This window comes from Leclercia sp. LSNIH8, from assembly GCF_002920195.1.
Classification (GTDB): Bacteria; Pseudomonadota; Gammaproteobacteria; order Enterobacterales; family Enterobacteriaceae; genus Enterobacter.
Genome location: NZ_PQJY01000005.1, coordinates 173,015 through 287,812, shown reverse-complemented (window position 1 = coordinate 287,812; position 114,798 = coordinate 173,015). Strand labels below are relative to the sequence as shown.

108 protein-coding genes, 3 tRNA genes and 1 pseudogene (2 of these 112 only partly in view) are annotated in these 114,798 nt (G+C 54.3%); 73 read left to right on the top strand and 39 right to left on the bottom strand.

Annotated features, from left to right (window positions below):
• A protein-coding gene (locus C3406_RS16085; RefSeq protein ID WP_103823176.1) for a YjjI family glycine radical enzyme crosses the window boundary here: on the top strand, positions 1-1,338 show its 3' portion. The gene continues 213 nt to the left of window position 1, outside the view; only the last 1,338 of its 1,551 coding nucleotides appear in the window; the start codon falls outside the window, past its left edge; its stop codon occupies positions 1,336-1,338.
• Complete coding sequence (locus C3406_RS16080; RefSeq protein WP_103823175.1) at positions 1,310-2,170, top strand: YjjW family glycine radical enzyme activase; 861 nt, start codon at positions 1,310-1,312, stop codon at positions 2,168-2,170. Before C3406_RS16085 ends, C3406_RS16080 begins: the two co-directional genes overlap by 29 nt.
• Here C3406_RS16080 and C3406_RS16075 read toward each other — a convergent pair.
• From C3406_RS16075 to C3406_RS16040, 8 genes are all read right to left on the bottom strand, one after another.
• Complete coding sequence (locus C3406_RS16075) at positions 2,165-2,947, bottom strand: TatD family hydrolase (RefSeq protein ID WP_103823174.1); 783 nt, start codon at positions 2,945-2,947, stop codon at positions 2,165-2,167. The genes C3406_RS16080 and C3406_RS16075 overlap by 6 nt on opposite strands.
• Positions 2,944-4,014: a patatin-like phospholipase family protein gene (locus C3406_RS16070; protein WP_103823173.1), complete on the bottom strand. Its 1,071-nt coding sequence runs from the start codon at positions 4,012-4,014 to the stop codon at positions 2,944-2,946. Before C3406_RS16070 ends, C3406_RS16075 begins: the two co-directional genes overlap by 4 nt.
• A 147-nt stretch (positions 4,015-4,161) precedes the next feature.
• The gene (locus tag C3406_RS16065) at positions 4,162-4,323 is read right to left on the bottom strand and encodes a DUF1328 domain-containing protein (RefSeq protein WP_002887716.1); all 162 of its coding nucleotides are present in this window, start codon (positions 4,321-4,323) and stop codon (positions 4,162-4,164) included.
• Positions 4,324-4,449: 126 nt separating this feature from the next.
• On the bottom strand, positions 4,450-5,067 hold the full coding sequence (osmY, locus tag C3406_RS16060) for a molecular chaperone OsmY (RefSeq protein WP_103178169.1): 618 nt from the start codon (positions 5,065-5,067) through the stop codon (positions 4,450-4,452).
• 304 nt (positions 5,068-5,371) lie between these two features.
• Positions 5,372-6,961, bottom strand: a complete 1,590-nt coding sequence (gene prfC / locus C3406_RS16055) for a peptide chain release factor 3 (RefSeq protein WP_103178168.1) — start codon at positions 6,959-6,961, stop codon at positions 5,372-5,374.
• A 90-nt stretch (positions 6,962-7,051) separates the two neighbouring features.
• Positions 7,052-7,729 carry a pyrimidine 5'-nucleotidase gene (gene yjjG / locus C3406_RS16050; RefSeq protein WP_103823172.1) on the bottom strand — a complete coding sequence of 226 codons (678 nt, stop codon included), beginning with the start codon at positions 7,727-7,729 and terminating at the stop codon, positions 7,052-7,054.
• A 17-nt stretch (positions 7,730-7,746) separates the two neighbouring features.
• Positions 7,747-8,190, bottom strand: coding sequence for a ribosomal protein S18-alanine N-acetyltransferase (gene rimI / locus C3406_RS16045; RefSeq protein ID WP_103178166.1), 444 nt, complete (start codon positions 8,188-8,190; stop codon positions 7,747-7,749).
• Complete coding sequence (locus C3406_RS16040; RefSeq protein ID WP_103823171.1) at positions 8,159-8,572, bottom strand: DNA polymerase III subunit psi; 414 nt, start codon at positions 8,570-8,572, stop codon at positions 8,159-8,161. The genes rimI and C3406_RS16040 overlap by 32 nt, the downstream gene beginning before the upstream one ends.
• Positions 8,573-8,674: 102 nt before the next feature.
• Between C3406_RS16040 and rsmC the strand changes: the two genes are divergently transcribed.
• The 4 genes from rsmC (at position 8,675) to C3406_RS16020 (ending at position 10,164) form a co-directional block, all read left to right on the top strand.
• Positions 8,675-9,703: a 16S rRNA (guanine(1207)-N(2))-methyltransferase RsmC gene (rsmC, locus tag C3406_RS16035; RefSeq protein WP_103823170.1), complete on the top strand. Its 1,029-nt coding sequence runs from the start codon at positions 8,675-8,677 to the stop codon at positions 9,701-9,703.
• Positions 9,704-9,844: 141 nt separating this feature from the next.
• A tRNA-Leu gene (locus C3406_RS16030) sits at positions 9,845-9,931 on the top strand.
• 29 nt (positions 9,932-9,960) lie between these two features.
• A tRNA-Leu gene (locus tag C3406_RS16025) sits at positions 9,961-10,047 on the top strand.
• A 31-nt stretch (positions 10,048-10,078) separates the two neighbouring features.
• Positions 10,079-10,164, top strand: a tRNA-Leu gene (locus tag C3406_RS16020).
• Positions 10,165-10,203: 39 nt separating this feature from the next.
• Here the strand turns inward: C3406_RS16020 and C3406_RS16015 are convergent.
• Positions 10,204-10,434 (bottom strand): DUF1435 domain-containing protein, encoded by a 231-nt coding sequence (locus C3406_RS16015; RefSeq protein ID WP_103178163.1) that lies wholly within the window; start codon positions 10,432-10,434, stop codon positions 10,204-10,206.
• 156 nt (positions 10,435-10,590) lie between these two features.
• Here C3406_RS16015 and fhuF point away from each other — a divergent pair, with 156 nt between their 5' ends.
• Complete coding sequence (gene fhuF / locus C3406_RS16010; protein WP_103823169.1) at positions 10,591-11,379, top strand: siderophore-iron reductase FhuF; 789 nt, start codon at positions 10,591-10,593, stop codon at positions 11,377-11,379.
• A 55-nt stretch (positions 11,380-11,434) separates the two neighbouring features.
• Here fhuF and C3406_RS16005 read toward each other — a convergent pair whose 3' ends face one another.
• Positions 11,435-12,778: a PTS sugar transporter subunit IIC gene (locus tag C3406_RS16005; protein ID WP_103823168.1), complete on the bottom strand. Its 1,344-nt coding sequence runs from the start codon at positions 12,776-12,778 to the stop codon at positions 11,435-11,437.
• A gap of 327 nt (positions 12,779-13,105) precedes the next feature.
• On the opposite strand from C3406_RS16005, the gene C3406_RS16000 reads away from it, so the two are divergent.
• Positions 13,106-13,564 carry a YbaK/EbsC family protein gene (locus C3406_RS16000; protein WP_103823167.1) on the top strand — a complete coding sequence of 153 codons (459 nt, stop codon included), beginning with the start codon at positions 13,106-13,108 and terminating at the stop codon, positions 13,562-13,564.
• Between the two features lie 42 nt (positions 13,565-13,606).
• Here the strand turns inward: C3406_RS16000 and bglJ are convergent, their stop codons facing one another.
• Both bglJ and C3406_RS15990 read right to left on the bottom strand, forming a co-directional pair.
• Positions 13,607-14,242, bottom strand: coding sequence for a DNA-binding transcriptional activator BglJ (gene bglJ / locus C3406_RS15995; protein WP_103823166.1), 636 nt, complete (start codon positions 14,240-14,242; stop codon positions 13,607-13,609).
• The gene (locus tag C3406_RS15990; RefSeq protein ID WP_103823321.1) at positions 14,242-14,973 is read right to left on the bottom strand and encodes a helix-turn-helix transcriptional regulator; all 732 of its coding nucleotides are present in this window, start codon (positions 14,971-14,973) and stop codon (positions 14,242-14,244) included. Before C3406_RS15990 ends, bglJ begins: the two co-directional genes overlap by 1 nt.
• Before the next feature lie 435 nt (positions 14,974-15,408).
• On the opposite strand from C3406_RS15990, the gene C3406_RS15985 reads away from it, so the two are divergent.
• The 8 genes from C3406_RS15985 to opgB all read left to right on the top strand — a co-directional run bounded on the left by C3406_RS15985 (position 15,409) and on the right by opgB (position 22,301).
• Entirely contained in the window at positions 15,409-16,185 is a 777-nt protein-coding gene (locus C3406_RS15985) for a threonine/serine exporter family protein (RefSeq protein WP_103823165.1), read from the top strand.
• A complete protein-coding gene (locus C3406_RS15980; protein WP_103823164.1) occupies positions 16,176-16,649 on the top strand; it encodes a threonine/serine exporter in 474 nt (157 codons plus the stop codon). The genes C3406_RS15985 and C3406_RS15980 overlap by 10 nt, the downstream gene beginning before the upstream one ends.
• Positions 16,650-16,715: 66 nt before the next feature.
• Entirely contained in the window at positions 16,716-17,357 is a 642-nt protein-coding gene (locus C3406_RS15975) for a TetR/AcrR family transcriptional regulator (protein WP_103823163.1), read from the top strand.
• Positions 17,358-17,387: 30 nt separating this feature from the next.
• The gene (locus tag C3406_RS15970) at positions 17,388-17,816 is read left to right on the top strand and encodes an organic hydroperoxide resistance protein (protein WP_103823162.1); all 429 of its coding nucleotides are present in this window, start codon (positions 17,388-17,390) and stop codon (positions 17,814-17,816) included.
• A 105-nt stretch (positions 17,817-17,921) separates the two neighbouring features.
• Positions 17,922-18,467 carry a primosomal protein DnaT gene (gene dnaT, locus C3406_RS15965; protein WP_103823161.1) on the top strand — a complete coding sequence of 182 codons (546 nt, stop codon included), beginning with the start codon at positions 17,922-17,924 and terminating at the stop codon, positions 18,465-18,467.
• The gene (gene dnaC / locus C3406_RS15960; RefSeq protein WP_103823160.1) at positions 18,464-19,201 is read left to right on the top strand and encodes a replicative helicase loader DnaC; all 738 of its coding nucleotides are present in this window, start codon (positions 18,464-18,466) and stop codon (positions 19,199-19,201) included. Before dnaT ends, dnaC begins: the two co-directional genes overlap by 4 nt.
• An 83-nt stretch (positions 19,202-19,284) precedes the next feature.
• The gene (locus C3406_RS15955; RefSeq protein ID WP_103823159.1) at positions 19,285-19,794 is read left to right on the top strand and encodes a YjjA family protein; all 510 of its coding nucleotides are present in this window, start codon (positions 19,285-19,287) and stop codon (positions 19,792-19,794) included.
• A 215-nt stretch (positions 19,795-20,009) separates the two neighbouring features.
• A complete protein-coding gene (gene opgB, locus C3406_RS15950; RefSeq protein ID WP_103823320.1) occupies positions 20,010-22,301 on the top strand; it encodes a phosphatidylglycerol--membrane-oligosaccharide glycerophosphotransferase in 2,292 nt (763 codons plus the stop codon).
• 117 nt (positions 22,302-22,418) lie between these two features.
• On the opposite strand, the gene tsr is transcribed toward opgB, so the two are convergent.
• Both tsr and hpaR read right to left on the bottom strand, forming a co-directional pair.
• The gene (gene tsr / locus C3406_RS15945) at positions 22,419-24,083 is read right to left on the bottom strand and encodes a methyl-accepting chemotaxis protein (protein WP_103823158.1); all 1,665 of its coding nucleotides are present in this window, start codon (positions 24,081-24,083) and stop codon (positions 22,419-22,421) included.
• A gap of 85 nt (positions 24,084-24,168) precedes the next feature.
• The gene (gene hpaR, locus C3406_RS15940; RefSeq protein WP_103178148.1) at positions 24,169-24,609 is read right to left on the bottom strand and encodes a homoprotocatechuate degradation operon regulator HpaR; all 441 of its coding nucleotides are present in this window, start codon (positions 24,607-24,609) and stop codon (positions 24,169-24,171) included.
• 272 nt (positions 24,610-24,881) lie between these two features.
• On the opposite strand from hpaR, the gene hpaG reads away from it, so the two are divergent.
• The 36 genes from hpaG (at position 24,882) to yjiA (ending at position 67,943) form a co-directional block, all read left to right on the top strand.
• Positions 24,882-26,156 carry a 4-hydroxyphenylacetate degradation bifunctional isomerase/decarboxylase gene (gene hpaG, locus C3406_RS15935; RefSeq protein ID WP_103823157.1) on the top strand — a complete coding sequence of 425 codons (1,275 nt, stop codon included), beginning with the start codon at positions 24,882-24,884 and terminating at the stop codon, positions 26,154-26,156.
• A complete protein-coding gene (gene hpaE / locus C3406_RS15930) occupies positions 26,156-27,622 on the top strand; it encodes a 5-carboxymethyl-2-hydroxymuconate semialdehyde dehydrogenase (protein WP_103823156.1) in 1,467 nt (488 codons plus the stop codon). Before hpaG ends, hpaE begins: the two co-directional genes overlap by 1 nt.
• A gap of 1 nt (position 27,623) precedes the next feature.
• Complete coding sequence (gene hpaD, locus C3406_RS15925; protein WP_103823155.1) at positions 27,624-28,475, top strand: 3,4-dihydroxyphenylacetate 2,3-dioxygenase; 852 nt, start codon at positions 27,624-27,626, stop codon at positions 28,473-28,475.
• 9 nt (positions 28,476-28,484) lie between these two features.
• Positions 28,485-28,865 carry a 5-carboxymethyl-2-hydroxymuconate Delta-isomerase gene (locus C3406_RS15920; protein WP_103823154.1) on the top strand — a complete coding sequence of 127 codons (381 nt, stop codon included), beginning with the start codon at positions 28,485-28,487 and terminating at the stop codon, positions 28,863-28,865.
• A 131-nt stretch (positions 28,866-28,996) separates the two neighbouring features.
• Positions 28,997-29,800, top strand: coding sequence for a 2-oxo-hept-4-ene-1,7-dioate hydratase (hpaH, locus tag C3406_RS15915; protein WP_103823153.1), 804 nt, complete (start codon positions 28,997-28,999; stop codon positions 29,798-29,800).
• Positions 29,801-29,810: 10 nt separating this feature from the next.
• Positions 29,811-30,608, top strand: coding sequence for a 4-hydroxy-2-oxoheptanedioate aldolase (hpaI, locus tag C3406_RS15910; protein WP_103823152.1), 798 nt, complete (start codon positions 29,811-29,813; stop codon positions 30,606-30,608).
• Between the two features lie 21 nt (positions 30,609-30,629).
• Entirely contained in the window at positions 30,630-31,982 is a 1,353-nt protein-coding gene (gene hpaX, locus C3406_RS15905) for a 4-hydroxyphenylacetate permease (RefSeq protein ID WP_103823151.1), read from the top strand.
• Positions 31,983-31,991: 9 nt separating this feature from the next.
• The gene (gene hpaA, locus C3406_RS15900) at positions 31,992-32,882 is read left to right on the top strand and encodes a 4-hydroxyphenylacetate catabolism regulatory protein HpaA (RefSeq protein ID WP_103823150.1); all 891 of its coding nucleotides are present in this window, start codon (positions 31,992-31,994) and stop codon (positions 32,880-32,882) included.
• A 101-nt stretch (positions 32,883-32,983) separates the two neighbouring features.
• The gene (locus C3406_RS15895) at positions 32,984-33,757 is read left to right on the top strand and encodes a type IV toxin-antitoxin system AbiEi family antitoxin (protein ID WP_103823149.1); all 774 of its coding nucleotides are present in this window, start codon (positions 32,984-32,986) and stop codon (positions 33,755-33,757) included.
• Complete coding sequence (locus C3406_RS15890; RefSeq protein WP_103823148.1) at positions 33,750-34,667, top strand: nucleotidyl transferase AbiEii/AbiGii toxin family protein; 918 nt, start codon at positions 33,750-33,752, stop codon at positions 34,665-34,667. Before C3406_RS15895 ends, C3406_RS15890 begins: the two co-directional genes overlap by 8 nt.
• A gap of 231 nt (positions 34,668-34,898) precedes the next feature.
• Positions 34,899-36,461 carry a 4-hydroxyphenylacetate 3-monooxygenase, oxygenase component gene (gene hpaB / locus C3406_RS15885; RefSeq protein WP_103823147.1) on the top strand — a complete coding sequence of 521 codons (1,563 nt, stop codon included), beginning with the start codon at positions 34,899-34,901 and terminating at the stop codon, positions 36,459-36,461.
• Positions 36,462-36,478: 17 nt separating this feature from the next.
• Positions 36,479-36,991 (top strand): 4-hydroxyphenylacetate 3-monooxygenase reductase subunit, encoded by a 513-nt coding sequence (locus C3406_RS15880; protein WP_103823146.1) that lies wholly within the window; start codon positions 36,479-36,481, stop codon positions 36,989-36,991.
• A gap of 486 nt (positions 36,992-37,477) precedes the next feature.
• Positions 37,478-37,852, top strand: a complete 375-nt coding sequence (locus C3406_RS15875; RefSeq protein WP_103823145.1) for a hypothetical protein — start codon at positions 37,478-37,480, stop codon at positions 37,850-37,852.
• A gap of 17 nt (positions 37,853-37,869) precedes the next feature.
• A complete protein-coding gene (locus C3406_RS15870) occupies positions 37,870-39,633 on the top strand; it encodes a polysaccharide biosynthesis/export family protein (protein ID WP_103823144.1) in 1,764 nt (587 codons plus the stop codon).
• A gap of 54 nt (positions 39,634-39,687) precedes the next feature.
• Complete coding sequence (locus C3406_RS15865) at positions 39,688-40,488, top strand: ABC transporter permease (protein ID WP_103823319.1); 801 nt, start codon at positions 39,688-39,690, stop codon at positions 40,486-40,488.
• Positions 40,489-40,499: 11 nt separating this feature from the next.
• Positions 40,500-41,150, top strand: a complete 651-nt coding sequence (locus C3406_RS15860) for an ABC transporter ATP-binding protein (protein WP_103823143.1) — start codon at positions 40,500-40,502, stop codon at positions 41,148-41,150.
• A 14-nt stretch (positions 41,151-41,164) separates the two neighbouring features.
• Positions 41,165-42,367 (top strand): sugar transporter, encoded by a 1,203-nt coding sequence (locus C3406_RS15855; protein ID WP_103823142.1) that lies wholly within the window; start codon positions 41,165-41,167, stop codon positions 42,365-42,367.
• Positions 42,368-42,615: 248 nt separating this feature from the next.
• Positions 42,616-45,561, top strand: a complete 2,946-nt coding sequence (locus C3406_RS15850) for a glycosyltransferase family protein (RefSeq protein WP_103823141.1) — start codon at positions 42,616-42,618, stop codon at positions 45,559-45,561.
• A 208-nt stretch (positions 45,562-45,769) separates the two neighbouring features.
• Positions 45,770-47,005, top strand: a complete 1,236-nt coding sequence (locus C3406_RS15845; protein WP_103823140.1) for a glycosyltransferase family 61 protein — start codon at positions 45,770-45,772, stop codon at positions 47,003-47,005.
• 97 nt (positions 47,006-47,102) lie between these two features.
• The gene (locus tag C3406_RS15840; RefSeq protein WP_103823139.1) at positions 47,103-48,269 is read left to right on the top strand and encodes a nucleotide sugar dehydrogenase; all 1,167 of its coding nucleotides are present in this window, start codon (positions 47,103-47,105) and stop codon (positions 48,267-48,269) included.
• Between the two features lie 221 nt (positions 48,270-48,490).
• Positions 48,491-49,720 carry a glycosyltransferase family 2 protein gene (locus C3406_RS15835; RefSeq protein WP_103823138.1) on the top strand — a complete coding sequence of 410 codons (1,230 nt, stop codon included), beginning with the start codon at positions 48,491-48,493 and terminating at the stop codon, positions 49,718-49,720.
• A gap of 62 nt (positions 49,721-49,782) precedes the next feature.
• A complete protein-coding gene (locus tag C3406_RS15830) occupies positions 49,783-51,981 on the top strand; it encodes a glycosyltransferase family 2 protein (protein WP_103826480.1) in 2,199 nt (732 codons plus the stop codon).
• 65 nt (positions 51,982-52,046) lie between these two features.
• Positions 52,047-53,069 (top strand): glycosyltransferase family protein, encoded by a 1,023-nt coding sequence (locus tag C3406_RS15825; RefSeq protein ID WP_103823136.1) that lies wholly within the window; start codon positions 52,047-52,049, stop codon positions 53,067-53,069.
• A 146-nt stretch (positions 53,070-53,215) separates the two neighbouring features.
• Positions 53,216-54,301: a dTDP-glucose 4,6-dehydratase gene (gene rfbB, locus C3406_RS15820; RefSeq protein WP_103823135.1), complete on the top strand. Its 1,086-nt coding sequence runs from the start codon at positions 53,216-53,218 to the stop codon at positions 54,299-54,301.
• Positions 54,301-55,188: a dTDP-4-dehydrorhamnose reductase gene (gene rfbD / locus C3406_RS15815; protein WP_103823134.1), complete on the top strand. Its 888-nt coding sequence runs from the start codon at positions 54,301-54,303 to the stop codon at positions 55,186-55,188. Before rfbB ends, rfbD begins: the two co-directional genes overlap by 1 nt.
• A 147-nt stretch (positions 55,189-55,335) precedes the next feature.
• Positions 55,336-56,208: a glucose-1-phosphate thymidylyltransferase RfbA gene (rfbA, locus tag C3406_RS15810; protein ID WP_032175614.1), complete on the top strand. Its 873-nt coding sequence runs from the start codon at positions 55,336-55,338 to the stop codon at positions 56,206-56,208.
• 52 nt (positions 56,209-56,260) lie between these two features.
• Positions 56,261-56,809, top strand: coding sequence for a dTDP-4-dehydrorhamnose 3,5-epimerase (gene rfbC, locus C3406_RS15805; RefSeq protein ID WP_103823133.1), 549 nt, complete (start codon positions 56,261-56,263; stop codon positions 56,807-56,809).
• 50 nt (positions 56,810-56,859) lie between these two features.
• Complete coding sequence (locus C3406_RS15800) at positions 56,860-58,863, top strand: capsular polysaccharide biosynthesis protein (RefSeq protein ID WP_103823132.1); 2,004 nt, start codon at positions 56,860-56,862, stop codon at positions 58,861-58,863.
• 88 nt (positions 58,864-58,951) lie between these two features.
• A complete protein-coding gene (locus C3406_RS15795; RefSeq protein ID WP_103823131.1) occupies positions 58,952-60,199 on the top strand; it encodes a capsule biosynthesis protein in 1,248 nt (415 codons plus the stop codon).
• A gap of 204 nt (positions 60,200-60,403) precedes the next feature.
• The gene (locus C3406_RS15790) at positions 60,404-61,303 is read left to right on the top strand and encodes a helix-turn-helix transcriptional regulator (protein WP_103826479.1); all 900 of its coding nucleotides are present in this window, start codon (positions 60,404-60,406) and stop codon (positions 61,301-61,303) included.
• Positions 61,304-61,346: 43 nt separating this feature from the next.
• Entirely contained in the window at positions 61,347-62,429 is a 1,083-nt protein-coding gene (locus C3406_RS15785; protein ID WP_103823129.1) for a chemotaxis protein, read from the top strand.
• Between the two features lie 46 nt (positions 62,430-62,475).
• On the top strand, positions 62,476-64,047 hold the full coding sequence (locus tag C3406_RS15780) for a cobalamin adenosyltransferase (protein ID WP_103823128.1): 1,572 nt from the start codon (positions 62,476-62,478) through the stop codon (positions 64,045-64,047).
• Positions 64,044-64,313 carry a YkgJ family cysteine cluster protein gene (locus C3406_RS15775; RefSeq protein ID WP_103823127.1) on the top strand — a complete coding sequence of 90 codons (270 nt, stop codon included), beginning with the start codon at positions 64,044-64,046 and terminating at the stop codon, positions 64,311-64,313. Before C3406_RS15780 ends, C3406_RS15775 begins: the two co-directional genes overlap by 4 nt.
• 212 nt (positions 64,314-64,525) lie before the next feature.
• Positions 64,526-66,679 (top strand): carbon starvation CstA family protein, encoded by a 2,154-nt coding sequence (locus C3406_RS15770; RefSeq protein WP_103823126.1) that lies wholly within the window; start codon positions 64,526-64,528, stop codon positions 66,677-66,679.
• 96 nt (positions 66,680-66,775) lie between these two features.
• Positions 66,776-66,979, top strand: a complete 204-nt coding sequence (locus C3406_RS15765; protein WP_032616354.1) for a YbdD/YjiX family protein — start codon at positions 66,776-66,778, stop codon at positions 66,977-66,979.
• A gap of 10 nt (positions 66,980-66,989) precedes the next feature.
• The gene (gene yjiA, locus C3406_RS15760; RefSeq protein WP_103823125.1) at positions 66,990-67,943 is read left to right on the top strand and encodes a GTPase; all 954 of its coding nucleotides are present in this window, start codon (positions 66,990-66,992) and stop codon (positions 67,941-67,943) included.
• Between the two features lie 18 nt (positions 67,944-67,961).
• Here yjiA and C3406_RS15755 read toward each other — a convergent pair whose 3' ends face one another.
• The gene (locus tag C3406_RS15755; protein ID WP_233210572.1) at positions 67,962-68,321 is read right to left on the bottom strand and encodes a type II toxin-antitoxin system YafQ family toxin; all 360 of its coding nucleotides are present in this window, start codon (positions 68,319-68,321) and stop codon (positions 67,962-67,964) included.
• The gene (locus C3406_RS15750; protein WP_103823124.1) at positions 68,308-68,580 is read right to left on the bottom strand and encodes a type II toxin-antitoxin system RelB/DinJ family antitoxin; all 273 of its coding nucleotides are present in this window, start codon (positions 68,578-68,580) and stop codon (positions 68,308-68,310) included. Before C3406_RS15750 ends, C3406_RS15755 begins: the two co-directional genes overlap by 14 nt.
• Positions 68,581-69,007: 427 nt before the next feature.
• Here C3406_RS15750 and C3406_RS15745 point away from each other — a divergent pair, with 427 nt between their 5' ends.
• The gene (locus tag C3406_RS15745) at positions 69,008-69,553 is read left to right on the top strand and encodes a YfaZ family outer membrane protein (RefSeq protein WP_103823123.1); all 546 of its coding nucleotides are present in this window, start codon (positions 69,008-69,010) and stop codon (positions 69,551-69,553) included.
• A gap of 62 nt (positions 69,554-69,615) precedes the next feature.
• Here the strand turns inward: C3406_RS15745 and C3406_RS15740 are convergent, their stop codons facing one another.
• From C3406_RS15740 to C3406_RS15720, 4 genes are all read right to left on the bottom strand, one after another.
• Positions 69,616-70,986 carry an NAD-dependent succinate-semialdehyde dehydrogenase gene (locus C3406_RS15740; protein ID WP_103823122.1) on the bottom strand — a complete coding sequence of 457 codons (1,371 nt, stop codon included), beginning with the start codon at positions 70,984-70,986 and terminating at the stop codon, positions 69,616-69,618.
• 563 nt (positions 70,987-71,549) lie between these two features.
• Positions 71,550-71,729, bottom strand: a complete 180-nt coding sequence (locus C3406_RS26190; RefSeq protein WP_103823120.1) for a hypothetical protein — start codon at positions 71,727-71,729, stop codon at positions 71,550-71,552.
• Between the two features lie 5 nt (positions 71,730-71,734).
• Entirely contained in the window at positions 71,735-72,157 is a 423-nt protein-coding gene (locus C3406_RS15725; RefSeq protein WP_103823119.1) for a hypothetical protein, read from the bottom strand.
• The gene (locus C3406_RS15720) at positions 72,135-72,527 is read right to left on the bottom strand and encodes a polymorphic toxin type 44 domain-containing protein (RefSeq protein WP_103178111.1); all 393 of its coding nucleotides are present in this window, start codon (positions 72,525-72,527) and stop codon (positions 72,135-72,137) included. Before C3406_RS15720 ends, C3406_RS15725 begins: the two co-directional genes overlap by 23 nt.
• 185 nt (positions 72,528-72,712) lie before the next feature.
• On the opposite strand from C3406_RS15720, the gene C3406_RS15715 reads away from it, so the two are divergent.
• The 8 genes from C3406_RS15715 to C3406_RS15680 all read left to right on the top strand — a co-directional run bounded on the left by C3406_RS15715 (position 72,713) and on the right by C3406_RS15680 (position 84,688).
• Positions 72,713-73,456: an AraC family transcriptional regulator gene (locus C3406_RS15715; RefSeq protein ID WP_103823118.1), complete on the top strand. Its 744-nt coding sequence runs from the start codon at positions 72,713-72,715 to the stop codon at positions 73,454-73,456.
• Positions 73,457-73,503: 47 nt separating this feature from the next.
• Complete coding sequence (locus tag C3406_RS15710; RefSeq protein ID WP_103823117.1) at positions 73,504-74,148, top strand: LysE family translocator; 645 nt, start codon at positions 73,504-73,506, stop codon at positions 74,146-74,148.
• 250 nt (positions 74,149-74,398) lie between these two features.
• Positions 74,399-75,580 (top strand): restriction endonuclease, encoded by a 1,182-nt coding sequence (locus C3406_RS15705; protein ID WP_103823116.1) that lies wholly within the window; start codon positions 74,399-74,401, stop codon positions 75,578-75,580.
• Positions 75,581-75,629: 49 nt separating this feature from the next.
• The gene (locus C3406_RS15700; protein ID WP_103823115.1) at positions 75,630-77,252 is read left to right on the top strand and encodes a type I restriction-modification system subunit M; all 1,623 of its coding nucleotides are present in this window, start codon (positions 75,630-75,632) and stop codon (positions 77,250-77,252) included.
• The gene (locus C3406_RS15695) at positions 77,242-78,642 is read left to right on the top strand and encodes a restriction endonuclease subunit S (protein WP_103823114.1); all 1,401 of its coding nucleotides are present in this window, start codon (positions 77,242-77,244) and stop codon (positions 78,640-78,642) included. The genes C3406_RS15700 and C3406_RS15695 overlap by 11 nt, the downstream gene beginning before the upstream one ends.
• 96 nt (positions 78,643-78,738) lie before the next feature.
• Complete coding sequence (locus C3406_RS15690; protein ID WP_103823113.1) at positions 78,739-82,002, top strand: type I restriction endonuclease subunit R; 3,264 nt, start codon at positions 78,739-78,741, stop codon at positions 82,000-82,002.
• Positions 82,003-82,429: 427 nt separating this feature from the next.
• On the top strand, positions 82,430-83,194 hold the full coding sequence (locus C3406_RS15685) for a hypothetical protein (protein ID WP_103823112.1): 765 nt from the start codon (positions 82,430-82,432) through the stop codon (positions 83,192-83,194).
• Positions 83,195-83,407: 213 nt separating this feature from the next.
• Complete coding sequence (locus tag C3406_RS15680; RefSeq protein ID WP_103823111.1) at positions 83,408-84,688, top strand: DUF445 domain-containing protein; 1,281 nt, start codon at positions 83,408-83,410, stop codon at positions 84,686-84,688.
• A gap of 30 nt (positions 84,689-84,718) precedes the next feature.
• Here C3406_RS15680 and bglB read toward each other — a convergent pair whose 3' ends face one another.
• Both bglB and C3406_RS15670 read right to left on the bottom strand, forming a co-directional pair.
• Positions 84,719-85,792 (bottom strand): beta-galactosidase BglB, encoded by a 1,074-nt coding sequence (gene bglB / locus C3406_RS15675; RefSeq protein WP_103823110.1) that lies wholly within the window; start codon positions 85,790-85,792, stop codon positions 84,719-84,721.
• Positions 85,789-86,865: a PA14 domain-containing protein gene (locus C3406_RS15670; protein WP_103823109.1), complete on the bottom strand. Its 1,077-nt coding sequence runs from the start codon at positions 86,863-86,865 to the stop codon at positions 85,789-85,791. Before C3406_RS15670 ends, bglB begins: the two co-directional genes overlap by 4 nt.
• A gap of 88 nt (positions 86,866-86,953) precedes the next feature.
• On the opposite strand from C3406_RS15670, the gene C3406_RS26735 reads away from it, so the two are divergent.
• A complete protein-coding gene (locus C3406_RS26735) occupies positions 86,954-87,079 on the top strand; it encodes a hypothetical protein (protein ID WP_255410173.1) in 126 nt (41 codons plus the stop codon).
• A 16-nt stretch (positions 87,080-87,095) separates the two neighbouring features.
• On the opposite strand, the gene C3406_RS15665 is transcribed toward C3406_RS26735, so the two are convergent.
• From C3406_RS15665 to C3406_RS15645, 5 genes are all read right to left on the bottom strand, one after another.
• A complete protein-coding gene (locus C3406_RS15665) occupies positions 87,096-88,769 on the bottom strand; it encodes a hypothetical protein (RefSeq protein ID WP_103823108.1) in 1,674 nt (557 codons plus the stop codon).
• Positions 88,770-88,853: 84 nt separating this feature from the next.
• Complete coding sequence (locus C3406_RS15660) at positions 88,854-89,933, bottom strand: DUF2955 domain-containing protein (protein WP_103823107.1); 1,080 nt, start codon at positions 89,931-89,933, stop codon at positions 88,854-88,856.
• Between the two features lie 2 nt (positions 89,934-89,935).
• Positions 89,936-91,003, bottom strand: a complete 1,068-nt coding sequence (locus C3406_RS15655; RefSeq protein ID WP_103823106.1) for an HlyD family secretion protein — start codon at positions 91,001-91,003, stop codon at positions 89,936-89,938.
• On the bottom strand, positions 91,003-91,470 hold the full coding sequence (locus tag C3406_RS15650; protein ID WP_103823105.1) for a MarR family winged helix-turn-helix transcriptional regulator: 468 nt from the start codon (positions 91,468-91,470) through the stop codon (positions 91,003-91,005). The genes C3406_RS15655 and C3406_RS15650 overlap by 1 nt, the downstream gene beginning before the upstream one ends.
• Before the next feature lie 96 nt (positions 91,471-91,566).
• A complete protein-coding gene (locus C3406_RS15645) occupies positions 91,567-91,956 on the bottom strand; it encodes a hypothetical protein (RefSeq protein ID WP_103823104.1) in 390 nt (129 codons plus the stop codon).
• 324 nt (positions 91,957-92,280) lie between these two features.
• Here C3406_RS15645 and C3406_RS15640 point away from each other — a divergent pair, with 324 nt between their 5' ends.
• Positions 92,281-92,550, top strand: coding sequence for a type II toxin-antitoxin system TacA family antitoxin (locus C3406_RS15640; RefSeq protein WP_103823103.1), 270 nt, complete (start codon positions 92,281-92,283; stop codon positions 92,548-92,550).
• Positions 92,551-92,574: 24 nt separating this feature from the next.
• Positions 92,575-93,075 (top strand): GNAT family N-acetyltransferase, encoded by a 501-nt coding sequence (locus C3406_RS15635; RefSeq protein ID WP_371414037.1) that lies wholly within the window; start codon positions 92,575-92,577, stop codon positions 93,073-93,075.
• 52 nt (positions 93,076-93,127) lie between these two features.
• Here C3406_RS15635 and C3406_RS15630 read toward each other — a convergent pair whose 3' ends face one another.
• The 4 genes from C3406_RS15630 to C3406_RS15615 form a co-directional block, all read right to left on the bottom strand.
• Complete coding sequence (locus C3406_RS15630; protein ID WP_103823101.1) at positions 93,128-93,823, bottom strand: ArsR/SmtB family transcription factor; 696 nt, start codon at positions 93,821-93,823, stop codon at positions 93,128-93,130.
• Positions 93,798-94,193 carry an amino acid-binding protein gene (locus C3406_RS15625; protein WP_103823100.1) on the bottom strand — a complete coding sequence of 132 codons (396 nt, stop codon included), beginning with the start codon at positions 94,191-94,193 and terminating at the stop codon, positions 93,798-93,800. The genes C3406_RS15630 and C3406_RS15625 overlap by 26 nt, the downstream gene beginning before the upstream one ends.
• On the bottom strand, positions 94,186-94,509 hold the full coding sequence (locus C3406_RS15620) for an antibiotic biosynthesis monooxygenase family protein (protein ID WP_103823099.1): 324 nt from the start codon (positions 94,507-94,509) through the stop codon (positions 94,186-94,188). The genes C3406_RS15625 and C3406_RS15620 overlap by 8 nt, the downstream gene beginning before the upstream one ends.
• A gap of 236 nt (positions 94,510-94,745) precedes the next feature.
• Positions 94,746-96,161, bottom strand: a complete 1,416-nt coding sequence (locus C3406_RS15615) for an aldehyde dehydrogenase family protein (RefSeq protein WP_103823098.1) — start codon at positions 96,159-96,161, stop codon at positions 94,746-94,748.
• Between the two features lie 100 nt (positions 96,162-96,261).
• Here C3406_RS15615 and C3406_RS15610 point away from each other — a divergent pair, with 100 nt between their 5' ends.
• A complete protein-coding gene (locus C3406_RS15610) occupies positions 96,262-97,164 on the top strand; it encodes a LysR family transcriptional regulator (protein ID WP_103823097.1) in 903 nt (300 codons plus the stop codon).
• Here the strand turns inward: C3406_RS15610 and C3406_RS15605 are convergent.
• Positions 97,151-97,630 carry a carboxymuconolactone decarboxylase family protein gene (locus tag C3406_RS15605; RefSeq protein WP_103823096.1) on the bottom strand — a complete coding sequence of 160 codons (480 nt, stop codon included), beginning with the start codon at positions 97,628-97,630 and terminating at the stop codon, positions 97,151-97,153. The genes C3406_RS15610 and C3406_RS15605 overlap by 14 nt on opposite strands.
• Before the next feature lie 100 nt (positions 97,631-97,730).
• Between C3406_RS15605 and pdxR the strand changes: the two genes are divergently transcribed.
• Complete coding sequence (gene pdxR / locus C3406_RS15600) at positions 97,731-99,122, top strand: MocR-like pyridoxine biosynthesis transcription factor PdxR (protein ID WP_103823095.1); 1,392 nt, start codon at positions 97,731-97,733, stop codon at positions 99,120-99,122.
• A 94-nt stretch (positions 99,123-99,216) separates the two neighbouring features.
• Here pdxR and C3406_RS15595 read toward each other — a convergent pair whose 3' ends face one another.
• Positions 99,217-99,378, bottom strand: a complete 162-nt coding sequence (locus C3406_RS15595) for a DUF1127 domain-containing protein (RefSeq protein ID WP_103823094.1) — start codon at positions 99,376-99,378, stop codon at positions 99,217-99,219.
• Positions 99,379-99,554: 176 nt separating this feature from the next.
• On the opposite strand from C3406_RS15595, the gene C3406_RS15590 reads away from it, so the two are divergent.
• A complete protein-coding gene (locus C3406_RS15590) occupies positions 99,555-100,970 on the top strand; it encodes an aminotransferase-like domain-containing protein (protein ID WP_103823093.1) in 1,416 nt (471 codons plus the stop codon).
• Between the two features lie 102 nt (positions 100,971-101,072).
• Here the strand turns inward: C3406_RS15590 and foxA are convergent, their stop codons facing one another.
• The 3 genes from foxA to C3406_RS15575 all read right to left on the bottom strand — a co-directional run bounded on the left by foxA (position 101,073) and on the right by C3406_RS15575 (position 104,654).
• Positions 101,073-103,181 (bottom strand): ferrioxamine B receptor FoxA, encoded by a 2,109-nt coding sequence (gene foxA / locus C3406_RS15585; protein WP_103823092.1) that lies wholly within the window; start codon positions 103,179-103,181, stop codon positions 101,073-101,075.
• Between the two features lie 121 nt (positions 103,182-103,302).
• Positions 103,303-104,283 carry a helix-turn-helix domain-containing protein gene (locus tag C3406_RS15580; RefSeq protein ID WP_103823091.1) on the bottom strand — a complete coding sequence of 327 codons (981 nt, stop codon included), beginning with the start codon at positions 104,281-104,283 and terminating at the stop codon, positions 103,303-103,305.
• A 137-nt stretch (positions 104,284-104,420) separates the two neighbouring features.
• Positions 104,421-104,654: a DUF2171 domain-containing protein gene (locus C3406_RS15575; RefSeq protein WP_103178088.1), complete on the bottom strand. Its 234-nt coding sequence runs from the start codon at positions 104,652-104,654 to the stop codon at positions 104,421-104,423.
• 210 nt (positions 104,655-104,864) lie between these two features.
• Between C3406_RS15575 and C3406_RS15570 the strand changes: the two genes are divergently transcribed.
• Complete coding sequence (locus tag C3406_RS15570; protein ID WP_103823318.1) at positions 104,865-105,050, top strand: DUF2767 domain-containing protein; 186 nt, start codon at positions 104,865-104,867, stop codon at positions 105,048-105,050.
• A 41-nt stretch (positions 105,051-105,091) separates the two neighbouring features.
• On the opposite strand, the gene C3406_RS15565 is transcribed toward C3406_RS15570, so the two are convergent.
• Entirely contained in the window at positions 105,092-106,213 is a 1,122-nt protein-coding gene (locus C3406_RS15565) for a ribosomal protein uL16 3-hydroxylase (protein WP_103823090.1), read from the bottom strand.
• A gap of 207 nt (positions 106,214-106,420) precedes the next feature.
• Between C3406_RS15565 and C3406_RS15560 the strand changes: the two genes are divergently transcribed.
• A complete protein-coding gene (locus tag C3406_RS15560) occupies positions 106,421-106,717 on the top strand; it encodes a hypothetical protein (protein WP_103178086.1) in 297 nt (98 codons plus the stop codon).
• On the opposite strand, the gene C3406_RS15555 is transcribed toward C3406_RS15560, so the two are convergent.
• On the bottom strand, positions 106,714-107,484 hold the full coding sequence (locus tag C3406_RS15555) for a DeoR/GlpR family DNA-binding transcription regulator (protein ID WP_103823089.1): 771 nt from the start codon (positions 107,482-107,484) through the stop codon (positions 106,714-106,716). The genes C3406_RS15560 and C3406_RS15555 overlap by 4 nt on opposite strands.
• Before the next feature lie 97 nt (positions 107,485-107,581).
• Between C3406_RS15555 and C3406_RS26185 the strand changes: the two genes are divergently transcribed.
• From C3406_RS26185 to C3406_RS15540, 4 genes are all read left to right on the top strand, one after another.
• Complete coding sequence (locus C3406_RS26185) at positions 107,582-107,740, top strand: hypothetical protein (RefSeq protein WP_158250565.1); 159 nt, start codon at positions 107,582-107,584, stop codon at positions 107,738-107,740.
• A complete protein-coding gene (locus C3406_RS15550; protein WP_103823088.1) occupies positions 107,737-108,894 on the top strand; it encodes an MFS transporter in 1,158 nt (385 codons plus the stop codon). Before C3406_RS26185 ends, C3406_RS15550 begins: the two co-directional genes overlap by 4 nt.
• Before the next feature lies 1 nt (position 108,895).
• Positions 108,896-109,282 carry a VOC family protein gene (locus C3406_RS15545; protein WP_103823087.1) on the top strand — a complete coding sequence of 129 codons (387 nt, stop codon included), beginning with the start codon at positions 108,896-108,898 and terminating at the stop codon, positions 109,280-109,282.
• Between the two features lie 392 nt (positions 109,283-109,674).
• Positions 109,675-110,292: a response regulator transcription factor gene (locus C3406_RS15540; protein ID WP_103823086.1), complete on the top strand. Its 618-nt coding sequence runs from the start codon at positions 109,675-109,677 to the stop codon at positions 110,290-110,292.
• On the opposite strand, the pseudogene C3406_RS15535 reads toward C3406_RS15540, so the two are convergent.
• Positions 110,284-114,798, bottom strand: a pseudogene (locus tag C3406_RS15535) (trifunctional serine/threonine-protein kinase/ATP-binding protein/sensor histidine kinase) (it continues 1,102 nt past the right edge of the window). The gene C3406_RS15540 and the pseudogene C3406_RS15535 sit on opposite strands and share 9 nt — an antisense overlap.

The following is a 114,798-nucleotide window of genomic DNA, read 5'->3' as shown; positions in this document are numbered from 1 at the left end:
GTGTTGCCCGACTATGCGCTGTTCCTGAAACAGGGTTCGGCGTGGCTGGAGCTGGAGGGCGCTCAGGATCTGGATGATGCGCTGTCGCTGCTGACCATCCTTTATCACCATGTTCCCTCCGTCACCGGCATGCCGGTCTTTCTCGGCCATCTCGATACGCTGTTGCAGCCGTATGTTAAAATTCTAACACAAGAAGAAATCGATATTCGAATAAAACGTTTCTGGCGCTACCTCGATCGCACCCTGCCGGATGCCTTCGTCCATGCCAATATCGGCCCGGCAGAGGGGCCTATCACGCGCGCCATCTTACGCGCCGATGCAGAGCTTAAGCAGGTTTCACCCAACCTCACCTTTATTTATGATCCTGACATCACACCGGATTCGCTGCTGCTGGAGGTGGCGAAGAACATCTGCGAATGCAGCAAGCCGCACATTGCCAACGGTCCGGTGAATGATAAAATTTTCACAAAAAAGGGCTACGGCGTGGTCAGCTGTTACAACTCGCTGCCGCTGGCGGGTGGAGGCAGCACCCTGGTGCGCCTCAATCTGAAAGCCATCGCCGAACAGAGCGAGACGGTGGAGGCGTTCTTTACCCGCACTCTGCCGCACTACTGCCAGCAGCAGATAGCCATTATCAATGCGCGCTGCGACTTCCTGTACCAACGTTCCGGCTTCTTTGAGAATAGCTTCCTGGTTAAAGAAGGGCTGATCGATCCCGACAACTTTGTGCCGATGTTCGGTATGTATGGCCTCGCTGAGGCGGTGAACGTGCTGTGTGAAAAGGCCGGGATCAGCGGGCGCTACGGCCAGGATGACCAGGCCAATGCGCTGGGATATCGCATCAGCGAACAGCTGGCGGCGTTCGTGGAAACGACCCCGGTTAAACATGGCTGGAAAAAACGCGCCATGCTGCATGCCCAGTCGGGGATCAGCTCTGACGTCGACACCACGCCGGGCGCGCGCCTGCCGTATGGGGACGAGCCCGATCCTATCAGCCACCTGCTGGCGGTGGCCCCGCATCACCGGCATTATCACGCCGGGATCAGCGACATCCTGACGCTGGATGAAACCGTAAAACGCAATCCGCAGGCGGTGGTGGAACTCTGTCTGGGTGCCTTCCGCGCCGGAATGCGTGAATTCACCGCCAACGTGTCGGGCAACGATCTGGTTCGCGTGACGGGCTATATGGTGCGGCTGTCCGATCTGGAAAAATATCGCGCCGAAGGTTCCCGCACCAACACCACCTGGCTGGGAGAAGAGGCCGCCCGCAACACCCGCATTCTGGAGCGCCAGCCGCGCGTGATAAGCCATGAACAACAGATGCGCTTTAGTCAGTAAGGTTATCCCGTTCTCCTGCGTTGACGGGCCCGGCAGCCGCCTGGCCCTGTTTCTGCAAGGGTGTAACCTGCGCTGCAAAACCTGCCACAACCCGTGGACAATAGGACGTTGCAACGACTGCGCCGCCTGTGTGCCGCACTGCCCGCATGAGGCGCTGAACGTTCAGGCCGGGCGCGTCTGGTGGGATGAGGCACATTGCCAGCAGTGCGACACCTGCCTGCAAATGTGCCCGCAGCAGGCGACGCCTATGGCGCAGCGCTATAGTGTGGAGGAGATGGTGGCGCAGATCCGCAAGGTCGCGCCGTTTATCTCCGGCATTACCGTTAGCGGCGGGGAAGCCACCACTCAACTGCCGTTTCTGGTGGCGCTGTTTTCGACGCTAAAAGCCGATCCGCAGCTACAGCATCTGACCTGCCTTGTGGACAGCAACGGCCTCCTAAGCGAAACCGGCTGGCAAAAACTGCTCCCGGTGTTTGATGGCGCGATGCTGGATCTCAAAGCCTGGGGTAATGAACACCACAGCTATCTGACCGGACGCGAAAACCCTCTCATCAAGCACAGCATCCGCTGGCTGGCGGCGCACAAAAGGCTGAGCGAGCTGCGCCTGCTGGTGATCCCGGATCGGTGTGATTACCTGACGCACCGTCGCGAACTGATCAAATTTATCCGCCAGTTGGGGAATGTTCCTGTCAGGATCAACGCCTTTCACGCGCATGGCTCCTATGGCGAAGCCCGGCACTGGCGCAGCGCAACGGCTGAGGATGTTGAGCCCCTGGCGCAGCTGCTGGAGCGCGAGCAGATCAGCGTGATCCGCCCGGCGCTTTATCTATAACGACAGGCCGAACAGCGCGCGGGTATTGTCCAGCAGCGCCTGGGCGATCTCCTCCGCGGGCTCCGGGCGCAGTTCACACAGGGTGGTAAAGACCCTTGCCGCCTGCTCCGGGCGGTTCGGCTGCCCCTGAAAACCGTTGAGCGGCATATCCGGGGCATCGGTTTCCAGCACCAGCGCGGAGAGGGGAAGCTGCGCCATTACCCCACGGGTTTTGTTGGCCCGGGGATAGGTAATGGTGCCGCCGACGCCAATGTTATAGCCCAACGCCACAAAGCGCTGCGCCTGCTGCAGGCTGCCGGCAAAGCCGTGTACCACCCCGGTACGCGGCAGATTGTGGCGCTTAAGGTGCATCGCCAGCTTGTCATGGGTGCGCCGGGAGTGGAGGATCACCGGCAGATCGTAGCGTTTCGCCAGCTTGAGCTGCGCATCGAGGATCGCCTCCTGCCGCTCGAAGTGAGGATCCTCGCGATAGAGATCGAGGCCGATCTCCCCCACCGCCACCAGCCTTTCCGGACGTGCCGCGAGCGCCGCCTCCAGCTTTTCCAGATCGGCATCCTGATGGTTTTCGATCACAATCGGATGAAGACCCAGCGCCATATAGAGCGCCGGGAAGCGCGCGCCGAGATCCAGCACGCGATCGATACTCGCCGCATCAATGGCTGGCACCACGATCGCCATAACGCCCGCCCCGGCGGCACGCTGGATGCTGGCGGGCTCATCGCCGGTGAAGGGTGAAAAATCAAAGTGGCAATGGGTATCAATAAAACGATAAGTCACGCCAGATCCTCATTATCAAACAGAGTGTCGTTCGCCTGCGGGGCATCGATCAGGGGTGTGGCAACAACATCATTGGCCACGCTTGCCGGGGGAACCACCACCGTAGCAGGGGCGATGATCCGCTGATGACGGCGAAGCGGTGGACGCTCGGCCAGCATTTTGCCCACCGTCGCCAGGAAATAGCGTCCGCATAGACGCCCGGTTTTGTAATCGTCCCGCAGGGCCGGTACGCGGCTGCCCAGCGCCATGCTGTTGAGCGGCTTTGGCGGATAGATTTCAAAGATCCTGAGTTTACCCGGTGGCTTTTCAATAAACTGCTGGATGGCGTGATAGCTCGCCTCATGGTGCGACACCAGATTGAGCATCGGTTGCAGACTGCTTTCACCCAGCCAGCGTTCCATTCGCTTAAACCACTGCGGCGTATAGTACATCTGCGAGGGCACGGTGCGTATCACCACAATGGTGTTCGCCCCGCGCCGGGCCGCTTCCTGCACCGGAACCGCATCGCTGACACCGCCATCGAGATAGCAGATCCCATCCAGCAGCGCCCCCGTCCGGTAGAAACCGGGGATGGCGCTGGTGGCGCGAAGAATATCGAGCCAGTTCTCTTTTTGCGGCGAAAAATAGCTCGCCGAGTAGTCATCTCCGCGGCAGGCGCACATCCAGAAGGCTTTGCCGGTATCGAACAGGCGCGAGGCGTTGTCCATCGCCAGCGGCATTTTGCTTGCGGTAGCATCCAGCAGCCAGTCGAGATCGATAAGATTTCCCCCGCGCACAAAGCGCAACGGATCGAAGAAGTCGCGGGAGGTGGTGTAACGCATGATCACTTTGCGGGCGTAACCCGGCTGGTTACAGACATACGCCGAGAGGTTTTGCGCCCCGGCGGAGGTACCAAAATAGAGATCAAACGGGTTAAATTGCGCACGCATAAACTCATCCAGCACGCCAGCCGTGAAGATCCCTCGTTGCCCCCCGCCTTCGCAAACCAACGCAATCTGGCCTGGCCGAAAGGGTTTCAGTGCTAACGGCGCAATATTGCCGAGCGTAACCGGAATTCGCTGCCCCACCTCTGCTTTCCTGTTTTTTATTTGTTATGTCACTACACAGTAGCCTACACCGGCGGGTTTCCCAAACAGGATGTATGCGAAAACGTCAGCCAAAGAAAAAGGCCCATGCTTAACATGGGCCTTTTCATCAACATACGGTTACCTGAGCTATGGACGACGACGTCCGGTGAACAGGCTTACCAGGAACAGGATAATACCGACGACGAAGACAATTTTCGCCGCGCCCGCCGCGGTACCCGCCAGTCCACCAAAACCCAGAGCGGCGGCAATTAACGCGATAACCAGAAAAATGATGCCCCAACGAAACATATGACTCTCCTTTACCATAGTTAATGTCGACCGCATGGTGAGCGCTCAGGTTGCTCACGGCGATATCTACATGTGTAATTCTTATCTCGCCTTCTGGCCTCAGCCAGAAAGACGAATTTTGGAGTTTTATTTCACTTTCAGATCGTTTTTAACGCTTTTCACACCATCAATGGCTTTAGCGATACTTTCAGCACGGTCGCTCTGTGCTTTAGACTCTACTTCACCGCTGAGCTGTACCACACCGTCGGTAGTTTCCACTTTCACATTACGTGAAGGGACGATGTCATCGGCAAGCAGTTTCGCTTTGATTTCGCTGGTAGTCGCAGCGTCACCGGCATAGCCTTTAGCAGACTGTTCCTTGCCATCACGAACATGCAGTTTATCGCTGACAGATTTTACGCCTTCAATGCCTTTCGCCACGGAGACCGCTTTTTCAGCCTGCGCCTGGCTTTCAACGAAGCCACTCAGCGTGACGACGTTTTTATCGGTTTCTACAGAGATATCGGTGCTTTTAATGTCATCAGCATCTACCAGTGCAGCTTTTACTTTTGCTGTGATAGAGCTGTCATCCATGAAGTTACCGACTTTATTCATAGAGTTATCGATTTTTTCCCCTGCGGTGTTCGCGGTGGATTGCGCTTTATCCGTTGCGGTGGTTTCTGCCATTGCAGAACCGCATACCAGAGCACTACCCATCATTACCGCCAGCAGAGTTTTCGAAATCTTCAGTTTTTTAGTATTCATCGATGTATTCCTGTGGTTTGCTCCGAATTCGAGCGTCAAACATCACGTGCAAGTAGTCTTTAGTACTACCAATCAACACTCGGGCGAGATGAGAATCTTATCAACACGCATTGAATGAAACTTTCATCTGCGCCCGGTGTTAAACACTGAGTTAAATATAGATCACTCTCACAGGTCCGCTTTCAGAATTGGGCAAAAAATGAGCAATAAGCAGCAAAAGTCGTTGAATTAAGAACATTCCGCAAGGGATTAATAAGGCAGGGATTTAAGCAGAGCACGGCGGCTGCCGTGCTCCGGGAAGGGATTAATGCTCGCGGGTTTTGCGGAACTGAATATCCGGATAACGTTCGTGCGCCAGGTTCAGGTTAACCATGGTTGGGGCAATATAGGTGAGGTTATCACCGCCATCGAGCGCCAGCTGAACCTCGTTCTTACGCTTGAACTCTTCGAATTTCTTCACGTCAGAACACTCTACCCAGCGCGCCGTCGCCACGTTGACCGATTCGTAAATCGCTTCAACGTTGTACTCGCTCTTCAGACGGGCAACCACCACGTCAAACTGCAGCACGCCCACGGCGCCGACAATCAGATCGTTATTGGCGATAGGACGGAATACCTGCACTGCCCCCTCTTCCGACAGCTGAACCAGCCCTTTCAGCAGCTGTTTCTGCTTCAGCGGATCTTTCAGGCGGATACGACGGAACAGCTCCGGTGCGAAGTTCGGAATACCGGTGAACTTCATCATCTCACCCTGAGTAAAGGTGTCGCCAATCTGGATGGTGCCGTGGTTATGCAGGCCAATGATGTCGCCCGGATACGCCTCTTCCACGTGGGAACGGTCACCGGCCATAAAGGTCAGCGCGTCGGAGATCACCACATCTTTACCGGTACGTACCTGGCGCAGCTTCATGCCTTTTTCATATTTACCGGATACCACACGCATAAACGCTACGCGGTCGCGGTGTTTCGGGTCCATGTTGGCCTGAATCTTAAAGACGAAGCCGGTGAACTTCTCTTCGCTGGCAACCACTTCACGGGAGTCGGTATTACGCGGCATCGGTTGCGGCGCCCATTCCACCAGACCGTCCAGCATATGGTCCACGCCAAAGTTACCCAGCGCGGTACCAAAGAAGACCGGCGTGATTTCACCGCTCAGGAACAGCTCTTTATCAAATTCGTGGGAAGCACCTTTAACCAACTCCAGTTCTTCACGCAGCTGTTCTGCCAGCTCTTCGCCGACAGCCGCGTCCAGATCCGGGTTATCCAGCCCTTTAACGACGCGCACTTCCTGAATGGTGTGACCTTTACCGCTCTGGTAGAGGTAGGTTTCATCTTTGTAGAGATGATAAACGCCTTTAAACAGCTTACCGCAGCCAATTGGCCAGGTGATTGGCGCACAGGCGATCTTCAGCTCACGCTCCACCTCATCCATCACCTCCATCGGATCGCGGATGTCACGGTCGAGTTTGTTCATGAAGGTGAGGATCGGCGTGTCGCGCAGACGGGTAACTTCCATCAGCTTACGGGTACGATCCTCAACGCCTTTTGCGGCATCGATCACCATCAGACAGCAGTCCACCGCCGTCAGGGTACGGTAAGTATCTTCGGAGAAGTCTTCGTGCCCCGGGGTATCGAGCAGGTTCACCAGGCAGTCGTGATACGGGAACTGCATTACGGAGGTGGTAATCGAGATCCCACGCTGCTTTTCCATCTCCATCCAGTCCGATTTTGCATGCTGGCTGGAGCCACGGCCTTTTACCGTACCGGCGGTCTGGATCGCCTGTCCGAACAGCAGCACCTTTTCGGTGATGGTGGTTTTACCGGCATCCGGGTGAGAGATAATGGCAAAAGTACGGCGTTTCGCCACCTCTTGCAGATAAGGAGACAACGTCATAATTCAATCTTCTTTAAAAAGCGCGGCAGCGAGCCGCGCATCATGAATACGAAAATGCGGCTATTTTACCCATCAATGGGGGGCAGGCAATCAATGTTTACACAGGAGTTGCTCCAGTTCGCTCAGGGAGGTCACGGTCCAGGTCGGAGTGATCCCCTCCGGCAGGGTGCGGTTGTGCGCGTTCAGCCAGCAGGTGGAGAGCCCGGCGTTCATCCCACCAAGGATATCCGACTCCGCCGTATCCCCCACCATCAGCACTTTCGCCCGATCAGGGTTTCCGGCCTGGGCCAGCGCATAATCAAAGATTTGCGGGGCCGGTTTCGCCACGCCCACCTGTTCTGAAATCACTAATAAATCAAAGTAGTCACGGAAACCGGTCCGCTCAAGGCGGATCTGCTGGAGCGCGGTAAAGCCGTTGGTAATGATCCCGAGCTTCGCCTTGCCTTTCAGGGAGGGGAGCAGCGACGCGGCGCCCGGCAGCGGGGCGCAGATTTCAGCCATTGCATTAAGGAAGGCGTCGTTCAGATCGCCTGGCGGAACGTTCAGGCGCTCCGACCACCCCTGAAAACGCTGGTGCTGCAGCTGTAACGCGGTGATCGCCCCGTTCTGGTAATCCACCCACAACGGTTTATTCACCATCTGGTAAGCCTGGAAATCTTCAGCAGTAAAGGTCACGCTGTAGTCGAGAAACATCCGCTGTAAGCCGCCGTACGAATCGAAGGTAAACAGCGTTTCATCGGCGTCAAAGAAAATCCAGTCCCAGTTCATTGTTACAACCTTTTTAGTTATCCAAGCGGCAGAGCCATGATGATGGCGTCTTCACGTCCTTCTGCGGTGGGGTAATAGTTACGGCGGATCGTCGCCTCGTTAAAGCCCAGGCTTTCATAGAGTGCGATGGCGGCGACGTTCGAGGCCCGTACTTCCAGCCACAGCGTGAACACGTCTCGTGCTTCCAGCTCGCGAATTAAATGTTCCAGCAGTTCTCTGCCCAGCCCACGGCGCTGGAAAGCAGGATCCACAGCGATGTTAAACAGCGTCGCTTCATCCAGAACGACCTGCGTGATGGCAAATGCCGCCAGCTGGTTATCGACATCCAGCCGATAGTTCAGGTAACGCTCACCCTGGTTGCTGGCAAAGGTTTTTTCACTCCACGGAAAGGCGTGGGCGCGTTTTTCGATCTCAAAAGCCTGCGCTAAATCAGTCGTCGTGAGGGAAGAAATTGTGTTCATGTTCGCAGATTTGTTGCCACAGCGCGCGACGTGCCGCCGGGTTTACGTTAAGTTCGTCCAGCGCCGGAGAGGCCATACTCGCCCCCTCCAGAGCAATCTCTTCTCTTACGCCAAGCTGCCAGCTGTTGCAGCGGCTGCCCTCGGGCAGCATGGCCACGCGATCAGGCGTCAGCTGCAGCACCTGATCAGCACTCAGCCTCAGCGCCCGAAGTACGTCGGCGATCACCGGCTCACTGAGGGCGGGCAGGCTCTGCGCCACCATCACCAGACGAATATGCGCCGGGAGCGAGATAGCGATTTCGCCCTGCAAGGCCGCCGGGCGGCGCAGCGCCCACTGGGTGATGCCCAGTTGCTGTAGTTGCCTGTCTCGTCGGGATGCCATTGCGAAAACTCCTGTCTGTCAGGCGCGCAAATATAGCAAATGTGTCGAATCTGCGCCATCTACCTACTATAATCCCCCCCTGTGTTTATTGAGGAACAATTCATGTCTGCATTTACCCCGGCAAGTGAAGTCTTGCTGCGTCACAGTGATGATTTCGAACAAAGCCGTATTCTGTTTGCCGGAGATATGCAGGATGACCTGCCTGCCCGTTTCGAGTGCGCCGACAGCCGTGCGCACACCCAGCAGTATCACCACTGGCAGGTCCTGAGCCGTCAGATGGGTGAGCGCGTCCGTTTCAGCCTGGTGGCTGAGCAGAGCGACGTGGCCGACTGCGATACGCTGATCTACTACTGGCCGAAGAACAAACCCGAAGCCCAGTTCCAGCTGATGAACCTGCTCTCCCTCCTGCCGGTGGGTTGCGATATCTTCGTGATCGGTGAAAACCGCAGCGGCGTGCGCAGCGCCGAGCAGATGCTGGCGGAGTACGTCACGCTGAACAAAGTCGACAGCGCCCGTCGCTGCGGCCTGTACCATGGCCGTCTGGACAAAAAACCGACCTTCGACGCGGAAAAATACTGGGGTGAATATCAGCTGGATGGCCTGACCATCAAAACCCTTCCGGGCGTCTTCAGCCGCGACGGTCTGGACGTGGGCAGCCAGCTGCTGCTCTCCACCTTTACGCCGCACACCAAAGGTAAAGTGCTGGATGTCGGCTGTGGCGCAGGCGTGCTCTCCGCGGTCCTCGCAAGCCACTCGCCGAAAGTGCGTTTAACCCTCACCGATGTGGGCGCATCCGCCATCGAAGCCAGCCGCGCGACCCTTGCGGCCAACGGCATCGAGGGCGAGGTGTTCGCCTCTAACGTGCTTTCCGATGTTACCGGCCGTTTCGATATGATTATCTCCAACCCGCCATTCCATGACGGTGTGGAAACCAGCCTCGAAGCCGCGCAGACCTTGATTCGTACCGCGGTACGCCATCTGAACAGCGGCGGTGAGCTGCGAATCGTGGCGAACGCCTTCCTGCCGTACCCGAAAGTGCTGGATGAAGTCTTCGGCTTTCACGAAGTACTGGCGCAAACTGGCCGCTTTAAGATCTACCGCGCCATCATGACCCGCCAGGCGAAGAAGTAACGTCTCCCGCTGGCCTGAGCCGCCCGTTCAGGCCATTTTTGCAGCAAATAATAGCTCCCGCACAATTATCTGTTGACGAAAAGCTGAAAACATCTAGAATGCGCCTCCGTGGTTACGATACTTTTACTGTATCGATGGTCTGCGAAGGTGGCGGAATTGGTAGACGCGCTAGCTTCAGGTGTTAGTGTCCTTACGGATGTGGGGGTTCGAGTCCCCCCCCTCGCACCAATAACCATGATTGATATTGCTCGCACTGGGCGAAGGTGGCGGAATTGGTAGACGCGCTAGCTTCAGGTGTTAGTGTCCTTACGGATGTGGGGGTTCGAGTCCCCCCCCTCGCACCAACGAGGCGATATCAAAAAATAAGATGACTGTGCGAAGGTGGCGGAATTGGTAGACGCGCTAGCTTCAGGTGTTAGTGTCCTTAGGATGTGGGGGTTCGAGTCCCCCCCCTCGCACCAATTATCTTATCTCTCCTGCTTTTCTCTCTTCTTTTCCCGTTAGTTCAGATTCATTACCAGCACCCACATTCCCGCAATCAGCGCAACACATGATGGCAGCAGCACGAAATGCCGCAGTTGTTTATGCCAGATCATGGCGGATGAAATCAGCAAGCCCGACGCGATAATCACTTTCCAGACCGCTAACGACAGATCGGTACACGCCAGCCCGGCCATGACCATCCCCGGCAGTATCACGCCCCATCCACTTCCCAACGCTCTGCTCAACATGATTCGTCTCTCAAATCGATAATGATAACCAATATCATATGATAGATTTTCTCATTTGTCAGCGTTAAGGCCGGATGTGTAAAAAGCCTTGCGCACGGTTTTATCTATAGTTAGGATTGGCAATCATTATCATTTAGATTTTTATCCAGCTAACTTATGGCCACACGTTCCGCACACGCTGTTGAGAATATTATCTGGCAAACGCCGCTGTCGGCCGGGCCTTCAGGGCTTGCGGACGCGATGCGTGACGCTATCGGTCAGACGCGTGCCTATCTGCTGGATGTCATCAAGCTGGATGAACCCCATCCTCATCACGCCATGACGCTGGCGCAGTGGCAGCGTCCTGCCGAACTGCAGTCATTACTGGCGACCTACTCCGATCATATCTACCGCAACCAGCCCACGATGGCGCGGGAAAACAAGCCGCTGCTGTCGCTGTGGGCACAGTGGTATATCGGGCTGATGGTCCCACCGATGATGCTGGCCCTGCTGACCCAGGATGTGGCGCTGGATATTTCCCCGGAACATTTCCACGTTGAATTTCACGAAACCGGACGCGCAGCCTGCTTCTGGATCGACGTTCAGGAAGACAGCAAGGCAACCTCGCTGTCGCCCCAGCAGCGTATGGAAATGCTGGTGACGCGCGCCCTGGTCCCGGTGGTTGACGTGCTGGAAGCGACGGGTGAGATCAACGGCAAACTTATCTGGAGCAATACCGGCTATTTAATTCACTGGTATCTGACCGAAATGAAACCCCTGTTGGGGGATGAGAAAGTGGACGCGCTGCGTCAGGCGATTTTCTTTGCCCGCCAGCTCTCCGATGGGCGTGACAACCCGCTTTACCGCACCGTTGTTCCACGCGACGGCCTGCTGGTGCGTCGTACCTGCTGTCAGCGCTATCGCCTGCCGGACGTTCAGCAGTGCGGCGATTGCACGCTGAAGTAGTTTGTCAGGTCCAATAGATGAAAACGGCAACCCGAGGGTTGCCGTTTTGCTTTTATTACGCGACCTGCTGACTTTCTTCTTCTGCACGCTGGGCCTCTTCGGCCTCCTGCGCCAGCAGCTGCTTCTCGTAGACCTTAAAGAACGGGTAGTAGATGATGGCGGAAACCATCGCTAACAGCAGGACCAGGATCGCCGCACGGAAATCCCAGCCCAGCGCCCAGGCAGCCCCCACCGGCGCAGGAGCGGTCCAAGGAACCACCGAAATCACGCGACCAATCAGATCCAGCTTCATCGCCGCCCACGCCAGCACCGCGTTGACCATTGGCGCCAGCAGGAACGGGATAAAGAACACCGGGTTCATCACGATAGGCGTCCCGAAGATGACCGGTTCGTTGATGTTGAAAATACTCGGCACCACGCTCAGACGTCCAATAGAACGCAGGTGCGCCGAACGGCTACGCAGATAGCAGAACACCAGCCCCATCGTCGCCCCGGAGCCGCCAATCACAATGAAAAAGGTCCAGAACGCCTCCATAAAGATGTGCGGCAGCGGCGCGCTTTGCGCCAGCGCGGTCTGGTTCATCCCCAGGTTGGTGAGCCAGAACATCTGCAACATCCCGGAGACAATCGCCGCCCCGTGGATACCTGCAAACCACAGCAAATGACCAATCAGCACCGCCAACAGGATCGCCGGCAGCGAGTCCGCCGCTGCCACCAGCGGCTTAAAGATGGCCATGATCGCCTGCGGGATCAGCATGCCAAACTGCGACTGAATAAGCAGGCTCAGCGGATAGAGGGTGAGCACCACCACCAGCACCGGGATCAGCAGATCGAAGGAGTTCTTGATCATCGGCGGCACCTGGTCGGGCAGGCGAATACCAATGTTGTGTGCCTTCAGAAAACGCATCATCTCCACACAGTAGATTGCCACCAGAATGGCGGTGAAGATCCCCGTCCCACCGAGGCTATCCACCGGCAATGCGCCTTTAGTTTTTGGCGCGGCGATCAGCAGGAAGGCCATCAGCGACAGCATGGCGCACATGAAGGGGTCGAGCTGATGCGACTTAACGTAGTGCTTGCCGAGGTTGTAGGCGATAGCGGCACAGATATAGAGGGACATCACGCCCATCGTCATATCGAAGGGGGTGAGGATCTGGCCTTCAAACTGTTTTGCCATATCCAGCCAGGCGCGGGCAAAGCCCCATGTGGTGTCCGGCGAAAACGGCGGGTAAGCAAACACTAATAAGAACGAGCCAACAATCATAAACGGCATCGCGGAGATAAAGCCGTCGCGGATCGCCATCACGTGACGCTGGGAGGAGATGCGTCCGGCAATGGGGCTGACATAGTTTTCAACAAATCGGAATATCAGGTTAAACGCAGCATGGTTGGCAGACATAACGGCTCTCCTGTCAGACGATCGTTTCGGGCGCTGTGACGCCGCACGGTGTTCCATATACCACTTTCACCACCTTGCTGGTTCGCTTACCAGCGGTACTGCTCAAACGGATAGGTTTCATAATCGACTCTTATTATTGGATACAGGGGAAGTGACGTAATCAGTATTAATCTCCATATCATGGTCTGCAACCGGTTACTGTAACCGGTTTCCGTGATTGTGAAGAGGATCCAGAAATCGCTGATATAAGAAGTGTGTGACCTGGTAAATATTTACAGAGCATAATTTCTTATGACCGACTACACAGAGTATTTTCTGGAGGAAACAATGAGTTTGCAGTCTGTGCGCCAGTTTTTTGCTGACCACGCCCCGGATGTTGAAGTCATCGAACTGGGTCAGAGTACCGCTACCGTTGCGCTGGCTGCCGAGGCCCACAACGTCGCCCCGGGTCAGATAGCGAAAACGCTGTCGCTAAAAATTAAAGATGAGGTGATCCTCGTGGTCGCTAAAGGCGATGCGCGTCTTGATAACAAAAAGCTGAAGCAGACGTTTGGCGCAAAGGCCAGGATGCTGAGCAGTGACGAGGTGGTGACAATCACAGGGCATCCTGTGGGTGGCGTCTGCCCTTTCGGACTGGAAACGCCGCTGGCGGTCTATTGTGACATCTCGCTAAAACAGTATGCGGAAGTGCTGCCCGCTGCCGGGGCGATCCACAGCGCGGTGCGTATTTCTCCGGAAAGAATGGCCGAACTCACTCAGGCGACATGGGTAGACGTTTGCCTGTAAGTCCCGCGCCAGAAACCGTTCTGGCGCAGACTTTCGCATGGGCTATGAAAAGTGCTGGGACATGAAGCGCGAGTTGCGGGGATCCGGGACGGGAAAATGCGTCAGGATGTCCGCCGCGTGCAGTAATCCCACGTCGGAACGCACACCGAGCTTAATCATGGCATTAAATTTATGCGCACGAATGGTTTTGATGTTGCGATCGAGCCGGGTGGCGATTTCCGGGATGGAGAAGCCGCACGACATAAACTGCAAAATGGCGCGTTCGGTTGGGCTCAGCAGTCTCCCACGATGGATATTCCAGTGGTTATTGTGACTGTCATTGACCCGTCGGTTCTCACTCAATATTTTGCTGAGTTGCTCCTGCAGTTCGGCGAGCGGCTCAGATTTGAGAATGACGCCATGCAGGCGTGACGGCGAAAGCTGATTAATCAGGCTCGCTTCTGCCTCATCTGATGCGAGCACAATTCGCTGAATCATGCCGTAAGTGGTGGCCACTTCCTTAATACAGACCAGGCAATTACGCCGTTCTTCCCGCTCATCCGAGAGTGAATAAATTAACGACGTGTATGGAACAAAACTAAGTGATGACTGGAAACTATTAATATTATTAAAAAGGTGAACTTCATAACCTTTAAGTGAGGGACTGGCAAAAAGATGCTTCAGCCCCATAGCACTCATCATGCACTTTTCGACGATAGCGATATGTCTTTTTGGCGCGCTCTTTTCCATTCGTCTTGCTCTCCATAGGCAGAGAATAAACTCAGCTCTTTCATTCCCTTAGTGCTGTTAATCCACGCGTACATTTCGGCATTACTCGTTAAAGCAAGTCTTCTCATGGCACTGTTTTTTTGCGCGCTTACCGTTTTATTACTCTTTTTCAGCAATGCGGCGATTTGATTAATACCCCAACCTTTTCCCAGTAAGCGTAATACTTTACGCTCCGAGAAGGTCAACATGACTTCGTCCTGATTGTCATATAAATCATCTGGATCGGGGATTAATAGCGTCTGGCTAATACGTTCAGCGTTTTCACTACCCGCCCGGATAGCCTTAACCACGCTTTCGATGGGCTCCATGTTGGATAGCAACGTGCTTTCTGGACGCATTAAGTGCTCAACAGCGAGGGGGTAAATTGCCCGAGAAACCAAAAATATCCAGTGAATATCCCGATACTGATTTTGTAATACGTGATACTGATTGCAAATATTACGCGAATTACGCTGTTCATCTGAAATATCAACGATGACCACGCCTGCACGACGCAATTGAAGAAGCGTCAGCTCTTCATGGGTCCGACAGTATGAACGATCGTAGTCCGGGAAATAGCGAGACATAATGCTGCCGAGGCCGGTCTGCATTATGGGTGACTTTCCAATTATTATTACACTCTTACAGATCAATGACGGCATTTTCGCTCCGAATCCATTCATACGTTCATTCCACGTCTTTCATCCAATTGAAATACCTGTTTGTCTAACAGGGCGACGTAAAAATGTAATGTCTTTCCTTTTCTATTAGCTGAACGAAATGAGATTGCGATAAGAATCAGCATCACAAATGTATACACCGCCAAAACGGCATTAATATCGCAAAATAACGCCGCAATGTTAACCCCTGGCGCGCGATATTTTTAAAAAGAGCAAATTAGATATTCTAAATATAAATTAAATAAATATGTAAATATAAAATGCATAGAAATTAATAATTAATCAGCTGAACGTAATACCTGTTTACAGTACTAATCTGCTTAAACCTTGATCTGGCCCAGAGCAAACGCCACCGGGTTGTGTGCTAAAAGTAGACATTCCGGCTATCCACTCGTCACTCTCTCCTCAGGGCAACAGATGCAGGCAGATCAATCCTCACAACGCGCCGTTACGCGACTGTGTATTCAGTGCGGCCTTTTTTTATTGCAACACGGCGCCGAAAGCGCCCTGGTCGAGGAGCTCTCTACCCGACTGGGGCTGGCCCTGGGGATGGACAGCGTAGAGAGCTCCATCTCCTCTAACGCGATTGTGCTGACCACCATTAAAGCGGGCCAGTGTCTGACCTCAACGCGTAAAAACCACGATCGTGGGATCAACATGCACGTCGTCACCGAGGTGCAACACATTGTGATCATGGCGGAACACAAGCTGCTGGATGCGCAGGGCGTCGAAAAACGCTTCAGCCAGATCAAGCCGCTGCGCTATCCACGCTGGCTGGTGGCGCTGATGGTGGGTCTCTCCTGCGCCTGCTTCTGCAAACTTAACAACGGCGGCTGGGACGGCGCGATGGTGACCTTTATCGCCAGCACCCTCGCCATGTACGTGCGTCAGGTGCTGACAGGCCGGCATCTGCACCCACAAATTAACTTCTGCATCACCGCCTTTGTCGCCACCACGGTCTCCGGCCTGCTGCTGCGGCTGCCAGGCTTTGCCACCACCCCGACCATCGCCATGGCCGCCAGCGTACTGCTGCTAGTGCCGGGCTTTCCGCTGATTAATGCCGTGGCCGATATGTTCAAAGGTCACATCAATACCGGCCTTGCCCGCTGGGCGATAGCCAGTTTACTCACCCTCGCCACCTGTATTGGGGTGGTGATGGCCATGACGTTATGGGGGCTTCGCGGATGGGCGTAATCGATTTTCTCTGGGCGCTGGCCCAGGACATGATGCTTTCGGCCATTCCGGCAGTGGGCTTTGCTATGGTGTTTAACGTTCCCCATCGCGCCCTGCCGTGGTGCGCGCTGCTGGGGGCTATTGGCCACGGCTCACGCATGACGATGATGACCGCCGGGCTGAATATCGAATGGTCGACCTTTATGGCCTCGATGCTGGTGGGCAGCATTGGGATCCAGTGGTCGCGCTGGTATCTGGCCCATCCGAAGGTCTTTACCGTTGCGGCGGTGATTCCGATGTTTCCGGGCATCTCTGCCTATACCGCGATGATTTCGGCGGTGAAAATTAGCCACTTTGGCTACAGCGAAGCGCAGATGATCATGCTGCTGACCAACTTCCTGAAAGCCTCGTCCATCGTCGGCGCCCTCTCAATCGGGTTGTCGATCCCCGGCCTGTGGCTCTACCGCAAACGCCCCCGGGTTTGAGAGTTGTGTTCTCCCGCTGCCGTGGTGATAATCCTCTGCTCTCATGTGGCTAAGTAAGGAGCAGATGTGTCTAACCCCGGCAGCGAAAACGCGGAAAACGGCGACGGCTCCCGCCTGAAAGACAAAATCTTCCTCAGCGCCCTCTCGCTGTTTGCCGAGTACGGGCTTAACGGCGCACGCATGGAGCAGATCGCCGAGAAAGCGGGCACCACCAAACGGATGGTGGTGTATCACTTTAAGACCAAAGAGAACCTCTATCTGCTGGTGCTGGAATATGTCTACACGCAGATCCGCGCCAGTGAAAAGCAGCTCAGTCTGGATGCAATACCGCCCGTAGAAGCGCTGGTACAGCTGGTGGAAACCACCTTTGACTATCACGCCGACCATCCGGACTACATTCGCATTATCTGTATGGAGAACATGCAGCGGGGCCGGTTTATGCAGCAGTCGGCCTTGCTGCGCCAGGTGAACCGCAGCGCGCTGGATCTGCTGGAAACCATCCTCAAACGCGGCAAAGAGAAGCAACTCTTTAACCAGACGGTGAACGCCCGGGATCTGCACCGCCTCATCAGCAGTTTCAGCTTTCACTATGTGGCTAACAGCTACACCTTCACCCTGCTGTTTGAGGATGGCGCCGATGAGCAGGCCCAGCGGCAACACTATCGAAAAATGGCGGTTCAGGTTGCCTTGCGTTATACCTGTCCTTAGCGCAAACAACCCTGAGATAAGGAACCCACCATGTCTTTAGAAAAAGTTGTCTATACCGCCAAAGCCAAAGCCACCGGAGGCCGTGATGGCCGCGCCACTTCGTCCGACGGCGTACTGGATGTCAAACTGGGCGTCCCCAAAGAGATGGGCGGCGCGGGCGGTGAAGTGACCAACCCGGAACAACTGTTCGCGGCGGGCTACTCAGCCTGTTTTCTCGGCGCCATGAAATTTGTGGCTAACCGCGACAAAATCACTATGCCGCAGGACGCCTTTATTGAGGGCGAAGTGGGGATCGGGCCGCTGCCAACCGGGTTTGGCATTGAAGCGAAACTGAATATTCACCTGCCGGGAATGGACGCCGATGAGGCGAAAAAGCTGGTGGATGCGGCGCACATTGTCTGCCCGTACTCTAACGCCACCCGCAACAATATCGATGTGACGCTGAATATTATCTCCTGATTTTTCAGGGGGTCAGGGAGCGGGTTTCAGACCCCTGCCTGCCCCCTCCTCTCTGTGCTACCATAAGCCCATATCTCGTCCGCAGTAACTCAGTAGAGAAGTATTATGTCCTCCAGAATCCTGACCACCAGCGTCACTGGCATTGATGCCTTTATGCACGATCCCCGCGGCGTGCTGTCCAGGGCGCAAGGCGGTACTGTCGCCGTTTTCGCCGACAATGCACCGGCTTTTTACGCCATCACGCCGCAGCGTCTGGCCGAGCTGCTGGAGCTGGAAGCGCGCCTGTCGCGCCCGGCCAGTGACGTCACTCTGGATACCCAATTCTTCGAGGAACCCACCAGCGCGCCGGTGGCAGTGCCGATGGGCAAATTCGCCATGTATAACGGCTGGCAGCCGGATCCCGACTTCCAGCGTCAGGCGGCGCTGTGGGGCATTGCCCTCACCCAGCCCGTCGCCCCGGAAGAGCTGGCCGCCTTTACCGCGTACTGGCAGGCGGAAGGGAAAGTCTTCCATCATATTCAGTGGCAGCAAAAGCTGGCGCGCAGCGTACAGATCAACCGGGCCAGCAGCGGCAACCAGGCCAGACGCGATGTGAATACCTTTTCAGAACCGGATAAACAGATCCCCCACGGATTCCGAGGTGCCAAATGAAAGAGTTCGGCGAACTGATGAAACGTCTGCAGAAGATCATGCCCGCTAACGTCAAACCGGCCTTTACCACCGGTGAAGAGCTGCTGGCGTGGCAAAAAGAGCAGGGTAAAATCCGCGCGGCGGCGCTGGCACGGGAGAACCGCGCCATGAAGATGCAGCGCACCTTTAACCGCTCCGGCATTCGTCCTCTGCATCAGAACTGCTCCTTCGACAACTACAACGTCGAGACCCAGGGACAACTCCAGGCGCTGCAACAGGCGCGCCAGTACGTAGAAGAGTTCGACGGCAACATCGCCAGCTTTATCTTCAGCGGCAAGCCGGGCACCGGCAAAAACCATCTCGCGGCGGCCATCTGCAACGAGCTGCTGCTGCGCGGTAAATCGGTGCTGATCATCACGGTTGCAGACATCATGTCGGCGATGAAAGATACCTTCAGCAACCGGGAAACCAGCGAAGAACAGCTGTTGAACGATCTGAGTAACGTCGATCTGCTGGTGATCGACGAAATCGGCGTGCAGACCGAATCGCGCTATGAAAAAGTGATCATCAACCAGATTGTCGATCGTCGCTCCTCCTCCAAGCGCCCGACCGGCATGCTGACCAACCATAACGTTGAAGAGATGACCCGTCTGCTGGGCGAGCGGGTGATGGATCGCATGAAACTCGGTAACAGCCTGTATGTGATTTTTGACTGGGAAAGCTATCGCAGCCGCGTTACCGGTAAAGAGTATTAGGATATTTACCCAAGTTCTGCGCTGTCGCGAGGTTTATACTGGCTGCCACTCCGCCCCGGCGGGCAATCGACAGAGTAGGTCTTATGAAAACACATTTTCTTCTTAGCGCCGCAGTCAGCGCCCTCCTGATGACGGGTGCAGCCCAGGCGGCCTCTTCCTGGCAGGATACGCTTAACAGTGCCGCCAGCCAGCTCAGCGCGGGCAGTAGCAGCAACAGCACCGCCACAACGTCCCAGAACGGTGGCCTCTCCCTCTCCTCGCTCACCGGTCTGCTCAACAATGGCGGCCAGTCGCTCTCTGCCAGCAACATGAATAACGCGGCCGGGATCCTCGAGTACTGCGCGAAAGAGAAGCTGGCTTCGATGACCGACGCCACCAACATTAAAAATCAGGTGCTGGGTAAGCTGGGTCTCGACACCCAGGAAGAGCAGCAGCAGGACACCAACTATCTGGAAGGGATCCAGGGTCTGCTGAATGCCAATAACGGTGAGCAGCTGAATCTGGAAACCATCGGCAACTCGCCGCTGGCGAAGAAGGTCAAAGCCCAGGCCTGTGATTTTGTCCTGAAACAGGGCATGAGCTTTATCTCTTAATCTCCGATACGCCGCGACGACTGCCGCGGCGTTTCTCCCCTTCCCCGCAGAAAGCGACGCCCGTCAAACATTCGATTTTCTAAACCAAATCCTAACAACAGCACAATTGCGTGACACTACAATTGCAGCTTGATGGCATCGCCATTACATTGGATCACCCAAAAATTAAACAGTTAATCCGCCGATCGGCGGATGCCTTTGTTGAGGATAAGCTGTTGTCAGAGTTCATTTCTATTGCCCTGTTTATCGCCTCGGTTGTTATCTATTCCCGCAAAGCGGGTCGTAACACGTGGTGGTTTGCCGTCACCCTTCTGGTGCTGGGGCTGTTTGTCGTACTGAACATTACTCTCTACGCCAGTGACTACTTTACCGGCGATGGCATTAACGATGCCGTCCTCTATACCCTGACCAACAGTCTGACCGGTGCCGGGGTTAGTAAGTACATACTTCCTGGTATTGGCGTGGTGGTTGCGCTGGTGGCGGTATTTGGCCTGCTGGGCTGGATCCTGCGCCGCCGTCGCCATCATCCGCATCACCTCGGCTACAGCCTGCTGGCGCTGGTGTTGGCCCTCGCCTCGGTGGATGCCAGCCCGGCGTTTCACCAGATCACCGAGCTGGTGAAATCCCAATCCCGCGATGGCGATCCCGACTTTGCGGCCTATTACAAAGAGCCGGGTAAAACCATTCCGAACCCGAAACTCAACCTGGTCTATATCTATGGCGAGAGCCTGGAGCGCACCTACTTTGATAATGACGCCTTCCCGGATCTCGCGCCGGAGCTGGGTGCTATCAAAAATGAGGGGATCGATTTTAGCCACACCGCGCAGCTGCCCGGCACCGATTACACCATCGCAGGCATGGTCGCCTCCCAGTGTGGCATCCCGCTGTTCGCCCCGTTTGAAGGCAACGCCTCGGCCTCGGTCTCGAGCTTCTTCCCGCAGAATATCTGTCTCGGCGATATCCTGAAAAACTCCGGGTACGAGAACTATTTCATGCAGGGTGCCAACCTGCGTTTCGCCGGGAAAGATGTATTCCTGAAGTCCCACGGTTTTGACCATCTGTACGGTGCAGAAGAGTTAAAAACCACCGTCGCGGATCCGACCTACCGTAACGACTGGGGTTTCTATGACGATACGGTGCTGGATGAAACCTGGAAAAAATTCGAGGCGCTGTCACAGTCCGGCAAACGCTTCTCGCTGTTTGCCCTGACGGTGGATACGCACCACCCGGATGGCTTTATCTCCCGTACCTGCCAGCGCAAGAGCTATGCCCTTGAGGGCAAACCCAATCAATCCTTCAGCGCGGTGGGCTGTAGCCAGGAGCACATTGCGGCGCTGATCGAAAAAATCAAAGCCTCGCCGTACTTCAAAAACACGGTGATCGTGGTTTCCTCCGATCATCTGGCGATGAAAAACACCGCCTGGGATGCGCTGAACAAACACGACCGCAGCAACCTGTTCTTTATCCTGCGTGGCGATAAGCCGCAGCAGGAGGTGATGGCCGTGAAGCGCAACACCATGGATAACGGCGCAACGGTGCTGGATATCCTCGGCGGGGATAATTTTATCGGCCTGGGCCGCAGCAGCCTCTCCGGGCAGTCGCTGTCTGAAGTGTTCCTCAACATGAAGGAAAAAGTGCTGGCGTGGAAACCGGACGTCATTCGCCTGTGGAATTTCCCGAAAGAGCTGAAAGAGTTCACCATCGACAGCCAGAAAAATATGATGGCCTTCTCCGGCAGCCACTTCCGCCTGCCGCTGCTGCTGCGCGTTTCCGATAAGCGGGTCGAACCGCTGCCGGAAAGCGAATACTCCGCTCCGCTGCGCTACCAGCTGGCGGACTTTGCCCCGCGGGATAACTTCGTCTGGGTTGACCGCTGCTACAAGATGGGTCAGCTCTGGTCGCAACCGCTGGCGCTCTCTACCGACTGGTGTGTTTCTCAGGGCCAGTTAGGCGGCGAGCAGACCGTGCAGCATGTCGATAAAGCGCAGTGGAAGGGCAAAACGGCCTTTAAAGATACGGTGATCAGCACCGATCGCTACCAGCGCAACGTCGATATGCTCAAGGTGTCCGACAACGACATTCGCTACAAGGCTGACAGCTTCGTCTTTAACGTGGCCGGTGCGCCCGAAGAGGTGAAGAAGTTCAGTGGCATTTCGCGCCCGGAATCCTGGGGACGCTGGTCCAACGCCCAACTGGGTGATGAAGTGAAGATCGAATACAACCAGCCGCTGCCGGCGAAATTCGATCTGGTGATCACCGCCAAAGCCTGGGGGCCGAACGCCAACAAACCGATTCCGGTACGCATTGGCGATAAAGAGCAGACCCTGACGCTGGGGAATGAGGTTACTACCACGACGCTGCATTTCGACAACCCGTCGCACAGCAGCACGCTGGTGATTGTTCCGCCTGCACCGGAGTCCACTAACGAGGGGAATATTCTCGGCCACTCTCCGCGCCAGCTGGGGATCGGCATGGTGGAGATCAAAGTGGTGAACGCGGAAGGGTAATCGAAGGAGAGTGCCGGGTAGCGCTGCGCTTACCCGGCATGGGAAATCGTAGGCCCGTGCAAGCCAAGCGCCGCCGGGCATAAAAAGCGCCCTGCCTGAACAGGGCGCTTTTTTACATCAGAAGGTTTCCCAGTTGTCACCGCTGTCGGTAACGGCCGCTTTGCGCGTCGTCACCGGCGACATCACGGTTTTCACCGCCGCGTGTGAATGGGCTTTCTGCTGCTCCTGCTGAATGCGGAACACCGCCACCGCCTGAGTCAGACGGCTCGCCTGCTCTTCCAGTGCCGCCGCTGCCGCCGCAGATTCCTGCACCAGCGAGGCGTTCTGCTGGGTGACGCGATCCATCTCGGCCACCGCCAGACCCACCTGGTCGATCCCGCGGCTTTGCTCGTCAGAGGCTGAGGCGATCTCACCCATGATGTCGGTCACGCGGGTCACCGCGCTGACGATTTCACCCATGGTCTCACCGGCGCTTTCCACCAGCGTGGAACCCACTTCGACGCGACCCACGGAGTCTTCAATCAGGCTCTTGATCTCACGTGCCGCCTGGGCGCTGCGCTGGGCCAGGTTACGGACTTCACCCGCTACCACCGCAAAGCCACGACCCTGCTCACCGGCACGCGCCGCTTCTACCGCCGCGTTCAGCGCCAGGATGTTGGTCTGGAAGGCAATACCGTCGATCACGCTGATGATGTCAGCAATCTTCTGGGAACTTCCGGCGATGTCACGCATGGTTTGCACCACGTTATCCACCACTTTGCCGCCTTTCTGCGCGGTTTCGGATGCGCTCAGCGCCAGATGGCTCGCCTGACGGGCGTTCTCGGCGTTCTGCTTCACGGTGGCGGTCAGCTCTTCCATGCTGGCTGCGGTCTCTTCCAGCGAGGCCGCCTGCTGCTCGGTACGGGAGGAGAGATCGTTGTTACCCATGGAGATTTCGCTCGCGCCGCTGTAGATGGCGTTAGCGCCATTACGCACGTCGCCGACGGTACGCATCAGTTCAGCCTGCATGTGACGCAGCGTATCGGCCAGCTGGCCCATCTCGTTAGAACCTTCCACTTCGATGCGTTTCACCAGATCGCCGCCGGCGATATGACGAATGCTGTCGGTCAGACGGTTCAGCGGAGAGATCAGGGCGTGACGGATACCCAGCCACACGCCGACAATCACCACCAGCACCAGGATCAGCACGCTGAGCAGGATCCAGAGGGCCTGGCTGTAAGAGCTGTTACTGTCGTCCACGGCGGTCTGATACAGATGATCGTTCTGCTGCAGATAGTTAACGTACTGCTTCTCAAAGCCATCCTGATAGCTCTGGGTCGGCTGATCGAAGAACTCATTGATCTTGCCTGCGCCCAGCAGCTGGATCAGTTCGGCCAGCGCACCATGATAGATATCGTAGTTACGTTTGATTTCCAGCGCGGCGCCTTCACTCTGACGCGGGTCACGCGGCAGGGCTTCGTACTCCGCCCAGCTTTTTTCCGCCTGCTTCAGTGAAGCAGCAGCAATCTGCATCAGATCGTTCACGGTGGCACCGCTACCGATGTTGTTCTGATCCATCATGTAGCGGATGCCCGCGCGGTTCAGGGTGTTACGGGTTTGCAGCAACGCTACCCAGCTGCTGTTAAGCGTGGACTGTTGCTGACGAATGGTTTGCAGGACGGTGAAATTTTCTTTGTCATGCTTCAGGGCATTAAAGAAAAGGCCACCGGATGTTAGCTGTAATAAGCCAAAAATAACTAATACCAGCAATAAGCTAGTAACAATTTTGATACGATTTAACATGATTTCTCATTCCACCAGACAGGTACAGAATTTTCGGCCTGGAATGGGAAAACTTTACGGAAATTGTGTTAATGACCGCAGCGATCTACTCCTCTTCCTGGCTGTTAACCTGCCCATCGCCCAGCGCAATAAACTCCTGTAGCAGGGCCGTCAGCTGCTGCATTTTCTCCGGTGTGTACCGCGCCTCAATCTGCTGATAGGCCTCTTCCACCTGCGCCTGGGCGCGTTCATACAGGGCGTTCCCCTCTTTGGTGAGGGAGACATAGAGCTTGCGCTGGTCGTTGAGCGGCTTTAAGCGCAGCACCAGCCCGTCGCGCTCCATACGCGTCAGGATCCCGGTCAGGCTCGGGCGCAGAATACAGGTGCGGAAGGCCAGGTCATGAAAATCCATCGACGGATGTTCCGCCAGCACGCGCACGATCCGCCACTGCTGCTCCGTCAGATTCTGCTGCTTGATAATCGGGCGAAAAAAGGTCATCGCGGTTTCCCGCGCCTGGAGTAGTGCAATAGTTAACGAATCGTGCATGGCGCCCCCACCTCAACATCATTAATAACGAAACAATCAATGCATAACGCTCTCTCTGCGCACCAGCGGCGCGACTGAAAAGTCTAACAGATATCACATTAAAATATTAACTTACTGATATATATAATTAATATATCGTAAATGTAAATTTATTGTTATCACTATCACAAAATATTCACTTCTGTTTGCCAAACACACATCGAGGGGCTAAAACCTAATCATTAACATATTAATGAACTCAAAACCCGTAAACCGGGCCAGAGGAGAAAGTGATGAAAGGTACTGTTTTCGCGGTGGCACTCAATCACCGCAGCCAGCTTGACGCCTGGCGTGACGCATTTAACCAGCCCCCATACAACACGCCACCGAAAACCGCCGTCTGGTTTATTAAACCGCGCAATACCCTGATCCGCGCCGGTGATGCCATCCCGCATCCTGAAGGGGAACAGGTTCTGAGCGGTGCCACGGTGGCGCTGATTGTCGGCAAGACCGCGAGCAAAGTCAGCCCGGAAGAGGCCGCCGACCACATTGCCGGGTACGCGCTGGCAAACGAGGTAAGCCTGCCGGAAAAGAGCTTCTACCGCCCGGCGATCAAAGCCAAATGCCGGGACGGCTTTTGCCCGCTGGGTGAACTCGCCGCCGTCGACAACGTGGATAACCTGACCATCATCACCGAGATCAACGGCCGCGAAGCAGACCACTGGAACACCGCCGATTTGCAGCGTAACGCCGCTGAACTGCTGAGCGCCCTGAGTGAGTTTGCAACGCTCAACCCCGGCGACGCGATTCTGCTCGGCACTCCGCACTCGCGCGTGCCGCTCCAGCCAGGCGACCGCGTGCGCATTCTGGCGGAAGGCTTCCCGACGCTGGAAAACCCGGTTGTCAATGAACGCGACGTCGCCATCGCTCAGGGTGCAAACCCTCACCCCACGCTGTTTGCCCTCGGCCTGAACTACGCCGATCACGCCAGCGAGCTGGACTTCAAGCCCCCCACCGAGCCACTGGTGTTTATCAAAGCGCCGAACACCTTTAACGGTGACAACCAGACTTCGGTGCGTCCGGACAACGTTGAGTACATGCACTACGAAGCGGAGCTGGTGGTGGTGATCGGCAAAACCGCGCGTAAGGTCAGCGAAGCCGAGGCGATGGCCTATGTCGCGGGCTATACGGTCTGCAACGACTACGCCATCCGCGACTACCTGGAAAACTACTATCGCCCCAACCTGCGGGTCAAAAGCCGCGACGGGTTAACCCCCATCAGCCCCAACATCGTGCCAAAAGCGGCCATTCCTGACCCGCATAACTTAACCCTGCGCACCTTCGTCAATGGCGAGCTGCGCCAGCAAGGGACCACGGCCGATCTGATCTTCAGCATCCCGTTCCTGATTGCGTACTTAAGTGAGTTTATGACCCTGCAGCCGGGGGACATGATCGCCACCGGCACGCCGAAAGGGCTCGCCGACGTGCGCCCGGGGGATGAAGTGGTGGTGGAAGTGGAAGGCGTTGGCCGTCTGGTCAACCGGATTGTCAGCGAGGAGGCCAAATAATGAAAAAGATTAACCACTGGATCAACGGTAAAAACGTCGCGGGTAACGACTATTTCCACACCACCAACCCGGCCTCCGGCGAGGTGCTGGCAGAAGTCGCCTCCGGCGGAGAAGCGGAAATTCATCAGGCCGTCGCCGCCGCCAAAGAAGCCTTCCCGAAATGGGCCAACCTGCCGATGAAGGAGCGCGCGCGCCTGATGCGTCGCCTGGGCGATCTGATCGACCAGAACGTGCCGGAAATTGCCGCGATGGAGACTGCCGACACCGGCCTGCCGATCCACCAGACTAAAAACGTGCTGATCCCGCGCGCCTCGCACAACTTCGAATTCTTCGCCGAGATGTGCCAGCAGATGAACGGCAAAACCTACCCGGTCGACGACAAGATGCTCAATTACACCCTCGTGCAACCGGTGGGCGTCTGCGCCCTGGTCTCGCCATGGAACGTGCCCTTTATGACCGCTACCTGGAAGGTCGCCCCCTGCCTGGCGCTGGGTAACACCGCGGTGCTGAAGATGTCCGAGCTGTCGCCGCTCACCGCTGACCGCTTAGGCGAGCTGGCGCTGGAGGCGGGTATTCCGGCGGGGGTGCTGAACGTGGTGCAGGGCTACGGTGCGACGGCAGGCGACGCGCTGGTGCGCCATCATGACGTGCGGGCCGTGTCGTTCACCGGCGGCACTGCCACCGGACGGCGCATCATGCAGAGCGCCGGGCTGAAAAAATACTCCATGGAGCTGGGGGGCAAATCGCCGGTGCTGGTGTTTGAAGATGCCGACATCGAACGCGCCCTGGATGCCGCCCTGTTCACCATCTTCTCCATCAACGGCGAACGCTGCACCGCAGGCTCGCGCATCTTTATCCAGCAGAGCATCTACCCGGAATTCGTCAAACGCTTCGCCGAGCGCGCCAACCGCCTGCGGGTGGGCGATCCGACCGATCCGAACACCCAGATCGGGGCTCTCATCAGCCAGCAGCACTGGGAGAAAGTCTCCGGCTATATCCGCCTCGGCATTGAAGAGGGTGCAACCCTGCTGGCGGGTGGCCCGGACAAACCAACCGATCTGCCTGCCCACCTGAAAGGCGGCAACTTCCTGCGCACGACCGTGCTGGCGGATGTCGATAACCGCATGCGCGTGGCGCAGGAGGAGATCTTCGGCCCGGTGGCCTGCCTGCTGCCGTTTAAGGACGAAGCGGAAGGGCTGCGTCTGGCGAACGACGTGGAGTACGGTCTCGCGTCCTACATCTGGACCCAGGATGTCAGCAAGGTGCTGCGCCTGGCGCGCAACATCGAGGCGGGCATGGTGTTTGTGAACACCCAGAACGTGCGCGACCTGCGCCAGCCGTTTGGCGGCGTGAAGGCCTCCGGCACCGGGCGCGAAGGGGGCGAATACAGCTTTGAAGTCTTCGCGGAGATGAAGAACGTCTGCATCTCCATGGGCGACCACCCGATCCCGAAGTGGGGGGTATGAGATGGGCAAGTTAGCGTTAGCCGCAAAAATCACCCACGTGCCGTCGATGTATCTCTCTGAGATCCCCGGTAAAAACTTTGGTTGCCGGCAAGGCGCCATCGACGGGCACAAAGAGATCAGCAGACGCTGCCGCGAGATGGGCGTCGATACCATTATCGTCTTCGACACCCACTGGCTGGTGAACAGCGCCTATCACATCAACTGTGCGGACCATTTTTCAGGCGTCTACACCAGCAACGAGCTGCCGCACTTTATCCGCGACATGACCTACGACTACAACGGCAACCCGGCGCTGGGTCAGCTGATTGCCGACGAAGCGGTGAAGCTCGGCGTGCGCGCCAAAGCGCACAACATTCCGAGCCTGAAGCTGGAGTACGGCACACTGGTGCCGATGCGCTACATGAACGCCGACAAGCACTTCAAAGTGGTCTCCATCTCGGCCTTCTGCACGGTACATGATTTCGCCGACAGCCGCAGGCTGGGCGAGGCCATCCTGAGCGCCATCGAGAAATATGACGGCACCGTGGCGGTGCTCGCCAGCGGCTCGCTCTCGCACCGCTTTATTGACGACCAGCGCGCCGAAGAGGGTATGAACAGCTACACCCGCGAGTTTGATCGCCAGATGGACGAGCGGGTGGTGAAGCTGTGGCGCGAAGGCCAGTTTAAAGAATTCTGCAGCATGCTGCCGGAGTACGCCGACTACTGCTACGGCGAAGGCAACATGCACGACACGGTGATGCTGCTGGGCATGCTCGGCTGGGACAAATACGACGGTAAGGTGGAGTTTCTCACCGAGCTGTTCCCCAGCTCCGGCACCGGCCAGGTTAACGCCGTTTTCCCTCTGCCCGCATAAGGACGCCCTATGCCGCACTTTATTGCTGAATGCACCGACAACATCCGCGACCAGGCCGACCTGCCAGGCCTGTTCGCCAAAGTCAACGAGGCGCTGGCCGCCACGGGCATCTTCCCCCTCGGCGGTATCCGCAGCCGCGCCCACTGGCTGGATACCTGGCAGATGGCCGACGGCAAGCACGACTACGCCTTTGTGCATATGACGCTGAAAATCGGCGCCGGGCGCAGCCTTGAAAGCCGGGAAGAGGTGGGTGAAACGCTGTTCACGCTGATCAAAACGCACTTCGCGGAGCTTATGGCGAGCCGCTATCTGGCGCTGTCGTTTGAGCTGGACGAGCTGCACCCGACGCTCAATTACAAGCAAAACAACGTGCACGCGTTGTTTAAGTAACACGCTCGATCGATCCCCTCTCCCCTTTGGGGAGAGGGTTAGGGTGAGGGGAAATCTCTGCGGCCTGATGCCCTCACCCCGGCCCTCTCCCACAGGGAGAGGGAGAAACAAATATAAAACAGGATATCGCCATGCTCGACAAACAGACCCATACCCTGATTGCCCATCGCCTGCATCAGGCGGAACAGACCCGGGAGCAGATCCGTGCGATCTCGCTGGATTACCCGCAGATCACCATCGACGACGCCTACGCCGTCCAGCGCGAATGGGTGAGCCTGAAAATCGCCGAAGGCCGCACCCTGAAAGGCCACAAGATCGGCCTCACCTCGAAAGCGATGCAGGCCAGTTCGCAGATCAGCGAGCCAGACTACGGCGCCCTGCTGGATGACATGTTCTTCCACGACGGCAGCGATATCCCTACCGACCGCTTTATCGTCCCACGCATTGAGGTGGAGCTGGCCTTCGTGCTGGCAAAACCGCTGCGCGGCCCGAACTGCACGATGTTCGACGTCTACAACGCCACGGATTATGTTATCCCCGCGCTGGAGCTGATCGACGCCCGCTGCCACAACATCGATCCGGAAACCCAGCGCCCGCGCAAAGTGTTCGACACCATCTCCGATAACGCCGCCAACGCCGGGGTGATCCTCGGTGGCCGCCCGATCCGCCCGGACGAGCTGGATCTGCGCTGGATCTCTGCCCTGCTCTACCGCAACGGCGTGATCGAAGAGACCGGCGTTGCCGCTGGCGTGCTCAACCACCCGGCCAACGGCGTGGCGTGGCTGGCGAACAAGCTGGCGCCGTACGACGTGCAGCTGGAACCCGGCCAGATCATTCTCGGCGGCTCCTTTACCCGCCCGGTCGCGGCGAGCAAAGGCGATACCTTCCACGTGGACTACGGCAACATGGGCTCCATCAGCTGCCGCTTTGTGTAAGGAGACGACCATGGAAAATGCATTCAAAGCGGCACTGCAAGCGGGCAACCCCCAGATCGGCTTATGGCTGGGGCTGACCAGCAGCTACAGCGCCGAACTGCTGGCGGGGGCAGGCTTCGACTGGCTGCTGATCGACGGCGAGCACGCCCCTAACAGTGTGCAGACCATTCTCACCCAACTCCAGGCCATCGCTCCCTATCCCAGCCAGCCGGTGGTGCGCCCATCGTGGAACGATCCGGTGCAGATCAAACAGCTGCTGGACGTGGGCGCGCAAACCTTGCTGGTGCCGATGGTGCAGAACGCCGATGAAGCCCGGCTGGCGGTACGCGCAACCCGCTACCCGCCGGCGGGTATTCGTGGCGTCGGCAGTGCGCTGGCCCGCGCGTCACGCTGGAATCGCATTCCCGATTACCTGCATCAGGCCAACGACGCCATGTGCGTGCTGGTACAGATTGAAACCCGCGAGGCGCTGAAAAACTTGCCGCAGATCCTGGATGTGGAGGGCGTCGACGGGGTGTTTATCGGCCCGGCGGACCTCAGCGCCGATATGGGCTTTGCTGGTAATCCACAGCATCCGGAGGTGCAGGCCGCCATCGAACAGGCGATCGCGCAGATCCGGGCTGCGGGCAAAGCGCCCGGCATCTTGATGGCGAACGAGCAGCTGGCGAAACGCTATCTCGAACTCGGGGCGCTGTTTGTCGCTGTCGGTGTCGACACCACCCTGCTCGCCCGCAGCGCCGAGGCGCTGGCGGCACGTTTTATCGATAACCCGGTTACGTCAGTTAATAACAATAAATCCGTCTATTGAACGGACACTGTGGAGCGCAACATGACGACCTCTACCCTGCACCCTGATAATAAAAAAGCCGTTGAACATCGCGTCATTAATAAGCTGTTTCGTCGTTTGATCGTGTTTCTCTTTATTCTCTTTGTCTTCTCGTTCCTTGACCGCATCAATATCGGCTTTGCCGGGCTGACAATGGGCAAAGATCTGGGCCTCACCTCCACCATGTTTGGCCTGGCCGCAACGCTCTTTTACGTCACCTACGTGCTGTGCGGGATCCCCAGCAATATCATGCTGGCGAAGATTGGCGCGCGCCGCTGGATCGCCGGGATCATGGTGGTGTGGGGCATCGCCTCCATCTGCACCATGTTCGCCACCAGCCCCGAAACCCTCTATGTGCTGCGCATGCTGGTGGGCATTGCCGAAGCCGGTTTTCTGCCAGGGATCCTGGTCTATCTCACCTGGTGGTTCCCCGCCTATCACCGCGCCCGCGCCAACGCGCTCTTTATGATCGCCATGCCGGTGACCATGATGCTGGGCTCGATCCTCTCCGGCTACATTCTGGCGATGGACGGGCTGTGGAACCTGAAGGGCTGGCAGTGGCTGTTCCTGCTGGAAGGTCTGCCGTCGGTGGTGCTTGGGGTGGTGACCTGGTTCTTCCTGAACGACACGCCGGATCAGGCCACCTGGTTGGACGACGAAGAGAAGCAGACCCTGAAAACGATGATCGCCCGCGAGCAGGAGAACGCCATTGCCCATGCCGCCACGCCGCGCTCGACGCTGCGTGAAGTGCTGACTCCGGCAGTGCTGCTCTACACCCTGGCCTACTTCTGCCTGACCAACACGCTCAGCGCCATCAACATCTGGACGCCGCAGATCCTGCAAAGCTTCAACACCGGCAGCAGCAATATCGTGATTGGCCTGCTGGCGGCGATCCCGCAGTTTTGCACCATCCTCGGGATGATCTGGTGGAGCCGTCGCTCCGACAGGATGAAAGAGCGAAAAAAGCACACCATTCTGCCGTATCTCTTCGCAGCGGCGGGATGGATGCTGGCGTCGGCGACCGATCACAGCCTGATCCAGCTGCTTGGCATCATCATGGCCTCAACCGGATCGTTTACCGCCATGGCGATCTTCTGGACCACGCCAGATCAGGTTATTAGCCTGCAATCCCGGGCGGTGGCGCTGGCGGTGATCAATGCCATCGGCAACGTCGGCTCCGCCGTCAGTCCGCTGCTGATTGGCATTCTGCGCGACGCCACCGGCAGCTTCAGCTCCGGGCTGTGGTTCGTGGCCGGGCTGCTGGTGGTGGGTGCGCTGGTGCTGACGCGTATTCCGATGACCCGGCAGGAGAGCCGTGCAAACGTGCCGGACATGGCGACGCAGAAGATCCATTGAGGAGCGGTTATGTGCCAGAGCCCGATTACCAATATCGACATCAGCAAAGAGTACGACGAGAGCCTGGGAACGGACGATGTGCATTACCAGTCCTTTGCGCGTATGGCGGCCTTTTTTGGCCGCGATATGCAGGCCCATCGTCACGACCGCTATTTTCAGATGCACTTTCTTGATACCGGGCAGATAGAGCTGCAGCTGGACGATCACCGCTACTCGGTGCAGGCCCCGCTGTTTGTCCTCACCCCGCCCTCGGTGCCGCACGCATTTTTCACCGAATCGGACAGCGACGGGCACGTGCTGACGGTGCATGAAGATCTGATCTGGCCGCTGCTGGAAGTGCTCTACCCCGGCACCCGGGAGACCTTCGGGCTGCCGGGCATCTGCCTGTCGCTCGCCGATAAACCCGATGAGCTGGCGGCGCTTTCTCATTACTGGCGGCTGATTGAACGCGAATCCACCGCCCAGCTTCCCGGACGGGAGCACACCCTGGCGCTGCTGGCGCAGGCGGTGTTCACCCTGCTGCTGCGCAACGCAAAGCTCGACGATCATGAGGCCTACGGCATGCGCGGCGAACTGAAACTGTTCCAGCGCTTTACTCAGCTGGTTGACGCGCACTTCCACCAGCACTGGACGGTGCCGGAATATGCCAGCGAACTGCACCTCACCGAATCGCGGCTGACTGACATCTGCCGCCGCTTCGCCAACCGACCGCCGAAACGGCTCATCTTCGACCGCCAGCTGCGCGAAGCCAGGCGGCTGCTGGTCTTCTCCGACAGCGCCGTGAATGAGATTGCCTGGCAGCTGGGATTCAAAGACCCGGCCTATTTCGCGCGGTTTTTTAACCGCTTAGTGGGGTGTTCGCCAAGCAAGTATCGGGCACAGAAAGTGCCGGTGTCGTGAGTTTTGCCAGGGGGACGGTGGAGGTTGAAAACAGATGGTCTTGACATCTCACGCAGCGGGTAGTTTACTTTTTTTATTATAGTGACACCCTGAGTTAATCTATGCCATCAAAATTAAACTGGCTACTGCAAAACACCTCTCCTGGCAGCCTGGTTTTGCAGTCCTGGCTGACACGAAACGACATCTCACCCTCTCTGGCATTCAAATATGCGCAAAATGGTTGGTTAAATAAACTGCGTGCCGGCGTTTATGCACGCGCGGGGCGTGAACCGGACTGGAGCGATGCACTGGAATGTCTACAGAACCAGCTTGCTGCCCCTGTTTATCTGGCCGGACTAACCAGCTTGTCCTGGCAAGGCCGTTCTCATTATCTACAGCTTAACCAGAGTCAATGCTGGCTTAGCGCTGAAAACAAAACGCTGCTTCCAAAATGGTTCAAAGAATTTCCCGATGTTGACTGGCGAGTGGTATCAGGTCTGAAGCTTCCTCAACTGGACGAAAAGTACCGTACTGAGCTTGAGATAAAAGGAAAAAAATTAACAGCCAGCGGGCCAGAACTAGCAACTTACGAACTGTTAAGCGCAGTGCCTCAGGACATCTCATTTGAACACGCAGCCGAGCTTTTTCAGGGGCTGGTTAATCTTAACCCGCGTAAAATAGAGAGTTTGCTTGTGCTCAGCCAGGCAGTTCAAACCAAGCGTCTGTATTTATTTTTCGCCAGTTTCTATGAGCATGCCTGGCTCAAACGCATTGATATCAGCAAAATTGACCTGGGGTCAGGCAACCGGCAGATCGTTGCCAATGGCAAGCTGAACACGCAATACCAGATCACCGTACCCGAAAATTTCAATCTGAAGGGAAGAAACTATGGATAGAACCTCCCCCTACCACCGCCAGGTCGCTTTGCTGGTGCGCACACTCCCCTATGTTGCCAACGAGTCCTGTTTTGCGCTCAAAGGTGGAACTGCGATCAATCTGTTTATTCACAATTTTCCCCGATTGTCAGTTGATATCGATCTTGCCTACATACCTCTGGAAAGCAGGGAGGTGGCTCTGCCCAATGTACGCGATGCACTCACCCGCATCGCTAATGAACTGGAGGCTCAATCGGGGATCAGCGCAGTGCTGCAAACGAATAATCCCGACGAGATGCGCATCATTGTCACCACTGACGATGCACAAATTAAAATTGAAGTTTCACCTGTCGCCCGGGGAACGTTGTATCCCCCGCAAGAACGGGATGTCGTGGAAACCGTAGAAGATGAATTTGGGTTTGCCGCGATCCCGGTCGTCTCACTCCCTGATTTGTATGGCGGCAAGTTATGCGCCGCGCTGGATCGTCAGCATCCCAGAGACTTTTACGATGTAAAAATGCTTCTTGATACACAAGGTATCGACCGCGCTATTTTCAATGGTTTTATCGCTTACCTGCTCAGCCATAATCGTCCTCTATCCGAGGTTCTTAGCCCGCGCTGGAAGGATATTACCGGGCCCTTTCAAAACGAATTTAACGGCATGACTATTCAGGATGTATCCCTTAAGGAGCTGGTTAACGTTCCGGAAAGAATGTTAAACGCGTTGAAAGAACATTTCACTCATCAGGATTTCGATTTTCTTATGTCCTTTAAACGTGGTGCTCCTGACTGGAATTTAGCGCCTGAAAGCCCAATTCAACATTTGCCAGCCGTTCAATGGAAATTGCGCAATATCAGCAGGATGTCAGAAGAAAAACGCGCTCAGTCACTGAAGAAACTGGAAAGGGTTCTGGAAAAGTGGATAAGCTAATTTATTAAGCGCCTTCTCCCGCTTGCGCTGCGCTTACCGGGGCTACGGATTGTAGGCCGGGTAAGCGCAGCACCACCCGGCAAAACCCACCCCGATCACAAATCTTGCACCCGCCTGAAAAGTACCCGTCGTTGACCTATTCGTCCCTTCACGTCTTGCCGCTCTCACGCTTCAATTAAACAACAAAAAGAACACATAAATTTAACAAACCTATTCCGATACGAGGTCCCTATGAAACCTGAAGATTTCCGCGCGAGCACCCAACGCCCGTTAACCGGCGAAGAGTATCTGAAAAGCCTGCAGGATGGCCGGGAGATCTATATCTACGGCGAGCGCGTGAAAGATGTAACCACCCATCCGGCGTTTCGCAATGCGGCGGCCTCGGTCGCACAGCTGTACGATGCGCTGCACAAACCTGACATGCAGGACGCGCTCTGCTGGAACACCGATACTGGCAACGGTGGCTACACCCATAAGTTCTTCCGCGTGGCGAAAAGTGCCAACGATCTGCGTCAACAGCGCGATGCCATCGCCGAGTGGTCACGTCTGAGCTACGGCTGGATGGGGCGCACCCCGGATTACAAAGCGGCCTTCGGCTGTGCGCTGGGGGCGAATCCGGCCTTTTATGGTCAGTTCGAGCAGAACGCCCGCAACTGGTACACCCGTATCCAGGAAACCGTCCTGTACTTTAACCACGCCATCGTCAACCCGCCGATCGATCGCCACAAACCGGCTGACGAAGTGAAAGATGTCTACATCAAGCTGGAGAAAGAGACCGACGCCGGGATCATCGTCAGCGGCGCGAAAGTGGTTGCTACCAACTCGGCGCTGACCCACTACAACATGATCGGTTTTGGCTCGGCACAGGTGATGGGCGATAACCCTGACTTCGCCCTGATGTTTGTCGCCCCGATGGACGCCGAAGGGGTGAAGCTGATCTCCCGCGCCTCCTACGAACTGGTGGCAGGCGCAACCGGCTCGCCTTACGACTACCCGCTCACCAGCCGCTTCGACGAGAACGATGCGATCCTGGTGATGGATAATGTGCTGATCCCATGGGAAAACGTACTGATCTACCGCGACTTTGACCGCTGCCGTCGCTGGACCATGGAAGGCGGTTTCGCCCGCATGTATCCGCTGCAGGCGTGCGTACGTCTGGCAGTGAAGCTCGACTTCATTACCGCTCTGCTGAAAAAATCGCTGGAATGTACCGGCACCGCCGAGTTCCGCGGCGTGCAGGCCGATCTTGGTGAAGTGGTGGCCTGGCGCAACATGTTCTGGGCGCTCAGCGACTCCATGTGCTCAGAAGCCACACCGTGGGTAAACGGCGCCTACCTGCCGGACCACGCGGCGCTGCAAACCTACCGCGTGATGGCCCCGATGGCCTACGCGAAGATCAAAAACATCATCGAGCGCAACGTCACCAGCGGCCTGATCTACCTGCCGTCCAGCGCCCGCGACCTGAACAATCCGCAGATCGACAAATACCTCGCGAAATATGTGCGTGGCTCCAACGGCATGGACCACGTGGAACGCATCAAGATTTTAAAACTGATGTGGGATGCCATCGGCAGCGAGTTTGGTGGTCGTCATGAGCTGTACGAGATCAACTACTCCGGTAGCCAGGATGAAATACGCCTGCAGTGCCTGCGCCAGGCGCAGACCTCCGGCAACATGGACAAAATGATGGCGATGGTCGACCGCTGCCTGTCTGAGTACGACCAGAACGGCTGGACGGTTCCGCACCTGCACAACAACACCGATATCAACCTGCTGGACAAGCTGCTGAAATAAGGCAGCGGGAGGTCAAGATGCAACATGATGAACAACGTCTGCGTTTTCGTGACGCGATGGCCAGCCTCTCTGCGGCGGTCAATGTGATTACCACCGATGGTGAAGCCGGACGCTGCGGCATCACCGCTACCGCGGTCTGCTCGGTAACGGATACGCCCCCCTCGGTGATGGTCTGCCTGAATGCCAGCAGCGCCATGAACCCGGTTTTTCAGGGTAACGGCAAGCTGTGCATCAATGTACTCAACCATGAACAGGAGCTGATGGCGCGCCATTTTGCCGGAATGACCGGCATGGCCATGGAGGAGCGGTTCACCCTCTCCTGCTGGCAGAAAGGCGTGCTGGCCCAGCCGGTATTAAAGGGGGCGCTGGCAAGTCTGGAAGGTGAGATTAGCCAGGTGCAGACCATCGGCACCCATCTGGTCTACCTGGTGGAGATCAAAAACATCCACCTGAGCCAGGAGGGACACGGGCTGATTTACTTTAAGCGCAGATTTCATCCGGTCTTAATCGATCAAGAAATAACCGTTTAATATTCTTTCCACGCCAGTTGCGCCCGCCACTGGCGTTTTTTTATACAATTTAATTTCACTTAGAAATATTTACGAAAGTTATATTTCATAATTCATCCTATTTCTCCCATCCCCCACCAAAGTTAATAGTTGTGTGCTTTCGGATAATGCTTAGTGACAAAAACGAATGAAATTCCAATGACAGAAACCCTCTAATTATGTAATCTTCTGCGTACAAACATTTTAGTGAATAATAAAATCCATATTAGTTGTTTACTGAATAGTCCCCTTGTGGCACTACAGTAAAAACTGCGCACATTTTAACCGGAATCGTCCATTTCCGTGCGGTAGCCTACTCTTTTTTTGGCATTCCTTGCCCTAATTCTGCGTTTTTTGCTTTTCCTGCGCCTGCATGACACCTCAACTGCGTAGCTATTAAGCGCGGTTGATTACCATCGACATTTTATTTCGCCTTCCAGTTACTGATTTGTTGGAAAATATTGATCTATGAAGAACGCAACTCGCCTTCTGGTGATTTCGCTCGCCCTCATACTGAGTGGCTGCGCATATTCACCGAAGCAGGTTGAAGCATCCCGACCACTTGTGAATCAGACTGCTTCGACCAACCTCCAGGCTATGGCAGCCAATCTGCAACAACCTTTGAACACCCTGCCGCAAGGCGCCGCGCTCAGCGCGAATGGCAATACCTGGATTCTGGGTCAGCGTTATGTCTCCGCCCTGGGGCTGGAATGCATTGAACTGCTACGTAATCGCAACTACAACCAGTCGCAGCGCGGTGTGACCTGTAAAAACGGTGATACCTGGTATCTGGTACCGCAGCTGGAACAGGCTTCTGCCAGTAACCTGCTTGCCGTGCAATAATTTTGAAGAGAAATGTTGTGAAGATAACGAATTTTCGGCAATTGAGTGCCGTCCTGTTGCTGGCCTGCGTCTCCTGCGCATCTTTAGCCGCCCCCACCCAGCAAGAAGCCCAGGCTTTTGGGATGAACGCCCCGGCAGATAACGGCGATGGCCGACAGCAGCTTGGCGGTGAGCAGGCGATGAGCGGCCAGGCCAATACCTCCTCCACTACCGGTACTTTCGCGCAGCAAAACCGCCAGGGCATGTTACTGCCGGGCGAGTCCGACGTGCGTAAATTACTGCCGCAGTCCGAGTCCGGCCTTCCCCCTCCGTACGGTGCCAACCTGTTTGCCGGTGGTTATGAAACCGAGCGCAGTGACGGCTTAAACGATAATTATCTGATCGCTCCCGGCGATAAGCTGAATATCTGGATCTGGGGTGCAGTTAATTTCTCCAACGTCGTCACCGTTGATAATCAGGGCAATATTTTCATTCCTGATGTCGGGCCGATTAATGTCAAAAATGTGGCGGCCAGCAAGGTTAATAACCTGGTGACCAGCCATATCAGCGAAGTTTTCACCAATAACGTTAATGTTTACGTTAATTTACTTACCGCGACGCCGGTCAGCGTATATGTCACCGGGCCAGTGATCCGCCCTGGACAATATGCCGGACAATCTTCCGACAGCGTTTTATATTTCCTGAAACGCGCTGGCGGCATTGACTCCGACCGCGGAAGCTATCGTCACATTAAGGTGTTACGTCAGAACCGTGTGATCCAGCAGATCGACCTGTATGAGTTTATGCAGCAGGGCAAAATGCCGAAGCTGTCCCTCAAAGATCAGGACGTGATCCTGGTGGAACCGCAGGGGCCGATGATCAACGTGGCCGGTAAAGTGCGCAACCCGTTCCGCTTCGAGCTGAAGAACAGCACTGCGCTCGGCTCGGAACTGATCGATTACGCCCTGCCCCTCGCCAAAGTGAGCCACGTGGGTGTGATTGGCGATCGCGCCAACGGTCCGTTCTCGGTCTATATGCCGTATAAAGATTTCGACCGCGTTCAGCTGAGCGACGGCGATAAGGTGCTGTTCAATGACGATATGCACGCGCAGGTGTACGATGTGCAGGTGATGGGCAGCTATCGCGGGCCATCTTACTTCACCGTGCGTAAAGAGACCCGTCTGCACGATCTGCTGAACCATATCCCGATTGATCCGAACATGGCGGATTACGGCTCGATCTACATCATGCGTAAGAGCGTGGCCGCGCGGCAGAAAGAGATGCTGGAAGATTCCCTCAACCGTCTGGAGCGCAGCGTGTTTACCGCGCCAGCCAATTCTGACGGTGAAGCCTCTATCCGAACCAAAGAAGCCGAGCTGGTGATGCGCTTTGTGGAAAAAGCCCGCAAGGTTCAGCCGCTGGGTAAAGTGGTGGTGGCGGATAAGGGCGTGATCGCCAACATCCTGCTGGAACAGGGCGACCAGATTGTGATCCCGAACAAAACCGACCTGATTCAGGTGGGTGGCGAAGTGATGATGCCGCAGGCGGTGGTCTACAACAAAAACGCCAGTCTGGAAGACTACGTAGCCTGGGCAGGCGGCTATACCGACCGTGCGAACGACAAGCGTATTGCCGTGGTGCATGCCAATGGGCTGATGGAGTTTAAAGACGGCGGTGATGTGATGCCAGGCGATCAGATTCTGGTCATGCCGAAAGTGGACAGCAAAATGATGCAGTCCATCAAGGACATTACCCAGGTCATCTATCAGGTTGCCGTGGCGGCCAACGTGGTCCTGAACTAACCCTCAATGCGGGCTCGCCACATCGCGAGCCCGTTCTGTTATATCGGCCTTCTTATGCTTAAACCTGTTCTCAACCAAACGCCCCGCAGCTCGTTCCAGGTGCTGAGAGATGTAACGTTTGGCCTGCTTATTCGTGAACTGAAAACGAGATTTGGCAGTTACCGGCTGGGGTATGCCTGGGCGCTGTTGGATCCGTTGTTGATGATTAGCCTTTTTAGTGTTGTGTTTGGAATGCGTAGCCAAAGTGGTTTCGGTGGCGTTCCCGCACAGGTTTTTATTACGGCGGGTTATCTTCCTTTTATATTTTTCAACAAGGTAGTTCTCCAGCTAAAGTCTGCAGTTAAAGCCAATATGGGGCTTTTTTGCTATCGACAGGTGACCCCTTTCGCTACTTTTGTTGCTCGTTTTATGCTTGAAGCTATGGTAGGGATGGTTGTAGGAGGGATTCTAGTACTAGGTCTCCTTTGGTTCGGTTTCGATGCCAGTCCAGCTGATCCTTTACAAGTAATACTTGGTTATAGCTTGCTTATGGTATTTTCTTTTTCGCTTGGCGTTATTTTCTGTGTGATTGGTACCTTAGTGCCAGAGGCCGATAAATTACTTAGTCTAATAATGATGCCCTTAATGTTTATATCTTGCGTAATGTATCCCCTAGCGACCATACCAGCACAATATCAACATTGGTTTTTGTGGAATCCCCTTGTGCATGCAATTGAACTAATCCGAACTGGTTGGATAGCCGATTATAGAAGTCCAAATGCAAGTTGGATTTATTTTTCTGGGGTGACACTGATAATCTTGACTTTTGCCATGAGTTGCTATCGTTTGAGTCATCGTCGACTGATTGCCAGCTAAAGTAAAATAACATGATCATTTTAGATAATGTTTCAAAATACTATCCTACCAAATTTGGCCGCAACTATGTGCTACGCGATGTGAACATCACACTACCTCGCGATCGAAACATCGGTATTTTGGGTGCTAATGGCGCAGGTAAATCTACTTTACTAAGGTTACTCGGTGGGATGGATACACCGAGCAAGGGCAAAGTTACACGTCATTGTCGTGTATCATGGCCACTTGCATTAGGTGGTGGCTTCCAAGGCAGTATGACTGGGCGGGAGAATACACGCTTTGTCTGCCGAATTCATGGGGTTCGTGAAACCAAAGCGATCGAGGAATGGGTAAAGGAGTTCTCGGAAATTGATAAGCATTTCGAGTTACCAATTAAAAGTTATTCTAGTGGTATGAGATCCAAGTTTTCTTTTGCCGTCAGTATGGCATTCGATTTTGATATTTACTTAACGGATGAAATTATGTCAGTGGGTGATGCTCGATTTAAACAAAAATGCATGGATACATTTATGCAAAAACGCGAAACAGCCAGCCTGATTATGGTTTCACATGATATGAAAAATTTACGTCAACAATGCGACATGGGTATTTTGCTGCGTAATAGCAACCTCGAGATATTCGAAAACATTGACGACGCCATCCATATTTATCAGAACTTATAACAAGTCCAAAAATTATGATCCAGCCAACCCGCTCTAATAAATCTTCTGCCTTGATGCGCAAATTGCACAAGCTAAAGACCAAACCTAAACATTTTCTAGTTGATTCTAGTGGATATAAACTTGCTCACCGTTCTTGGAAAAAAAGTCTTAAGCTGGGTAGTTTTCTGTGGGTTGTGGCTTGTTTTATCATTGCCGTTATTTATTTTGGATTAATTGCCTCTGATCGCTATGTTAGCCGGGCAGAAATAGTGGTAAAGCAAGCGGACCAACTAAAAATGCTACCTGATGCCCTATCGATGCTGGGACTAGGCGGCAGCAACCATCAGGATGTGCTGTTAATCCAAGATTACCTCAAGTCTACGGATCTTCTTAATAAATTAGATAAACAATTGGGCCTAAAAGCCCATTATCAGAGCCGCAAAGTGGATTATTTTTCCCGGTTACCGGAAGGTGTTAGCCGAGAAGAATTCGTTGAGTATTATCGTGAGCACCTTACATTACATCTCGATGAGTTATCCGGTGTGCTCACGATTGAACTACAGGCATTTGACCCTGTCTATGGTCAACGTGTCGTCGGCTTGATGCTAAAGGAATCAGAGATTTTTATTAACAAACTCGGTCATCAAGTCGCACTGGAACAGCTAGCCTTTGTTGAGAAAGAGGTGGATCGTGCTTATCAACGAGTACAAAAAGAGAAAGCGAAGGTTCTGGAATTTCAAAACACCCATCATTTAATAAGCCCAGAATCAACCAGTAGCGCCCGCCTTGGGGTGGTAAGTCAGATTGAGGCTCAGCTAGCTCAGCAACAAGCGCAATTAAAACAATTGCAAAGCTATATGAGAGAAACCGCGCCAGCTGTTGTATCTGTGAAGGCCAGAGTAGATGCTTTGGCAAAGCAACTAACTCAGGAGCAATCAAGACTTACTGGTGCGGATAAAGATGCGATGAACGAAGTAACAGCTAGTTACATGGACGTACAAACGCAAGCAACTCTCGCAACAGACCTTTATAAAACAGGCCTTATCAGTCTTGAACAAGCCCGAATAGAAGCGTATAGAAAGCTTAAGCATTTGTTGATTGTTAGCAACCCTACATTGGCCGAGGATGCCGAATATCCACGCCGCCTTTATAATCTTGCCACTATTGGTGTGCTACTCTGTCTTTTTTATGGATTAATTATCATGGGGATTGCTACACTTCGTGAACATCAAGATTAGCTGTAATAAATAGACAATCAATCACCATCATACGGAATATTTTTATAATTAATTTTATATTATATCGTAGCCATATCATTATTTATTTCTCCGCCTCTACCAAACAGTTATTTGATAAGGCATGCCTTTATTAACATATTTAACGCATAGTAAGGGCATTTTAGATATAGGCTATCGAATACACTACAATCCTACACATAGCTTAAGCTAAATACACACGAAAAATTAGAATCTAATTGGACAAAATCATGAAAATTATTAGCAATGTATTTGCAAAAAATAAGAAAAAAAACTTTAAAGGTTGTATCGATAACTTAGATCAAAAAATCCTAACAGGCTGGGCTTGCAGTAAAAACCATAAAAAGATAGAAGTGCAATTATTTATAAACGGAAGTTTACATTGTTCAATTGTACCAGATCTATATCGTGAAGATTTAAAAAATGCAAATATTGGCACAGGCCATTACGGCTTTGCCATTGAAATCCCAAATGAAATTTTATTAACTCCAGAACTCGCTATTAAAATGGTCACACAAGAGCGTGGAAAAAAAATTGAAATATATAATAAAACGATTATAACCAAGCATGATAGTTTCTCCAAATTAAAAAACAATTCCATAGGCAATATTGATCGTTTCGTTGCAGATACAGTTTATGGATGGTTAGGCTCATCGGAACACGAAGTATTCCCTTATCTTACGGCAAATGGCAAACCTTGTGTCATTGAACTCACTGGTATTGATCGTGCTGATGTTGAAGCACAATATGGAATAGCAAATTCCGGATTTGTGGCAAAAATTCCCCAATGTGAATATGGGAATATCAAATTTGAATTGCACAGTATTTCTATAACAGCCATAGATCATGTTCAAACAAAAATCATTCGTGGCGGAGCTCTGGTTCCCGATTCAATAGCAGCTATTTTTGAAGCCGCAAAAATAGCCCGTCAAGAAAACTCGGTTGGTATAGTGGTTTGGGAAGGAACACATAATCCAATAGGCCGTGCACAAGTATTGTATAATATTTTAAAAGAAAAAAGACCTACTTTAATAATTTCATTCAATATTGGTTTTTCTGATAAGCCTGTATGGCAACCTCTTTTAAACTCAGATTGTAAAGTATTGATGCTACCCTGGAAAGACAGGGAAATGTATAAGACACTTTTTCAAGAACTAAAGCTCAATTTTGATTTAGTCTGGATTTGTAAACCTCGTTACCCAGCACTTGTTCTTGCAGAATACATTAGCCATTCAAATACACGCTATATCATTGATTTAGACGATAATGAACTTGAAATGTCCTCGTCAAAAAATGCTGAAGATAAACCATACGGGTTATTATCAGCAAAAATGGCACAACGTTATATCGATCAAATTCCGGTAAGAAGTGTAGCAAGCAAAACGTTGCAGAGTGACTTCGGTGGAGAACTTATTCGCCATGCACGAAGCAAAAATCGCGTTAAAAGATCTCGCGTCACAAATCTTACACAAGAAATAAGAGTAGGTTTTATAGGTACAGTAAGGCCACATAAAGGGGTGGTTGAAGCAGCCAAAGCGATAAAGGCTTTGAATGAGCGACAAAAGTATAATATTAAATTTGTTGTAGGTGGTATTTATGATCCAATTTCGATAAGAAGCGAATTAATCTCATTAGGTTGCGAGATTCATAATGAAATTGACTCCAGCAGACTAGAATATCATCTTCAAAATCTTGATGTTGTAATTACCGGATTCCCAGATAACAATGCGAACAAGGAAATTCTTCGCTATCAAATTTCATCAAAGATTGGTGATGGATTATCTAACGAGAGACCAGTTTTAGTACCTAAAGGTCTGTCAGTTGATGACCTTGAGAATGTTCCAGGAATATATCTTTTTGATACTTTGAATTTCGAAAGAATGTTGATCAAGGCTATTACTAATGAATCAACAATACAATTGGATGCTCAATTTTCGATGGAATGGAATTACGAGCAATTTTCTAAATTAGCCGAAGATGCCAGAAAAACATCACCAACTGGAGAACAACTTTTCAGAATTAAACCTCATACATCAACGCCATCTTATAATAAACATGTTGTTCTTGTTTGGAAACAGCATGATAGTGGTCTATATGGCCGAAGAGTTGATCATGTTGCGCGATTATTAGCAGCCAATGGTATAAAAGTAACTTGCCTTGAAATTATGGCTCAAGAGCAATTTAAAAGATATGAAAAAGAATCAGCAAGAATTGATGTTGATTATAGATATATTGTTGATGATTATAGAAAAAAACGTGAAGGCTACTATGAAGATGGGATTTTCTATAAAACTATAAGCCTCGATTATAGTCAAAACACCGAACTGGCCTTAAAAAAATATTTAATTGAACGCCGAATTCTGCCAGATAATAGTGCTGTGATTTTATTTCCTGCTGTTCCGGATTGGAAAATTGTAACAAAAGCTTTTGATGGTTATCAAATTATATGTGATGTAGTCGATAATCAGTTGGGTTGGGAGAAAAAACAACCATTAGCTTTGCTACAGCAATATAAATATATGATGGATATTAGCCAATGTATTGTTTTTAATTCTCATGAAAATAAAGAGTTCTTTGAAAAGATTGGCTTCCTTGACAACATGGTTGTTAAGGTAATTCCAAATTGGTACTCATTACCAGTATCTTATAAAAAAAGACCTAAGGTTATAAATCTTAACAAAGATATAATTGATATAGTTTATTCTGGCAACATGAATGATCGCTTCGATTGGGATACCATTTCACGAATTCCAAAAGAAATCCATAAGCCTGTCCGAGTTCACTTAATCGGCAACTGCCAAAGGGCTTTAGATAAAATGAATCTTATTCTGGATGATCCATCAATTATTTACCATGGACCAATGCGTGAACATGACCTGCTCACTTTTATGGAAAATTGTGACATCGCAATAATGCCGCATATCCACGATAAACATTCAGGATTTATGAATCCTATGAAGGTCAATATGTACTCATCATTGAATATTCCATCAATTGTCAGTGCAATGCCGGGGGTAGACTTCACTAACAATGATTACATTCAAGCCATAGACTCAGATGATTTCATAATGAAATTAAATAATTTAATTAACAATTATGATTCATTTAATTTCCAAAATACAGATAAGCCATGCGCATCTTTTGATTATTTAGATATCTTAAACATCTTTAAATAAAAAATATTATTAATTGGCAATATATAAATATATTTACTATAATATATTCCTTATGTTTGATGAAAGCTTAAAAATCGCTTTGGCAATAACTTCTCGACAAACTCACACGTATCTTTTATATATTAACGCCTAATCTAAAAAACGCAATATCTTTCATTAAAATGGCAAAAGGCGTTTCGCGCCATGATTAATACAAGGCTTTACATTTATGTTTAATGGTCCGGCATTCTCTGCGAAAATGAGCGAATTATTGTACAACGGTAATTTTGCACAATTTGAAACCGAAATGGACAATGCGGTATATCCTAGCGAAGAATCTACCAGAATCAACAGAATGCTAAATTTATATTCTGAGATCAAAGATTGCTTAAGTAAAGAATATCCTGGCACTATAAAAATAACACTAGAAGATTTTAACGACAAACCAATTTCACTTGATAACATAAGTATTACTGAATTAATAAATAAAGAGGACGGTTTATATTCCGAACCTGGCACCTATATAATGGCATCATCATTTGAAAATGACATGAAGGATGTTCCCGAGGCAACGAAACAGCAATTAATTAATTGCTATTTCCAAAGTGACATACCCCAATCATGGACATATAAGTATAGAGTAATGAGTGATGTTACGTTTTGCACAGAAGAAAGAAATATTCACGCATGTATATCTAAAGGACGGTATTACGATAGATTAATTTCAAGTAGAATATCTAGGTCATGCGCAGTTAATTTTGTTCGAGAAACTAAAGAAATTATTGAGCAAGCTATTGTTCTCACGATTCCATATCAATCAAGAAATTATTATCATTCTATGGCGGAAATGGCATATGCTTTACGTATTTGCAAAGGGAGCAATTTGCCAATAATTTATTCAGAAGACAATTTCAAAATAATCCCATTCATTTCCAAATTGCTAGGCATTGAAAGTTCGAGGTTTATAAATTTTAACTCCGCGAAAAATGTCATGGTTAAGAAAGCCATCATGCCTCACCCTCCTTCATTTACTTGGGATCCAAAGTTATTTGAATTTTTCTATAATTTAATACAGAAAGAGCGCGGCAAAATCCAACCTTTTGCAAAGATTTATATATCAAGAAGCTTTAGTAGTCGCGGGCCTACTAATGAAACTTCATTAGAAAAAGAATTAATAAGAAATGGATTCATTATTATTCATCCTGAGTTTATGCCATTGGAGGAACAAGCCCTAATATTTAATTTAGCAAAGATAATTATTTCCCCGCATGGTGCTGGTTTGACAAATATTATATTCTGTGCCCCTAACACTCCGTTTATTGAACTTCAAAACTCCTCCTATGTTAACCGCGATTTTTATCTACGTTCAAGACATAATAAAATGCCTTACTATCCAATAGTATTTGAAAGTGATATCGATATCAAGGAAGTAGTTGAGGCAACTAAAAAAATGCTCGGAAATTAACACGCTGAAGAAGATGTTTTTGAATAAAAACCATCGCTATATTCTTTAACGCTTTCAATATTGTTGCCATTTTAAAAAAATAAGGTTAGCAAACTAAATGATCATAGCTGTTGTTGGTACTGGATATGTTGGACTTTCAAATGCTGTTCTCCTGGCGCAGCACCATGAAATAATAGCATTGGATGTAATACCGGAAAAAGTTGAGCAGATTAACCAGCGTATATCTCCTATCGTTGATAAAGAGCTTGAGGAGTACCTAGCCAACAAAAGCCTTAAGCTTAAAGCGACGCTCGATAAATACGAAGCATATAAAGATGCAAAATTCGTTATTATTGCAACTCCAACAGATTACGATTCTAAATCTAATTACTTTAATACCAGTACGGTTGAAAAAGTAATTAGTGATGTCATGAGCATTAATCCACAAGCAATAATGGTAATAAAGTCTACTATCCCGGTGGGCTTTACTGAGCGGATGCGCAAAGAATATGGAACTAGCAATGTAATTTTCTCGCCCGAATTTTTACGGGAAGGTCGTGCTCTTTATGACAATCTTCATCCATCACGGATCGTGGTAGGTGAATGCAGCGATCGAGCCCGAGAGTTTGCTGGCTTACTTAAAGAAGGCGCTATAAAACAGGATGTGCGGGTTCTATTAACAAATAGCACCGAAGCCGAAGCAATTAAGCTCTTTGCTAATACTTATCTTGCCATGAGAGTAGCCTATTTCAATGAACTTGATACTTACGCTCAAGTTCATGGGTTAGATAGTCGACAGATCATTCATGGCATTGGTTTGGATCCGCGCATTGGCACGCACTATAACAACCCTTCTTTTGGTTACGGCGGTTACTGCCTTCCGAAAGATACCAAACAATTGCTGGCTAACTATCAAGAAGTCCCAAACAACTTAATTCGTGCAATTGTCGATGCAAACTCCACACGCAAAGATTTCATTGCTGACAGTATCATTAACCGCAATCCAAAAATTGTTGGCATTTACCGTCTGGTAATGAAAGCAGGCTCCGACAACTTCCGCTCATCTGCTATTCAAGGGATAATGAAGCGTATCAAGGCTAAGGGTATTGAGGTTGTTATATTTGAACCAACCATCAAAAATGACAGTTTCTTTAATTCAGGTGTGATTGACAATTTAGATGAATTTAAAAGAATGTGTGATGTAATACTCTGTAATCGGATGGCAATAGAGCTATCTGATGTAACTGATAAGGTTTATACACGCGATCTTTTTGGATCGGACTGAATATCATTTCATAGAAATTATATTATTATGCATCCAATTATTTAATAACCATATCATGCATTTTCAGCTATCTTATTAAGAATTAAGCGCAACACTATTAATGCTTTTGTTTAATTAAATGGTGATATCCTTTGTTTTGAATTTTATTAGATGATATAAGGAAATGTTTTCTAAAAGTTAAAGCACACTATGTTATTTATGAAAAATATGAGAAATGAAAAATGATAGCAATTTGCGCTATTTTTAAAAATGAATATCCATTTATACTTGAATGGTTAGCGTATCATCGGTGCTTAGGAGTTCATAATTATTATATAGCAGATAACATTAGTTCAGATGGTAGTAGTGAAATGTTAATTGCGTTAGAAAAAAAAGGTTTGATCCACCGTTTTCCCTATCCAACGGAAAATGGGGTTGCACCTCAAATAGGTGCTTACAATACCATCTTGGAAAAGGCAGAAGATGATTGGCTCTTTTTTATTGATGCAGATGAATTTATTACTCCCAATAATTTTGAAAATGGATTAGTAGATCTTTCCGCATTTTTAGAAGATGATAAAATAAGTGCGATTGCATTAAACTGGGCTGTATTCGGTTCTTCTTATTCTGTAATACCTGATAATTCCCTTGTTATTGAACGTCTTAATAAAAGGGCGCATAAAGACCACCCTGTAAACAAGCACTACAAATCTATCATTAGAAAAAGAGATATAATTAGCACAGGTAAAACCCCTCATAACTTTATACTTAGAGATAACAAAAAATATATTAAAACAACAGGTAAAGCAGAACCTGACAATCACGGCTTAAGCATAGATGTAGACTGGGATAAAGTTCGAATCAACCATTATGTGATAAAATCAAGATGTGAGTTCGTAACAAAAAAAGCAAGCAGAGGTAGAGCAACCACTTTAGATTCGCAACTAAACAGGACACTTTCCTTTTTTAGAAGTCATGATCTTAATCAGATTGAAGATAATATCCCACGTTGGTTTGTAAATAAGGTACGAATTGAGAAAGAATCATTGATTCACCAATTAAAATCTGTCGATTTTGATTATGATGAAGTTAAATATCCATCGGCTTTATATAGAACAGCCTTAGGGATGGGGAAAGGACATATTGATTTTTTAACTATTACAGATAATTCTATTGAAATAAGAGGGTGGGCGATAGATAAATCGGCTCTTCCCGTTTCTGATATCATTGCTGTTGTAAACACAAACACCATTGTAAAATGTTCAAATTTAGTTTTCCGAAATAGAAATGATTTATCCTCTGCAGGGTTAGGTAGTGGAAAGAATGCTGGCTTCAATGCTTCCATCCCGCGCCCCAATAAGTTAATAGACAATATTGATATTTACGGACTTGATAAAAACGGTCTTATTATCGCAGAGATTAAGAGTAACATAGATGTTATAAGTGAAATTAACAAAACAATTGCATCTTAGCTTTACCCATTATTAGTTGGTTTATTTTAACATACAGAAAAATAAAAAATTTGAGAAATATCATGCGTGCTATATCTAAAATGCTAAGCTGGCTAAATTTTTCTTTCAAACCCAAACTAAAACCAAAAAAAGATTTAATAAAAATTACGAGCAGTACCTGGAGTGCTATATCAGAAGATCCTGCCTTTCTTGTTCTTACAAAAAACGTTAAGCTTTGCGATTGGTATATGGTTAATTTAAACTTAACCCTGAGTTGTACTATTGCCAATGCTAAATTATATATCGATAATGGAAAAGATTATAATCAAGAAGAGCAAATTACACTCCCTCTTCATTCAGGAAAGCTTGCAAAACGTATTCTTTATCTCAAAACTCCACCAAAGCGATTAAGGTTTGATCCTTGCGAAGCGCCTATGGAGTTTAGCATCAATGAATTCAGCCTAACTAAACTCACTGCAGCCAAAGCCAAAGCACTTATGCTTAAAAAGCTTAATGGTAATGTATGTGCTAAAATAAATATTAACGAGCTTTATCAGCAGTACAATATTTTTCTTGACGTAAAATATTCGCCTATAACTTATCAAAACTGGTTGGCTAAAAACAGCTTGGCCACTTATGCTGCATCGCTTCCAGTTATAGCAGATTCGAATTACCAAGATAAGCCATTATTTAGTATTGTACTTGCAACGTACAACTCGGATATCAACTATCTCAAAGCCTGTATCGACTCGGTTCAACAACAACGTTATGAAAACTGGCAGTTATGTATTGCTGACGATGCTTCTATCAATAAAGAGATCCATGAACTTCTTATACAATACAGTACATTGGATCCACGTATAATTGTTACTATACGTAATCAAAACGGTCATATATCTCAAGCAAGTAACTCCGCTCTCTCTCTGGCAACGGGAAACTACATTGCCTTTATTGATCATGATGATTTACTTTCCCCATTTGCTCTTCAGGTAATGGCGTATGAAATTAATAAAAACACTTCTGCACAATTTTTTTATTCTGATGAGGATAAGATTGATGAATATGATCAACGATTTTCGCCTCATTTCAAACCAGACTGGAATCGTGACCTTTTCTATTCACACAACTATATTACCCATTTCACTATAATCAAAAAAAGTTTAGTTGATAAAGTTGGTGGTTTTAGGACAGGCGTTGAAGGTAGTCAGGACTATGATCTATTTTTAAGAGCAATTGCTCAACTAGAAGATAATCAAATCATACACGTTCCACATATTCTTTATCACTGGAGAGCCATATCAGGTTCAACTGCCTTAAGTTCGGCAGAAAAAAATTATACTAGTGATGCCGGGCTGAAAGCACTGTCTGAATTTTTCACTCGCAATCATCCTGATGTTTCTGTTACACAACATGAGCTAAATAATTGCTACCGAGTTGAATGGCCAATTCCAAAAACATTGCCTCTCGTCAGCTTATTTATACCCACTCGTGATCGCGTTGATTTACTTGAAAGATGCGTAGAAACTATCTTACATAAAACCACTTATTCTTTTTATGAAATAATCATTATTAATAACCAAAGTACCTGCACTAAGACGCTCAACTATCTGAGAAAAATTAGTGATAACAAGAAAGTGCGTGTCATAAATTATGAGCAGCCTTTTAACTTTTCCTCCATTAATAATTTTGCCGCCACTCATGCTGAAGGTTCCATATTTGGACTGATAAATAACGACATAGAAGTGCTTTCTCCTGGCTGGCTTGATGAAATGGTAAGACAGGTTTCTCGTCCTGATATTGGTTGTGTAGGTGCCAAACTTTTCTACCCTGATATGCGTATCCAACATGCTGGTGTGGTGCTTGGGATAGGTGGTGTAGCAGGCCACAGTCATAAGTTTTTCAGACAGCACCATCATGGTTATCATTCCCGCTTAAGTCTTGTACAAAATTACTCCGCAGTAACAGCAGCCGCCCTCCTTGTGCGAAAATCAGTTTTTGAAGAAGTAGGCGGAATGGAAACGGAACTGAGCGTTGCATTCAATGATGTCGATTTTTGCCTGAAAGTGCGCGAAGCCGGTTATCGTAATCTCTGGACTCCTTTTGCAGAACTAATTCATCACGAATCCGTAAGTCGTGGCTATGAAGATAATCCAGAGAAACAGGCTCGATTTAAGCAAGAAGTAGATTACATGGTTAACAAGTGGGGCAGCATGCTAGTAAACGACCCATGCTATAACCCTAACCTGTCGTTAACCCATGAAGATTTTTCCTACCGTATCTAATTAACGAGTCTCTAAGTTTATGAGACATATATTTATAGCTCGCAGCATGTCTTGGTAATCTGAACATGGACGAACTAATCAGAAAGGCACTCTTTAAACCGTATCTGAAGTTGAATAAGCAAAGCAGCGAGACACATGCTGGCAGCTGGGAGTGCCGCTCCCTGTTGATTCTGCATGAAGGGAATTCACCGACGCTAGCCTATTTTGAAGCGGCCATCCGGAGTCGCTTTCCCGGCGCGGCCTGTCAGCTGATGGATACCTTAACCACGCCCGCTATCGAAGTGGATAAAGGAACGGCCATTGTGGTCATCCGCTTTATCTCCGCCGAGTGGCAGCGCGAAATTGCGCGCAACATCGACGATCTCTCCCAGGTGGTCTACTTCATGGATGACGATCTGTTTGATCCGTCCGCGTTAGGGGCGCTACCCAAAGCCTACCGGACAAAGATCATTCGTCGTTCTGCAGCCCAGCACCGCTGGATCACTTCGCACTGTGACAGCATCTGGGTGTCGACGCCCTACCTGGCCAGTAAATATGCCCACCTCAACCCCGATGTGGTGTCTGCCCAGCCCACGCCGCGGCTGCTGGCGGTTAAACAGCCGGTAAAAATTGCCTACCACGGTTCAAGTTCACATCAGGCCGAAAAGTACTGGCTGCGTGAAATAGTAGAAAACGTGCTGGCACAGTGTCCACAGGCCAGCTTCGAAATCTTTGGCGAACACGAAATCTATAAGCTCTATCGCGATCTGCCGCGCGTGACGGTACTGCATCCCATGAGCTGGCAGAACTATCTGGATTACACCCAGCACCACCGCATCGATATCGGTCTGGCGCCGCTACTGGCGTCAGAATTTAATATGGCGCGCGGGCCGGTAAAATTTTATGATTTCGTTCGCATGGGCGCAGTGGGGGTTTACAGCAACTGCGCGCCCTACAGTGACTTTATTGAACAAAATATCAACGGCGTGCTGCTGAATAACGATCCGCAGAAGTGGATCGATACCCTGGCGCTACTGGTGAATTCCGGGCAAAAACGTCAGACGCTGGCGAATAATGCAAAGGAATACTCGTACTCGTTAATCAGTTAAAAACGGGACGACAAGGGAAATAATCATTTCCACCCTGTAACAGGCATTGTATTTCAGACGGCCTGCCGCTAAAACACGGTCTGAACGGATAGCAGAGACTGTGTTCTGGTGACCATTTCATCCAATAGAAAAAGTAAAAATCGCTTATGAAAATCCTTGTAACCGGTGGAGCCGGTTTTATCGGTTCTGCTGTTGTTCGCCATATCATCCGGGATACGCAGGATGCGGTGATCAACCTTGATAAGCTTACCTACGCGGGCAATCTGGAATCGCTGGCCGAGGTCGCAGCGAGCGACCGTTACGCCTTCGAACAGGTGGATATCTGCAATCGTGCAGAGCTGGATCGGGTCTTTGCCACCCATCAACCGGATGCGGTGATGCATCTGGCCGCCGAGAGCCATGTGGATCGCTCCATTACCGGCCCGGCCGATTTTATCGAAACCAATATCGTCGGCACCTACACGCTGCTGGAAGCGGCTCGCGCTTACTGGAGCGAGCTGGATGAAGCCCGCAAACAGGCGTTCCGTTTCCACCACATCTCCACTGACGAAGTCTATGGCGACCTGCCGCACCCGGATGAAGTGAGCGCAGGTAGTGAGCTGCCGCTCTTTACCGAAACCACCCCATACGCGCCAAGCAGCCCGTACTCGGCGTCGAAAGCCTCCAGCGACCACCTGGTGCGCGCGTGGCGTCGTACCTATGGTCTGCCGACCATCGTCACCAACTGCTCCAACAACTACGGCCCGTATCACTTCCCTGAGAAGCTGATCCCACTGGTGATCCTCAATGCGCTGGACGGCAAAGCGCTGCCCATCTACGGCAAAGGCGATCAGATCCGCGACTGGCTGTACGTGGAAGATCACGCCCGTGCGCTCTACACCGTGGTTACTACCGGCGTGGTGGGCGAGACTTACAACATCGGCGGCCACAACGAGAAGCAGAACCTGGAGGTGGTCCACACCATCTGCGACCTGCTCGACGAGATGGTGCCGAAGGCCGGTTCCTACCGCGACCAGATCACCTACGTGACTGACCGCCCGGGCCACGACCGTCGCTACGCGATCGATGCCAGCAAAATGAGCCACGAGCTGAACTGGCAGCCGCAGGAGACTTTCGAGTCCGGTATCCGCAAAACCGTGCAGTGGTTTCTGGATAACCAGCAGTGGGTTAACAACGTGAAAAGCGGCAGTTATCAGGACTGGATCGCAAAGAACTATCAGGAGCGTAACTGATGCATATTCTGCTGTTCGGCAAAAATGGCCAGGTGGGCTGGGAGCTGCAGCGCGCGCTGTTGCCGCTGGGTCGTATTACGGCGGTGGATTTTGACTCCACCGACTACTGCGGTGATTTCAGTAACCCGGAAGGCGTGGCTGAAACCGTGCGTCTGTTGAAGCCGGACGTGATCGTCAATGCCGCCGCCCATACTGCGGTGGATAAAGCCGAGAGCGAGCGCGACTTTGCCGAGCTGCTCAATGCCACAAGCGTTGCCGCTATCGCCAAAGAAGCCGAGGCGCTGGGCGCCTGGCTGGTACACTACTCCACCGACTACGTCTTCGATGGCAGCGGTGAAAAACCCTGGGTCGAGACAGACCAGACCGCGCCGCTGAACGTCTACGGTGAAACCAAGCTGGCAGGCGAGCAGGCGGCTGCGCTCTGCTCCCGTCACCTGATCTTCCGCACCAGCTGGGTCTACGCCGCCCGTGGCGCTAACTTTGCCAAAACCATGCTGCGCTTTGGCAAAGAGCGCAGCGAAATGTCGGTGATCAACGATCAGTTTGGCGCGCCGACCGGAGCAGAGCTGCTGGCCGACTGCACGGCGCATGCGATCCGTATCGCCCAGGATAAACCGGAGGTCGCCGGTCTTTATCATCTGATCGCCTCCGGCACCACCACCTGGTTCGAGTATGCCCAGCGGGTCTTCGCGACTGCACGGGCGGCAGGCGTTGAGCTGGCGGTCAACCAGGTGAATGCAGTGCCGACCAGCGCGTTCCCAACGCCGGCGAAACGTCCGCATAACTCACGCCTCGATACCAGCAAGTTCCAGCGCACCTTCGGGCTGACGCTGCCGGACTGGACCATCGGCGTCGATCGCATGCTTGCCGAAATTCTTGGAAAGTAAATGCATCCGGGTATGCTATGCATGCCTTGTTTTATCGACACGGACCTTTGTCAGGGAGCGGCACGTTTAGCTCCCTCTACAGCAATCAAACAGATGCCGGGTGGCGGTTCGACGTCATCCGGAGCAAAACAGAAGAAATGAAGAATTATGAACAAGCGTAAAGGTATTATTCTGGCCGGTGGGTCAGGGACTCGTCTCTATCCGGTCACCATGGCGGTGAGCAAACAGCTGCTGCCAATCTACGACAAGCCGATGATCTACTACCCGCTGAGCACCCTGATGCTGGCCGGTATCCGCGACATCCTGATCATCAGCACCCCGCAGGATACGCCGCGCTTTGAGCAACTGCTGGGCGACGGCAGCCAGTGGGGCCTGAACCTGCAGTATAAAGTGCAGCCAAGCCCGGACGGCCTGGCACAGGCATTTATCCTCGGCGAAGAGTTTATCGGCGGCGACGACTGCGCGCTGGTGCTGGGCGACAATATCTTCTACGGCCACGACCTGCAAAAACAGCTGGAAGCCGCCGCAGCCAAACCTGCGGGCGCTACCGTCTTTGCCTATCATGTACACGATCCTGAGCGTTATGGCGTGGTGGAGTTCGACCGTGAAGGCACCGCGATCTCCCTGGAAGAGAAACCGCTGGAACCGAAGAGCAACTATGCGGTAACTGGTCTCTACTTCTATGACAACCGCGTGGTTGAGATTGCCAAAAGCCTGAAACCGTCCCCGCGCGGCGAGCTGGAAATCACCGACGTGAACCGCATCTACCTTGAGCAGGGCGATCTGTCGGTCGCCATGATGGGTCGTGGTTATGCCTGGCTTGATACCGGCACCCATGAGAGCCTGATTGAGGCCAGCAACTTCATCCAGACCATCGAAACCCGTCAGGGGCTGAAAGTGGCCTGTCCTGAAGAGATTGCTTACCGTCTGAAGTTTATCGATGCCGACCAGGTGCGCAAGTTAGCTGCGCCGCTGGCGAAGAATGCTTACGGGCAATATCTGCTGAAAATGCTCAAGTAGTCACCATTAACACCTGGGGCGTCATGCCCCATTTATCAATCAGGCCGTAATCATGAACGTAATTCAGACCGCAATCCCCGACGTCTTTATCTTTGAGCCAAAAGTGTTTGGCGATGACCGTGGCTTCTTCTTCGAAAGCTTTAACCACAAGCAGTTCGAAGCCGCCATTGGCCGCAGCGTAAACTTCGTGCAGGACAACCACTCCAAATCCTCAAAAGGCGTTCTGCGTGGCCTGCACTACCAGCTGGCGCCGCATGCGCAGGGCAAACTGGTGCGCTGTGTGGCCGGTGAAGTCTTCGACGTGGCGGTGGATATCCGTAAAAGCTCCCCGACCTTTGGTCAGTGGGTGGGCGTACATCTGTCTGGCGAGAACAAGCGCCAGCTGTGGATCCCGGAAGGTTTCGCCCACGGCTTTATGACCCTGAGCGACACCGCGGAATTCCTGTATAAAACCACCAACTACTACGCGCCAGAGAGCGACCGCGGCATCCGCTGGAACGATGAGACCATTGGTATTACCTGGCCAGAGATCGACAGCGAGATCCTCACCTCCGCCAAAGACAGCGTTGCCAAATCCTTCCCTGACGCAGAGTACTTCTGAGTCCCACGCCCCGCAGTGACGCGGGGCGTTTTCTGATGCACAGAGCGCACATGACATTCTATACAGGTTCAGCCGGGATCCTGGCCCGAAAAGCGCAGCTTGAGCCGATGCTGGGCCGCCCGTTACACGCCTTTAAAGCCAACACAGAACTGGCGCAAGACGATGTCCTGGTCGGCTGGGGCCAAAAAGCCAACACCCGCCAAATCAAACAAAAAGCCCACGATCTCGGCCTGCCGTACTGGCAGCTTGAGGATGGCTTTATCGGGTATATTGGTCATCCCGCCCGGGGAGGCAAAGCCGTCTCCCTGATCGCCGATCCTGTGGGAATTTACTACGATGCCCGCCAGCCGAGCCGCCTTGAAGAGCTGATCGCGACCCCCTGCGATGACAGCATGCTGGCGCGTGCCGAAGCGCTCACAGCTGAACTACTGCGTCTCGGCATCACCAAGTACAACTGCTATACCGCAGATAGCGGCCTGCCGGATACGCTGACGGCCCGCCTGCATAGCGACCCGCGCCCTAAAGTGCTGCTGATTGACCAGGTGGCAGGGGATCTCTCCATTCCTGGTGCGCTGGCAAGCGAAGAGGATTTTGTCGCAATGGTGGCGGCGGCCCGCCGTAATCACCCCGATGCCCGCCTGCTGCTGCGTACTCACCCGGATACCCGGCTGGGTAAAAAAAGCGGCGTGCTGGCGCGGCTGGCGCTGGACGACGTGGAGGTAGTGGCCGAACACTGCCATCCCCACGCCCTGCTGAATAGCGTAGAGGCGGTTTATACCGTCTCCTCCCAGATGGGCTTTGAAGCGCTGCTGCTCGGGAAAGCGGTTTACTGCTTCGGCATGCCGTTTTACGCGGGCTGGGGGCTGACCCACGACAGCAAAACCTGCCCGCGCCGTCAGGGGCCGATCGCCCTGCCCCAGCTGGTGGCGGCGGCGCTAATCCTCTACCCGCGCTATCTGGACCCGATCCTGGGCCAGCGCTGCGAAGTGGAGCAGGTGCTCGACATTATTGCCGGTCAGCAGAATCCCGCCCCGCGCTATCGCCGCCTCTATATGGTGGGCTTCTCGCTGTGGAAGCGCGCCTTTATGCGCGCCTTCTGCCAGCCGCTGGCCGAAGAGCTGCGCTTTGTGCGCAAGCTGCCTGAAACGCTGGCCCCCGACGAGCAGGTGCTGGTGTGGGGCAGCCGCCATCCTGAACGCCAGAACGCCATCCGGGTGGAAGATGGTTTTATCCGCTCCCGGGGGTTGGGTTCGAACCTGTGCCGCCCTTCGTCACTCTCCATCGACCCGGTAGGGATCTACTTCGACAGTCGCCGTCCAAGCAGACTGGAGCAGTTGCTTAATCAGCATGAGCTTACCGACCAGGAGCTGGCTCGCGGCGAGACGCTGGTGGGTCTGCTCCGCCAGCATGGGGTGAGCAAATATAACGTTGGCACCGTCAAACCGTTCACCCCACCTGCTGATGGCCGTTCGCTGGTGCTGGTGGTGGGCCAGGTGGATGGCGATGCCTCGATCCTCACCGGCAGCCCGGTGATCCGCAGCAACGAAGCGCTGCTATGGGCGGTACGTGACGCCAGACCGGAGGCGCACATCCTCTTTAAACCGCACCCGGACGTGGTGGCGGGCAACCGGGCCGGGGCTATCTCTGCCGAATGTCTGGCCCACTGCGTCGACAGCCAGGTGCTGGATCTCGGCCTGACCAGTCTCTATCCCCATGTGGATGAGCTGCACACCATGACGTCGCTGAGCGGCTTTGAAGCGCTGGTGCAGGGGGTGAACGTCACCACCTGGGGCCAGCCGTTCTACAGCGGCTGGGGGCTGACCGAAGACAGACATCCTGCCCCGCGTCGTCAGCGCCCTCTGCCACTGGCGGCGCTGATCTACCTGACCCTGGTGGCCTATCCGCGCTATATCGACTGGCAGAGCGGGCTGTGGATGAGCCCGGAGCAGTTGATCCGCCAGCTGGCCGCGCAGGGTAACTCCTCATCGCAAAAAGCCAGCCGCTGGCAGCGCTGGCAGTTAAAACTGAGCTATCTCGCGCAGACGCTTCGCTAGCGAACGATTTATCCTGATGTATTAAAGAAAAGCGGTCATCAAGCCGTTAATCACCTGTCTCATCAACGGAACGGATCTGGGAAAAGAAATGGAAGAGCAAGCCATACGCCATTTATTAAATGGCCGCCGATATCTTTTATTACAAGGACCGATGGGCCCCTGCTTTGCACGTCTGGCGACCTGGCTGCAGCACAGCCACCGCGAAGTGAAGCAGGTCTGCTTTAATGCCGGAGACGCCTGGTATGCCGCAAAAGAGACGTCGCTGCACTACACCGGCCCGGTGAAAAATTTTGCCTTCTGGCTGCGCGATCTGCACAAAGAGTACGCCTTCGACACCATCGTCTGTTTCGGGGATTGCCGCCCGATGCATGTCGAAGCGAAGAAGTGGGCGCGCGGTAAAGCCATCGACTTTCTCGCCTTTGAGGAGGGGTATTTCCGGCCATTTTATATCACCCTGGAAAAAGGCGGCGTGAACGCCTTCTCCTCAATGCCCATCGATGCGAAATACTATCGCGAGCAGCCGCTGCCGGAGCTGAAAACCCCGACGCCGTGGAAGCCCAGCGCCTTTAACCGTGCCGCCCACGCCATGCTTTATTACGCGGCGGGCTGGTTTGGTCGCCATCGCTATCGCGGCTACCGCCACCACAAGTCATTCTCCCCGTGGTATGAGATGCGCTGCTGGGTCCGTGCCGGCCGCCGCAAGCTGTGGTATCGCTGGAAGCAGCGCCACATGCTGAGCCATATCACCGAAACGCTGGACAACGCGTACTACCTGGCAATTTTGCAGGTCTACAACGACAGCCAGATCATTCACCACAGCCCGTATAAAGATGTGCGTGACTATATCGAAACCGTGATCCGCTCGTTCGCCCGCCATGCGCCGAAAGAACACCATCTGGTGTTCAAGCATCACCCGATGGATCGTGGTCACCGCTATTATGGCGTGCTGATTAATACGCTGTGCGAGAAGTACGGCATTACGACAGACCGGGTGATCTATATCCACGATCTCTCCCTGCCCGCCCTGCTGACCCACACCCGGGGGGTGATCACCGTTAACAGCACTGCGGGGCTGTCGGCGCTGATCCACAACAAGCCGCTCAAAGTGATGGGCAAAGCGCTGTATGACATCGAAGGCTTAACCTGGCAGGGGCCGTTGAACCAGTTCTGGCAAACGGATTTCGCGCCTGACAAACAGCTGTTCCAGCGTTTTCGTACCCACCTGCTCTACAACACGCAGATCAACGCCGTGTTTTACGGTAAGTCCGACTGGCTTAACGTCCCGACCGAACTCCCCCTGCCGGATTCTATTACCGATTCCGAACTCGAACGCTAATTCACCACTCCGCCGGGGAGATTGCCCCGGCGGATCCGATCTGCCCCTCGCTTTTATCCCCTCGTTGTAAAAATAACTAATGTTTATCCCTAATCTAGCCGTTATAACCTAAGACAAATTTTCACGCCGTTTTTTGCACTGACATATTTTGTCAGCCCGCACCGGCGTAATTCACAGCAATGTTTTAGATCACGGGAAAGCTATATGACAATTCCGACCAGGAGTCGCTCGGCTGAAAGGTTGGTAGATATTCTGCTGGAGCTTCATTTACACGGCGTGGTTAACCGCCAGGCATTGATGCATAAATTTAATATTACTGAGCGCACCGTCTATCGCGATCTGAATGCACTCTCGCCGATTGTGGAGTACACCGGAAACGGGCTGTACCGGCTTATTCATTCCCCGCAGGGACACACCGGCCCGGGGCTGCATCACGTCATTGCTAACTTCCTGAATGTGGATAACTATTTTCCTGATAAAGGCCGTGAATTCTGGCAGAAACTGGAGTCACGGGTGGAGGAAAACCATATTATGATCCTCGGTAACGAGGCCGAACGAAAAGAAAAATGGGATATTCACGCGCAGCTTACGGCCTTTGAGAAGGCGATTAAGGGCCAGCAGATTTGCCAGATCCTCTATAAAGGAAAATCGCGACAGGTTAACCCTTATAAAGTAATTAACAAAAAAAATATATGGTATTTACAAGCCACCGAAGGCGGCAGATTGAAATCGTTTTCTTTAAGCCTTATTCAGTGGCTAGATATTCGCAGCGAAACCTTCACGCCAGATAACGACACCCTCGAATTACTGGAAAAAAATCCCGACCCGTGGGTCAGCGAAGAAACATTCGAAGTGGATGTGCTTATTCCCACCACCATTGCGCACTATTTTAAACGCCGCGATCTGCTGCCCGGCCAGGAAATTCTGGCGGAAGATAAAAACGGCATCACCCTGCGCTGCCATGCCGCACATGAAAACCAGATCCTGCCGCTGCTCTTCTACTGGCTGCCTAACATCGAGGTGCTGGAACCGGCATGGCTGAAGGCCACGTTCTTTAAAACTTTACATGATTACCTGGCAGCGACCCCTGAGTCTGTGGATTAAGACGGACGTTGCATTACAGACGACACACAACGGAGAAATACAGATGGCATTACCTTTTATCATTCTGGGCGTTGCGGCAGCGGCGACCGCCTTTGGCGGGAAAAAAGCGTACGACGGCTACCAAAAAAAATCCGAAGCTAACGATATTTTCGATGGCGCACAGGAACGGTTTGATAATCGTAAGGAGACTTTCGAGGCGGCTAATACTCTCTCTTCACAGAAGCTTGAACGCCTGGGCGAGAAAGAACTGCAAATTGGTACTGAATTTAAGGAATTCAATACCATCGCTAAAGCGCTGTTAGAGAAAATGGCCAGAGAGGGACAGACAGATCTGAATGTACAGGTTCCCCAGCATCGTCTGAATCAGATTGAAAAACTCTCTATTTCCGCGACGGAGTTTTTGGGTACTGTCATTGGGGCAGGTACTTCTGGTGCCGCAGCGGGGTTTGCCGTCTACAGCGGGGTGATGGCATTTGCGGCGGCCTCTACCGGAACGCCGATTGCCGCCCTCTCTGGCGCCGCTGCCTATAATGCCACGATGGCTGCGATCGGTGGCGGATCGCTGGCGGCTGGCGGCTGGGGAATGGCCGGCGGTGCAATGGTGCTGGGAGGCGCTGTAGTGGCCCCGCTGATAGCTATTATGGGCTGGGCCTACAACAATCATGCTGAGAAGGCGCTGGAAAATGCCCAGGAGATGGCGCGTAAGGTGCGCAAGGCCATCACGCAGATGGATCAGGCTGAAGCGCATCTGGCAAATGTGAACCACTACGTCGATAACATTTACCACGCGTTGGTACGCATGCACGACACCTTCGCTGACTATTTTGACATCCTGAAAGCAACCCATCAAAAAATCACGGCAGGGCAGAAAGAGATTAATGAACCGGAATCCGTCCTGCGGGCGATTCAAAACGGGTACATGCTCGCCGCCATCATGACCGATGTCATCACCACCCCACTGTTCAAACCGGTGACCAACGCCCAGAACGAGGCGGTTATCAATGACGAGGGCGTTATTGAGCTGGAAGTGGATGAAAACGGCATCAACGTGTTGAACAAACAGGCGCTGGATAAGGCCCTGGAAACCTCAGACCAGGAGTATGTTCGCTTTTTAGCGAAAGCCTAACTTATTGCCGGGCTCCGCCCGGCGAACTTATTCAGGGAACGTTATCATGAGCACAACAACCTTCGACTGGGGATCAGAGTTACACACCACGGTCGTGAAAAGCCTGACCACCTCTTTCGGACTCGATTTTTTACTCTTTGAAGACAAAACCGGTGGCGATGTAAATACTCTCCATAATGTCCGGCAAAACATTTATGGCACCGAAGCAGAGCGCCAGCGTTATGAACAACGCGAAGCCTATAACTCCACCCTCTATCATCATCATAAAAACTACATAGATACCAACCGCGAGGGCAAAAAACAGCGCCAGGCGGGAGATCTACAAGACAGCTATACCGGCGCAACCTTCGCCGCCGATGGAGTAACTAACCTTGACCACATCATTGCGGCCAATGAAATTCACCACGATGCCGGACGCATTTTAGCGGAGATGGACGGCGCTGACCTTGCGAATGATGCCAGCAACCTGACCTTCACTAACGAATCGCTCAACAAAGCCAAAAAAGCCAAACCGATGAGCGAGTTTATTAAGGTGTTACAGGAGCAATATCAGGCGACAACAACCGAGATTGCCGAACTGAAAAGCAAACCGGCGCTTACGGAGCAGGAACAAAAGCGCCTGAAAAAGCTGGAAAATAAAGCCAGCGCCGATTTTGATAAGATGCGTGAGGCAGATGAGAAGGCCCGCGCTCGCTACAATGCCACGTTAAACCAGGCGTACTACACCAGCAGTAAATTTGCCCTGAATATTTCACAGGCATCGCTGGCTAACGGCTTCAAAATGGGCACTCGCCAGATGCTTGGCCTGGTGCTGGCAGAGGTGTGGTTCGAATTTCGCGACCGCATTCCGGCCATTTACCAACGCCATCGCGAGCGCTTCCAGGCCAGCGATTTTGCGGGCGATCTGGGCGATGCACTTCGCGCCGTATGGGAGCGTATCCGTTTCAGGTTCAGCGAATTCCTTATCGCCTTTAAAGAGGGAGCTATCGGCGGCGTGCTCTCTACCGTGACAACCACGCTGATGAATATCGTCTTCACTACGCAAAAAATGGCGGTGAGGCTGATCCGTGAGATGTGGAATAACCTGGTACAGGCGTGGAAAGTGATGGTCTTTAACCCGCAAAACCTGGCGCCAGGTGAGCTGATGAAAGCCGTCAGTAAAATCATTTCCGCTGGCGTGGCAGTTGCTGCGGGCGTCATTATCAATGAACATCTTTCAACTCTCTTCGCCTTCCCCTTCGGCCCGGAGCTGGCGGCATTTTGCGGCGCACTGGCGACCGGCCTGCTCACGCTGGTGATGCACTATTTTCTGGAGCATAGCAGCATGATGAAAAGCGTCTGGGCGTTTCTGGACCGTTTCCAGGATAAGTTCCAGCGCGGGATAGCCTATTACGAGAAAGTAAACGTCGAACTGGACCGCTATCTGAAAGAGCTGGCAGCCCTTGAGTTTTCGATGAATGCCGATGAGCTTGCGTCTTTCTCCCACCACCTGACGCTGGTCAACACCGAGCTGGAACGGGAGTTCTTGCTGCGTCAGGAGATCGAAAAACGCAACATCGAACTGCCCTTCGAGGCAGGGAACCTTGCCTCGGTCAACGACTGGCTAAAATCACTATGATTCTGGCCCCGGCGTTTCCCTGCAATCAGTGCGGCGCCTGCTGCCGCCACGTGAACCGGGCTGATGAGACCCGATTTCTCGACCGTGGCGACGGCGTTTGCCGCCACTACTGCATAGAGACAAAATTGTGCAGCATCTATGAAACCCGCCCCCTTATTTGCCAGGTGGAAAAACAGTTTGTGCTGAATTATCAGCAGCAGTACAGCTGGAGCGAGTTCATTGCCCTGAACCAGATCGCCTGCAAGGTACTGGAAACCCTGGACTAACCCCTGGTTCGTGATCTCCTTCACACAATCCCCTCCTCTGACGGCGAGCCTGAACCACTCGCCCTCGCAGTTGACCGCTCATCCCGCCATACAACCACTCACCGATTTACCTTCCTTTACACGCGCAAGGCTCTGGCAAGATCGCCGTAGCATTAATCACTCTCTCTACAGCGAACCCTGACGCTTTTTTCATCTAAAAACCAGGTCTTATTATGGATATCAAAAAACTACTTAAGCACGTCCCCTGGCTGCTGCTTGGGATACTCGGGGCATGTTGCCTTGCCGTCGTCGCCCTGCGTCGCGGCGAGCACATCAGCGCCCTGTGGATCGTCGTGGCCTCCGTGTCGGTCTATCTGGTGGCGTACCGCTACTACAGTCTCTACATTGCGCAAAAGGTCATGAAACTCGACCCGACGCGCGCCACCCCGGCGGTCATTAACAATGACGGCCTGAACTACGTGCCAACCAACCGCTATGTGCTGTTTGGTCACCACTTTGCGGCCATCGCAGGCGCGGGTCCGCTGGTTGGGCCGGTCCTGGCGGCGCAGATGGGCTACCTGCCGGGTACTCTGTGGCTGCTGGCGGGCGTGGTGCTGGCGGGTGCGGTGCAGGACTTTATGGTGCTGTTTATCTCTTCTCGCCGTAACGGTGCCTCTCTGGGTGAGATGATTAAAGAAGAGATGGGCCGCGTCCCTGGCACTATCGCTCTGTTCGGCTGCTTCCTGATCATGATCATCATCCTTGCGGTGCTGGCGCTGATCGTGGTGAAAGCGCTGGCGGAAAGTCCGTGGGGCGTCTTCACTGTCTGCTCTACCGTGCCGATTGCGCTGTTCATGGGGATCTACATGCGATTCCTGCGTCCGGGCCGCGTGGGCGAAGTGTCGGTGATTGGTATTGTGCTGCTGGTGGCCTCCATCTACTTCGGCGGCGTGATTGCCCACGACCCGTACTGGGGCCCGGCGCTGACCTTTAAAGACACCACCATCACCTTTGCGCTGATTGGTTACGCCCTTATCTCCGCCCTGCTGCCGGTATGGCTGATTCTGGCACCGCGCGATTACCTGGCGACCTTCCTGAAAATCGGCGTGATCGTCGGTCTGGCGATCGGCATTGTGATCATCAACCCTGAGTTGAAAATGCCTGCGGTGACCCAGTACATCGACGGTACCGGTCCACTGTGGAAAGGTGCGCTGTTCCCGTTCCTGTTTATCACCATTGCCTGTGGTGCGGTCTCTGGCTTCCACGCCCTGATCGCCTCCGGTACTACGCCAAAACTGCTGGCGAACGAAACCGACGCGCGCTTTATCGGTTACGGCGCAATGCTGATGGAATCCTTCGTGGCGGTCATGGCCCTGGTGGCGGCGTCCATCATCGAGCCGGGTCTCTACTTCGCGATGAACACCCCACCAGCGGGCCTGGGCATTACCATGCCGAACCTGCATGAGATGGGCGGTGACAACGCGGCGCTGATCATGGCGCAGCTGAAAGACGTAAGCGCCCACGCGGCGGCGACCGTTAGCTCCTGGGGCTTTGTGATCTCCCCTGAGCAGATCATGCAGACAGCCAAAGACATCGGCGAACCTTCGGTGCTGAACCGTGCCGGTGGCGCACCAACCCTGGCGGTCGGTATCGCCCACGTGTTCCACAAAGTGCTGCCATGGGCGGACATGGGCTTCTGGTACCACTTCGGTATTCTGTTCGAAGCGCTGTTCATCCTCACCGCGCTGGATGCCGGTACCCGTGCAGGCCGCTTTATGCTCCAGGATCTGCTGGGTAACTTCGTGCCGTTCCTGAAGAAAACCGACTCGCTGGTAGCGGGCGTACTGGGAACCGCGGGTTGCGTAGGTCTGTGGGGTTATCTGCTGTATCAGGGCGTAGTCGACCCACTGGGCGGCGTGAAGAGCCTGTGGCCGCTGTTCGGTATCTCTAACCAGATGCTGGCGGCTGTTGCCCTGGTGCTCGGCACCGTGGTACTGGTGAAGATGAAGCGCACCAAATACATCTGGGTGACCGTGGTACCTGCTCTGTGGCTGCTGCTCTGCACCACCTGGGCGCTGGGTCTGAAACTGTTCAGCTCCAACCCGCAGCTGGAAGGCTTCTTCTTTATGGCTAACCAGTACAAAGAGAAGATTGCCGCAGGCGGCAGTGAGCTGACTGCCCAGCAGATTGCCAACATGAACCATATCGTGGTGAACAACTACACCAACGCGGGTCTGAGCATTCTGTTCCTGGTGGTGGTCTACAGCATCATCTTCTACGGCATCAAAACCTGGATGAAAGTGCGTAACGCCGAGGGGCGTACCGATAAAGAGACGCCGTACGTACCGGTGCCGGAAGGCGGCGTGAAGACCTCTTCACACCACTAAAACAATGGCGGGTGGCGCTGCGCTGACCCGCCCTACAACGGTACTGTAGGCCCGGTAAACGTAGCGCCACCGGGCTTTTTCTATCTGGATGGCACAATGTTTGGTAACTTAGGCGAAGCAAAAAAATATCTCGGTCAGGCAGCGAAAATGCTGATTGGCATTCCGGACTATGACAACTACGTTGAGCATATGAAGACCAACCATCCGGATAAGCCGTACATGACCTACAACGAATTCTTCCGCGAGCGTCAGGAAGCGCGCTACGGCGGAGGAGGAGAAGGCGGCGTACGCTGCTGCTGAAGGAGAAACCATGACACCGATTGCAGTTACCCTACTCACCGGCTTTCTCGGCGCGGGCAAAACCACCCTGCTGCGTCACATCCTCAACGAACAGCACGGCTTTAAAATCGCCGTTATCGAAAACGAGTTCGGTGAAGTCTCGGTGGACGACCAGCTCATTGGCGATCGCGCCACCCAGATCAAAACCCTGACCAACGGCTGCATCTGCTGCACCCGCTCCAACGAACTCGAAGATGCCCTGCTCGACCTGCTCGACAGCCGCGATCGCGGTGAGATCGACTTCGACCGCCTGGTGATTGAGTGCACCGGCATGGCCGACCCCGGCCCGATTATTCAAACCTTTTTCTCCCATGAGATCCTCTGCCAGCGCTATTTGCTGGACGGCGTGATCGCCCTGGTCGATGCGGTCCACGCCGACGAGCAGATGAACCAGTTCACCATCGCCCAGTCGCAGGTGGGCTACGCCGACCGCATCCTGCTGACCAAAACCGACGTGGCGGGCGACAGTGAAAAACTGCGCGAGCGCCTGATGCGCATCAACTCCCGGGCCCCTATCTATACCGTCACCCATGGCGATATCGACCTGTCTCAGCTGTTCAACACCAACGGCTTTATGCTGGAAGAGAATGTCACCACTAAACCGCGCTTCCATTTTATGGCGGACAAGCAGAACGACGTGGCGTCGATTGTGGTGGAGCTGGATTATCCGGTGGATATCAGCGAAGTCTCCCGGGTAATGGAGAACCTGCTGCTGTCGTTTGCCGACAAACTGCTGCGCTACAAAGGGATGCTGTGGATCGACGGCGAACCGAATCGCCTGCTGTTCCAGGGCGTACAGCGCCTCTACAGCGCCGACTGGGATCGCCCCTGGGGCGACGAGCAGCCGCACAGCGTCATGGTATTTATTGGCATTGAACTGCCAGAAGAAGAGATTCGCGCAGGGTTTGCGGGATTACGGAAGTAACGCCTGATGGCGCTTCGCTTACAGGCCTACGGAACAGGTAGCCCCGGCAAGCGCAGCGCCGCCGGGGAGATGGCTACTCAAACAGCTCCGCATGTGTCCCCAGGTCGGTAAACACCACCAAATGCTTTTTATCATCGACGCGATAAATGAGAAGATAATCCCCCCAATATGCAGTTCCCGAAATCCTTGCATATCACCAGTCAGGGCGTGGTCGCTGTATTCAGCGGGAATGGGATTGCCGGAAAGCACTAACGACATGATCGCTGCTGTATCGTGCATATCTCTCCGGCCTGCTTTGTTGTAGCGTTCCCATGCCTTAACAAAGGTTTTGGTGTAATCAGATCGGAACGGTAGCGGGGCGCATTTACTCTTTCCCATTTTTTAAGCTCTCCATGAGCTGTTCAACACCATCGAAGCGTCCATTCTGGTGTGTGGAAATCTCTTCGGCTTCGCGCATTGCATTGCGTAACCGTGTAGTAGGTTTGCGGGTTATCTCAAAAGGAATCCCTTCATTTTTAACAATCTGTTCTGCAAACAGGCGTATCGCCGTGCTCCAGTTAAGGCCACAGCTTTCAAGCACATCGCCCGCGCGAGCTTTTAGTTCACTGTCAATACGTGATCGAATAACGGAATCCATAGCTCCTCCTAATTTTCGTAGCTACATTGTAGCCACAAAAACGGTGGTTTGCACTTTTTCTGAGCGTCTGGCAGAAATGGAATTAATGTTGGTGGGAATGGGAAATGCAGTAGCTTACCGTTGAAAATGTAAATCCACGTTTTTATCTGTTACATCAGAAACATTTCCGGAAATTATAAGAAATTCAATTAATACTTAACTAATTACTTTTCCCGCCCCGTTCAGTTTCTGTTTAGGCGCTCATCTAAACCTCCGCTCAACATGAAAAATTTAACGATTGACCCGGCACCATTTACACCTTTCGCTCACACCATCTGAATAAATTCCACACAAAAACAGCATAAAACCGCGCGCCTGAGCACATTTGCAGCCGTAAACCTCGCCTGTTAGGGTGTGCGCAGACAAATTAGATGACGAGGCATAAAACATGAAAAAGCTTAATATCTTCATCCTTGCTGCACTGACCGCGATTTCCGGCTCCGCAATGGCCATGGGCGGCAGCATTGAGCAGAGCAAAAACTTCACCAATCTGAACCTTGAGATGGGTAAATCCTCCTCAGGTCTGTATGCCGAAGGTAACTGGCTGAAAAACACCGATGACGGCACCCAGACCGGCGGTGTTGGTGCGGGTTATAACCTGGAAGTAGGGCCGGTGATGCTTAATGCCGGTGCGAAAGCCATCTATCTCGGGCCGAAAAAAGGCGATAACGGCGTGGCATTCCCTATCGGTGGCGGCGTCAACCTGGCCCTGACCGACAGCATCCACGTTTATGGTGAAGGCTATGTCGCGCCGGAAGGACTGAACAACAGCGTGAAAAACTACGTTGAAGCCAACGGCGGCGTGAGCTGGACGCCGGTTACCCCTGTTACCCTGAAGGTGGGTTACCGTCACGTCAGCGTTGACGGCAAAGATGGCCGTCCGGGCCACACCCTGATTGACGGTGCCTACGTTGGCGGCGGCGTCACCTTCTGATAAAACCAGGCCAAGCATAAAAAAGGCGGCATCCGCTGCCGCCTTTGTACCGGTAAAAACTTTTACCGGCGGATCACCACCAGCTTCTGGTTCACAAACTCTTTAATCCCCAGATCTGACAGCTCACGCCCGTAACCGGAACGCTTCACCCCGCCAAACGGCAGCTCTGCTGCGGTATCGGTGAGCCAGTTGATCCACACCATCCCGGTTTCGATCTTCGAGGCCATCTTTTTGGCACGATCGGTATCTTTACTGAAGATCGCGCCGCCCAGACCGTAGTGCGAGTCGTTGGCAAGCTTCACCGCCTCCTCATCATTTTTCACCACATAAATCTGCGCCACCGGGCCGAAGAACTCTTCGAAGTACGCCGGGTTATCGCGGGTGATATTGGTCAGGATGGTCGGCTCAAAGAAGCTGCCCTCGCGCTGCACCGGTTTACCGCCGTAATGCAGGGTGGCGCCATTTTTCACCGCCTCATCGACCTGCTTTGTCAGGGTTTCCAGCGCGTCTTTCGAGGAGAGCGGCCCAAGCGTGGTGCTCTCGTCCAGCGGATCGCCAATCTTCACCTGCTTAAAGGCTTCGGTGTACTTCGCCAGGAACTCCTCCGCCACTTTCTCGTGGATAATAAAGCGTTTGGCTGCGGTACAGACCTGTCCGGCATTGGCCAGGCGCGCATTGACGCCAATTTTTACCGCCTTCTCCAGATCGGCATCGTCCAGCACCACGAAGACGTCGTTACCGCCCAGCTCAAGGGTCGATTTTTTGATGTGCTTCGCCGCCTGGGCCGCCACAACGCTACCGGCCTTCTCAGACCCGGTCAGCGCCGCGCCCTGCACACGATCGTCAGCGATGATGTTTGCCACCTGATCTGAAGAGATAAACAGGTTAGTCCACGCCCCGTCCGGGGCACCGGCTTCACGCACCAGATGGGCGAAAACCTCGGCACAGTGCGGCACGATGCTGGCATGTTTGGCGATAACCGGGTTACCCGCCGCCAGGTTCGGGGCCAGCACGCGCATCAGTTGGTAGTAAGGGAAGTTCCACGGCTCTACGGCCATTACTACGCCGATGGGGTGATGCTCCACCCACGCCTCGCCGAGCTCCGACGGGTATTTCACCGGCGCAAGGAACTGCTTCGCATTGTCGGCGTAGTAGCGGGCGATCTGCGCGCAGAGTTTTACCTCGCCACGGCTCTGGGCAATCAGTTTACCCATCTCCTCGCTGGCGATTTTTGCCAGCTCTTCAGTACGGGAATCAATAAGGTCCGCCAGCTTATGCAGCACCGCCAGGCGCTTGTCGATACTGCCCTTTGACCAGTCGGAATGGTAGAGCGCATCAGCCGTATTCAGCGCCGCTTCGACGTCAGCATCAGTATGAGAAGGATATTCTTTGATGAGTTTGTTGTTGGCAGGATTCACTGTCTGATAGGCCATTGTTGCCTCCTTTTTTACCGCTTGGGGTATTAAGGGTAGTCAAAATTGCTGGTTTCGCAGGTAAAGTTAGGTATACAGGGTGTGCCACCCGGCGGGTGGCGTGAGATATAATTGTTCCATTCAGGCGACGCAGCGCTCGTTCCAGCTGTCTTGAAGACAATCTTTTCCTATTCGCTATTTTTTCTGGCAAGAGATTTTTCTAATACACCAATAACGTTTAAACATACGTAGAATACAACAAACCATAACGCGGCATAAAAGAACTTCATTGGCCACACGACAGGCAACATAAGGCAAACTATAAAGCCGCCTACAAATAATACGGCTTCAAACAAACTCCAGATCTGAACCGTCAAGAATATCAAAGCCTTTAAAATATGCTTATACATACAGGAGAAAAAATTGCTATTTTGCATTTAACTTACTGTCACGATTTCTATTTGTCTAAATAGGGCCACCATCGTTGGCTTGCTATAAAAACCGCTTCCAAAAAGGGTTTTACGAGGGTGAAGTCAATTATATCGAGCGCGCCACCTTCAGGTGGCATCTGTTGTTTTAGATCACTAAAATTTCCCGCAAACCGCATTACCCCACTGTTCATCGGTAGTTTCTGGAATATCGCTATAATCGATTTCCTTATCAGACTTTTCTGCCAATGCTAACAGTTCATTAGTATGCAGCATAATATGTAGTGGCATATCATCGCGTTTGAGTCTCACCACTTCATGCTTTTTCATGTCCATATGAATTAACGTACTCCTGTGGCAGTAAGATTAATCACAGGGATAACCAGATTTTCCTGAGCGTAGAACATTGTAAGATTACTGAAAGAGTAGATACGCCCTGATAACTTAACATTGATATTATTTCCGTAGCCGCTAATTATGGCACTGCCATTATCTGAAACAAGAAAAGGCTCACTTTCCCTGAGCTGCTCTATCGTCTGATTTTTATTATCCAGGTAATAACGATAGACATCAGGCACGGTTGCCCCACCCCCATACTGCGTGACGTAAAGCGTCACGTTTTCTGAAATCTCCTTTTGCATCACTAAACGATCGTCGCTTCGACTCTTCATGAAGTATTCATAAGAAAAATAGCCTGCAACGATAATAAGTAACAGGATGGTGATCAGCCGATGTAACCATTTAATAGCCGTGCTGACGTGCATAGTTTATTCCCTGTTTAATCCAAAACTGATCGCGCGGGTCGTCACCATAGGGAAATTCGCCATGCCATGCACCCCATTGTGGACGCGACGTCTTAGCATGTGACTGCGCAAAACCCGCTCCCATATAGAGCGTTTTCTCAGGTATACCCGCGGCAAATCCTGTTGCACCATAATTAAAATTGCCAAAATTTGCCAGTTTTCTGTCTTGCTGTTTGTAATCCCAGGGCCCTCGATTCCGGACTTTTTGATAGAACCAGTAATAAGTTTGCGGCAAGGCCATATTTCTCGACATTCCATTTATACGCGCCTCGCGCATATTCTTATGAATAAGATCCAAACCCTCTTTGGGTAATAATGGTATAACGGCCATATATTCATTCCTTTGATAATTTCGCCTATAAGTCCATGATGCGTCGTCGCTATTTTATTTAACCCTGAATTTTATACCACTATTCTTATCACATAACGACCTCTCCCAAATTATTCCAGGCGACACCTTTATCCGCTCATGCTATAAGCACCTAAACCCCTTTACCCTTCACACCGGTAATCGCTATGTCCCATACTCGCCAAGTCAATCAGACCTTCATACGCCAGCCCGGCGTGGAGCTGCGCAGCACCTGGCAGAGCACGCAAGCCTATAAGCGTCACAGCCATGCCCAGCTTTCTATTGGCGCCATTCTCGAGGGGCAAACCTGCTGCACCTGCAACGGCGAGCCGTTCACTCTCCATCCTGGCGATCTGATTGTGATCCCCGCGCATCTGCCGCACAGCTGTAACCCCGTAGCGGGACAACCCCGCAGCTACCACATGCTCTATCTGGAGACTGACCTTCAGCCCGCCATGCAGGTGATCCGCAGCGAAGCGCTTTTCCGCCAGTATCTGGCTGTGGTTGACACGCTGTCGCCCGGGGCGATCAACGCCCTGCTATCTGCTCTGGCTGAAAGCAGCGCGACGCCTGAGCCTCTTCGTCCTTCCAGCCTTGCGCTGTTACAGACCCTGCGCCAAAGCCTGCAGGAACCGCCCTCGCTGGATGTTTTAGCCCGGCGCTTTTCCCTGCGCAAAGAGACGCTAATCAGAACCTTTAAGCAGGATACCGGCCTGACGCCCGGCACCTTCCTTGCCATCTCAAGGGTAGAGTTCGCCAAAGCCCGGCTGCGCGCCGGGGACAACATCGCCGACGTCAGCTACCAGAGCGGCTTTGCCGATCAGAGCCACTTCCATAAAACCTTTGTCAGCTACACCGCCGCCACGCCGCGCCAGTACGCCACCGGGCGATCAATATCCGACAATAATTAGCGCTCGCACCGGCGTAGCCTGACCTCAGTTTTATTGATGAGGTCACTATGGAACTGACTACCGCTCTCTTCCCGCCCGCTTTTCTGGCGCTCGCGCTGGCGCACTTCGTCGCCCTGCTCAGCCCCGGCCCGGATTTCTTTTTGCTGATGGGATTCGCCGCCCGTCATCGCCTGCGCGGCAGCGCCGGGCTGTGCGTGGGGATAGCCCTGGGCAACGGACTTTATATCCTGCTGGTGATCATTGGCGCCAGCGCGTTGCGTCAGTACACGCTGCTGTTTAACGCCATTGAACTCCTGGGCGGGCTGTATCTGCTGTGGATAGGCTGGCATCTGCTCCATAGCCGCGCCCGCACCCTTACGCTGAATAATGCGGAGCCGGAACGTCCTGGCTTATGCAGGCAGCTTCTGCTTGGCCTTGGCTCGGCAGTATTAAATCCGAAAAATGCCCTCTTTTATCTGGCGCTGATGACCGCCCTGCTCGGGCCGAATGTGACGCTGCTCCAGCAGTCGGTGAGCGGCATCTGGATGGTCACGGTGGTGCTGGCGTGGGATCTGGCGGTGGTGTCGTTCATCGCCCTGCCCGCCGTTCAACGTCGGCTGAGCAACCACCTCTGGAAGATGGAGCGCGCAGCGGGGGCAGTGCTGATGGTGTTTGGCGTAGGGATTTTATGGAGATTTCTCACATCGCTCTGAATGTAGGGAAAACGCCGGGTGGCGGCTTCGCCTTACCCGGCCTGGAACGGCAGCAAACCTTCACCCTGGTGGCGCTACGCTTATCAGGGTGAAGGTTTGTGCGTCAAGCAGGGTGCCTTCGAGTAACCTTTTCCAGACTATTTCAGTAAACGTGTAAGCCATAATCTCTTTATCAAATAAGTGACAGATCCAATAGAATTCTTTCCCTACGATGGCAAGCTAAGCACTCCATACTCGTTCAGGGAACAACGTGAAAAATTACAAAGTCATCACGCCGCTTTTTCCAACCTACGCTCAGGTGAAAGCGATGATGAAAGCCGTCTCAGGCTATTCAGTCAAATCCGTGCGCAATATGATAAACGCTATCCATGAACAAACCGGCACACCACAAAACCCCGTGGACTGGTCTGAACCTGATATGTGGATCAACGATCGTTTAAAAGGTGAAGCTGCGGAAATTGCGCGCCGTATCTGGGAGCAGGACAATCACATTCTGAACCCTCGCCATAGTTATGGCTGCTACCTCTTTCTTAACTATCCTCAGTTCGAACTGATGGAAACCACACCAATGGATGCCTGGCTACCGACTCAGCGCGGGGAACAATTCCTTGCCGATGACGACACCACGCTCCGCTCGCTGGACGATCAGGAAGGGCTATTACAGCTGCTGGAACTGTTAGCCGGACGGGAAATGTCCCGTCGTGCAGATTTGCTACCAGAGTGGCAGGCTTTTTTACATCAACACTCAAAATTTGCTTCCACAAGCTCGGTTAAAAGCACGCTCTATTCCCGTCTCTATAATCTGATTGAGCGTGACATGGTGGCTCGCGAAGGAATGAGCTATCACATTACCGATACAGGTCGTGCCTGGCTTGGAAAGGCACTTCCTACCCGCAATATCGATCCGCGCAAAGAGCTACTGGAAGCGGTAAAACGGTATAACAAACAGCAAAAAGAGCTGCTACGCGAACAAATCAGCACCATGAACCCCTACAAATTTGAGCACCTGATCGGACAGCTTCTGGAAGCGATGGGCTACGAGCAGGTTGAAGTGACCAAAGCCTCGGGTGACAAGGGTGTGGATGTGGTAGGTCGAGTGCAGGTGGGCATTACCACCATCACGGAAGTGGTGCAGGTTAAGCGTATGCAGAGCAATATTACCCGTCCTGTGATCGACCAGTTACGTGGTGCCTTGCCTTATCACAGCGCGATCCGGGGTACACTGATCACCACGGGTCGTTTTGCCGGGAACTGTGAAAAAGCGGCTCTGCATCCCGGTGCCGCACCGATTACTTTGATTGATGGCGACCGTCTCCTTGAACTGCTGATTGAGAATAATGTCGGTATTCGTCGCAGCAATGCGGTCGAGCTGCTGGATGTGGATTTACAGCTTTTTGATGAACTCGAAGAGGGATTAAAAGGCGAAATTTAACGTCTTAATCGCTACAATAGACGCCAAATTTTTCCTGATTGAGTTCATCATGGCCAAAGCACCAACCAAAAAAGCCAAAGCAAAGAAAGGCTTTGAAGACACATTATGGGATACCGCGAATCAGCTTCGCGGTAGCGTGGAATCCTCCGAGTACAAGCACGTGGTACTGAGCCTCGTGTTCCTGAAATTTATTAGCGATAAATTTGAGTCTCATCGTAAGAAAATGCTCGCCGATGAAGAGCAAAAAATGTTTGTTGATATGGAAGTGTTCTATCAGCAGGACAACATCTTTTATCTGCCGGAAGAGGCCCGCTGGTCGTTTATCAAAAAGAATGCCAAGCAAGGCAACATCGCCGTTCTGATTGATACCGCCCTCTCCACCATTGAGAAGAACAACCCAACGCTGAAAGGCGCGCTGCCGGATAACTACTTCAGCCGTCAGGATCTGGAAACCAAGAAGCTGGCGTCGCTGATCGACACTATCGACAACATTGAAACGCTGGCGCATGAAACCGACGTTGAAGCGCTGTCAAAAGAAGACCTTGTCGGGCGCGTTTACGAATACTTCCTCGGCAAGTTTGCCGCCACCGAAGGCAAAGGCGGCGGTGAGTTCTATACGCCAAAATGCGTGGTGACGCTGCTGACCGAGATGCTCGAACCGTTCCAGGGCAAAATTTATGACCCATGCTGCGGCTCGGCGGGGATGTTTGTCCAGTCGGTGAAGTTTGTCGAAAGCCACCAGGGGAAAAGCCGTGATATCGCCCTGTACGGTCAGGAGCTGACGGCGACAACCTACAAACTGGCGAAGATGAACCTAGCGATTCGCGGCCTCTCCGCCAACCTTGGCGAACGTCCTGCGGACACGTTCTTCAGCGATCAGCATCCTGATTTAAAAGCCGACTACATTCTGGCGAATCCGCCGTTTAACCTGAAGGACTGGCGTAACGACGCCGAGCTGACCAACGATCCGCGCTTTGCAGGCTATCGTACCCCGCCAACCGGTAACGCCAACTACGGCTGGATTTTGCATATGCTCTCCAAGCTGTCGGCCAACGGTACCGCCGGTTTTGTGCTGGCGAACGGTTCGATGGGCTCCAACACCAGCGGCGAAGGCGAAATCCGCGCACAGATGATCGAAAACGATTTGATCGACTGCATGATCGCCTTGCCCGGCCAATTGTTCTACACCACCCAGATCCCGGTCTGCCTGTGGTTTATGACCAAATCAAAGGCTGCCGATCCGGCCAAAGGATATCGTAACCGTCAGGGAGAAACGCTGTTTATCGATGCACGTAACCTCGGCATCATGATGAACCGCACCATCAAAGAGCTGACGGCGGACGATATTGCCACCATTGCCGATACCTACCACGCCTGGCGCAGTACACCGGAAGAGCTGGCCGAACGCGTTAAGCGTGGTGACAGCAAGCTGGCGCAATACGACGATCAGGCCGGGTTCTGCAAGGTCGCGACTATTGAAGAGATGAAGGCTAACGACTATGTGCTGACGCCGGGCCGCTACGTGGGTGCCGCCGAGCAGGAAGACGATGGCGTGGCGTTTGAAACCAAAATGCGTGAATTATCGAAGACGTTATTTGAACAAATGAAGCAGGCGGAAGAACTGGATAAGGCGATTCGTCAGAACCTGGAGGTGCTGGGTTATGGGGAATGAAGATTTCAAACTACCGCCAGGATGGCATTGCAGAAGCCTTGTTGATTGCACAAAAGGTAGAAATATTTCTTATGGCATTGTTCAACCAGGCCAACATCAGGACGATGGCATTGGAATAATTCGTGTAAATAATATACAAAATGGAAAAATTTCCGTTGCCGATGTATTAAAAGTTTCGCACGATGTTGAAATTAAATTCTCCAAGACGCGATTAGAAGGTGGGGAAGTACTTTTAACATTAGTTGGTTCAACCGGCTTAAGCGCTATTACGACTAAAGACTTACATGGGTGGAATGTTGCTCGTGCTGTCGCAGTAATTAAGCCATCCGATGAAATAAGCGCAGAGTGGATACATATTTGTCTTCAATCTCCTTATACAAAATATTTCTTAGATTCCAGAGCTAATACAACTGTTCAAAAGACTCTTAATTTAAAAGACGTAAAGGAAATCCCATTACCTATACCGCCGATTCAAGAGAGAATGAACCTTGAAAAATTTTATTTTGATTTAGAAAACAAGATTAATCTAAATTTTGAAATCAACCAAACCCTGGAACAAATATCCCAAGCCCTTTTCAAATCCTGGTTTGTGGATTTCGACCCGGTAATTGATAACGCGCTGGATGCGGGAAATACAATCCCGGAAGCGCTGCAATCTCGCGCCGAGTTGCGTCAAAAAGTACGTAACAGTACAGATTTCAAACCACTTCCGGCGAACATTCGTGCACTGTTTCCAGCAGAGTTTGAAGATACAGAGTTGGGCTGGGTGCCAAAGGGTTGGTTGCTGGAGTCTGTAGCAAAATCCATAAATATCAATCCCAGTGTAAAATTACCCAAAAATACAATCGCAAAGTATGTTGATATGAGATCCTTGCCCACACAAGGATATTCAATATCAGATATTATTGAAAAACCATATTCAGGTGGTGCAAAATTCCAAAAAAACGATACTTTATTCGCTCGGATAACTCCTTGTTTGGAAAATGGTAAAACGGGATTTGTGGATTTTTTAGATGAAAATGAGACTGCGTTTGGCTCCACCGAATTTATCGTGATGCGAGGGACTACGAAAGTACACTATACTTATGTGGCTTGTTTAGCCCGAGAAAATCATTTTAGGTTACACGCAATACAAAATATGGTCGGTTCATCTGGCCGTCAACGGGTACAGAATAGCTGCTTTGACAGTTTTTTCATTACAATACCGACACCTTCCGTAATGCGTTTATTTGCCGGTAAAGTCAGTAGTTTTTTTGATAAGATGCATTACTGTAATGTGGAAAACAAATCACTAACCAACCTCCGCGACACCCTGCTCCCCAAACTCATCTCCGGCGAGCTCTCCCTGGAGGATCTCCCAGACATCATCAAACAAACCGAAGCCGCATAATGCATTTTTGCCCCTGTAAAATCAGGGGCTTTCTGGTAAGGTTTTCTCTTATTACAGGAACCCTTACCAGAAAACCAGCCAGGGCCGGAGCGGGATATGCATCTCTCATTCAGTGAAGCGAAGTTAGAACAGGCAATAATTGAACTGTTACAGGAGCAGGGTTATCAGCACCTGACAGGCGACAATGTGCCGCGTTCCAGCCTCGATCAGGTGATTATTGAAGACGATCTTCGCCATTATCTCGCTGCTCGCTATCAGGCCGACGGTATTACGGAAGACGAAATCCAGCGGCTGATTAAACAATTCACCACCCTGCCCGCCTCCGATCTCTACGAAAGTAATAAGACCTTTTGCACCTGGCTGGCAAATGGCTTCCTGTTTAAACGCGACGACCGTCAGCAGAAAGATCTCTATATCGAACTGCTCGATACCCGGCACCTGTCCGCCGCGCTGCGTGAGTTATTCGATAGCGAAGAAGTACCACAGCAACAGGCTGCTGAAACGCCAGCCAGCTATCTTATCCAGCCGTTAAACCGTGTAAAGATCGTTAATCAGCTGACCATCACCGGCAAAGAAAACCAGCCGCGTATTCCGGACGGTATTCTCTATATCAACGGCCTGCCGTTGGTGGTGTTTGAATTTAAAAGTGCCGTACGCGAGCAAGAAGCCAATATTGGCGACGCGTATAAGCAACTCTGCACCCGCTATCGTCGCGATATTCCACAGCTGTTTGTCTATAACGCGCTGTGCATCATCAGCGATGGCGTGAATAACCGCATGGGCAACCTGTTCGCGCCGTATGAGTATTTCTACTCCTGGCGTAAAGTCACCGGTAATGAAAACCGCGAGCAGGACGGGATTCCTTCGTTACACTCGATGATTCAAGGGTTATTTCACCCGGTACGCCTGCTGGATGTGATTAAAAACTTTATCTGCTTCCCGGATAAAGCCAAACACGAAGTAAAAATCTGCTGCCGCTATCCGCAGTACTATGCGGCGCGCAAGCTCTACTACAGCATTGAGCGAGCGCGTAAACCGTACGGTAACGGTAAAGGCGGCACCTACTTTGGCGCCACGGGCTGCGGTAAGAGTTACACCATGCAGTTCTTAACCCGTCTGCTGATGAAAAGCGTCGAGTTTGCCAGCCCGACCATCGTGCTGATCACTGACCGTACCGATCTGGACGATCAGCTCTCCACGCAGATGTGCAATGCCAAAAATTATATCGGTGACGATACCGTGGAGCCCGTCACCAGCCGCGACGATCTGCGGGAAAAGCTGGCCGGTCGTAACAGTGGCGGCGTCTTCCTGACCACCATTCATAAATTTACCGAAGACACCGAACTGCTCTCTGAGCGAAGCAATGTCATCTGTATCTCTGACGAAGCGCACCGCAGTCAGGTCAATCTGGATCAGAAAGTGATCGTCGATAAAGAGAGCGGGAAGGTACGCAAGACCTGGGGCTTCGCCAAATATCTGCACGACTCGCTGCCAGCAGCCACCTATGTCGGTTTCACAGGGACACCTGTAGACGCCACGCTGGATGTCTTCGGCGCGGTAGTGGACAGCTACACTATGACCGAATCCGTTCAGGATGAAATCACGGTACGCATCGTCTATGAAGGCCGTGCTGCAAAAGTGATCCTGGATGCCAGCAAGCTGGAAGAGGTTGAGAAGTACTACGAAGAGTGCGCTAACGCGGGCACTAATGAGTGGCAGATCGACGAAAGCAAAAAAGCCAGCGCCACCATGAACGCGATCCTCGGTGATGAGGATCGCCTGAAGGCGCTGGCGGAAGACTTTGCTAAACACTATGAAAAACGCGTCGCTGAAGGCTCAACGGTGAAAGGCAAGGCAATGTTTGTCTGCGCCAGTCGGGATATTGCCTGGGACTTATATCGTCAGTTGCAAGACTGTCGTCCGGCATGGTTTGAGGTTAAACAGGCCCCTGAAGGGGTTGAGCTTACCGAGCAAGAGCAGAAAGAACTGCCACCGTCCGAAATGGTCAAGATGGTGATGACGCGAGGTAAAGACGATGACGCCAAACTCTACGACCTGTTGGGCAGTAAAGAGTACCGTAAAGAGCTGGATAAGCAGTTCAAAAATGCAAAGTCGAATTTCAAAATCGCTATTGTGGTCGATATGTGGCTGACCGGTTTCGACGTGCCGGAACTGGATACCATTTACATCGATAAGCCGCTGCAAAAACATAACCTGATCCAGACTATCTCCCGCGTCAATCGTAAGCTGGAAGGGAAAAGCAAAGGCCTGGTGGTGGACTATATCGGCACCAAGCGCCAGATGAACCAGGCTCTGGCAATGTATTCCCGCATTGACGCCACCAACTTTGAGGACATTCAACAGTCGGTCATTGAGGTGAAGAATCATCTCGACCTCCTGTCGCAAGTGTTCCACGATTTCGACAGCCGCGCTTACTTTACCGGAGAGCCACAGGCTCAGCTGGCATGTCTGAATCAGGCTGCTGAATTTGTCATGCGGACCCAGAAGATTGAGCGTCGTTTTATGGGCCTGGTGAAGCGCCTGAAGGCGGCCTACGATGTCTGCTGCGGCAGCGAGGCGTTATCGCAGGCAGAGCGAGATCATATCCATTTCTACCTTGCCGTGCGCTCCATCGTCTTTAAGCTGACCAAAGGTGATGCACCTGACGTTACCCAGATGAATGCCCGCGTACGAGAGATGATTGCCGATGCATTAAAGGCAGATGGCGTGGAAGAGCTGTTTTTCCTTGGCGATAAGAAAGCGGAATCGATCGATATTTTCGACGAGGATTATCTTGCGCGTATTAATAAGATCAAGCTGCCCGCAACAAAGATCCAGCTTCTGCAGAAACTGCTGGAGAAAGCCATCAGCGACTTTAAAAAAATTAACCAGCTTCAGGGGATCAACTTCACCCGTCGCTTCCAGTCCATCATGGACAGATATAACGAGCGCAGGGAAGACGACGTACTAAACGGCGAAGAGTTCGATCATTTCAGTCAGGAAATGACCGACATTATCTATGATATTAAAACCGAAATGGGCACCTATGCTGATTTAGGCATCGACCTTGAAGAAAAAGCCTTCTACGACATTCTGGCGCATATGCGGGATAAATATCAGTTTACCTATGAAGATGACAAAATGCTGACGCTGGCGAAAGAGATGAAGGCGGTGGTGGATAATACGTCGAAATATCCGGACTGGAGTAAGCGCGATGATATCAAAGCGAAACTGAAAGTTGAGCTAATCCTGTTACTGCATAAGCATAAGTTCCCGCCAGTGGCGAACGATGATATTTACATGGGCGTTCTGATGCAGGCAGAGAATTTTAAACAGTATCATATTAATACAGCATATTAATATTTCTTGCCGGATAATCTATTGGTTACCCGGCTCATCAAACATTTCATGCTTGTAAATTACTTAATGAATAAATCCAACAAAATGTTTAAAACGCCCTGTTTTTCAGAATATTTAATTTCAGCTGTTGGATAAATTTCCGAGAGAAATTTATCATGATATTGTCCTGTATTAACACGGTCATATTGCTCGCCATAACCCCTAAATAACATTTCACATTAATATTTCCCTGGCCCCAAGTTACATCTATTTTATTATGGACTAATACTGGTAAGCAAAGGCAGCCAAAGTGCATTACCGGATGGCAATGCGCCGTAAAAAATGAGAACACGCATTCATTACTATAGAAAGCTATGATATATATTATCTATAAAGTTAATATAGTTAATATAGTTAATCACCTTAAACAGTTTCACTGGAATCTACAATGAACAAAGATATTATAAAAAATGCAATCAACTCAGTGCCTGGAAATGAATTTTACAAGGAAATGTTGACTTTCTTACTACGCCCAGCAATTTACGATGGAATGCATGAATACGCTCCCCTGAAAAACTCCTTAGGCAATCTGGTTAAATCGATAATTGCTGCGGGAGTGATAGTAACATTTATTAAATATCTTATGCGGGGCTATTCAATAGTCGCCGACATTGAACTCATTATTAACCCATTTGTTTTATATCTATCATTGTTTGTTCGTGCGATAATCACAGCCGTCTTCTTTGGGTTAGGAATCTGTTTCATCACTTGGTTAACAGACAGAAAAAGAACTTTCCTTTACACTCTTCAGGTGATACAAGCTTGGTCGCTGATGAATCTTATGATTATTGCATTATTCTGGATTGCCTTACACCGAATCTTCGTAACTGGAACAAGCTTAATTGCCACGAGTAATAATGACTTAATTGCTGGCCTTATATTATCGACAATGGTTTTTATATTAATATTTAAAACTGTTCTTAGCCCCGTCTATTTCCATCTTAAGCGAGTCCTTCACGTCCGTTATCCGCTTATGGCTCTTATTTCAGGCCTGTTATTTGTTGCGCTTTCAAATTTATATTTTTTTACTGGGCTTTCCAGTATGATGATAAACGTTAACGGGGTTTGTAATCTAACTTACCAGCAGCATGAAAAAGATCTGAGAGCCAAGGGCATATCGAAAGAGAATTACCTCGCACATTGTCTAAGATAATAAATGTTATAACAAACCAAAATAACTAATGATACAGACTAAGATTGTTCAGTCAGAGGTAATATCGGCAAGAAAAACGCCTGATGGCGCTACGCTTATCAGGCCTACAAAACCAACCCCCCGCACTCCTCGTAGCCCCGGTAAGCGCAGCGCCACCGGGGAAAATGCCCGCTCCCTTGCCCCTTCGCCTTTTCTCCCTCTATCCTTAACCCTATGGAAAAACTCGCTGAACTCAAACGCGCCAAGCTGCTGGCGCTGTCGCTGCTGCTGATTGCCGCCGCGACCTTTATCGCTACCCTCTTTCTGCCACAAACCTTCTGGGTGCGCGGCGTAAAAGCCATTGCCGAAGCGGCGATGGTTGGCGCGCTGGCGGACTGGTTTGCCGTGGTGGCCCTGTTTCGTCGGGTGCCGATCCCCTTTATTTCGAAGCATACGGCGATTATCCCGCGCAATAAGGACCGGATTGGCGACAATCTTGGCCAGTTCGTGCAGGAGAAGTTTCTTGATACCCAGTCGCTGGTGGCGCTCATCCGTAAACATGAACCGGCGCTGCTTATCGGCAACTGGTTCAGCAAGCCGGACAACGCCGAGCGCGTCGGGCAGCACATCATGCAGGTGATGAGCGGTTTTCTGGAACTGACCGACGACGGGCGCATTCAGCGGATGCTGAAGCGGGCGGTGCATAAAGCGCTGGATAAGGTCGATTTCAGTGAAACCAGCGCCGCCATGCTGGAGAGCATGACAAAAAACGGGCGTCATCAGGTGCTGCTGGACGCGGTGATTAATCGCCTGATTACCCTGCTGCAGCGCGACAGCACGCGTGATTTTATCGCCGCGCAAATCGTCCACTGGCTGAAGACCGAACATCCGCGCAAATCGATGGTGCTGCCCACCGAGTGGCTGGGGGATCAGAGCGCCGAGGTGGTTTCAAACGCGGTGAACGCCATCCTGGATGACGTCAGCCACGATCGTACCCATCAGATCCGTCAGGCCTTCGACCGCGCGGTGCATAAGCTGGTTGATAACCTGAAAAACGACCCGGAAACCGCGGCCAAAGCCGAGAACATCAAAACGTATCTGAAGAACGACGAGGCGTTTAACCGCTATCTGGGCGAAATGTGGGCCGACCTGCGCCAGTGGCTGAAGGCCGATATGCAGCGAGACGACTCCCGCGTGAAGCAGCGCCTTGCCAACGCCGGGCTGTGGTTTGGTGAAACCCTGGTCGCAGACAACAACCTGCGCGCCTCGCTGAACGAACATCTGGAGCAGGCCGCGCACCGCGTGGCGCCCGATTTTGCCCGCTTCCTCACCCGTCATATCAGCGACACGGTAAAAGGTTGGGATGCCAAAGATATGTCCCGCCAGATTGAGCTGAACATCGGCAAGGACTTACAGTTTATCCGCGTCAACGGCACGCTGGTGGGCGGCACGATTGGGCTGATCCTGTTTTTACTTTCGCAACTGCCGGAACTCCTGCCGCTGCTGGGCCGCTAAAAAAAGGCCGGATCGCCGGCCTTCTGCGCATTACGCCAGCCAGCCGCCCTGATCGATCTCCAGCAGCAGCAGGATAGTTAACGCCTGGGCGTAAGGCACCGGGGCCATCGCGATATCGCAGTAGTACTGAATATCCCAGCCCAGCATGGTGCCGCGGGAGGCTTCCAGTACAATCCCCTCCTCGTCAATGCGCGCCATCACCGCCTCGAACGCCCGCAGGGCATGTCTGCTCACCGACGCATCCAGAATGCCCATCCGCACGCCGCGCAGCATCCCCCAGGCGATACCCGCCGTGGCGGAGGACTCCTGCGGCGAAAGCGGATCGTCCAGCACCGTGTGCCACATGCCGTTCTCCGCCTGCAGATCGCACAGCGTGCGCACCTGACGCGCCACCACCTGCGCCAGATAGCGACGTACGCTGGCGTCCAGATGCTCGCCCATCAGCGCGATAAACTCCGGAATGGCGACAGTGATCCACGCGTTGCCGCGCGCCCAGAACGCCCCGGCAAAATGGTGCTTATCGACAAAGGTCCAGCCGTGATACCACAGCCCGCTCACCGGATCGCTGAGATAGCGGGTGTGAAGCAGGAACTGGTAGCTCGCCTCGTCGATCAGATCCCGGCGTTTGAGCACGATCCCCGCCACGCCAAGGAACAAACAGGTCATAAACAGTGTGTCATCCCACAGCTGGCCGGTGTTCGCCTGCTCTTTCACTACGTGCTGGAATCCGCCCTCTTCGGTTTTTGGCAGATCGCGCAGCAGGGCGTCGGCCCAGTCGTTGACCGTCTTAAGCAGATCCTGGCGCTGATGATGCCCGGCCACCAGCGCCAGGGCGATCATCGGCGCGGTGGTGTTGATCTGCATCTCCGGCAGCCCTTTCGCAATCTGCGTTTCGTACCACGCCAGAATCGACTGCTGCAGCGCCGCATCCTGCTGGTGTTCCGCAAAGCGCCAGAAGCCATACAGCCCGACGCCAATCTCCCACTCCCACTCTTCGAAGTTGATGGAGAACCCGTCTCCAGACCCTACTTCATCAAGATTTTTCAGTCGGCAGAAACCGCGCACCACGCGATCCAGTATTTTCCTCTGCTGCGCGCTGTTCATGCTGTCGCCCCTTTTATGAATGTTTCTGCATGGGCCAGTAATGCCCCGGTATCGGCGGCACGTGCGAGCGCCAGACGTTGCTGTTGATGCCCCAGGCGGCCAGAAGCGATAAACAGCGCATCCGGGAACAATTTCCCCGCCAGATACTGCGCCGTCTGGAAGGCGAGCACGTTCTCCTCGCCCCAGAACGCCATCACGTCGCAGCCCCGTTCATCGTGCCAGTAGCGATAGCCCAGCAGCGTGGATTTTACCCGTCGCCACAGCACCGCCGGGAAGTGCTCTCCCCGATGGCGATGCCAGAGAACGAGCAGCGACAGGAGTAAAAACACCGAGCCCGCCTCCCGGGCGCTAACGCGCTTCAGGGTGCTGTACAGCAGCGCGTCGAGTTCCGGGCCATATTCCCGCTGCGCCATCAGCGACAACAGGCGTTGACCGCTATCGTCGTGGGCCGTCGTGCTGTGCGCAGGCGGCGTGTACTGCCGCGTGGCGATGATCGGCGGGCACGCGTCTGGCAGCCCATAGTCAAGCGGGATCGCGTCGAGGTAGACCATTTGCAGGGCAAATGTCGTATCGCGTTCAAACAGTTCATCCAGATGGATCAGCAGGCGGTTCTTACCGGCGCTCAACGGTAGCGCGACCTCGGTGTGCTGCATGCGATTGCGGGTGAAGGGCGTAAAGCAGGCCAGCGGCTCGTCGTCACGCCAGATCCGCACGCCGCCGCAGGTCGTCAGACGAAAGGTAAAAGTGCCGCTATGGGGCGCAAAAAGATCCACCCGCAGCCAGCGCTGCAGATGGTACGCCAGCGGATAAAAGCCCGAAAAAGAGAGAATGTTGTTGTCGCCGCTAAAAACCCCTTCCCGGCACGGCAGAGCCTGGGCGGGATCCACCCGCCGCCGGGCGTGGGTCTTCAGGAACACCCGACGGCAAAACGACGGCGCATCCGGCCCCACCTCAATGGTGGGCTCTGTCGTTTCACCGGTATAGAACTCGGCAAAGCGCTCTGCTTTTGCCGCTGACCCCAGAAAACGCGTGAGTGCGTCGCCCTGTGCTAACTGCCAGTCACCTTGTGACATATCTTCCTCATCAACCCGTCCATTACGCCGCTATCATCAGCAGATTGGCCTTGCGGGGCGAGCAGCCCAGGAGGGGGATTGGCGGGATATGCCTGATAACTCACAAACCGGACGACAGGCAGCGATGCAGCGTGATGCCGATCACACCACGCAACCGGCAAGGAAGAAGAATGATGAGGACGATCACGTCAGGTTTTTAGCCCTCTCCACCTGACGTGATGTTGATCACACTAAGACTTCAGCGCTTTCAGCTCTTCGCTCAGGCTGTCCGCCAGCGCGCGCACGCGGGAGGCATCGAACAGCACGTGCATGCCGGGAGAAGCATCGGCGTGCTTTAAGCAGAAGTCGTCCAGTTCGGCGGCGCTGCGATAGAGCTCCTGGATGTTAATCTGGCAGATTTCGCGCATGCTCCAACTGTTCTCCACCTCGCGGGCAAAGCGCAGGGTAAAGAACGCCTTCTGGGCATGGACAAACAGATGGCAGTAGAGGGCAAAGCCCTGCCACTCCTCCAGCCAGCGGCGTTTCAGCGCATACGGAAACGCGGCGGTGTCGGTAAAGCGCAGGGCCGCTTCCTGTAACGTCTGCGAGGCGTCCCGGGCCTCGTCTTTTTCGCGGGCAATGCGCGCCAGCGACGCGGCAGAGGCTTCAACGTCGCTGGCGCTGAAGAAAATATCGCGCTCCGAACCCGGCAGCCAGTGGTTGCGGTTGAGCTGCCCGTAGAGGCTCCACACTGCCTGGCCATAGCTTTCCGGCACCTGACTGTGGCGATGAAAAACGTGATCGCGCACGTAGATGGCGCCATAGAGCACCTGCCCGGCCTGCTCAAGCAGCGCGTGGAAGGCAGCAAAAGTGTCGGCATCCGGCTGCCAGCCATAGCGCTCATCCAGCCAGCTATGCAGCAGTTGCGCCACGCTAAGGTGGCTGCCATCGCTGGCTAACATCCGGCTACAGGCCACCAGATTGCACTCGCTCAGGGTGCCCATCACCCAGTGGTTATCCACCCCTTCCCAACTGGCTTTGCACACCACGCCGCGGATCGCCGGATTCGAGCGGCACCACAGCAGACGCCCCTGCAGTTCGTCGATGCGCAGCCAGGGAAAGACGCCCCAGCCCACCTCTTCGCCCACCAGATCGATATCCGCCCACACTTCGCGCTCCTCCACCGCCAGCAGGGCCGGGTTATTGGGAAACGACGGCCAGAAACGTTCCGGAGTGAGTTTAATGGAGACGCTGACGCTCTCGGGCAGCGGGCGGATCGCCTCCAGCACGTTGTGCAGATCGTGATTGCCCGCCGGAAATACCCGCAGCACCAGATGTTTATTTTCGGCCTGCATGGTGCGGGACATGGCATTAAAGCAGCGGCTGTAGATGGCCAGGCTCCGGGCGTCGCGCTGGACCTGATTGACCTCGCCCTCTGCCTGTAATTCCCAGTTAGGGCGCGACACGGGCAGCAGGCCGTCGGTGCTGGAGATCGCGACCAGCAGGCCGCTAATGGCAGGAATCCGCTGGCAGATCAGGGCGATTTTACGGGTCAGGAACCCGCACCAGAAATCAACGTCGAGGCGCACGCCGTGGCCCGGCTCAAACAGATGCGGGTGTGCCAGCAGCAGTTCGGTAGGGAAGCTGAACTCTTTGGCCTGCAGGTAAAAACGCAGCCCCTTTTGCTGGCAGAGTTGGCCCAGCCGGTTGAGGTAGACGCAGCGGGCACGCTGCTGGCTGGAGAGGCGGTCGTTGTCGAGATGCGGCGTGTAGCCTTTCGGGGAGACCAGTTTGTCGAACAGATCCACCTGCCCGACAACCACGGTGTTAAAGTCATGCGCGACGGCCCAGTCCACCAGTTCGCAAGCCTTTTCCCAGTTCCAGTAAGCCTGATTATTCAGCTCCAGCGCCCGCGTCTGCCACATAGATCCCTTCCCTTTGTCATCCGATTAGCCAACCGGCATTACTACCACAGAAGGATGAATTAATGTGCAGACTACCGCACATTATCATTTATCCCCGGCGGGAGGCGTGATGATATAGCGCGTCGGCGCAAAGCAGTTAAGAAACAGATGCATAAGGAACACGATCGTCAGGGTCGCCACCAGCGCCACCGTCACCGAGACGATGCGGTAGAGATCGCTGAACACCAGGTCGCCGTCCGGGTGCATGTTCTGGCCGAACATAATGCCGATGGTGGTGATGCTGGCAAAACCGACCCCTGCCCCCACCTTCTCCATCACGTGCAGGCGGGCGCCAAACGCCAGCCCGAGCCCAATCAGCGGCATCATCAGCAGCATGTGGCTGCTGTGATCGTAGAGCACCATCTGCACCAGCAGAATATAGAGGCAGCCGAGCACCACCCCCACCACGCGCCACAGCGAACTCATTACCGCGCCGCGATAGTGCATCGGGAAGAGGATCAGGATGCCCGCCATCAGCGCCGACAGCGAATCGCTGAGATCGCTTATCTGGAACACCACAAAAATCAGCGTCGCCACGGTCCCGGAGAGCAGCGATTCGTGGCGCACGCGGGCGGCATCTTTCTCCAGCCGCGGCGGTGGCGTGCGCGGTTCGACATCCGGCAGCAGATAGTGCATCAGCGCGCTCAGGCAAACCGCCATCACGCTGGCTTCGAGGTTGGAAAAGAGCAGCGTGTGCCAGTTGGTGGTGGGATAGCTCATAAAGTTGAGCATGGTGCTCTGGCACACCACCCCCATCGAGCCAAAGAGGAACAGCGGCCCCTGGCTCATAAAGCGAAAACGCATCACGTAGAGGCCAAACACCACCAGGGTCATGATCACCGGCCATTGCGCCAGATAACCGATGATAAACACCATTTCAATGCAGTTCAGCGCCGAACTGAACACAAACTGTTTTGCCACGTGGCGGTTAAACACCGGCACCAACGACAGCAGCATGATCGGGTAGATCACGAAAAAGACGCCGTAGCTGGTGTTGTAGAAGCTCGACACGCTCAGGGCGATCATCCCGGCAAAGACGATGCGCAGCGTCTGGCGAAAGTCGTTAGCGGTGTAGACGATATTGCCGTGCGGGGTAAAGACCCGCGCCAGGGTATTAATAGACATGATCAGTACACATAGTGCAGCAGGCTGACGAGGTGGATCTGCATGCCGGAGAAGAAGCGGGCAAACGGACCTTCGCTGTTATAGAGCTGCACGGTGGCGCGCGCCCCGGTCGGCAGGTGCTTTGGCAGCGGCTCGTCCAACGCTACGTGAATGCGCATGCGCTGCGCGTCACGCACCCAGCGGTTGGAGGTTTCCGGCTCAGAGAGCTGGCCGTTGACAGCCTCCTGCCCGGCCAGAATACCGGCGTCACTGCTGGTGACGTGGGCGCGGAAAACGTGACCCGGGAAGGCGTCAAACACCACGGCGGCATCGGTCCCCTGACGGGTATGGCGCAGGCTCTTTTCCCGGAAATCGGCGACGATATCGCTCTGGTTATTCACCAGCGCCAGCGCCGCCGAGCCGGAGGTGGCATAAAAACCGGGGCTCAGCTGCACATTACTGACGGTACCGTCCGCCTCGGCGTAGATTTTCGTCCAGCGGAGATTGAGTTCCGCCTCGTCCAGCGCGTTGCGGTATTTTTGCAGGGTCACGTTACGCTTTTCGTCCCGCTCGCCGCGCTCAATGCGCAGCTGATGGATGGTGGCTTCCAGATTCGCCACCGCCTGCTCGCTGCCCTGCCAGGTGGTGCGGACTTTATCCAGATCCGCCTGGGAGACGTTCTGCAACGTGCTGAGTTTCTGATAGCGATCGAAGGTAACTTTATCGTTACGGGCGGTGAGCTGGGCGGTTTTCAGGCTCGCCTGGGTCGCCACAATTTGCGCGTCCAGCTGCTGATTGGCGAGACGCGCCTGCTCCAGCGCGATCTGCGCCGCTTCCACTTTATTACGGAATGGCGTCGGATCGAGTTCAAACAGCAGATCGCCCCGCTTCACCTGGCTGTTATTATGCACGTGCACCGCCGCTACATAGCCGGAAACGCGCGCGGAAACGGGCGTCACCACGCGCATCACCGTGGAGTCCGGCGTCAGCGGGATCCAGATATCAGCGATAATGAAATAGACAAACATCAGCAGGAAAGAGGCAATACTTACCCTTACCCAGCGGGCAAACTTTTGTTCAGGGGTCATGATTATTCGGTCTTGTTATCTTCTTCGCGGATAGTCCGCAAGTTGCAGGCGATTTGATTGAGTATGGCGCTGAAAATCTCCAGATGTTCCGGGGCGATATTCTGCGATACCCGCTCCTGGAACGTCTCGATAATCTGGGTCAGGGTTTTCAGCACCGCGTTACCCTTGGGTGTGAGCGTCAGCAGCCGGATACGCTTGTCATAAGGCGATGTAGTACGCAGCAGGTAGCCCTGCTTTTCCAGCTGTGAAAGGGTGCGCATCAGCGGCGGCAGTTCAATGCCCTGCACCTCCGCCAGTTCGCTCACCGAGACGTTATCCCCCAACTGCTTTAGCTGCATCATCACCGTCCAGCTCGACTGGGTTAACCCGGTGTCGAGAATGGCTTCGTCAATCACTGCGCGCCACTGACGCACAATCATTGCCATCCGCATGCCCATCGGCCTGCGGCAGAACAGATCTTCTTCACGCATGGGGGATCCTCGTTTCACACGCTGAGAAGATAATAGTTATCAGGGTAAGTATCAAGAAACGAGGATTTTAAGAGCAGGAATTGCGAAACGGTCAGGCTAGTTGATCACCTTATGCAACGTGTTCTGGAAGGGCTTGTGCTCCTGGGAAAATAAGAGAAACTCGGATGCTAAAAGGTATTGTTCCACGGCATTCCATGCCACGACTTCGGTATAAAGCTCCGCGATCAGCGTCACCAGTTCGTGGTGTTTATTCATCCAGACTTCATGTTTAAATAACGTGGCTTTATTTTTATCGCTCAATAATGAGACCAGAGATTTTATCTCTTTCAGGGTGTTACGTAGCGTAACCGGCAGATCGTGGCTGCTGAGACGGGAAATATAATTCTCGGAAAGGGCGGCCAGACTATCCGGCGTACACTCCCCGCTCGCGAGAGAAATAACGCTTTGAAATAACACGCTTTCAGCATAACTTTTTAATGTTGACATAATTTATACACGTCCTTGTTAATATATTCCATTATGCGAGCAACTTAATATCCAAGCTGCAATTATGAGTATCAACTTTTCATAAAGCGTGAGGTTTGGCAATCGTAATAATATTAATTATTGATATAAGACAATTCTAATAAACAATATAATGAATAGATATGAATTTAGCTAAATTCATTCATGGCACAAATAATATCTATTCGTAAGGGCGCCGAAGTATACGCCGTGAAAGCATACACGTTGATTGAAAATCCCGCCTTTCCGATTTATAGTCAATGTACGGAAAAATTCCGTACATTAAAGATCACTTCTGGAGTAAAAATGTCAGCACTGAAAAAACAGCGCATCGACCTCAGGTTAACGGAAGAAGACAAGGATCTGATCGAAGAGGCTGCGGCGATGACTAACCAGACAATTACCCAGTTTATGGTTAACAGTGCCTCTGAACGTGCTGCAGAAGTCATTGAGCAGCATCGTCGTCTCATCCTCAATGAAAATTCGTGGAACCGGGTGATGGATGCGCTCGACAACCCGCCAGAGCCGAACGACCAGCTGAAACGCGCAGCGAAACGCTTACAAAACATGGAGTAAGGCGTGACTAAACTGACGATAAGGATGTTTTCGCATGAGGCACGCTATGATTTAACAGACTTCAACTGCGGGGATAGCACCCTGAACCGCTTTCTGTTCGATCACCTTGCACGCCAACACAGCGGGCGCCTGCTACGCGCCTATCTTCTTGTCACCGATGCCCCTGAGCCAAAAGTGCTGGGTTACTATACGTTGTCCGGCAGTTGCTTTGAGAAAGAGACACTGCCCTCAAAAACGCAGCAGCGCAAAGTACCGTACGTCAATGTGCCCAGCGTCACGTTAGGACGTCTCGCTATACATCAGGATTTTCAGGGCCAGGGCTGGGGGATGACGCTGGTGACCCATGCCATGAAAGTGGTCTACCTGGCCTCACAGGCCGTTGGCATTCACGGTATGTTTGTGGATGCACTCAACGATAAAGCGAAAGCGTTTTATCTCAAGCTCGGCTTTATCTCGCTAACCGGCAGCAATGCCAACTCTCTTTTTTATCCTACAAAATCAATCGAGAAGCTGTTTGTTGAGTAAGTTATGAATCGCCGGGTGGCGCGTAGCGATCCCGGCGTACGGGATACACACCTCAACGGCGGAAATACCGGTTAATGGCCCGCTGGCCTGACGCCGTCACCGTCACTTCACGAAACCCTTCCACCCGCTGGATCCAGCCTTTGGCTTCCAGATGAACCAGCAGCGCTGCACCTGCCTCACCGCCCAGATGGAAGCGGCGCTCGCTCCAGTCCAGGCAGGCGCTACAGGCTTTTCGCCGGGTGTTAGCCTTAAGCGCGATACCCAGGGCCAGAAACGCCTCGCGGCCTTTCCCGGTGAGGGCAGAACCGTCCGCCATCAGCCAGCCCTCGGCCTGCATAAATTCATAGATTTGCACGGCGACCGTGCCCGCCAGATGGTCGTAGCAGGTGCGGGCATAACGCATCGACGCAGGCGCGGTGGTTTCCGGCGGCGTGATGCGGCTCCACGACAGCCCCATCATCTGCTCCACCAGCTCAGCGACGTCGTGCCCCGCCAGACGATAGTAGCGATGCCGCCCCTGAGAAAGGCAGGTAATCAGCCTGCCGTCCACCAGCCGGGCGAGATGGCCGCTGGCGGTTGAAGGGGCCACATCCGCCGCCGCGCTAAGCTCCGTGGCGGTCCACGCCCGCCCGTCCATCAGGGCACAAAGCATTTTGATGCGCGACGGGTCGGCCATCGCCGCTGCGACAGCCGCAACGGCCAGCTCCAGTGCGGCGCTGTTATCAGGAGGTAAACTCGTCTTTAGCATTGGCAGCCCATGGCGCGGTGATCTCTGCGGCCAGCTTATCATTATCCGTCAGCAGAATAAGGTGATTCGCGTGATCGCTGTACTGCGTCAGGATAGTCACCCCCTGCGACGCCAGCGCCGCGGCAATCTCGCCCAACTCGCCGGGGCGCGCCTGTTTCAGTTTACGGATCAGCGGTTTTCGCACCGCTTTCACATTAAAACCAGCGGCAAGGAGCACGCGCTGGGCCTTTTCGCCCTCCTCCACCAGGAAATGCGCCTCTACGCCAAACACGCCGCCGCCCTCCAGCCCTACGCCGTTGCGCCCCAGCAGTTGACCAAAACGCGCCAGCTCGCCGTGTGTGTCGTTGAATATCACATGGATGTCATACATCGGTGTGCCCTCTGGTTTCTGAGTTGTACTCCCGCACCACCTGCGCTATGCGAATACGGTAGTGGGTAAAAATGGACGCCCGCCCTTCGGCCTGCGCGGCCTGGTGAAACACGTTTTGCTTCCAGTGGCGAATCGCCTCTTCATCCCGCCACCAGGAGAGGGAGAGAATTTTGCCCTCGGTAGTCAGGCTCTGGAAACGTTCGATATCGATAAAACCGTCGATATCCGCCAGCAGCGGCTTCAGCTCCGCGGCCAGCTGCAAATAACGCGCCTGATGCGCGGGCGCGGCTTTGGCTTCAAACAGGACTGCGATCATGATGTCTCTCCGTTGTGAGGTTAAGGAGAGCATGAAGGAAAGAGAAACGTGATGCTTCGGTGATGAGCGAAATGACGCTGTTGTGCGCCGGGGCTGCCGGGTGGCGCTGCGCTTACCCGGCCTACGGAATGGCGGTTGTGGCATCGATGCGCTGGAACCGCCGGGTGGCGCTGCGCTTACCCGGCCTACCCAGGCACGAACCGTAGGCCCGGCAAGCTTGCGCCGCCGGGCGTTTTTTAGCCAAGGATCGTCTTCGGCTCCATAAACGCGCTGATGCCCCATGCCCCCATCTCACGCCCCACGCCGGAGTGCTTAAATCCGCCGAACGGCGCTTTGGGCTCGTGTGTGAGGGTATTGACCAGCACGCGACCCGCGTGGATCTGCTGCGCCACGCACCGGGCACGCCCGCTATCGCCACCGAGCACCAGCGCGCTCAGGCCATAGTCGGTGTCGTTGGCAATGGCGATGGCCTCCGCCTCATCGCGGTAGGTAATCACGCACAGCACCGGACCAAAAATCTCATCCCGGGCGATAGCCATCTGGTTATGCACATCGGTGAACAGCGTTGGCCGGACAAACCAGCCGTCCCGGGTACCCTCCGGCCGCCCTACCCCGCCCGCCAGCATACGCGCCCCCTCTGCCAGCCCTTTCTGAATATACCCCTGCACCCGCTGCCACTGTCTCTCGCTCACCATCGGGCCGACCACGGTCTTCGCATCGCGCGGATCGCCCGACTTCACCGCCGCGATGGCCTGGGCCAGCGCCTGCTCGAATTCCGCTTTCCGCGACTGCGGCACCAGGATGCGCGTACCGGCCACGCACGCCTGGCCGCTGTTCATCAGCCCGGCCTGGATCGCCAGCGGAACCGCCTGTTTGATATCTGCATCGTCGAGAATAAGCGTCGGCGATTTACCGCCTAACTCGAGGGTAACGCGGGTAAAGTTCTCCGCCGCGTTGCGCAGAATCGCTTTGCCGGTGCGGGTCGACCCGGTAAAGGAGATTTTTGCCACATGCGGGTGACGGCTAATCGTCTCCCCCACCGTATCGCCGCGTCCGGTGACGATGTTAAACACCCCCGGCGGCAGATCTGCGGCATGCAGCGCCTCGGTCACAATCTGCGTTTGCAGGGCGCTCATCTCGCTGGGCTTGATCACCGCGGTGCAGCCTGCGGCCAGCGCCGCCGCCAGTTTGCCGCAGATAAAGCCCGCATCGCTGTTCCACGGGGTGATAAGCCCGGCGACGCCAAGCGGGGTCATCTCTACTCTGGCCGCACCCGCGACGGTCGTAAATTCAAACGCCTCCAGCGCCGCAATGGCCTGGGCAATCACCTCTGCCGGATAGCTCGCCATCCAGGCCGAGCGCGACGCGGGGGCGCCGTACTCCTCAACTACCGCCTCCAGCAGATCGTCGTGGCGGGCGGCCACCGCCGCGTGCATCCGTTGCAGGGCGGCAATGCGCGTTTGCTTTGTGGTTTTCGACCACGCCGGAAACGCGGCTCTGGCCGCGGCAATGGCACGTTCGCCATCCACCGCGTCGGCCAGACGCACCTGACCGATGACGCGCGCCGTCGCCGGGTTATACAAATCGAAGCGCTCCGTGCCGTGTGGGGTGACAAACTCACCGTTGATATAAACCTGTTCGATGTGATGCATAGCGACCTCCTCAGACTGGATAAAGCGAGTCTGACACGCCTTCTCCGTTACGATAATCCACGCTATGCTGCAAAGGTTGTTTCGATTTTCAGGATAATCTATGCACCGTTCAGGACTGACAGAGCTGGAAGTGGTCATGGCCGTAGTGCGTCGCGGCAGCTTTCGCGCCGCCGCCCAGGAGCTGGGGATGTCGGCCACCGCCGCGAGTAATGCCATTGCCGGGCTCGAAAGCCGCCTGCAAACGCGCCTGTTCAATCGCACCACCCGCAGTGTGGCCCTCACCGAGGCGGGGCAACGCTTTGTCGCGCGCGTGGGGCCGGCTTTGCAGGAGATCCGCCAGGCCAGCCTGGAGATCCACAGCGATGCCGACGAGCCTGCCGGCATCCTGCGCCTGAACGTGCCGAACAACGTCGGCGCTCTGTTCCTGGACGCGCTGCTGATCGACTACATGATCCGCTACCCGAAAATGCGCGTCGAAGCGGTAAGCGAAGCGCGGATGATCGATATCGTGGCGGAAGGGTACGACGCCGGGATCCGCCTCGCGGAATCGGTCCCGCAGGATATGATCGCCGTGCCGCTGACCCCCGATATCCGCCAGCTCATCACCGCCACGCCAGACTATTTTGCCCGTCACGGCATTCCGCGTACGCCGGACGATCTGCTGCAACATCAGGGGATCGGCATGCGGATGGCGCACGGCGGGATCTACCGCTGGGAGCTGGAGCGGCGCGGAGAGCAGATTGCTCTGGCGGTGGTGCCCCGTTTTGCCACCTCGGATCTGTTTGCTTCGATCCGGGCGGTAAAAGCCGGGCTGGGGGTGGGATTTTTACCGGAACTCTATATTCAACAGGAGCTGCAAAGCGGGGAACTGGTGAGCGTGCTGGAGGAGTGGACGCAGCCCTTTGCCGGACTGCGTCTCTATTACCCTGGCCATCGTCACGTCCCGCCTGGGTTGCAGGCGCTGGTGGCGATGATCCGCGAGCGGGGCCTTACTCGAGGTTAGCCTTGTTGAGGCCGTAGGCACCGTCGAGGGAGCCCGGTTCCATACGGGAGGTGATGCCTAAGCGGTTCCAGGCGTTGATCGCCACAATGGCAAAGTTCAGCTCTGAAATCTCCTTTTCTGAGTAGTGTTCCGCCACGCTGCGGTAGAGGACGTCGCTGATCCCGTGCGGGCCGATCTGCGTCAGCGCTTCGGCGAAGGCCAGCGCCGCTTTTTCCCGGGCGCTGAACAGCGGGGATTCACGCCATGCGGCCAGATGATAGAGGCGCAGCTCGCGCTCGCCAGCAATTTTCGCCTCTTTCGCGTGCATATCCAGACAGAAGGTACAGCCGTTGAGCTGGGAGACACGAATGTCGATCAGGTGCTTCAGCGCCGGGTCGAGGGAGGTCTGGCTCACCGTCATGCTCAGGTCGGAGAGCGCTTTAGCGAGGGCAGGTGTGGCTTTATGGTGGTTAACGCGAGTGCTCATGGTCTTTCCTCTTTTGTGCGGTACAGGTCATGCGATGGGGCAAATTTACGCCGTTCATGACATAGTAAAAAGATACAAAAATCGCGAAACGAGGTACGACATGAAACCGGGTTATCACCAGATCTATATCCGCTACCGGGACAACATCACCCGCGGCGTACTGAAGCCCGGCGACAAGGTGCCCGCCATTCGCGTGCTGGCGGAGGAGCTGAAGGTCGCGCGCAAAACGGTAGAAACCGCCTACGCCATTCTCATCGGCGAGGGGTATCTGGTGAGCCAGGGGGCGCGCGGTACCCGGGTGAACCCGGACTTAAACCTCCCCGCCGCGCCACCGCCGCCCGACGATCCCGTCACCGGCACGTTACCGGAGTCCCTGGTCAGCCAGCGCGAACGGGCCGGCTTTTTACGCCCCGGCATCCCGGCGCTGGACAGCTTCCCCTACAAAAAATGGCTGCTGCTGGCGGGCCAGGCGGTGCGCGCCATGCGCCAGGAAGAGATGCTCAACCCGCCGGTGATGGGCTGGGCTCCCCTGCGCCAGGCGATTGCCCGCTACCTGAACATCTCTCGCGGGCTGACCTGCACGCCGGATCAGGTGCTGATCACCAGCGGCTACAGCGGCAGTCTGCGCCTGATCCTCGATACCCTCGCCAGCCGAAACGACAAGGTGGTGTTTGAAGATCCGGGCTATTTTATGGGCCAGCAGCTGCTGCGGCGCATCGTGCCCCGGCTCTATACGGTGCCGGTAGATCGTGCGGGGATGGACACAGACTACCTGCTGCACCACCACGCCGACGCCCGGTTTGCCATCGTCACCCCGTCGCACCAGAGCCCGCTGGCGGTCACCCTCTCGCTGCCGCGCCGTCAGCAACTGCTCGACTGGGCCACCCGCAACGAGGCGTGGATCATTGAGGATGACTATGACGGCGAGTTTCACTACACCCGCAAGGTGCTGCCGTCGCTGAAAAGCCTCGATCGCCAGGATCGGGTGATCTACATGGGCACCTTCAGCAAAACCGTGATGCCGTCCCTACGTCTCGGCTATGTGGTGATGCCCGCCAGCACGGTAACGGCTTTTAACGACTGCGCCGATCTGCTCGCCAGCGGCCAGCCGGTGCTGACGCAAAAGATCCTCACCGCCTTTATCAACGACGGCCACTTCTTCCGCCATCTGAAAAAGATGCGCGCGCTCTATCAACAGCGACGCGACTGGATGATTGCCGCCCTGCACGCGGTCTATGGGGATCGCTTCTTCACCGAACAGAACGACGGCGGAATGCATATCGTGGCGTTTTTAACCAAAGGCAGCTGTGACCAGGAGATCGCCCACTGCTGGCAACAGCATCAGCTACAGGTGAACGCCCTGTCGGCGTGGTACAGCGGGTCGGGTAAACGCTACGGGCTGGTGATGGGGTATAACAACGTGCGTTCGTATCAGGAGGCGGTGGCGCTACTGGAAAAACCGAAACAGCAGACGCTGGCACTGTTGCGCTGACAAGCGCCGGGTGGCGGCTACGCCTTACCCGGCCTACGGTTCGTGCCCTTGTAGGCCCGGTAAGCGCAGCGCCACCGGGCGATAACTGCGCAAGCTACAAATCATACCGTGACAACCCGATGTCCTTTAAATCCTCATCACTTAACTCGCTCAAAATCCGGCGCGTGCGGTTGAAGCGATACCAGCGGACAAGGGCTTTTCCCATCCAGATAAAGATCGCAAAGGGGCGTTTGGCTCGATTTTCGTGGAATTCCATGATGCTCTCCTCGGGATGTCTGAGGGGTTATCATCACGGATCCCACACCTTCCAATACAGATTCAAAAATTACTTTTTTTTAACATACAGATCGTCTAAAACAGGAACTGCATGGCAGTTTTTACCGCCATCTGTACCGGTTTGCTTTTCTGTATGGTGAGAATAAGGGATACAGCATGACGCGCTACCAACATCTGGCCAATCTTCTGGCGGAACGCATTGAACAAGGGCTCTATCGCAGCGGGGAGCGTTTACCCTCGGTGCGTGCTCTGAGCCAGGAGCACGGCGTCAGCATCAGCACCATACAGCAGGCCTATCAGATCCTCGAAAACTTACAGCTGATCGCCCCCCAGCCGCGCTCGGGCTATTTTGTCGCGCCGCGAAAGGCGCAGCCGCCGGTGCCGGCGATGTCGCGCCCGGTGCAGCGTCCGGTGGAGGTAACCCAGTGGGATGAGGTGCTGACCCTGATGGAGGGGCGCAATAAAACCGACATCACGGCATTTGGCGGCGGCCAGCCCGACCTGACCCAGCCAAGCCTCAAGCCCCTGTGGAAAGAGCTGAGCCGGGTGGTGCAGCATAGCGTTAAAGAGGTGCTCAGCTATGACGAACTCGCCGGGCGACGCGAACTGCGCGAGCAGATCGCCCGTCTGATGCTGGACGCCGGATCGGTGGTCACCGCCGAGGATCTGATCGTCACCAGCGGCTGCCACAGCGCCCTCTCTCTGGCGCTGCTGACCATCTGTAAGCCCGGCGACATCGTGGCGCTGGAATCCCCCTCTTTCTACGGCACCATGCAGATGCTGCGCGGTCTGGGGATCAAGGCGATCGAGATCCCCACCGATCCGGTAACGGGGATCAGCGTCGAAGCCCTGGAGCTGGCGTTGGAGCAGTGGCCGATCAAAGGGGTGATTGTGGTGCCCAACTGCAATAACCCGCTGGGGTTTATCATGCCTGAGACCCGCAAACGTCAGCTGCTGGCGCTGGCCCAGCGGCACGATATCGTCATTTTTGAAGATGATATTTATGGCAAATTGGCGTTCGAGTATCCCCGCCCCTCCACCATTCACTCGCTGGACATCGATGGCCGGGTGCTGCTGTGCAACTCCTTTACCAAAACCGTCGCCCCCGGGCTGCGGGTGGGGTGGATTGCCCCGGGTCGCTATCACGACCGGATTATGCACATGAAGTATGCCGCCAGCGGCACCAACGTGCCCGCCAGCCAGCTGGCACTGGCTACCTTTATCCGGGAAGGGTATTACCACCGCCACGTGCGGCGGATGCGCCAGATCTACCAGCAGAATATCGAGACCTACACCTGCTGGGTCAGGCAGTTCTTCCCCTGTGGCATCTGTGTGACCCGCCCGATGGGCGGCTACATGCTGTGGGTGGAGCTGCCGGAACATGTGGATATGGTCTGCGTGTCGCGGGAGCTGACGCGGTTTAACATCCAGATCGCCGCCGGATCGCTCTTCTCGGCTTCCGGCAAGTACCGGAACTGTTTGCGGATCAACTGCGCCCTGCCGCCAAACGAGAAGCACCGTGCGGCGGTAGAGCAGATGGGGGAAGCGGTGAATATTGCGATGGCGGAGTAGCGCGGTGCGCTCTGTTCGCCGGGTGGCGGCTACGCCTGACCCGGCCTACGGTTCGACTCTTTTGTAGGCCCGGTAAGCGCAGCGCCACCGGGCATTTTCACATCAGAACGTCCACGACACGCTGCCGACGATGCTGCGCTCGGCACCAAAGTAGCAGTAGGAGAGCGAGTTACAGGCCGCCACGTAGCTTTCGTCTGTCAGGTTGTTGACGTTCAACTGGGCGCTTACCCCGGTCAATCCCACCTTCGACAGGTCATAGCCCACCGCCAGATCCACCAGTGTGTACGACGGCAGCGTATGGGTATTCATGCGATCGCTGGTCACGCCGTTGACGTAACGCACACCGGAGCCCACCGTCAGGCCATCCAGCGGCCCGGTTTTGACGTCATAGCTGAGCCAGCCGCTGGCCATATTACGCGGGGCATAGACCGCACGCTTGCCCTCTTCCTCCGGGCTGCTCTTCTTGTAGCGAATGTCGGTATAGGTGTAGGCCGCCTGCAGGCGCAGGCTGTCGGTCAACTGCCCTACCGCTTCCAGCTCCACCCCTTCCGATTCAATTTCGCCGATGGAGCGGTATGGATCGGTCGGCTCCTCTTTGGTGGCGATGTTTTTCTGGTTGATGCGGAACACCGAGGCGCTGAACTGGCTGTTCATCCCCTCCGGCTCAAACTTCACCCCCGCTTCCCACTGCTTGCCTTTCATCGGGTCCAGCAGATCGCCGTTCTCATCGGCAAAGCTGGTCGAGGTAAAAGCGGTGGAGTAGCTGATATATGGCGCGATGCCGTTATCGAACAGGTAGAGCAGCGCCGCGCGGCTGCTGAAGTTATTCTTGTCCAGATCGCTGCGGGTATCGTTGAGCTTGTCGACATTGGAGACGCTCACCTGGTCATAGCGCCCGCCCAGGGTCAGGCGCCAGCGGTCCAGCGAGAGCTGATCCTGCAGGTAGTAGCCGGTCTGGCGCAGCTTGTGCTTCTCCTTGCTGTACATCGTGATGCTGTCCGGCCCGGCACCGTAGACCGGGTGGAAGGCGTTGATCGGCGGGAAGCTGCCGTAGTAGCCGGTGGTGTGGTTGCTGCGATCCTGGTAATCGAGGCCAATCAGCACCCGGTGGTTCACCGCCCAGGTATCGAAGCTGCCGTCGATCTGGTTGTCCAGGGTGATGGCGTTCATCTTCTCGTCCGAGCCGGAGTAACCGCGGTTGAGTTCGGTGTCGTTCAGCCACCCCGCGGCATAAACCTGGTTCAGCTCCACTTTGGTGTGCAGATAGCGCAGCTTCTGGCGCACCGACCAGCCGCTGTCGAACATGTGCTCGATGTTATAGCCGACCATATCCTCGCGGCGGTCGTACTTGTCATAATCGTCTTCGCCTTCGAAGAAGGTGTTAGAGATCATCTTTCCGTTGTGCGGCACCACGGTTCCGTCATAGGGCAGGCCGGAGTGGCTCCCGCCCTCGGGATCGCGGTGCAGGTAGGCCATCAGATCCAGGCGGGTGTTATCGGTGATGCGCCAGGTCAGGCTCGGCATCAGGGCGTAACGCTCCTCTTTGAGTGGATCGAACTGGGAATCAGCATAGCGGGTCATACCGCTCAGACGGGCCGCCACGCGGTCGTTATCGTCCAGCGCGCCGGTGACGTCAAACATCGCCCCGCGCTGATCGTTGTTCCCGGCGAACAGCTTGATCTCGCCGCCCGGATCGAACGACGGTTTGCGCGAGGTGAGCGCCACGATCCCGCCCGGCGACGAGCGGCCATACAGCACCGAGGCCGGTCCGCGCACCACTTCGATATTTTCCAGGAACCAGGGGTCAACCACCAGCGAGCTGTGGGAGTTGGTGTCGCCCATCATCTTCAGGCCGTCGAGGTAGACGTTATCCAGGCTGCCGTCGGAGAAGCCGCGCAGCACAATGTAGTCAAAGCGGTTCGAGGCGCCGATCTGGTTGCTGTAGACGCCCGGGGTGTAGCTCACCGCCTGGCGGACGCTGGTAGCGCCCTGCTCCTCAAACTGCTCACGGGTAACAATCGACACCGCCTGCGGGGTCTCGATATCCGGCGTCGCAAGCTTGGTGGCGCCGCTCTGCATCTGCGAGGTGACAACAACCGTTTCGGTTTTTGGCGTCTCCTGCGCCATCAGGGGGAGCGCGACGCTCCCGGTAACCCATCCCACCAGCAGTGCCAGCCGCGATTTAGCGAACATGAAAATCTCCAGAGCCATTTCTAATTATTAATGAGAATTATTACCTTTTTCATTTAGAAAATAGCTATGCGCGCTGCCAGAGTACGTATGCGCAATGCCAAACCGCACGAATGGCGTTGGCGATGGAGGAAAAAAGGGATTAGCAGCCGTTACGGACCGCGCCTGGGCAGATGCCGTAGCGACGGCGAAAGGCGGTGGCAAAGTTGGTGGCGTGCTGGTAGCCCGACATCCAGGCCGCCTGCTGTACGCTGTGGCCTTCCAGCAGATAGCGGCGCGCCAGCGCGAGGCGGCAGTCGCGCAGGTAGTCGAATACCGTGCAGCCATAGGCCTGACGGAACTTACTGCGCAGGCTGCTTGGGCTCATCGCTGCCTGAGCGGCCAGCTGGGCGAGGGTGTACTCCTGCTCCGGGGCCTGTTCCAGCAGATGGCGGATCTGCTCCAGCCGGGCCTGTTCACCGCTTAATGCGCCAGCAAGCGCCGTGCCCTGCTGCTCCCGCAGGTGCAGGCCGTGGCCGAGCAGCTGGTACATCACCCCTTCCAGCAGCAGCTGGCGCGACAGGCTGCTGCGCTCGCGCTGGCGGGCATGCTGGATCCCGGCCAGCACAAAATCTGGCACCTGCCAGACAAAGGTGGGGGCATTCAGTCTCTCCCACTGTGCCAGAAGAGAGGCGAGCAGGTTCTCCCGGCGGGCATCGTCGGGGTAAACACCAAAAGAGAGGGTTTTCAGGGCGATATCCGCATCATGACGGGCCGACATCGCCTGCTGCTCGCTGAGCCTGGCACTGAAAGCCATGCCCGGGCGCACTACATAAACGTTGCCGCTGAGGGTCAGGGTCACGCACCCTTCCAGCACCACCAGCACATAGAGCGGGCTGCTGTGGCGGGAGGTGGTTTCATAGGGTTGCAGAACGCGGACATCGGAGTGGGTTAATGAGATGCCGGACGGCAGAATCATCTCTTCGACATCGCCGTGCAGAACCGGGCTGCTGCTGGCGCATGTATCAGTGAGCAGCGGAAAACGGTAGTCAATGCCGTAGCGCTCGCCAAAGACCTTAAAGTCAGCAACGGAAAAGGTTTTTTTCGCTGTGGGGGCCGGGTGAGGGAGCATTGTGTCGGACATACCTGCGCCTGGAAAAGCATATTAAAAATAAAACAGTATCACTCCTTTAACGCGGCGGCAATGCAGGCAAATTTAATAAATATTAAGCTCCGACAAGATGCCGGAGCTCAAATATATCCGCCTGGTGCTGACGATTATTACGCTTCTTGCCAGCCAGCAAACACTTCTTTATGGTCTTTGGTCAGAACCACATTATTCCCGTCGATTTTATCGACCCACTCCAGCGGAATATAATGGTGTTTACCGCCGGACTCGGAGTCATTTTTTGCCAGCTTAATGCGGTTGCCGTCAAGATGGTCAACGGTGCCAACGTGGGTACCGCAGCTTGCCATTACCTGAGCATGGTCCTTGATTTCACTCTGGTTTACCATAATTAATTCTCCTCATTTGGTTTCTACGGGTGTGACACGAAACTAACTGTAGTCCATAAATAACGTTTCTACCGCCTCATTAGCATTTCGAAACATTATTTCCCGCCGCGTTTAAGGTTCGCACGAAATATATAAGAATCAACTGAGAAATATTCCAGGCACGTGATTATGTCGCATAATTATCTTCACGCACTCAACACGGAGGCATATATGGTAGAAACGCATCGTACCGAAATATCCCTGGCTCTTGGTGAAGCGGTTTTAGATATCGTCGAAAAAGGCCAAGAGGTGTCGAGAGAGAATCTGGCACGGGCCATGAAAAGTAAAGCGGAGCGAGAACCTGATGACGAGCGCCTTCTTGATTACTGGAAAGCCTGTCATATCCTCGCCGCTTAAAGGCGGCGGCGTGGGGCCTGTGCCCCGCGCCGCCTTTGTGATCACTCGTCGAAGTACCAGTAACCCTGGTTAATCAGTCCGGTCAGCTCTATCACAAATGCCGGATTTTGCAGGGCATCCCCCAGCTCTGCACGGCTAAGCTCGGTGTAGCGGCACAGCGCATCCGCTGCGTTTGCATCCGACACCTCCAGCCGCTCGCTGTTGATAAAGAAGCTGCCCCCGACATTCAGCACCCGCAACCCGCTCAGGCGAGTCAGCGTTTCGCCGCCCGTCAGCGCGTCCAGCACCTCTTCCGGGGTGTACTCCGGTTCCGCCGGGGCAATATCCAGCTCGTGGCGCGGCGTGGAGATGAAGCTGCCAAACCACTGTGTAAAATCGTCTGGCTTGCTGATCATGTCGATCATCATCTTGCGCAGACGCTCAAGCTCGTAGGCCTCAACCCGGCCCGGATGCTCCCGGCAGGTGAGATCCGGATCGCTGTAGTGCTCCCCGCCCAGATCGTTTTCCAGCGCGTAATCGGCAAAGCTGCTGATCAGATCCCGGCCATTTGGCCCGCGGAAGCCTACGGAGTAGTTGAGCGCCGTCTCGTGGGTGAAGCCATCGTGCGGGAATCCAGGCGGAATATAGAGAATATCGCCCGGGGCCAGATCTTCGTCGATGATCGGCTCAAAAGGATCGACATGGAGCAGTGCCGGATGCGGGCAGAACTGACGCATCGGCAGCTTGTCACCCACGCGCCAGCGACGGCTGCCCATCCCCTGGATGATAAAGACATCGTACTGATCGATATGCGGACCCACGCCGCCGCCCGGCACCGAGAAGGAGATCATCAGATCGTCCAGACGCCAGTCCGGCAGGACGCGGAACGGACGCACCAGCTCGGCGGCAGGGGCGTGCCAGTGGTTAACCGCCTGCGCCAGCAGCGACCAGCCGGTTTCGCCTAAGCCATCGAAGTGCTCGAACGGACCGTTGCTGGCATGCCATTTGCCCTCTTTATGGCTCACCAGGCGACTGTCCACCTCCGGCTCCATCGCCAGCCCTGCCAGCTCATCGGGGCTGATAGGATCGACAAAATTTGGCAGTGCGTTTTTGAGGACAACGGGTTTCTTTTGCCAGTATTTTTCTAAAAATTCCGGCCAGTTCAGGTTGAGTTGATACGCCATGGTTAGCACCAGTTAAAAAGACAAACGGGTGTGATTATAGGAAGAGGTGGGGCCGCGCTGCCTTGTCGTGGGTCAAGGGGGAATGAAAACCTGCCGCATTCAGCCATTCGCATGCACAGGGTGACAGTTTCACGCTTTATCGTGAGCGCGAGTTACAGAGCGACTTATATCGTTAATCACTAAGAGCGTATTGTCATGAGGCCTGCCATGAGCCCGTTTATTGAACTGCCGGTTTCCGCCAGCGTAAAGACCCTGATGGGGGTTTATACCCGTAAAGAGAACCCGTCCGTTTTCGCACCTGTGGCCGGTGAGCTGCCTGAAGGAAGCGTGGTTCGCATTCAGGCGGCGGTGGTGGGTGATGCGGTACAGGGCAATCCGCACTGGTACCGGATTGATGAAGAGACCTTTATCTGGGCGGGCGCCTGCACGCCGATCCAGCCCTGTCCCGAATTTCCCCCAGCTACGCGCGTTAACTGGACGGCGGTGGTGTTTGCGGTGCGTTAGGCGCTGATAACCCGCACATCCTCTGCCGTAAACGCCGCGATCGCCTCCTGATCCAGGCTCGCCTCCACCACCAGCACGTCGATAGCACTGCTTTTCGCCACCACAAAGCGCGCCACGCCAGGGATTTTATCGGTGGTGAGCGCCACGATGGACTGGCTGCTCTGGCTAATTACCGCTTTCTTGAACTCGCAGTCAGCGAAGTCGAACCCGGTCAGCCCCATGCCGGGATCCATGGCGCAGCCGCCGATAAACGCCTGATCGAAAATCATCCCCTGGATCTGACTCGCCGCCGTCGCCCCCACGGCCCCGCCGGAGCTGCGCTGGATCTGCCCACCGGTGATGATCACCTCGCACAGGGGGTGACGCAGCAGCTCTGCGGCGATGGCCGGGGAGTTGGTCACCACGGTGACGGCCAGATCCGGTGGTAGCGCCTTCGCCAGCGCGAGGTTGGTGGTGCCGGTATCGATAAAGATACAGCTACCCGGCTTAATCAGGGTTGCTGCTTTCTGCGCGATCGTGGCTTTTTTTGCGTGGTTTTGCTGCTCGCGGCTGTAGAAGTTCCCGGCATCGGCCAGCTGTAACACCGCCCCGCCATAGACCTTCTTACAGAACCCTTCTTTGCTAAGCTCATGTAAATCACGGCGAATCGTGTGTTCCGACACCTGCATGCGGATCGCCAGGTCGGCGCAGACCACCCGGCCATTTTCTTGCAGGATCTGGCGGATCCGATCTTGTCGTTGTTCCGGGAAAGCTGCATAATCGAGCATAAATTATCTTCTCTGGATTTAAATCGAGCAACAATGCGCATAATGTTGCATGAACGCCTGCTCTGTCAATCCATGCCATCACAACCGGAGCGTCACAATGAAGCGCGATGATGATTACCATCAGCAGGTGCCCGCCACTCAGCCCTATGACGGCTTCCTGTTTAAACCTGTGAACGCAGATGCGCGCGCCGGGGAGACGGTGCAGCGCAAGACGCCTGCCTCCCCGTTACTGAAACCTGATAAGGATGTGAAATGACCTCTCAGACCACCGGAGCCGTCCACCGGCTTGCCACCCGGATCGTCTTTTTTATTGCCGGTTACGTGACCGCCACCTGGGCGGTGCTGGTGCCTTTCGCCAAAGCCAACACCGACGTTAACGAGGCCACGCTTGGCTCGCTCCTGCTCTGTCTGGGGATGGGGGCGTTAATTGCGATGCCGCTCACCGGGATGCTGACCAGCCGCTACGGCTGCCGCCGGGTGATTATCACCGCGATGGCGATCGTCCTGCTCACTACCCCACTGCTTGCTATCATCCCGGATCCACGCCTGCTCGCCGCCACATTGCTGTTGTTTGGCGTGGGGGTCGGCGTGACGGACTGCGCCATGAATATTCAGGCGATCATCGTTGAGCGCGACGCCCCCGGGCCGGTGATGTCTGGTTTTCACGGCATGTACAGCGTGGGCGGCATCGCGGGTGCGGGGGCGATGACCCTGCTGTTGACCCTCGGGGCCAGCGCTTTTATCGCCTGCCTGATCATCATCCTGAGCGTTATCCTGATGCTCGCTTTCAGCCTGAAGGGGCTGCTGCCCTGGGCCAATCCCGCTTCTGGCCCGGCCTTTGCGGTGCCGCGCGGCGTGGTGCTGCTGATCGGCCTCATCTGCTTTGCCGTGTTTCTCGCCGAAGGCACGGTGCTGGACTGGAGCGCGGTGTTCCTGACCGAGGTGCGCGGCGTGCCTGAATCCCTGGGTGGGCTGGGCTTCACCTGCTTCTCGGTGGCGATGACCTTTTTCCGCTTAACCGGCGATAAATTGATCGCCCGCACCGGTGCGCTGCGCGCCGTGGTGGGGGGTGCCATCGTGGCCGCCGCAGGGTTTGCGCTGGTGACCTTTGTCCCGCAGTGGCAGCTGTCACTGCTGGGCTACGTGCTGGTGGGGGCCGGTTGCGCCAATATCGTGCCGGTGATGTTCTCCGCCGTTGGCCGTCAGACCCGCATGCCGCAGGCGGTTGCCGTCCCGGCCATCACCACCCTGGGCTATCTCGGCGTGCTCGCCGGGCCCGCGATTATCGGTTTCGTGGCGCATGCCACCTCTTTAACCCAGGCGTTTATGGTCATTATGGTGCTGATGCTGGTCGTCGCCCTGCTCTCCGTGACCGTCACCGCCTCTCAACCCGCCCGCAGCGAGGGATAAGATGAATATTGCACACGTGGCACTCTGGACCCGTAACCTGGACGCGCAGGTCCACTTCTGGGAGACGGTTTTTGGCGGCCAGCGTAACGAACGCTACCTCAGTAAAAACCGTCCCGGTTTTGAATCGTACTTTATCACGCTGTCCGACGGACCGACCATCGAGCTAATGACGGTGCCGGATCTGCCCGATCGCCCGTCGCACCCGGAGTTTGTCGGCTGGGCGCATATCGCCCTGAACGTGGGCAGCAAGGCGGATGTGGATCGGATGGCGGAGCAGGCGCGGCTGAATAACACGCTGCTGAGCGCCCCAAGGATGACGGGCGATGGCTATTATGAAGCGGTCATTGCGGACCCAGATGGGAACCGTATTGAGCTGGTGGGGGAGTAATCTGCCAATATTTTACCCCTCGGGAGAGAGCATTAGGTAGCACCGCTGCGGCATCGCCGGGTGGCGGCTACGCCTTACCCGGCCTACAAAACTAACCCTCTCCCCAAAGAGGAGAGGGGATCGTCCTTGCGACTATCAAGCGTCCTCCCCCTTCTTTATTGGCGACAATTTGACCATTTCTGGCCTACGCTTACCCAATGTGAAAAGCGGTTTTGAATACTCACCCCTCGCTTTCATATAGTTATCATATTGTTAAATGATAATGAGAATTAATGTGTTAGAGTAATTGCGTTCGAAAGCTGCCGCCATACTCGCTTGATCGTCAGGGAGGTAGCTTGCACGCTGAGCGAAAATCCTCTCATCTCTGTCAGGCTGAAACATTGGGGCTATTAATGGAACACATTGTCTATGTCGTTGATGATGATCACGCTGTCAGGCGGTCCGTTGTCGGGCTGCTGGAGTCTGCCGGGCTGAACGCCCTCGACTTCTCCTCGGCAGAATCTTTTCTGCAACACACCTTTGAAGATGTGCCCTCCTGCGTGATCCTCGATATGCAGATGCCCACCATCAGCGGGTTTGAAGTGGCGGACTCCCTGAAGGCCAGCGGGCGCGAGATCCCGATAATCTATCTTACCGGTCACGGCACCATTCCGATGACAGTGAAGGCGATGAAGGGCGGTGCGTATGAGTTTCTCACCAAGCCGGTGGCGTCGAACGATCTGCTGAACTCCATTGGCGACGCGCTGAAGCTGGCGGAAGAGAACGCTCTGCAGTCGCGGGAGCAGTACTCTCTGAAGCAGCGCCATCTCTCGCTAACGCCGCGGGAGCAGGAGGTGTTACAGCTGGCGATCAGCGGGATGCTGAACAAGCAGATCGCCGCCGAGCTGGGGGTGAGTGAAATCACCGTCAAAGTCCACCGCCGACGGGTGATGGAGAAGATGCAGGCCCGCTCGCTGGCGGATCTGGTCAGGGCCGCGGAGCGCCTGACCAGAAGCCAGCCCTCAGAGTGACGTCTCGCCCTCCGCCAGCGGCAGGGTAAAGGCAAAGACAGAGCCGTGCGGCTCGCGGTTGCGGGCCGTCAGCTTGCCGCGATGGCGCTCGATAATGCTGTAGCTAATGGTCAGCCCCACCCCCATCCCCTGGGCTTTGGTGGAGTAGAACGAGTCAAAGATACGCTCGGTCTGCCCCTGGGCGATGCCGGTACCGCTGTCGGCGATTTCAAATGTGATCCCACCCCCTTCCGGGTTCGAGGTAGAGAGCAGCAGCATACCGGGCCGCGTTTTGATCTCGGCCATCGCCTCCACCGCGTTCATCACCAGGTTCAGCAGCACCTGCTGGATCTGCACGCTGTCAGCCACAACAAAACTGTTTGCCGCCGCCAGGGCATAGCTGACGCTGATGCTCCGCCGCTCCAGCTCGCTGCGCGACAGGGTGATGATGTGCCGCACCAGATGGTGCAGATCGATGCGGGCAAAGGCCGGATCCTGTTTGCGGGTGAGGGACTGCAGGCTGCGAATGATCTCCCCTGCCCGCTCCCCCTCGGAGACAATCTCTTCCAGCCCGAGCCTGGCCTTATCCAGACGGGCCGGATCGCGGTTCAGCCAGCGCAGGCTGGCCCCGGCATTCGCGACAATCGACATCAGCGGCTGGTTGATCTCGTGAGCAATGGATGAGGTTAACTGCCCGACGGTGGTCGCCCGGGAGACGCGGGCCAGCTCGGCCTGTGCCACCCGCATGGCATCTTCCGCCGTCCGCTGGGTGGTGATGTCGGTGATAATGCCGTAATACTCATTCACCTCGCTGCCCACACCGACCGGATCGCCAATCCCCAGAATGGTGCGCACGGCGCCGTCGCCACGAATAATGCGGAACTCGGCGCGCATGGTCAGGCCGTCGCGCACGCTCTCAGTCACCAGGGTGCTGATGCGCGGATAGTCATCCTGATGCACGAAAGTCAGAAACTCCGCCATCGAGATCATCTTCTGCTTCTCCGGCAGGCCCAGAATGCGGGCATACTCCTCCGACATAAACATCAGATCCTGTTGCAGCTCCCAGCGCCAGCTGCCGGTATGGCTGATCTGCTCCCCCAGCATCAGCGAGGTCTGGCTGGCCCGCAGCTCTTTCTCCACCCGACGCCGCTGCTGGTTCTCCTCCAGCAGCTCAGCATAGAGCCGGGCGGTCTCCAGCGAGATGGCGGCGTGTGCCCCCAGCAGACTCACCACCCGGGAGTGCTCGACGGTAAAGACCTCCGGCATCAGGCGGTTCTCCAGGTAGAGCACCCCCACCAGCCGCGCCTGCTTGAACATCGGCACGCACATCACCGCCGCGCCGGAGGTGACCAGATACGGGTCCTGGCTGAAGGGGTGGAACTCTTCCGGTTTGCCGGTGTGGATCTCCTGCCCGGTGCGGATCACCGCCGCCAGTACCGTCAGCGGCATCTCGGTGGCCGTCGGCACCTCTTTGCGGATCTGCACCTGCACCCCGTCGGTGGTGGTGCTGGCGCTGGCCTCGATCTCCGGGATGTTGTTGTCATTCACCCGGATCAAAAAGCCGCGCTGCGCCCCGGCCCGCTCCAGCAGGATGGTCATCAGGGTTTCGATCAGCCGTTCGAGGTTGATCTCTTCCGACAGGGCGCGCGACGCCTTGATCACGCTCTGTAAGTCGCGGATCTCCTCGTTACGGGCAAAGGCCACGGTGTCCCAGGCGTTGGCCTGGCCGGGGGCCAGCAGATAGGGGAAATCCCGCTCCAGCTGGCGTATTTTGGACTGCGCCCCGGCCCGTCCCCAGGCGGTCATCGCCCCGCGGAAGTGGGCCTCGGCGGCGGTGGTGTAGCCGCAGGCGTGGGCGAAGCGGCCCGCCAGCTCGTGGGCCAGGGCGTTGAAGGGGTTGAAGCCCCCTTCGCGCGACAGGCGCACCGCCTTCTCGTACTGTTCGAGAGCGATGCTGTTCATGCCGTCGAGGCGCACGATCTCGGCGTAGATCAACGCCTCTTTATCGGCAAAGGTGCCGGGGTTAATCCGCGCCCAGAGGGCGATCTTGTCGTAATGACGGTGGATCTGACGGCGCAGATCGGCGGAAAAGGTCTCCGGGGTCAGCTGCTGCGAGAGGGTGAGCGCGCTGTAAAGGTGGTAGTCCAGCAGGTGGATATGGCCCGGGGCGGACCAGGCAAAGCGCCCGGCCTGGGCCAGATTATCTGCCGCCTGCGGGAACTCGCCGCAGGCGAAGTGGGCCATGCCGCGGTAGAGCCAGAACCAGAACAGCATGGTGGAGGTCTGCTCCGGAGCCTGCTCTGTAGCTCCGGGCAGCAGGGATTGCGGCAGCACCTCGCTGGCGCTCCACTGCCCGTTCACCGGGGTACGCAGGTGCTCCACGCAGGTGCTCCACATAGTGGCGCTGCATCAGCAGGATCGCCTCCACGTCCTGGAAATGGGTTTTGCGCACGAAGGCCAGTCCGCGCTCAATGCTCATCAGCACCGCGTCGAGGTGATCGCCCCGGGTGAGGAAATTGATCACCTGGTGACAGGCGGCGAAGCAGGCCACCGTCATATCGCCGTGCGTCACGGCGGAGGTGAAGCAGGCCTTGGCGCACTCAATGGTGTAGCCCAGCGGCTGGGTCCAGACGCTAAGCTGATCCAGCGCCAGCAGGGTTTTGGCTTCAAAGGCGTCGTAGCCGTGGCGGTTGACCAGCTCCCGGGCCAGGGTGCCGTACTGGAAGCCGAGGCGATACTCAGCGTAGCGGTGACCAATCAGCACCCCGAACCACGCCATCGCGGTGGTGGAGGCGCCGGTGATGCCGTGATCCAAGGTCAGGTGCATCATCCGGCACAGCAGAATGAAATGCAGGCGCGAGCTGGTGAAGCTGGCGAACAGGCTGGCGCTGTTGAGCAGGTTCATCACCGCCTCGGTGTCGCCATCTTTCATCAGCGGCAGGCGGCTAAAATGGTCCTGCGGGTTCTCGCCAACGCGGTTGCACAGGCTCTGCCAGGCCTCGTCGCACTCGGCGGTCTCCGGGAAGCGGCTGACGTGAATGCCAAACACCGCCAGCCAGCAGAGGGCTGCCTCCAGCGCCAGCCGGTTGTCGGACTGGCGCATGTAGACTTCGGCCAGCAGGTTAGCCGCCAGCGCTTTCTCCGCCAGCCCGCCGGGGGAACCGAGAATGCGGTCGCACAGCCTGCGGGTGGCCTCGAGATTGCCCAGCGCAAACTCGCAGCCCGCCTCTTCGCTGTCGAGAATAAAGTCGCTGGCGCTCTCGTGCGCCGATCCGGTGTTGCCCAGCGCCCGGGCGGTCTGGATATAGCTCAGGCCCGACAGATAATCCCCCGAGCGGCGGGCGCGGCGGGCGGCCAGCAGGCTCAGCTCGCGGAACATCTGGCGCTGGGGCGCAGGCTGAATGCTGTCCAGCGCCGCCGTCACGTGGTGGACGGCGCGGAACAGGATCTCGTTACCCGCCGCCTGGCGGGCTGACTCCGCCAGCATGCTGGCGGTGGTAAGGTGCAGGCGGCTGCGCTCGGCGTTATCCAGCAGGGCGAAGGCCGCCTCCTGAACCCGGTCGTGGGTAAAGGCATAGCCTTCGTCGCTGAGGGTGATCAGCTGCGCCGTCACCGCCGGATGCAGGGCGTAGCGGATCTCCGCCACCGACATCGACACCACCCGGCAGACCATCTCCAGCTCACCGCTGCCGCCCAGACAGGCGATGCTGCCCAGCAGCCGTCGGGTCTCTTCGGGCATCTCCTCCAGCTGCTGGAGCACCAGCGTGACCACGTTTTCGGTGTAGTGCCGGGTGCGGATAGCGTGCAGATCGTAGTGCCACTTATCCTGATATTTGTTGTGCGTCACCAGCCCGTCATCGACGATACGGCGGAAGAACTCATGGACAAACAGCGGATTGCCGCCGGTTTTCTCGTGGATCAGCCCGGCCAGATCCGCAGTGCTGGCGGATCGGGTATGGAAGATGCTCGCCAGCCAGCGCGACACCGCCTTCACCGACAGCGGCTCCGGGCGCAGCTCGGTGGTATTGCGCGAGGCCCGGTGCAGGTTCGCCAGCTGCTGATTGAGGGTTGCGTCCGGCACCGGGCAGACATCCCGGTGCGCCACCACCAGCAGCAGCGGCACGTTACTGGCGTTGGTCAGCAGGTACTCCAGAATTTGCAGGCTGGCGGCGTCGATCCAGTGGATATCATCCAGCAGCAGCACCAGCGGGCAGCCCGCGCTGGCGAAGGTTTTCACCAGCGCCAGCGCCATATGGCTGAAGCGCGCCCGGGCATCGAGGGAGAAGCTGTCGCTGGAGAAGCGTGGCTTGTTCTCCAGCAGCAGCCGCAGCTCCGGCACCAGGCTGACGGCCAGCTCTTCATACCCCTCCAGCTCCCGAGACAGACGGATCTTCCACTGCGTCACCTCCGTTGCCGACAGCCCCAGCAGGTGCAGCACCAGGGTGCGAAAGGCTGAGCTCAGGGCGGCATAGGGCAGCGTGGGGGAAAACTGATCCACCTTGCCTACCGCCAGCAGCACGTTGCGGT

What these genes read in the sequence shown, in the direction of transcription:
- C3406_RS16080 (WP_103823175.1), top strand. Translation starts at nt 1,310, where the DNA reads ATGAACAACAGATGCGCTTTAGTCAGTAAGGTTATCCCGTTCTCCTGC.
- C3406_RS16065 (WP_002887716.1), bottom strand. Translation starts at nt 4,323, where the DNA reads ATGTTTCGTTGGGGCATCATTTTTCTGGTTATCGCGTTAATTGCCGCC.
- osmY (WP_103178169.1), bottom strand. Translation starts at nt 5,067, where the DNA reads ATGAATACTAAAAAACTGAAGATTTCGAAAACTCTGCTGGCGGTAATG.
- prfC (WP_103178168.1), bottom strand. Translation starts at nt 6,961, where the DNA reads ATGACGTTGTCTCCTTATCTGCAAGAGGTGGCGAAACGCCGTACTTTT.
- yjjG (WP_103823172.1), bottom strand. Translation starts at nt 7,729, where the DNA reads ATGAACTGGGACTGGATTTTCTTTGACGCCGATGAAACGCTGTTTACC.
- rimI (WP_103178166.1), bottom strand. Translation starts at nt 8,190, where the DNA reads ATGAACACAATTTCTTCCCTCACGACGACTGATTTAGCGCAGGCTTTT.
- C3406_RS16040 (WP_103823171.1), bottom strand. Translation starts at nt 8,572, where the DNA reads ATGGCATCCCGACGAGACAGGCAACTACAGCAACTGGGCATCACCCAG.
- rsmC (WP_103823170.1), top strand. Translation starts at nt 8,675, where the DNA reads ATGTCTGCATTTACCCCGGCAAGTGAAGTCTTGCTGCGTCACAGTGAT.
- C3406_RS16015 (WP_103178163.1), bottom strand. Translation starts at nt 10,434, where the DNA reads ATGTTGAGCAGAGCGTTGGGAAGTGGATGGGGCGTGATACTGCCGGGG.
- fhuF (WP_103823169.1), top strand. Translation starts at nt 10,591, where the DNA reads ATGGCCACACGTTCCGCACACGCTGTTGAGAATATTATCTGGCAAACG.
- C3406_RS16005 (WP_103823168.1), bottom strand. Translation starts at nt 12,778, where the DNA reads ATGTCTGCCAACCATGCTGCGTTTAACCTGATATTCCGATTTGTTGAA.
- C3406_RS16000 (WP_103823167.1), top strand. Translation starts at nt 13,106, where the DNA reads ATGAGTTTGCAGTCTGTGCGCCAGTTTTTTGCTGACCACGCCCCGGAT.
- bglJ (WP_103823166.1), bottom strand. Translation starts at nt 14,242, where the DNA reads ATGAGTGCTATGGGGCTGAAGCATCTTTTTGCCAGTCCCTCACTTAAA.
- C3406_RS15990 (WP_103823321.1), bottom strand. Translation starts at nt 14,973, where the DNA reads ATGCCGTCATTGATCTGTAAGAGTGTAATAATAATTGGAAAGTCACCC.
- C3406_RS15985 (WP_103823165.1), top strand. Translation starts at nt 15,409, where the DNA reads ATGCAGGCAGATCAATCCTCACAACGCGCCGTTACGCGACTGTGTATT.
- C3406_RS15980 (WP_103823164.1), top strand. Translation starts at nt 16,176, where the DNA reads ATGGGCGTAATCGATTTTCTCTGGGCGCTGGCCCAGGACATGATGCTT.
- C3406_RS15970 (WP_103823162.1), top strand. Translation starts at nt 17,388, where the DNA reads ATGTCTTTAGAAAAAGTTGTCTATACCGCCAAAGCCAAAGCCACCGGA.
- dnaT (WP_103823161.1), top strand. Translation starts at nt 17,922, where the DNA reads ATGTCCTCCAGAATCCTGACCACCAGCGTCACTGGCATTGATGCCTTT.
- dnaC (WP_103823160.1), top strand. Translation starts at nt 18,464, where the DNA reads ATGAAAGAGTTCGGCGAACTGATGAAACGTCTGCAGAAGATCATGCCC.
- C3406_RS15955 (WP_103823159.1), top strand. Translation starts at nt 19,285, where the DNA reads ATGAAAACACATTTTCTTCTTAGCGCCGCAGTCAGCGCCCTCCTGATG.
- tsr (WP_103823158.1), bottom strand. Translation starts at nt 24,083, where the DNA reads ATGTTAAATCGTATCAAAATTGTTACTAGCTTATTGCTGGTATTAGTT.
- hpaR (WP_103178148.1), bottom strand. Translation starts at nt 24,609, where the DNA reads ATGCACGATTCGTTAACTATTGCACTACTCCAGGCGCGGGAAACCGCG.
- hpaG (WP_103823157.1), top strand. Translation starts at nt 24,882, where the DNA reads ATGAAAGGTACTGTTTTCGCGGTGGCACTCAATCACCGCAGCCAGCTT.
- hpaE (WP_103823156.1), top strand. Translation starts at nt 26,156, where the DNA reads ATGAAAAAGATTAACCACTGGATCAACGGTAAAAACGTCGCGGGTAAC.
- hpaD (WP_103823155.1), top strand. Translation starts at nt 27,624, where the DNA reads ATGGGCAAGTTAGCGTTAGCCGCAAAAATCACCCACGTGCCGTCGATG.
- C3406_RS15920 (WP_103823154.1), top strand. Translation starts at nt 28,485, where the DNA reads ATGCCGCACTTTATTGCTGAATGCACCGACAACATCCGCGACCAGGCC.
- hpaH (WP_103823153.1), top strand. Translation starts at nt 28,997, where the DNA reads ATGCTCGACAAACAGACCCATACCCTGATTGCCCATCGCCTGCATCAG.
- hpaI (WP_103823152.1), top strand. Translation starts at nt 29,811, where the DNA reads ATGGAAAATGCATTCAAAGCGGCACTGCAAGCGGGCAACCCCCAGATC.
- hpaX (WP_103823151.1), top strand. Translation starts at nt 30,630, where the DNA reads ATGACGACCTCTACCCTGCACCCTGATAATAAAAAAGCCGTTGAACAT.
- hpaA (WP_103823150.1), top strand. Translation starts at nt 31,992, where the DNA reads ATGTGCCAGAGCCCGATTACCAATATCGACATCAGCAAAGAGTACGAC.
- C3406_RS15895 (WP_103823149.1), top strand. Translation starts at nt 32,984, where the DNA reads ATGCCATCAAAATTAAACTGGCTACTGCAAAACACCTCTCCTGGCAGC.
- C3406_RS15890 (WP_103823148.1), top strand. Translation starts at nt 33,750, where the DNA reads ATGGATAGAACCTCCCCCTACCACCGCCAGGTCGCTTTGCTGGTGCGC.
- hpaB (WP_103823147.1), top strand. Translation starts at nt 34,899, where the DNA reads ATGAAACCTGAAGATTTCCGCGCGAGCACCCAACGCCCGTTAACCGGC.
- C3406_RS15880 (WP_103823146.1), top strand. Translation starts at nt 36,479, where the DNA reads ATGCAACATGATGAACAACGTCTGCGTTTTCGTGACGCGATGGCCAGC.
- C3406_RS15875 (WP_103823145.1), top strand. Translation starts at nt 37,478, where the DNA reads ATGAAGAACGCAACTCGCCTTCTGGTGATTTCGCTCGCCCTCATACTG.
- C3406_RS15865 (WP_103823319.1), top strand. Translation starts at nt 39,688, where the DNA reads ATGCTTAAACCTGTTCTCAACCAAACGCCCCGCAGCTCGTTCCAGGTG.
- C3406_RS15860 (WP_103823143.1), top strand. Translation starts at nt 40,500, where the DNA reads ATGATCATTTTAGATAATGTTTCAAAATACTATCCTACCAAATTTGGC.
- C3406_RS15855 (WP_103823142.1), top strand. Translation starts at nt 41,165, where the DNA reads ATGATCCAGCCAACCCGCTCTAATAAATCTTCTGCCTTGATGCGCAAA.
- C3406_RS15850 (WP_103823141.1), top strand. Translation starts at nt 42,616, where the DNA reads ATGAAAATTATTAGCAATGTATTTGCAAAAAATAAGAAAAAAAACTTT.
- C3406_RS15845 (WP_103823140.1), top strand. Translation starts at nt 45,770, where the DNA reads ATGTTTAATGGTCCGGCATTCTCTGCGAAAATGAGCGAATTATTGTAC.
- C3406_RS15840 (WP_103823139.1), top strand. Translation starts at nt 47,103, where the DNA reads ATGATCATAGCTGTTGTTGGTACTGGATATGTTGGACTTTCAAATGCT.
- C3406_RS15835 (WP_103823138.1), top strand. Translation starts at nt 48,491, where the DNA reads ATGATAGCAATTTGCGCTATTTTTAAAAATGAATATCCATTTATACTT.
- C3406_RS15830 (WP_103826480.1), top strand. Translation starts at nt 49,783, where the DNA reads ATGCGTGCTATATCTAAAATGCTAAGCTGGCTAAATTTTTCTTTCAAA.
- C3406_RS15825 (WP_103823136.1), top strand. Translation starts at nt 52,047, where the DNA reads ATGGACGAACTAATCAGAAAGGCACTCTTTAAACCGTATCTGAAGTTG.
- rfbB (WP_103823135.1), top strand. Translation starts at nt 53,216, where the DNA reads ATGAAAATCCTTGTAACCGGTGGAGCCGGTTTTATCGGTTCTGCTGTT.
- rfbD (WP_103823134.1), top strand. Translation starts at nt 54,301, where the DNA reads ATGCATATTCTGCTGTTCGGCAAAAATGGCCAGGTGGGCTGGGAGCTG.
- rfbA (WP_032175614.1), top strand. Translation starts at nt 55,336, where the DNA reads ATGAACAAGCGTAAAGGTATTATTCTGGCCGGTGGGTCAGGGACTCGT.
- rfbC (WP_103823133.1), top strand. Translation starts at nt 56,261, where the DNA reads ATGAACGTAATTCAGACCGCAATCCCCGACGTCTTTATCTTTGAGCCA.
- C3406_RS15800 (WP_103823132.1), top strand. Translation starts at nt 56,860, where the DNA reads ATGACATTCTATACAGGTTCAGCCGGGATCCTGGCCCGAAAAGCGCAG.
- C3406_RS15795 (WP_103823131.1), top strand. Translation starts at nt 58,952, where the DNA reads ATGGAAGAGCAAGCCATACGCCATTTATTAAATGGCCGCCGATATCTT.
- C3406_RS15790 (WP_103826479.1), top strand. Translation starts at nt 60,404, where the DNA reads ATGACAATTCCGACCAGGAGTCGCTCGGCTGAAAGGTTGGTAGATATT.
- C3406_RS15785 (WP_103823129.1), top strand. Translation starts at nt 61,347, where the DNA reads ATGGCATTACCTTTTATCATTCTGGGCGTTGCGGCAGCGGCGACCGCC.
- C3406_RS15780 (WP_103823128.1), top strand. Translation starts at nt 62,476, where the DNA reads ATGAGCACAACAACCTTCGACTGGGGATCAGAGTTACACACCACGGTC.
- C3406_RS15775 (WP_103823127.1), top strand. Translation starts at nt 64,044, where the DNA reads ATGATTCTGGCCCCGGCGTTTCCCTGCAATCAGTGCGGCGCCTGCTGC.
- C3406_RS15770 (WP_103823126.1), top strand. Translation starts at nt 64,526, where the DNA reads ATGGATATCAAAAAACTACTTAAGCACGTCCCCTGGCTGCTGCTTGGG.
- C3406_RS15765 (WP_032616354.1), top strand. Translation starts at nt 66,776, where the DNA reads ATGTTTGGTAACTTAGGCGAAGCAAAAAAATATCTCGGTCAGGCAGCG.
- yjiA (WP_103823125.1), top strand. Translation starts at nt 66,990, where the DNA reads ATGACACCGATTGCAGTTACCCTACTCACCGGCTTTCTCGGCGCGGGC.
- C3406_RS15755 (WP_233210572.1), bottom strand. Translation starts at nt 68,321, where the DNA reads ATGGGAAAGAGTAAATGCGCCCCGCTACCGTTCCGATCTGATTACACC.
- C3406_RS15750 (WP_103823124.1), bottom strand. Translation starts at nt 68,580, where the DNA reads ATGGATTCCGTTATTCGATCACGTATTGACAGTGAACTAAAAGCTCGC.
- C3406_RS15745 (WP_103823123.1), top strand. Translation starts at nt 69,008, where the DNA reads ATGAAAAAGCTTAATATCTTCATCCTTGCTGCACTGACCGCGATTTCC.
- C3406_RS15740 (WP_103823122.1), bottom strand. Translation starts at nt 70,986, where the DNA reads ATGGCCTATCAGACAGTGAATCCTGCCAACAACAAACTCATCAAAGAA.
- C3406_RS26190 (WP_103823120.1), bottom strand. Translation starts at nt 71,729, where the DNA reads ATGGACATGAAAAAGCATGAAGTGGTGAGACTCAAACGCGATGATATG.
- C3406_RS15725 (WP_103823119.1), bottom strand. Translation starts at nt 72,157, where the DNA reads ATGCACGTCAGCACGGCTATTAAATGGTTACATCGGCTGATCACCATC.
- C3406_RS15720 (WP_103178111.1), bottom strand. Translation starts at nt 72,527, where the DNA reads ATGGCCGTTATACCATTATTACCCAAAGAGGGTTTGGATCTTATTCAT.
- C3406_RS15715 (WP_103823118.1), top strand. Translation starts at nt 72,713, where the DNA reads ATGTCCCATACTCGCCAAGTCAATCAGACCTTCATACGCCAGCCCGGC.
- C3406_RS15710 (WP_103823117.1), top strand. Translation starts at nt 73,504, where the DNA reads ATGGAACTGACTACCGCTCTCTTCCCGCCCGCTTTTCTGGCGCTCGCG.
- C3406_RS15700 (WP_103823115.1), top strand. Translation starts at nt 75,630, where the DNA reads ATGGCCAAAGCACCAACCAAAAAAGCCAAAGCAAAGAAAGGCTTTGAA.
- C3406_RS15695 (WP_103823114.1), top strand. Translation starts at nt 77,242, where the DNA reads ATGGGGAATGAAGATTTCAAACTACCGCCAGGATGGCATTGCAGAAGC.
- C3406_RS15690 (WP_103823113.1), top strand. Translation starts at nt 78,739, where the DNA reads ATGCATCTCTCATTCAGTGAAGCGAAGTTAGAACAGGCAATAATTGAA.
- C3406_RS15685 (WP_103823112.1), top strand. Translation starts at nt 82,430, where the DNA reads ATGAACAAAGATATTATAAAAAATGCAATCAACTCAGTGCCTGGAAAT.
- C3406_RS15680 (WP_103823111.1), top strand. Translation starts at nt 83,408, where the DNA reads ATGGAAAAACTCGCTGAACTCAAACGCGCCAAGCTGCTGGCGCTGTCG.
- bglB (WP_103823110.1), bottom strand. Translation starts at nt 85,792, where the DNA reads ATGAACAGCGCGCAGCAGAGGAAAATACTGGATCGCGTGGTGCGCGGT.
- C3406_RS15670 (WP_103823109.1), bottom strand. Translation starts at nt 86,865, where the DNA reads ATGTCACAAGGTGACTGGCAGTTAGCACAGGGCGACGCACTCACGCGT.
- C3406_RS26735 (WP_255410173.1), top strand. Translation starts at nt 86,954, where the DNA reads ATGCCTGATAACTCACAAACCGGACGACAGGCAGCGATGCAGCGTGAT.
- C3406_RS15665 (WP_103823108.1), bottom strand. Translation starts at nt 88,769, where the DNA reads ATGTGGCAGACGCGGGCGCTGGAGCTGAATAATCAGGCTTACTGGAAC.
- C3406_RS15660 (WP_103823107.1), bottom strand. Translation starts at nt 89,933, where the DNA reads ATGTCTATTAATACCCTGGCGCGGGTCTTTACCCCGCACGGCAATATC.
- C3406_RS15650 (WP_103823105.1), bottom strand. Translation starts at nt 91,470, where the DNA reads ATGCGTGAAGAAGATCTGTTCTGCCGCAGGCCGATGGGCATGCGGATG.
- C3406_RS15645 (WP_103823104.1), bottom strand. Translation starts at nt 91,956, where the DNA reads ATGTCAACATTAAAAAGTTATGCTGAAAGCGTGTTATTTCAAAGCGTT.
- C3406_RS15640 (WP_103823103.1), top strand. Translation starts at nt 92,281, where the DNA reads ATGTCAGCACTGAAAAAACAGCGCATCGACCTCAGGTTAACGGAAGAA.
- C3406_RS15635 (WP_371414037.1), top strand. Translation starts at nt 92,575, where the DNA reads ATGTTTTCGCATGAGGCACGCTATGATTTAACAGACTTCAACTGCGGG.
- C3406_RS15630 (WP_103823101.1), bottom strand. Translation starts at nt 93,823, where the DNA reads ATGCTAAAGACGAGTTTACCTCCTGATAACAGCGCCGCACTGGAGCTG.
- C3406_RS15625 (WP_103823100.1), bottom strand. Translation starts at nt 94,193, where the DNA reads ATGTATGACATCCATGTGATATTCAACGACACACACGGCGAGCTGGCG.
- C3406_RS15620 (WP_103823099.1), bottom strand. Translation starts at nt 94,509, where the DNA reads ATGATCGCAGTCCTGTTTGAAGCCAAAGCCGCGCCCGCGCATCAGGCG.
- C3406_RS15615 (WP_103823098.1), bottom strand. Translation starts at nt 96,161, where the DNA reads ATGCATCACATCGAACAGGTTTATATCAACGGTGAGTTTGTCACCCCA.
- C3406_RS15610 (WP_103823097.1), top strand. Translation starts at nt 96,262, where the DNA reads ATGCACCGTTCAGGACTGACAGAGCTGGAAGTGGTCATGGCCGTAGTG.
- C3406_RS15605 (WP_103823096.1), bottom strand. Translation starts at nt 97,630, where the DNA reads ATGAGCACTCGCGTTAACCACCATAAAGCCACACCTGCCCTCGCTAAA.
- pdxR (WP_103823095.1), top strand. Translation starts at nt 97,731, where the DNA reads ATGAAACCGGGTTATCACCAGATCTATATCCGCTACCGGGACAACATC.
- C3406_RS15595 (WP_103823094.1), bottom strand. Translation starts at nt 99,378, where the DNA reads ATGGAATTCCACGAAAATCGAGCCAAACGCCCCTTTGCGATCTTTATC.
- C3406_RS15590 (WP_103823093.1), top strand. Translation starts at nt 99,555, where the DNA reads ATGACGCGCTACCAACATCTGGCCAATCTTCTGGCGGAACGCATTGAA.
- foxA (WP_103823092.1), bottom strand. Translation starts at nt 103,181, where the DNA reads ATGGCTCTGGAGATTTTCATGTTCGCTAAATCGCGGCTGGCACTGCTG.
- C3406_RS15580 (WP_103823091.1), bottom strand. Translation starts at nt 104,283, where the DNA reads ATGTCCGACACAATGCTCCCTCACCCGGCCCCCACAGCGAAAAAAACC.
- C3406_RS15575 (WP_103178088.1), bottom strand. Translation starts at nt 104,654, where the DNA reads ATGGTAAACCAGAGTGAAATCAAGGACCATGCTCAGGTAATGGCAAGC.
- C3406_RS15570 (WP_103823318.1), top strand. Translation starts at nt 104,865, where the DNA reads ATGGTAGAAACGCATCGTACCGAAATATCCCTGGCTCTTGGTGAAGCG.
- C3406_RS15565 (WP_103823090.1), bottom strand. Translation starts at nt 106,213, where the DNA reads ATGGCGTATCAACTCAACCTGAACTGGCCGGAATTTTTAGAAAAATAC.
- C3406_RS15560 (WP_103178086.1), top strand. Translation starts at nt 106,421, where the DNA reads ATGAGCCCGTTTATTGAACTGCCGGTTTCCGCCAGCGTAAAGACCCTG.
- C3406_RS15555 (WP_103823089.1), bottom strand. Translation starts at nt 107,484, where the DNA reads ATGCTCGATTATGCAGCTTTCCCGGAACAACGACAAGATCGGATCCGC.
- C3406_RS26185 (WP_158250565.1), top strand. Translation starts at nt 107,582, where the DNA reads ATGAAGCGCGATGATGATTACCATCAGCAGGTGCCCGCCACTCAGCCC.
- C3406_RS15550 (WP_103823088.1), top strand. Translation starts at nt 107,737, where the DNA reads ATGACCTCTCAGACCACCGGAGCCGTCCACCGGCTTGCCACCCGGATC.
- C3406_RS15545 (WP_103823087.1), top strand. Translation starts at nt 108,896, where the DNA reads ATGAATATTGCACACGTGGCACTCTGGACCCGTAACCTGGACGCGCAG.
- C3406_RS15540 (WP_103823086.1), top strand. Translation starts at nt 109,675, where the DNA reads ATGGAACACATTGTCTATGTCGTTGATGATGATCACGCTGTCAGGCGG.